The 115,343-nt window shown below is 67.1% G+C and carries 81 protein-coding genes and 2 pseudogenes (2 of these 83 only partly in view); 44 read left to right on the plus strand and 39 right to left on the minus strand.

Annotated elements, in window-relative coordinates:
* The 3 genes in view from C2U58_RS05545 to C2U58_RS05555 are tightly spaced (each overlapping or abutting the next) and all read left to right on the plus strand, a layout consistent with a single transcriptional unit that may run on beyond the window.
* A protein-coding gene (locus tag C2U58_RS05545) for a phosphopantetheine-binding protein (protein ID WP_102944894.1) crosses the window boundary here: on the plus strand, positions 1-211 show its 3' portion. The gene continues 59 nt to the left of window position 1, outside the view; 211 of the gene's 270 nt are visible here — the last part of the coding sequence; the start codon falls outside the window, past its left edge; it ends in the stop codon at positions 209-211.
* Positions 208-4,161, plus strand: coding sequence for a non-ribosomal peptide synthetase (locus C2U58_RS05550; RefSeq protein ID WP_102944895.1), 3,954 nt, complete (start codon positions 208-210; stop codon positions 4,159-4,161). Before C2U58_RS05545 ends, C2U58_RS05550 begins: the two co-directional genes overlap by 4 nt.
* The gene (locus C2U58_RS05555) at positions 4,158-4,919 is read left to right on the plus strand and encodes a 2,3-dihydro-2,3-dihydroxybenzoate dehydrogenase (RefSeq protein WP_102944896.1); all 762 of its coding nucleotides are present in this window, start codon (positions 4,158-4,160) and stop codon (positions 4,917-4,919) included. The genes C2U58_RS05550 and C2U58_RS05555 overlap by 4 nt, the downstream gene beginning before the upstream one ends.
* Here the strand turns inward: C2U58_RS05555 and C2U58_RS05560 are convergent.
* Genes C2U58_RS05560 through C2U58_RS05575 form a run of 4 tightly spaced genes read right to left on the minus strand, consistent with a single transcriptional unit; the run spans position 4,916 to position 8,960 of the window.
* Positions 4,916-5,509, minus strand: a complete 594-nt coding sequence (locus tag C2U58_RS05560) for a DUF2894 domain-containing protein (RefSeq protein WP_102944897.1) — start codon at positions 5,507-5,509, stop codon at positions 4,916-4,918. The genes C2U58_RS05555 and C2U58_RS05560 overlap by 4 nt on opposite strands.
* Positions 5,499-6,146, minus strand: a complete 648-nt coding sequence (locus C2U58_RS05565; RefSeq protein WP_102944898.1) for an OmpA family protein — start codon at positions 6,144-6,146, stop codon at positions 5,499-5,501. Before C2U58_RS05565 ends, C2U58_RS05560 begins: the two co-directional genes overlap by 11 nt.
* A complete protein-coding gene (locus C2U58_RS05570; RefSeq protein WP_102944899.1) occupies positions 6,143-8,272 on the minus strand; it encodes a DUF802 domain-containing protein in 2,130 nt (709 codons plus the stop codon). Before C2U58_RS05570 ends, C2U58_RS05565 begins: the two co-directional genes overlap by 4 nt.
* A gap of 10 nt (positions 8,273-8,282) precedes the next feature.
* Positions 8,283-8,960: a DUF3348 domain-containing protein gene (locus C2U58_RS05575; protein ID WP_172448078.1), complete on the minus strand. Its 678-nt coding sequence runs from the start codon at positions 8,958-8,960 to the stop codon at positions 8,283-8,285.
* A gap of 172 nt (positions 8,961-9,132) precedes the next feature.
* Here C2U58_RS05575 and C2U58_RS05580 point away from each other — a divergent pair, with 172 nt between their 5' ends.
* The 6 genes from C2U58_RS05580 (at position 9,133) to C2U58_RS05605 (ending at position 15,138) form a co-directional block, all read left to right on the plus strand.
* Complete coding sequence (locus C2U58_RS05580; protein ID WP_102944900.1) at positions 9,133-9,543, plus strand: host attachment family protein; 411 nt, start codon at positions 9,133-9,135, stop codon at positions 9,541-9,543.
* 2 nt (positions 9,544-9,545) lie between these two features.
* Positions 9,546-9,878 (plus strand): thioredoxin family protein, encoded by a 333-nt coding sequence (locus C2U58_RS05585; protein ID WP_102944901.1) that lies wholly within the window; start codon positions 9,546-9,548, stop codon positions 9,876-9,878.
* Between the two features lie 89 nt (positions 9,879-9,967).
* Positions 9,968-10,309 carry a type II toxin-antitoxin system prevent-host-death family antitoxin gene (locus C2U58_RS05590; RefSeq protein ID WP_102944902.1) on the plus strand — a complete coding sequence of 114 codons (342 nt, stop codon included), beginning with the start codon at positions 9,968-9,970 and terminating at the stop codon, positions 10,307-10,309.
* 3 nt (positions 10,310-10,312) lie between these two features.
* On the plus strand, positions 10,313-10,939 hold the full coding sequence (locus tag C2U58_RS05595) for a hypothetical protein (RefSeq protein ID WP_102944903.1): 627 nt from the start codon (positions 10,313-10,315) through the stop codon (positions 10,937-10,939).
* A 292-nt stretch (positions 10,940-11,231) separates the two neighbouring features.
* On the plus strand, positions 11,232-12,716 hold the full coding sequence (proP, locus tag C2U58_RS05600) for a glycine betaine/L-proline transporter ProP (RefSeq protein WP_102944904.1): 1,485 nt from the start codon (positions 11,232-11,234) through the stop codon (positions 12,714-12,716).
* A gap of 118 nt (positions 12,717-12,834) precedes the next feature.
* Entirely contained in the window at positions 12,835-15,138 is a 2,304-nt protein-coding gene (locus C2U58_RS05605) for a GH92 family glycosyl hydrolase (RefSeq protein WP_343125463.1), read from the plus strand.
* A gap of 6 nt (positions 15,139-15,144) precedes the next feature.
* Here C2U58_RS05605 and C2U58_RS05610 read toward each other — a convergent pair whose 3' ends face one another.
* Positions 15,145-15,873 (minus strand): SOS response-associated peptidase family protein, encoded by a 729-nt coding sequence (locus C2U58_RS05610; protein ID WP_102944906.1) that lies wholly within the window; start codon positions 15,871-15,873, stop codon positions 15,145-15,147.
* A 94-nt stretch (positions 15,874-15,967) separates the two neighbouring features.
* Between C2U58_RS05610 and C2U58_RS05615 the strand changes: the two genes are divergently transcribed.
* Entirely contained in the window at positions 15,968-16,765 is a 798-nt protein-coding gene (locus tag C2U58_RS05615; RefSeq protein WP_102944907.1) for a helix-turn-helix transcriptional regulator, read from the plus strand.
* 296 nt (positions 16,766-17,061) lie between these two features.
* Here C2U58_RS05615 and C2U58_RS05620 read toward each other — a convergent pair whose 3' ends face one another.
* On the minus strand, positions 17,062-17,964 hold the full coding sequence (locus C2U58_RS05620) for a sel1 repeat family protein (RefSeq protein ID WP_146033411.1): 903 nt from the start codon (positions 17,962-17,964) through the stop codon (positions 17,062-17,064).
* Positions 17,965-18,126: 162 nt separating this feature from the next.
* Positions 18,127-19,359 carry an MFS transporter gene (locus tag C2U58_RS05625; RefSeq protein WP_102944909.1) on the minus strand — a complete coding sequence of 411 codons (1,233 nt, stop codon included), beginning with the start codon at positions 19,357-19,359 and terminating at the stop codon, positions 18,127-18,129.
* Between the two features lie 235 nt (positions 19,360-19,594).
* Here C2U58_RS05625 and C2U58_RS05630 point away from each other — a divergent pair, with 235 nt between their 5' ends.
* Positions 19,595-20,017: a DUF2231 domain-containing protein gene (locus C2U58_RS05630; RefSeq protein WP_102944910.1), complete on the plus strand. Its 423-nt coding sequence runs from the start codon at positions 19,595-19,597 to the stop codon at positions 20,015-20,017.
* Positions 20,014-21,375 (plus strand): sorbosone dehydrogenase family protein, encoded by a 1,362-nt coding sequence (locus tag C2U58_RS05635; protein WP_102944911.1) that lies wholly within the window; start codon positions 20,014-20,016, stop codon positions 21,373-21,375. The genes C2U58_RS05630 and C2U58_RS05635 overlap by 4 nt, the downstream gene beginning before the upstream one ends.
* A gap of 65 nt (positions 21,376-21,440) precedes the next feature.
* Here the strand turns inward: C2U58_RS05635 and C2U58_RS05640 are convergent, their stop codons facing one another.
* On the minus strand, positions 21,441-22,112 hold the full coding sequence (locus tag C2U58_RS05640) for a hypothetical protein (RefSeq protein WP_146033412.1): 672 nt from the start codon (positions 22,110-22,112) through the stop codon (positions 21,441-21,443).
* Positions 22,113-22,265: 153 nt separating this feature from the next.
* Between C2U58_RS05640 and xth the strand changes: the two are divergent.
* From xth to glgX, 8 genes and pseudogenes are all read left to right on the plus strand, one after another.
* Positions 22,266-23,048 (plus strand): annotated as a pseudogene (gene xth, locus C2U58_RS05645) (exodeoxyribonuclease III); the annotation flags it as partial.
* A gap of 329 nt (positions 23,049-23,377) precedes the next feature.
* Positions 23,378-24,943, plus strand: a complete 1,566-nt coding sequence (gene glgA / locus C2U58_RS05650; protein WP_102944914.1) for a glycogen synthase GlgA — start codon at positions 23,378-23,380, stop codon at positions 24,941-24,943.
* Positions 24,940-27,177: a 1,4-alpha-glucan branching protein GlgB gene (glgB, locus tag C2U58_RS05655; protein ID WP_102944915.1), complete on the plus strand. Its 2,238-nt coding sequence runs from the start codon at positions 24,940-24,942 to the stop codon at positions 27,175-27,177. Before glgA ends, glgB begins: the two co-directional genes overlap by 4 nt.
* Positions 27,174-28,913: a malto-oligosyltrehalose trehalohydrolase gene (gene treZ / locus C2U58_RS05660; RefSeq protein WP_102944916.1), complete on the plus strand. Its 1,740-nt coding sequence runs from the start codon at positions 27,174-27,176 to the stop codon at positions 28,911-28,913. Before glgB ends, treZ begins: the two co-directional genes overlap by 4 nt.
* Positions 28,910-30,826 carry a 4-alpha-glucanotransferase gene (locus C2U58_RS05665; RefSeq protein ID WP_102944917.1) on the plus strand — a complete coding sequence of 639 codons (1,917 nt, stop codon included), beginning with the start codon at positions 28,910-28,912 and terminating at the stop codon, positions 30,824-30,826. Before treZ ends, C2U58_RS05665 begins: the two co-directional genes overlap by 4 nt.
* Positions 30,823-33,330, plus strand: a complete 2,508-nt coding sequence (gene treY / locus C2U58_RS05670) for a malto-oligosyltrehalose synthase (RefSeq protein WP_102944918.1) — start codon at positions 30,823-30,825, stop codon at positions 33,328-33,330. The genes C2U58_RS05665 and treY overlap by 4 nt, the downstream gene beginning before the upstream one ends.
* A gap of 10 nt (positions 33,331-33,340) precedes the next feature.
* Positions 33,341-33,505 (plus strand): DUF2934 domain-containing protein, encoded by a 165-nt coding sequence (locus tag C2U58_RS05675; protein ID WP_102944919.1) that lies wholly within the window; start codon positions 33,341-33,343, stop codon positions 33,503-33,505.
* Positions 33,502-35,622, plus strand: coding sequence for a glycogen debranching protein GlgX (glgX, locus tag C2U58_RS05680; protein WP_102944920.1), 2,121 nt, complete (start codon positions 33,502-33,504; stop codon positions 35,620-35,622). The genes C2U58_RS05675 and glgX overlap by 4 nt, the downstream gene beginning before the upstream one ends.
* 24 nt (positions 35,623-35,646) lie before the next feature.
* Here glgX and C2U58_RS05685 read toward each other — a convergent pair whose 3' ends face one another.
* Both C2U58_RS05685 and C2U58_RS05690 read right to left on the minus strand, forming a co-directional pair.
* Positions 35,647-36,870, minus strand: coding sequence for a patatin-like phospholipase family protein (locus C2U58_RS05685; RefSeq protein ID WP_216362386.1), 1,224 nt, complete (start codon positions 36,868-36,870; stop codon positions 35,647-35,649).
* 71 nt (positions 36,871-36,941) lie between these two features.
* Positions 36,942-37,874: a LysR family transcriptional regulator gene (locus C2U58_RS05690; RefSeq protein ID WP_102944921.1), complete on the minus strand. Its 933-nt coding sequence runs from the start codon at positions 37,872-37,874 to the stop codon at positions 36,942-36,944.
* Between the two features lie 127 nt (positions 37,875-38,001).
* On the opposite strand from C2U58_RS05690, the gene C2U58_RS05695 reads away from it, so the two are divergent.
* Entirely contained in the window at positions 38,002-39,135 is a 1,134-nt protein-coding gene (locus C2U58_RS05695; RefSeq protein WP_102944922.1) for an alkene reductase, read from the plus strand.
* On the opposite strand, the gene pip is transcribed toward C2U58_RS05695, so the two are convergent.
* Positions 39,120-40,073, minus strand: a complete 954-nt coding sequence (gene pip, locus C2U58_RS05700) for a prolyl aminopeptidase (RefSeq protein ID WP_102944923.1) — start codon at positions 40,071-40,073, stop codon at positions 39,120-39,122. The genes C2U58_RS05695 and pip overlap by 16 nt on opposite strands.
* A 69-nt stretch (positions 40,074-40,142) precedes the next feature.
* Positions 40,143-40,583 (minus strand): hypothetical protein, encoded by a 441-nt coding sequence (locus C2U58_RS05705; protein ID WP_146033413.1) that lies wholly within the window; start codon positions 40,581-40,583, stop codon positions 40,143-40,145.
* Between the two features lie 71 nt (positions 40,584-40,654).
* Here C2U58_RS05705 and C2U58_RS05710 point away from each other — a divergent pair, with 71 nt between their 5' ends.
* Positions 40,655-45,373 (plus strand): ATP-dependent helicase, encoded by a 4,719-nt coding sequence (locus C2U58_RS05710; protein ID WP_102944925.1) that lies wholly within the window; start codon positions 40,655-40,657, stop codon positions 45,371-45,373.
* 40 nt (positions 45,374-45,413) lie between these two features.
* Here the strand turns inward: C2U58_RS05710 and C2U58_RS05715 are convergent, their stop codons facing one another.
* From C2U58_RS05715 to C2U58_RS05775, 13 genes are all read right to left on the minus strand, one after another.
* Complete coding sequence (locus C2U58_RS05715) at positions 45,414-46,028, minus strand: nucleotidyltransferase family protein (RefSeq protein ID WP_253256646.1); 615 nt, start codon at positions 46,026-46,028, stop codon at positions 45,414-45,416.
* Between the two features lie 14 nt (positions 46,029-46,042).
* On the minus strand, positions 46,043-47,089 hold the full coding sequence (locus C2U58_RS05720) for an XdhC/CoxI family protein (protein ID WP_102944927.1): 1,047 nt from the start codon (positions 47,087-47,089) through the stop codon (positions 46,043-46,045).
* Positions 47,086-49,284, minus strand: a complete 2,199-nt coding sequence (gene paoC / locus C2U58_RS05725) for an aldehyde oxidoreductase molybdenum-binding subunit PaoC (RefSeq protein WP_102944928.1) — start codon at positions 49,282-49,284, stop codon at positions 47,086-47,088. The genes C2U58_RS05720 and paoC overlap by 4 nt, the downstream gene beginning before the upstream one ends.
* Before the next feature lie 3 nt (positions 49,285-49,287).
* Complete coding sequence (locus C2U58_RS05730) at positions 49,288-50,238, minus strand: xanthine dehydrogenase family protein subunit M (protein WP_102944929.1); 951 nt, start codon at positions 50,236-50,238, stop codon at positions 49,288-49,290.
* Entirely contained in the window at positions 50,235-50,879 is a 645-nt protein-coding gene (gene paoA / locus C2U58_RS05735) for an aldehyde dehydrogenase iron-sulfur subunit PaoA (protein WP_102944930.1), read from the minus strand. The genes C2U58_RS05730 and paoA overlap by 4 nt, the downstream gene beginning before the upstream one ends.
* 118 nt (positions 50,880-50,997) lie before the next feature.
* Positions 50,998-53,268 (minus strand): xanthine dehydrogenase family protein molybdopterin-binding subunit, encoded by a 2,271-nt coding sequence (locus tag C2U58_RS05740; protein WP_102944931.1) that lies wholly within the window; start codon positions 53,266-53,268, stop codon positions 50,998-51,000.
* Positions 53,265-54,314: a xanthine dehydrogenase family protein subunit M gene (locus C2U58_RS05745; RefSeq protein ID WP_172448089.1), complete on the minus strand. Its 1,050-nt coding sequence runs from the start codon at positions 54,312-54,314 to the stop codon at positions 53,265-53,267. The genes C2U58_RS05740 and C2U58_RS05745 overlap by 4 nt, the downstream gene beginning before the upstream one ends.
* A complete protein-coding gene (locus C2U58_RS05750) occupies positions 54,287-54,868 on the minus strand; it encodes a 2Fe-2S iron-sulfur cluster-binding protein (protein ID WP_102944933.1) in 582 nt (193 codons plus the stop codon). The genes C2U58_RS05745 and C2U58_RS05750 overlap by 28 nt, the downstream gene beginning before the upstream one ends.
* A 94-nt stretch (positions 54,869-54,962) precedes the next feature.
* Complete coding sequence (locus C2U58_RS05755) at positions 54,963-55,217, minus strand: hypothetical protein (protein WP_102944934.1); 255 nt, start codon at positions 55,215-55,217, stop codon at positions 54,963-54,965.
* Positions 55,214-56,548: a hypothetical protein gene (locus C2U58_RS05760; protein ID WP_102944935.1), complete on the minus strand. Its 1,335-nt coding sequence runs from the start codon at positions 56,546-56,548 to the stop codon at positions 55,214-55,216. The genes C2U58_RS05755 and C2U58_RS05760 overlap by 4 nt, the downstream gene beginning before the upstream one ends.
* 18 nt (positions 56,549-56,566) lie before the next feature.
* A complete protein-coding gene (locus tag C2U58_RS05765; protein WP_102944936.1) occupies positions 56,567-57,727 on the minus strand; it encodes an SPFH domain-containing protein in 1,161 nt (386 codons plus the stop codon).
* A 103-nt stretch (positions 57,728-57,830) separates the two neighbouring features.
* Positions 57,831-58,106, minus strand: a complete 276-nt coding sequence (locus C2U58_RS05770; RefSeq protein ID WP_102944937.1) for a hypothetical protein — start codon at positions 58,104-58,106, stop codon at positions 57,831-57,833.
* A 128-nt stretch (positions 58,107-58,234) separates the two neighbouring features.
* Positions 58,235-59,563 carry a diguanylate cyclase gene (locus C2U58_RS05775; protein WP_253256647.1) on the minus strand — a complete coding sequence of 443 codons (1,329 nt, stop codon included), beginning with the start codon at positions 59,561-59,563 and terminating at the stop codon, positions 58,235-58,237.
* Positions 59,564-59,751: 188 nt separating this feature from the next.
* Between C2U58_RS05775 and C2U58_RS05780 the strand changes: the two genes are divergently transcribed.
* A complete protein-coding gene (locus C2U58_RS05780; RefSeq protein ID WP_102944939.1) occupies positions 59,752-61,797 on the plus strand; it encodes a TonB-dependent receptor in 2,046 nt (681 codons plus the stop codon).
* A gap of 112 nt (positions 61,798-61,909) precedes the next feature.
* Here C2U58_RS05780 and C2U58_RS05785 read toward each other — a convergent pair whose 3' ends face one another.
* The 8 genes from C2U58_RS05785 to C2U58_RS05815 all read right to left on the minus strand — a co-directional run bounded on the left by C2U58_RS05785 (position 61,910) and on the right by C2U58_RS05815 (position 71,370).
* Positions 61,910-63,958 (minus strand): TonB-dependent receptor, encoded by a 2,049-nt coding sequence (locus C2U58_RS05785; RefSeq protein WP_102944940.1) that lies wholly within the window; start codon positions 63,956-63,958, stop codon positions 61,910-61,912.
* Positions 63,959-64,125: 167 nt separating this feature from the next.
* Entirely contained in the window at positions 64,126-65,649 is a 1,524-nt protein-coding gene (locus C2U58_RS05790) for an SDR family oxidoreductase (protein ID WP_253256674.1), read from the minus strand.
* A gap of 172 nt (positions 65,650-65,821) precedes the next feature.
* Complete coding sequence (locus C2U58_RS05795) at positions 65,822-67,207, minus strand: c-type cytochrome (protein WP_102944942.1); 1,386 nt, start codon at positions 67,205-67,207, stop codon at positions 65,822-65,824.
* A gap of 10 nt (positions 67,208-67,217) precedes the next feature.
* Positions 67,218-67,937, minus strand: a complete 720-nt coding sequence (locus C2U58_RS20205; RefSeq protein WP_253256648.1) for a GMC oxidoreductase — start codon at positions 67,935-67,937, stop codon at positions 67,218-67,220.
* Positions 67,938-67,952: 15 nt separating this feature from the next.
* On the minus strand, positions 67,953-68,993 hold the full coding sequence (locus C2U58_RS20210) for a GMC family oxidoreductase (RefSeq protein WP_253256649.1): 1,041 nt from the start codon (positions 68,991-68,993) through the stop codon (positions 67,953-67,955).
* 3 nt (positions 68,994-68,996) lie between these two features.
* Positions 68,997-69,725, minus strand: a complete 729-nt coding sequence (locus tag C2U58_RS05805) for a gluconate 2-dehydrogenase subunit 3 family protein (protein ID WP_102944943.1) — start codon at positions 69,723-69,725, stop codon at positions 68,997-68,999.
* 92 nt (positions 69,726-69,817) lie between these two features.
* Positions 69,818-70,990: a DUF3667 domain-containing protein gene (locus C2U58_RS05810; RefSeq protein ID WP_343125464.1), complete on the minus strand. Its 1,173-nt coding sequence runs from the start codon at positions 70,988-70,990 to the stop codon at positions 69,818-69,820.
* 50 nt (positions 70,991-71,040) lie between these two features.
* Positions 71,041-71,370, minus strand: coding sequence for a YegP family protein (locus C2U58_RS05815; protein WP_102944945.1), 330 nt, complete (start codon positions 71,368-71,370; stop codon positions 71,041-71,043).
* Positions 71,371-71,530: 160 nt separating this feature from the next.
* Between C2U58_RS05815 and C2U58_RS05820 the strand changes: the two genes are divergently transcribed.
* From C2U58_RS05820 to C2U58_RS05850, 7 genes are all read left to right on the plus strand, one after another.
* On the plus strand, positions 71,531-72,238 hold the full coding sequence (locus C2U58_RS05820; RefSeq protein ID WP_146033414.1) for a MarC family protein: 708 nt from the start codon (positions 71,531-71,533) through the stop codon (positions 72,236-72,238).
* A 70-nt stretch (positions 72,239-72,308) separates the two neighbouring features.
* A complete protein-coding gene (locus C2U58_RS05825; protein WP_146033415.1) occupies positions 72,309-73,073 on the plus strand; it encodes a hypothetical protein in 765 nt (254 codons plus the stop codon).
* A complete protein-coding gene (locus C2U58_RS05830; RefSeq protein ID WP_172448079.1) occupies positions 73,070-73,879 on the plus strand; it encodes a hypothetical protein in 810 nt (269 codons plus the stop codon). Before C2U58_RS05825 ends, C2U58_RS05830 begins: the two co-directional genes overlap by 4 nt.
* A 16-nt stretch (positions 73,880-73,895) precedes the next feature.
* Positions 73,896-74,318, plus strand: coding sequence for a DUF1622 domain-containing protein (locus tag C2U58_RS05835; protein WP_253256651.1), 423 nt, complete (start codon positions 73,896-73,898; stop codon positions 74,316-74,318).
* Positions 74,315-85,612: an OmpA family protein gene (locus C2U58_RS05840; protein WP_102944949.1), complete on the plus strand. Its 11,298-nt coding sequence runs from the start codon at positions 74,315-74,317 to the stop codon at positions 85,610-85,612. Before C2U58_RS05835 ends, C2U58_RS05840 begins: the two co-directional genes overlap by 4 nt.
* Positions 85,609-89,268 (plus strand): hypothetical protein, encoded by a 3,660-nt coding sequence (locus C2U58_RS05845; protein WP_102944950.1) that lies wholly within the window; start codon positions 85,609-85,611, stop codon positions 89,266-89,268. The genes C2U58_RS05840 and C2U58_RS05845 overlap by 4 nt, the downstream gene beginning before the upstream one ends.
* A complete protein-coding gene (locus C2U58_RS05850; protein WP_102944951.1) occupies positions 89,268-90,020 on the plus strand; it encodes a DUF11 domain-containing protein in 753 nt (250 codons plus the stop codon). Before C2U58_RS05845 ends, C2U58_RS05850 begins: the two co-directional genes overlap by 1 nt.
* 12 nt (positions 90,021-90,032) lie before the next feature.
* On the opposite strand, the gene C2U58_RS05855 is transcribed toward C2U58_RS05850, so the two are convergent.
* The 3 genes from C2U58_RS05855 to C2U58_RS05865 all read right to left on the minus strand — a co-directional run bounded on the left by C2U58_RS05855 (position 90,033) and on the right by C2U58_RS05865 (position 93,267).
* Positions 90,033-90,479, minus strand: coding sequence for a hypothetical protein (locus C2U58_RS05855; protein ID WP_146033416.1), 447 nt, complete (start codon positions 90,477-90,479; stop codon positions 90,033-90,035).
* Positions 90,480-90,490: 11 nt separating this feature from the next.
* Positions 90,491-90,874 carry a DUF202 domain-containing protein gene (locus C2U58_RS05860; protein WP_102944953.1) on the minus strand — a complete coding sequence of 128 codons (384 nt, stop codon included), beginning with the start codon at positions 90,872-90,874 and terminating at the stop codon, positions 90,491-90,493.
* Positions 90,875-90,939: 65 nt separating this feature from the next.
* Positions 90,940-93,267: an arylsulfatase gene (locus C2U58_RS05865; protein ID WP_102944954.1), complete on the minus strand. Its 2,328-nt coding sequence runs from the start codon at positions 93,265-93,267 to the stop codon at positions 90,940-90,942.
* Between the two features lie 213 nt (positions 93,268-93,480).
* Between C2U58_RS05865 and C2U58_RS05870 the strand changes: the two are divergent.
* Positions 93,481-93,759, plus strand: a pseudogene (locus C2U58_RS05870) (hypothetical protein); the annotation flags it as partial.
* A gap of 33 nt (positions 93,760-93,792) precedes the next feature.
* Here C2U58_RS05870 and C2U58_RS05875 read toward each other — a convergent pair.
* Together C2U58_RS05875 and C2U58_RS05880 are read right to left on the minus strand one after the other, a co-directional pair.
* The gene (locus tag C2U58_RS05875; protein ID WP_102944955.1) at positions 93,793-94,860 is read right to left on the minus strand and encodes a hypothetical protein; all 1,068 of its coding nucleotides are present in this window, start codon (positions 94,858-94,860) and stop codon (positions 93,793-93,795) included.
* An 11-nt stretch (positions 94,861-94,871) separates the two neighbouring features.
* Positions 94,872-96,266, minus strand: a complete 1,395-nt coding sequence (locus C2U58_RS05880) for an FAD-containing oxidoreductase (RefSeq protein WP_102944956.1) — start codon at positions 96,264-96,266, stop codon at positions 94,872-94,874.
* 118 nt (positions 96,267-96,384) lie between these two features.
* Between C2U58_RS05880 and C2U58_RS05885 the strand changes: the two genes are divergently transcribed.
* The 7 genes from C2U58_RS05885 to C2U58_RS05910 all read left to right on the plus strand — a co-directional run bounded on the left by C2U58_RS05885 (position 96,385) and on the right by C2U58_RS05910 (position 110,403).
* Positions 96,385-97,296 carry an alpha/beta hydrolase-fold protein gene (locus C2U58_RS05885; RefSeq protein ID WP_102944957.1) on the plus strand — a complete coding sequence of 304 codons (912 nt, stop codon included), beginning with the start codon at positions 96,385-96,387 and terminating at the stop codon, positions 97,294-97,296.
* Between the two features lie 199 nt (positions 97,297-97,495).
* Positions 97,496-98,809: a PAS domain-containing sensor histidine kinase gene (locus C2U58_RS05890; protein WP_253256652.1), complete on the plus strand. Its 1,314-nt coding sequence runs from the start codon at positions 97,496-97,498 to the stop codon at positions 98,807-98,809.
* A gap of 102 nt (positions 98,810-98,911) precedes the next feature.
* Positions 98,912-99,985, plus strand: coding sequence for a hypothetical protein (locus C2U58_RS05895; protein ID WP_102944959.1), 1,074 nt, complete (start codon positions 98,912-98,914; stop codon positions 99,983-99,985).
* A gap of 345 nt (positions 99,986-100,330) precedes the next feature.
* On the plus strand, positions 100,331-101,014 hold the full coding sequence (locus tag C2U58_RS05900) for a hypothetical protein (protein WP_102944960.1): 684 nt from the start codon (positions 100,331-100,333) through the stop codon (positions 101,012-101,014).
* Between the two features lie 101 nt (positions 101,015-101,115).
* A complete protein-coding gene (locus tag C2U58_RS05905; protein ID WP_102944961.1) occupies positions 101,116-101,406 on the plus strand; it encodes a hypothetical protein in 291 nt (96 codons plus the stop codon).
* 498 nt (positions 101,407-101,904) lie between these two features.
* Positions 101,905-102,207 carry a hypothetical protein gene (locus C2U58_RS20215; protein WP_253256653.1) on the plus strand — a complete coding sequence of 101 codons (303 nt, stop codon included), beginning with the start codon at positions 101,905-101,907 and terminating at the stop codon, positions 102,205-102,207.
* Between the two features lie 6 nt (positions 102,208-102,213).
* Positions 102,214-110,403: an autotransporter-associated beta strand repeat-containing protein gene (locus C2U58_RS05910; protein ID WP_253256654.1), complete on the plus strand. Its 8,190-nt coding sequence runs from the start codon at positions 102,214-102,216 to the stop codon at positions 110,401-110,403.
* 137 nt (positions 110,404-110,540) lie between these two features.
* Here the strand turns inward: C2U58_RS05910 and C2U58_RS05915 are convergent, their stop codons facing one another.
* The gene (locus C2U58_RS05915) at positions 110,541-111,071 is read right to left on the minus strand and encodes a hypothetical protein (RefSeq protein ID WP_102944962.1); all 531 of its coding nucleotides are present in this window, start codon (positions 111,069-111,071) and stop codon (positions 110,541-110,543) included.
* 115 nt (positions 111,072-111,186) lie between these two features.
* Here C2U58_RS05915 and C2U58_RS05920 point away from each other — a divergent pair, with 115 nt between their 5' ends.
* From C2U58_RS05920 to C2U58_RS20220, 6 genes are all read left to right on the plus strand, one after another.
* Entirely contained in the window at positions 111,187-111,477 is a 291-nt protein-coding gene (locus C2U58_RS05920) for a putative quinol monooxygenase (RefSeq protein WP_102944963.1), read from the plus strand.
* Positions 111,478-111,591: 114 nt separating this feature from the next.
* Positions 111,592-112,203, plus strand: a complete 612-nt coding sequence (locus C2U58_RS05925; protein ID WP_146033417.1) for a hypothetical protein — start codon at positions 111,592-111,594, stop codon at positions 112,201-112,203.
* 403 nt (positions 112,204-112,606) lie between these two features.
* Positions 112,607-112,921, plus strand: a complete 315-nt coding sequence (locus C2U58_RS05930; RefSeq protein WP_102944965.1) for a hypothetical protein — start codon at positions 112,607-112,609, stop codon at positions 112,919-112,921.
* 185 nt (positions 112,922-113,106) lie between these two features.
* On the plus strand, positions 113,107-113,802 hold the full coding sequence (locus tag C2U58_RS19800; RefSeq protein ID WP_146033418.1) for a hypothetical protein: 696 nt from the start codon (positions 113,107-113,109) through the stop codon (positions 113,800-113,802).
* Positions 113,777-114,505, plus strand: a complete 729-nt coding sequence (locus C2U58_RS05940; RefSeq protein ID WP_102944967.1) for a Fic family protein — start codon at positions 113,777-113,779, stop codon at positions 114,503-114,505. The genes C2U58_RS19800 and C2U58_RS05940 overlap by 26 nt, the downstream gene beginning before the upstream one ends.
* A 221-nt stretch (positions 114,506-114,726) precedes the next feature.
* Positions 114,727-115,343: the 5' portion of a hypothetical protein gene (locus C2U58_RS20220; RefSeq protein WP_253256655.1), read on the plus strand. Its footprint extends 562 nt past the window's final position; only the first 617 of its 1,179 coding nucleotides appear in the window; it begins with the start codon at positions 114,727-114,729; the stop codon falls past the right edge of the window.

Raw genomic sequence — 115,343 nt, forward strand, 5'->3', positions numbered from 1 at the left:
CGACCTGCTGGGCGAGCCGCCCGAAGCGGTGGGCGACGACGACCACCTGATGGACCTGGGGTTGGATTCGATGCGCGTGCTCGGGCTGGTGCTGGCCTGGGGCAATACCGGCATTGCGCTGGAATTCGGCCATCTGGCCGAGCACACCACACTGGCCGGCTGGTGGCAGGTGGTGCAGAAGTTGCAGGCGCGGGCCCGCGTCGACGCATGAGCGGGGGCGCGGCCAGCGGGATTCCAGCGGACGCCCTGTGCTGGCCGTTGAGCGAGGCGCAGCGCGGGTTGTGGTTCGCGCAGCGCGTGCTGGAAGAGCCGCCGGGCAGCACCCGGCGCTACGGGGCCGGAGCTGCAGCGTTCAATACTGCGCACGCGATCTGGTTCGACGGTGGGCTGGACCTGGCCCGCTTCACGGCGGCGGCGGACACGGCGGCGGCCGAGGCGGAAGCGCTGCGGCTGCGCATGGCCGCCGACGCGGAAGGCGTGCCGTGGCAATGGCTGGATCCCGCACACGTGCCGCTGTTGCAGGTGGTGGACGTGTCCACGGCAGCGGATCCGGAGCAGGCGGTGCGCGATGCGATGCAGGCCGAGCGCCTGCGACCGGTCGATCCCGCGCGTGACCGGCTGGCCCGGCAACGGCTGTACGTAGTGGGGCCGCAGCGCGTGGCCTGGTACGTGCGGGTGCACCACCTGGCGACGGACGGTTACGGCATGGCGTTGTTCAGTGCACGGGTCTGCGCGCTGTACAACGGCGGCGACAGTGAACCGCTGCAGCCGCTGCGGCCGGTCCTGGACGAAGACGCGCAGTACCAGGCCGACGACCGGCGCACGCGCGATGCCGCGCACTGGCACGCCTACCTGCAGGGGACGACGCCGGCCGAAGGGCTGGGCGGCGGCACGGCGGCCGCAGCAGCCGACGCGCACCGCTTCACCCGGCCGATGGACGCCGCGCTGCGCGAACGGCTGCTCAGCGCAGCGCAGGCGATCGGCCAGCCGTGGCCGGACCTGCTCACCACGCTGACCGCGGAGTACTGCCGGCGGTACAGCGCGACCGAGGAAGTGATGGTGGGGGTGCCGTTCATGGGCCGGCTGGGCAGTGCGTCGGCGCGGGTGCCAGCGATGGTGATGAACGTGCTGCCGCTGCGGGTCGGGGCACGCGACGACGACCGGATCGACGCCAGCGTGCGCGACACTGCGCGCTTGCTGGTGCGGGGACGTCGGCACGGGCGTTATCGCGGCGAGCAGCTGCGCCGCGACCTGGGCTGGGTCGGCTTGCAGCACCGGCTGCATGGGCCGCTGGTCAATGTGCAGCCGTTCTACCGGCCGCTGCCGTGGCAGGGGGTCACGGCGCAGCTGGAGGTGCTGTGCACCGGGCCGGTGGACGACATCAACCTCGGCTTCCGCGGCGATGCGGTCAGCGCGCTGGTGCTGGAGATCGAGGCCAACCCGGCGCGGCACGCGGCGGCGGCACTGCCGAAGCATGCCGAGCGCCTGCTGCATTTCGTGTCGGCCGCGCTGGAGATGCAGGCGCGTGGGGGAACGCTGGGCGAGGTCGCGCTGTGCACGCCTGCGGAGGAGCGCCGCTGGGTGCAGGAGGCCAACGCCACCGGGCACGCAGTGCCGGACGTCTCGCTGGTGGCGCTGTTGATGGCGCGGATGACGGCTACGCCGGACGCCACGGCACTGGTGTTCGAAGGCGAGTCGCTCAGCTACGCGGAACTGGAGCGGCGCAGCCGTGCCCTGGCATTGCAGCTGCAGGCGCTCGGCGTAGGCCGCGAGTCGCGCGTGGTGGTGGCGCTGCCGCGCTCGCTGTCGCTGCTGGTCGCGCTGGTGGCGGTGCTGCGCGCAGGGGGCGCGTACCTGCCGGTGGACCTGGACCACCCCGACGCGCGCCTGCGTCGGATCCTGGACTCGGCAGCGCCGCGATGCGTGCTGGTCGAACCCGGCGATGCCGCGCGCTTCGAGGGCTGCCGCCTGCTGACGCCGGGGCAGTGGCACACCGACAGCGAGGCTGCGCTACCCGATACGGTCCAGCCCGACGATGCCGCCTACGTGATCTACACCTCCGGGTCCACCGGCGAGCCCAAGGGGGTGCTGGTCGAGCATCGGGCGATCGTCAACCGGCTGGAATGGATGCGCTGCCACTACGCGGTGGATGCGCAGGCGCGCGTGCTGCAGAAGACCCCGGCCACCTTCGATGTGTCGGTCTGGGAATTCTTCCTGCCGCTGATCAGCGGGGCGACGCTGGTGATCGCGCCGCCGGCGATGCATCGCGACCCGCAGGCGCTGACCCGGCTGATCCGCGACGAACGCATTTCGATCCTGCATTTCGTGCCGTCGATGCTGGACGCATGGCTGGCCATGCCCGACCTGGATGCGCTGCCGCTGCAGCAGGTATTCACCAGTGGCGAAGCACTGGACCCTGGACTGCGCGACCGTTTCCACGCCCGCGTCGATGCACGGCTGCACAACCTGTACGGGCCCACCGAGGCCGCCGTGGACGTGAGTTTCTGGCCGGCCACCCGCGAGGACCGCTCCGACCCGGTGCCGATCGGTTACCCGGTCTGGAATACCCAGCTGTACGTGCTGGACGCGCGGCTGCGGCCGCTGCCGGCCGGCGTGGTGGGTGACCTGTACCTGGGCGGGGTGCAGCTGGCACGGGGGTACCTCGGCCGCGATGACCTGACCACCGAACGCTTCCTGGCCAACCCGCACCTGCCCGGACAGCGCCTGTATCGCAGTGGCGATCGTGCGCGCTGGCGCGAGGATGGCGCGCTGGAGTACCTGGGGCGCGGCGACCACCAGGTCAAGCTGCGCGGACTGCGCATTGAACTGGGCGAGATCGAAGCGGCCCTGCGCAGCGCACGGGGCGTGGCGCGCGCCGAAGTGCTGCTGCATGCGCCGGACGGCATGCCGGCACGACTGCTTGCGTACGTGTCCGGCGATGACGTGGATGCCGCCGTGGTGCAGGCTGCAGTGCGCGCGCAGCTGCCGGATTACATGGTGCCTTCGGCGATCATGCGCATTCCTGCGTGGCCGGTGACCTCGAACGGCAAGCTGGACCGAAGCGCATTGCCGTTGCCGGAGGCGGCCGAGGGCGGCGGACGCGCCGCCGGGTCGCCCACCGAACACGTGCTCGCCGCACTGTTCCAGCAGGCGCTGGGACTGCCTGCGCCGGTGCCGGCCGATGCCGATTTCTTCGCACTTGGCGGCGATTCGCTGAGCGCGGTGCACCTGTTGCTGGCGATCCAGCAGCAGTGGCAGCGCGATCCCGGGTTGGGCGCGATCTTCGCCGCACCGACGGTGGCCGGACTGGCCGCGCGCCTGGACGCGGCCGCGCAGGACACCGACCATGCGCTGGGACCGACGCTGGTGCTGGCACGCGGTGAGCCGGGCAGGGCGCCCTTGTTCGTGATCCATCCCGCCGGTGGCATTGCGTGGAACTACCGCACGCTGGCGCGGGCGCTGAGTCCCGGGCGCGACGTGCACGGGCTGCAGTCGCCCGCGATCGATGCCACCGCGCCCCTGCCGGACAGCATTGAAGCGCTGGCTGCCGACTACGCGTCGCGAATTATCGCGCTGCATCCGCAGGGCCCGGTGCACCTGCTCGGCTGGTCGGTCGGGGGCATCATCGCCCAGGCCATCGCCGTGCACCTGCAGGCGCACGGTCGCGAGGTCGGTGCGCTGGTGCTGCTGGACGCGTATCCCAGCGAGTGCTGGCGGGCCGAGCCCGAACCGGATGCGGTGGCCGCGTTGCGTGCCCTGTTGGCGATTGCCGGGCACGACCCGGAGCAGCACCCCGGGCTGGACAGCCGCGAACGCATCGTCGCCTTCCTGCGCCAGGGCGACAGTGCCTTGGGCAACCTGCCCGAACCGGTGCTCGATGGCGTGGTGCGCGCGGTGACCGGCACCAATCGCCTGATCCGCGAGCATCACCACCGCCATTACAACGGCACCCTGGTGCACGTGCGCGCCGGCAACGACCATGTGCAGCGACCGCACCTGCAGTCCGCACTGTGGCAGGCCCATGCCGCCCGCGTCGAAGCGCTGCCACTGCCGTTCCTGCATGCCGAACTCACCGGGCATGAGGCGGTGGCGCAGCTGGCGCCGTGGTTGTCGGCGCGACTGCAGCACTGGGACGTTCTCCAACAGGACCACACGACATGAAGCTGAGCGGATTCGACGGCACCCTGGCACTGGTTACCGGTGCGGGCGGCGGCATTGGCAACGCGCTGGTGCAGCAGCTGCTGGACAGCGGCTGCGTGGTGGTCGCGAGCGACCTGGCCGCGCCGGTGTTGCCTGCACATCCCCGCCTGCATGCACGGGTGCTGGATGTCGCTGACGCGGCGGCGGTGGATGCCCTGGTCACCGAGGTGGAGGCCACGCTTGGGCCGATCGGCTTCGGCATCAGCGTGGCGGGCGTGCTGCAGGTTGGCGAGGTGGTGGGGATCGACGACGCGCAGTGGCGCCGCGTGTTCGCGGTCAACGCCGATGGCGTGTTCCATCTAGGCCGTGCCCTGGCACGCGTGATGACGCCGCGCGGGCACGGCGCCATCGTCACGGTCAGCTCGAATGCGGCCGGCGTGCCGCGCCATGGCATGGCCGCGTATGCGGCGTCCAAGGCGGCCGCGACCATGTTCACCCGCTGCCTCGGACTGGAGCTGGCGCCGCATGGCATCCGCTGCAACATCGTGGCGCCGGGCTCGACCCTGACCCCGATGCAGACCGGCATGTGGGCCGACGACAACGGCGCGCAGCGCGTCATTGACGGCAGTCCGGAGACCTACAAGGCGGGCATTCCACTGCGCAAGCTGGCGACGCCAGGCGACATCGCGCAGGCGGTGATGTTCCTGCTCTCCGACCAGGCCGGCCACATCGCGATGAGCGACCTGTACGTGGACGGCGGCGCGACCCTGCGCGGTTAGCGCGCGGTGCGGGCGCGGCGTGGCTTGGCCGGTGCGCGGCCGGGCGCGCTGTCGCGGCTGGGCAGGGTGCCGCGCTGCTGCATCTGTTCCAGCCAGGCCAGGTTGTCGACGTAGGCCAGGAAGTGTTCCAGATAGGCGGGCGAGACGTCGCCCATCCAGCCAATGGCCCGGTGCACCAGCACACTGGAATTCAACGGGCCGCCGTCGCTGGGGGTCTGCGCCAGCGTCTGCCGGACCTGGCCGGCAGTGCGCAGCTGCGCCCACCGGGTGCGGAACTGCGCCAGCGCAGGCAGCGCCGGGTAGTCCGGGTTGTGGCTTGCGCGGGGTGTGCCGAGGGGCGCCAGCGTGTTCAGCGGTGAGGCGGTGTCGGCGGTCGCGGTGGCAGCGGGACGTGCCGCCAGCCGGCTGGCGTATGCGTCCAGCAACGTTTCAAGGCGCGCATCGAGCGTGCGGCGCAGCGCGCCCTGCGTGGCCTGGCTGCGCCGCTGCAGCGCTTCCAGGAACGCAAACTGCACCGGATCCACGCGATCCAGCTGCTGCGCCCGCCACTTGGCGAGGCGATCGGTGGCGGCGGAGCGGTTACCGTCCATCGCCTGCGGCGCTCGGCTTCAGGCGCGGCATTGGTGCCATTTCCACACGGCGGTTGCGCGCGCGGCCTTCCTCGTCGGCATTCGAACCCACCGGCTGCTCGGCGCCGAACGCGGCGGCGAACACCGAGCCGGCCGGTACGCCTTCGGCGATCAGGGTGCGGGTCACGGTCAATGCACGCTCGGCGGACAACTCCCAGTTGTCGGCGAACTGCCGGTTGCTGTCGCGCACCGGCTGGTCATCGGTAAAGCCGCTGACCATCAGAATTTCCTCGCGCGAAGCCAGGTAGCCGCTGAGCGGCGCGGCCAGGCTGCGCAGCAGTTCGCGGCCTTCCGGCTGCAGCTGGTCGGAGTTGAGCGCGAACAGTACGTTGCCGCGGATGCCGATGCGGCCATCCACCAGGGTCACCCGGCCGGCCGCGAGCGGCGCGGCCAGTGCCTGCTCCAGGGTCTGGCGGCGCTTGGCTTCGGCCTCGCGCTGCGCCACTTCCTGGTCCAACCGGTGCGAGAGCTCCAGCTGCAGTGCGACCACGCCGACCAGGATCAGCACGAACGCACCCAGCAGCACCGACATCAGGTCGCCGAAGGCGGCCCAGATCGGTGCGCCGGTTTCGTTCTCCAGCTCGATCTCGTCGCTCATGCGGTGGCGGCCCCGGCGCTGCGGCGACGGCCGGCCAGCTGCTGCAGTTCTTCAATGATCTGCTGCTGCGACAGCACGCTCAGGTCGATCACTTCGCGCGCCTGGGTCACGTAGTAGGCGAGCTGCTCATCGCTGCGGGTCATCGACGCGTCCAACGCGCCGGCGACCTGCTGCAGCTGTTCGCCCAGCCCGGTGCTGGCGCTGCCGAAGCTCTGCATGGCGGCGCCGAACGCATCGGCCAGGCTGGCCACTTCCACCGCGCTGCCGCTGACCTGCGCGGCCACGTCTTCCAGCTTGCCGGTCTCGGCGGCGATATGCGTGGTGAACTGCGTGCCCACACGCTCCAGCAGCTCGGCCGAGGTGCTGACCAGCGCGTCGACGGCGGTGCGCTGTTCGGTGGAGGCATGGTTGACCGCATCCAGCAGGGTTTCCAGCGTGCCCAGCAGGCGGGTCCGTTCTTCCAGCATGGCGGTGTCGCGGACCATGCTGTCGGAGAGTTTCTGGCGCAGCTCGGCGACCACCTCGGCGGCGGCCTTCGGCGCTTCGGAGGCCAGCGTGACCAGTCGCGAGATTTCGCTGATGGTCTCGGCGGCATGCGCCTGGGCCTGGGTGCCGATCTCATGCGCGGTGCGCGAGAGCGTCTCGCACACGGCCTGCTGGCTGGCCGCGACCTGCGCGCCGTTCTCGGCCCACTGCTGGCCGAGCTGCGAGGACAGCTGCGCGAACGCATCGCGCCAGGTATCCAGGCGCTGCGTGTCGCGCGCTTCCAGGCGTTCCTGCAGGCCGCTGTGCGACGCCTGCAGGCTGTCCGCCAGTGTTTCCACCAGCGCGGTGGCGCGCTCGGTGTGGGTATCGCTGAAGCGGCCCAGCGCAACGTCGAGCTGCGCAATCAGGGTGGCATGGGTCTGCTGCTGCACGGCCTGCGCGTCGTTCCACTGCGTGGCGGTGGCATCCAGACGTGCGGCCACGGCGTCGGCGCTGGCATCCAGGCGGGCAGCCAGCGTTTCCAACAGCTGTACGGCGCGCTGGTCGTGCGCCTCGTTGAGTGTGGCCAGGGTCGCGCGCAGGTTGGTCGACAGGGTGTCGTGGGCCTGGCGCTGCGCGTCGAGCGCGGCGTTCCAGGTCGCGTCGGTGGCGGCGCGGCTGGTCTCGAAGCCCGTGGCCAGGCCATCGAGCTGCGCACGCACGGCGTCGCCGACGGTGCCCTGCAGGGCGGTGGTCTGCTGTGCAATCCCTGCCATGGTCTCCGCCATGATCGGCTGCAGCGCGTCGCCGACCGCGCGCGCACTCTGCGCGACGCTGGCCTCCAGCGCCTGCTGCACGGATGCGGCCAGGCGCTCATGGGCGGCCTCTGCGCGGGTGTGGAAGCTGTCCTGGCTGCTAGCCAGGCGCTCGCCAGCGGCGCCACTCTGCTGTTCGATCGCCGCGCTCATCGCTTCCAGGCGATCCACCAGTGCCGGCATCAGTCCGGCCTGGGCCTGCAGCAGGCGGAACGCTTCGGCGCGCTGCCAGGCCTGCGAATGCACGTGCAGGGTGGTGGCGATGCGGGTGTCCAGCTGCTGCACCACCTGCAGGCGTTCGCGCCGGCACAGCGCCGCGAGCAGGCCGAGCATGGCCGAGGTCGCCACACCGGCGATCGAGGTGCCGAATGCCACGGCCAGGCCTTCCACCGGCGCGCCGAGCGAGCCCCGGATGGCCTGGAGGTCGGTCGCACTGCCCAGCGCGAGGCCGGTGCCGCGCAGGGTCGCCATCATGCCGAGCAGGGTGCCGAGCATGCCCAGCAGCACCAGCAGGCCGACCAGGTACGGGGTCAGCACCGGCGCGGGCAGCGCGACGCGCTCGCCTTCCACGCGCAGCCGCACCGCATTGCGCAGGGCATCGGGCACCTTGGTCAGCCAGTCGCCCAGGCTGGACGGCGCCTCGGCGGCGTCGGCCACGGCCTGCGCCAGTCCGGCAGTGCCCTGCCGGTACCGGTGAAGTTCCAGCGCACCGGCGCAGTAGCAGGCCGCGATCACCAGGGCGACGGCGACGCCGACCAGGTTGCTGCCGACGTACCCGGCGCCTATCCAGCCCACCGCCAGCAGGCCGGCGAGGAAAACAACAACGTAAAGAGGAGTTCTGAACATGACAGCCCGGTTAGTGGGGGCGAAGCGCTGCAAGCAGGCCTTCGATGGGGTGGAAACGAACGTCCAGTTCGGCCATCAGCACGGCCTGCATGTCGTTCCTGAATATCTGCAGCCAGCCGGCGTCGGGATCGGCCCCGTCGCCACCGGCGTCGTCGCGCAGGCGCTCGAAATGGGCGCCCAGCAGGGTCGGCACGCTCGCCAGCAGCTGCTGCTCGCGCGGGCTCAGGGCCTGTTCCATCGCGGCGTCCACCTCGGCCAGGCGCGGCAGCTCGCCGGGTTCCTGGCTGAGCCGGTCGCGCAACTGGCCGCGCAGGCGCCCGGTCGCGGTCAGCATGGCGCGCTGCACGGTGAGGCAGCGCTGGCGGAACGCGATCGGGTCGATCCTGACCGGTGCGCCGGCGTCCGGGGTGGACTGGATGGACTGGACCAGGCTGGCACGCACCTTCGCGCATTCCTCGGCCAGCGCTTCCACCCCGGTCGGCTCGCTGCCCGCCGGGGCCGGCAGGCGCCCGTCCAGCGCGCGCGACAGCGCGACCGCACGGGTCCAGTCGATCCACTGGCTGAGCCGGTCGGACAGGTCCGGCCCGGTGCGCGGGGCGTTGCGGTCGGCCAGCGCCGCCAGCAACCGGATGAAGGGCGGGCCGGGGACAGGCGTGCGGTGCTGCTTTTTCGCCATGGTACCGGTCAAAAACCGCGAATTTTACACTGGAATGACGGCCGGGCTCGCTGAATGCCCGGGCGGCCCGGCGCGGCGGCGCTTCCACACGCCGTGAACACGCGCGTATGCGCCGCGCTTACATGCGGTTGCCTACGGTGGGGGCGGGCCAACCCATCGCCCGCAATCTTTCCAGGAGTCCACCATGCAGATCCCCGAAAAAACCCTTGTAGTGGTCGCCGACGGCGGCTCGGCCCGTGTATTCACCAACGTGGGTGACGGCCGCACGCTGCAACTGAAGCAGGACGAGGAACTGCAGATCCGCGACATCAGCCCGGAAGGCGTGTCCGGCCAGGGGCCGTCCGGTTCGGTGCCCAAGGACATGAGCATTTCCCAGCTCAACGAAGCCACCTTCGCCAAGCAGCTGGCCCAGCAGCTGAACGACCACGCGCTGAAGAACCGCTACAGCCACCTGATCCTGGTGGCCGACCCGAAGACGCTGGGGCATATCCGCCCGCAGCTGCACAAGGAAGTGGAGTCGCGCATGCTCAAGGAGATCGCCAAGGACCTCACCAATTCCACGCTGGACGACATCCAGCGCGCCCTGGTGGCCTGAGCATGGCCTTCGCGACCCGCTATGCAGATCAGTTGGAGCCAACCCGTGCCGAGGTCGAGGCCGGCACGGGCTGGCAGCTGCTGGAGTTCGGCACCGACTGGTGCGGGCACTGCCAGGCCGCGCAGCCGGCGGTGCGCGGGTTCGTGGACGGCCACCCCGACCTGGCGCACCGCAAGGTTGAGGACGGCAAGGGGCGCCCGCTCGGGCGCGCCTTCACGGTGAAGCTGTGGCCGACCCTGGTGCTGCTCAAGGACGGCCAGGAGCAGGCGAGGGTGGTGCGGCCGACCGCACCAGCAGACCTGCAGCCGCTGGAGCAGGCCCTCGACGCCGGGTAGGTCCGGCCGCTAGCCGGGCACGGATATACCAAAATTCCCAATTTGTCCAAAAAGGGTATACTGGCCCCGTCCGCCGTTGGAGTTCCGCCATGAGCCTGCCTTTGGATGTGCCCGGTCTTGAAAAGGCCACCGCGTCGTCGGTGAAGACCCGCGGCTGGCCGAGCCTGATGCGCACCGTGCGCGAGAAGCAGGCGCTGGTGATCACCAACCACAACCACCCCGAAGCGGTGATCGTGGACATCAAGGCCTACCAGGAGCTGCTGGCCCGCGCGGCCGGCAGCCAGGATGACGGCCGCCAAGGCGAACTCGAGCGCCTGCGCGCCGAGTTCGACACCGCCCTGTCCAGCCTGCAGCGCGAGGGCGGCCTGGGCAAGGTGCTCGGCCAGCCGATCCGCCGTGGCAAGGCGACGCTCCTTGGCCCCTCGCTCTGACCGGTGGCGAAGATCCTGGTGTTGGCCGGCGTCAACGGCGCCGGTAAAAGTTCGCTGTTGGGCACGTGGCTGCGCGAAGCCGGCCTGACCTGGTTCAACCCCGATGCGTTCACCCGGCGGCTGGTGGAGCAGGGCTGGCCCCTGGATGAAGCCAATGCCGCGGCATGGAGTGAGGGCACCCGACGGCTGCGCCAGGCGATGGCCGACGGCACCGATTTCGCATTCGAGACAACGCTGGGGGGCAACACCATTCCGCGCCTGCTGCGCGAGGCGTGCGACAGCCACGAGGTGGCGATCTGGTTCTGCGGCTTGCAGAGCGTTGCACTGCACGTGCAGCGCGTGGCTGATCGGGTCAGCCAGGGCGGTCATGACATTCCGCAGGACAAGATCCGTGCGCGTTACGATTCCGCGCGCGAAAACCTGATCGCGTTGTTGCCGTACCTTGCCGAGCTGCACGTGTACGACAACAGCGCGCCGGTGGATGCGCAGGGCAGGGCAACGCCGCTGCCGCTGCTGCAGCTGGATCGCGACGGACTGCATCATCCGGTGACGGTGATCGATCTGCTGAAGACGCCGGATTGGGCGAAACCCATCGTGATGCGTGCGATGGAACTGCACGCGAACGGTTGATCGCAGTGCATGGAAAACGCTTGAAAACAGGTGTTTTCTGCAGCATGTGAAGACATGGCCAGGGCCCGGCGGGTCAAATGTGGTAACATGCATCGCTTGATCATTGTCCCGGGCCGTTGCCCGTCTCTCGGTCATCCTTCCTGCAGCGCCGTTGTGTTTTCGCGGCCGTCCGGGAGCGTCTGTTGCCACCCCTCTTCGCGCATCGTGCCGCGTTCTTCCAGAGGCGGTCTTTTCCTGTGCCTTGCGCGGGGACGCCAGGCGTCGGGATGACCCTGCTTGCAGGAGAAAGCAGATGCAGGAAGTGCATGCCGCACATGCGCATTTCGGTTGGTTCAAGCGCCGCCGCCAGATGAAGGTCGACGAAGTCACTGTCGTTGACCGCCCCATGTTGAAGAAAGCCGTCGGCGCTGCCGCGCTCGGCAATGCGGTGGAATGGTTCGACTTCGGTGTGTACGGCTATCTCGCCGTTACCCTGGGCCATGTGTTCTTCCCGACCAGCAGCCCAACCGCGCAGCTGATCGCCACCTTCGCCACCTTCACCGTGGCCTTCCTGGTCCGTCCGCTCGGCGGGCTGGTGTTCGGTCCCCTCGGCGACCGCTATGGTCGACAGAAAGTGCTGGCCTTCACCATGATCCTGATGGCGCTGGGCACCTTCAGCATCGGCCTGATTCCCTCCTACGACAGCATCGGCATGTGGGCGCCCGCGCTGCTGCTGATCGCGCGGCTGGTACAGGGCTTCTCCACCGGTGGCGAGTACGGTGGCGCAGCGACCTTCATCGCCGAATACTCCACCGACCGCAACCGCGGCCTGATGGGCAGCTGGCTGGAGTTCGGCACGCTCGGCGGCTACATCGCCGGTGCGGCCACCGTGACCGTGCTGCACATGGCGCTGAGCAGCAGCCAGATGCTGGACTGGGGCTGGCGCCTGCCGTTCCTGATCGCCGGGCCGTTGGGCCTGCTCGGGCTGTACATGCGCATGAAGCTGGAAGAAACCCCGGCCTTCCGCGCGTATGCCGAAGAAGCCGACAAGCGCGACCTGGAACGTCCGGGCCTGGGCGCGCTGCTGCGCGTGCACTGGCCGCAGCTGCTCAAGTGCGTGGGCCTGGTGCTCGTCTTCAATGTCACCGACTACATGCTGCTCACCTACATGCCCAGCTACCTGAGCGTAACCATGGGCTACGCCGAGAGCAAGGGCCTGCTGCTGATCATCATCGTGATGCTGGTGATGATGCCGCTCAACGTTGTCGGCGGGTTGTTCAGTGACCGGCTGGGTCGTCGCCCGATGATCATCGGTGCCTGCATCGCCCTGTTCGCGCTGGCCGTCCCGTGCCTGCTGCTGGTCGGCAGCGGCAACGACTGGCTGATCTTCCTGGGTCTTATGCTGCTGGGCCTGGCGCTGGTGTGCTTCACCAGTTCGATGCCGTCCACCTTGCCGGCGTTGTTCTATACGCCCGTGCGTTACAGCGCGCTGTCGATCGCCTTCAACGTGTCGGTCTCTCTGTTCGGGGGCACCACGCCGCTGATCACCGCCTGGCTGGTCGAGCGCACCGGCGATCCGCTGGTGCCTGCTTACTACCTGATGGGCGCGGCCGTGATCGGCCTGATCACCATGCTGTTCGTCAAGGAAACCGCCAACCTGCCATTGCGCGGCTCCCCGCCGGCGGTCGCCAGCGAAGCCGAAGCGCATGCCCTGCTGAAGAGCGACGAAACGGTGACCGTAGACCCGCACCAGCCGACGCTCCCCGAGGCGGCATTGCCGGATGCGCGACCCGCGTAAACTGGACCCCGCGCCGCAACATGCGGCGCGGGGGCATCCAATGCTAGGATCGATCCACCTTGTATCGATCTAAATCCAAATGACCAGAGCGGCGGCAACGGGGTGGGTAGCATTGGCCATGGGCGCCATGCTGGCAGCAGGAGGCGCCACTGCGGCGCCACAGACCGCAGGCGAACGCGCCTACACCGCGGTCGATCCGTTCATCGGCACCGGTGGCGAAGGGCATACCTACCCGGGCGCCACGGTGCCGTTCGGCATGGTCCAGCTCAGCCCCGACACCCGCATCCAGCCGCGTGAGAAGGCCTACGACTGGGCCGCCGGTTATCGTTACGACGACAGCAGCATCGTCGGCTTCTCGCATACCCACTTCTCCGGCAGCGGCCATTCCGACCTCGGCGACGTGCTGGTGATGCCGTTCACCGGCGACCCCGGCCTGGAGCGCGGCGATCCGGAGAAGCCCCGCAGCGGCTACGCCTCGCGTTTCGACCACAAGGACGAAAAGGCCGAGCCCGGCTACTACGCGGTGACCCTGCAGGACTACAAGGTCCGCGCCGAACTCACCGCCAGCGCCCGCACCGGCGTGCACCGCTATACCTACCCGAAGGGCGAGTCGGCCAAGCTGCTGCTCGACCTGCGCACCAGCCTGTACGACTACCCGGGCAAGATCTCATGGTCGCGGCTGCGCGTGCGCGACGACGGCACCATCACCGGCTTCCGCGAAACCCGCGGCTGGGCGCCGGGCCGCCAGCTGTATTTCGCGATGCGCTTCTCGCGCCCGCTGACCGGACACGCGCTGCACAACACCGAGAAGGACATTCCCTACAAGGGCTTCCCGCCGCCGGGCCAGAACGATCCGACCCAGCGCGCACAGATTGAAGGTCGCCAGCTGGTAGGCACGTTCGACTTCGGCAAGCTCGATGCACCGCTGGTGGTGAGCGTGGCGATTTCGCCGGTCAGCGAAGCCGGCGCCATCGCCAACCTTGAAGCCGAAGCCAAGGACCAGGACTTCGACCGCATCCGCGCCGACGCCCGCACCCAGTGGCAGCAGGCGCTGTCGGTGCTGGACATCGAGGCACCGCAGCACGATCGCCGCAGTGCCTACACCGCGCTGTACCACAGCCTGCTGGGGCCGACGCTGTTCATGGACGTGGACGGCCAGTACCGCGGTTCGGACAACGCCGTGCACCGCGCCGAGGGCTATACCAACTACTCTACGTTTTCGCTGTGGGACACCTACCGTGCACTGCACCCGCTGCTGACCCTGGTGCAGCCGGAACAGCGCACCAGCGACATGGTCAATTCGCTGCTTGCCCACCAGCACAACAGCCCCTACGGCATGCTGCCGGTGTGGGCGTTCCACGGCCAGGAAACCTGGTGCATGATCGGTTACCACGCGGTGCCGGTGATCGCCGACGCGTACGTCAAGGGCATCCGTGGCTTCGACGCCGACAAGGCGCTCAAGGCGATGGTCGCCACCGCCAACTACGGCCCCTACGACGGCATCGCGCAGTACCGCGAACTGGGCTGGGTGCCGATCGACGAAGAAGGCGAGGCCGCCAGCAAGACGCTGGAATACGCCTTCGACGACTGGACCATCGCGCGCATGGCTACGGCCATGGGCAAGAACGACGTCGCCACCGAGTTCGACAAGCGCGCCACCAACTGGCGGCATGCCTTCGATGGGGAAACCGGCTTCATGCGCGCCCGCAAGCGCGACGGCAGCTTCCGCACCCCGTTCGATCCCAGCGCCAGCGGCTATGGCACCGACTACACCGAAGGCAACGCCTGGCAGTATTCGTGGTATGTCCCGCAGGACGTGGCCGGCCTGGCCGCTGCACACGGCGGCGCCGACAAGCTGCTGGCGCGGCTGGACGCGGTGTTCGACGCCAAGGTCGACCCGTCGATCTTCGAGCACATGGAAGACATCACCGGCCTGATCGGCTGGTACGCGCACGGCAATGAGCCCAGCCACCACGTGGCCTACCTGTACGCGCATGCCGGGCAGCCATGGCGCACCCAGGCCCGCCTCAAGCAGATCATGGACACCCAGTACGCGGACCGTCCCGATGGCCTGGCCGGCAATGACGACCTGGGCCAGATGTCGGCGTGGTACGTGTTCACCGCGCTCGGGTTCTATCCGGTCGCCCCGGGCAGCGCCGAGTACATCATCGGCCGCCCGTTCCTTCCCAAGGCGGTGTTGAACCTGCCCAACGGCAAGACCTTCCGCATCACCACCGACGGCATGGGCAAGGGCCACGAGTACGTCGGTTCGGTCACGCTCAACGGCAAGCCGCTCAACCGCACGTTCCTGCGCCACGCCGAGATCATGGCCGGTGGCGAACTGCACTTCACCCTGCAGGCCGACGCCAACACCGCGTGGCCGGGGCAGGGCGCCGAGCAGCCGTACTCGATGTCGCACTGACGTCCTTCAGCTGTCTTCGTCCCACCCATCGCCGTCCCCGTCTTCCGGGGGCGGCGATGGCGTTTCCAGGTCCGGGTCGACCGGTTCCAGCAGGGTGTAGTCGTCGCGCTTGAGGTCGCGGAAGGCGCGCCCTACCGGGTAGGCCTCCAGTGCGGGCGAGGGCACGTGCAGGCCGGCGGGCGTGGTGATCGCGCCGGACAGCCAGTCCATCGCCTGCGCTGCGGAAAGGAACACCGGCCCGTCCGGGGTCAGCGGTTTGGGAATGGCCCGGTTGGGCGCGGTCAGCACGGTAAAGCTGTCCAACTGTAGGCCGTCGCCGTCCTCCCAGTGTTCCCACAGGCCGGCCGCGAGCAGGGCAAGCCCGTCGTGTCGTTGCACGAACAGCGGCCACGGCGGGCGGCGGCTGCGGTCGAGTTTGTAGTAGCCGGACAGCGGCACCACGCACGGGCGTTCGGCCCACGCCTTGGCAAAGATCCGGCTGGCGGGCGCGCGGTCGAGACGGGCGGTAACGGTGGTGTAGGTCGTGCTCGGTGTCTTCGACCAGCGCGGGACCAGGCCCCAGATCATCTCCGCCACATGCAGCACCCCGTCGCTATCGCGTGCGAGGACCGACGCGGGCGAGCCCTTGCCGATGTTGTAGCGGTCCGGCGCGGTCGCCAGCGCTTCAGCCAGCTCGCGCGGCAGGCCTTCGGGGACGGACTCGGGTTCGGCGATGGCCTGTGCGAAGCGACGCATAAGCCCAGACTAGGCGGCGGAGCGTGAGCGCGTGGTTGAGCCGGACCGGGGTCGGCGCTAGAGTCGGGGCGTGGTTGTTTCGCGATACCTGCCCATGCCGCGTCGAAAAAAAGACATTCCGCCTGCAGACAGCGCAGGCCAGCGCCTGCCGTTGGGACCCGAGTCGGCGGTGCTGTGCCGGGCGCGCGACTACGTGGCCGGCACGGTGATTGCCTTGCACCACCATCCGGACCGCCACCAGCTGGTCTACGCCGCCTCCGGTGTCCTGGTGGTGCAGGCCGGTAGCGGGCGTTGGGTGGTGCCGAGCACGCGTGCGATCTGGATGCCGGCGGGCATCGGCCACAAGGTCAGCTGCATCGGGGCAGTGCGCATGCGCAGCCTCTACGTCCAGCCGCAGGCCATGCCGGATGCGCCGACAACGGCGGCCACTGTATCGATCACGCCACTGCTTGCTGAGCTGGTCGCAGCGGCGGCAAACGTGCAGCAGCCTTACGCGACGAACTCTCGCGACGGCCACCTGATGCAGCTGATCCTGGACGAACTGCAAACGCTGCCGGTGCTGCCGCTGCACGCGCCCGAACCGGCCGACCCGCGCCTGCAACAGATCGCCCATCAATGGGAAAGCACGCCCGACGATGCGTCAACGTTGCAGGACTGGTCCCACCGTCTTGGCGTGGACGCCAAGACCATCCAGCGTCTGTGTGCACGCGAACTGGACATGACCTTCGGCCAATGGCGCCAGCAGATCCGCCTGGTCCGTGCGCTGGAGCGGCTCGCGCATGGCGAAAAGGTGATCGACGTAGCCCTGTCGCAGGGCTACGCCAGTCCAAGTGCGTTTACCGCGATGTTCAAGAAGCGCTTCGGGCAATTGCCGAGTCAGTTCTTCCAGTGACGCGGCTGTGCCGATTTCCTTCGAAAGTCTGGCGGTACGTAGCGCAGTGCGTTGCGTTGCAGACCATATAGGATGTCCCCGTGGCGAACATCCAAAAGGGAACGTCATCGACAGGTGCCCGCATGCTCTCAAGGAATTGCTGCGTCAAGGGATCTATGTAGGGCGCTTGGACGAGGCAACCATTGTCACAATGGATCGGCCCCCGCTCCCAGGCATACAGAATCGAGCACGTCGTCGCTAGAACCAGCGCAATCACTATGGTCGCAAACACGCGGGTCTTCCAGCTCCCACTGCGTTTACCGGCAACATTCATCATGAATCATCTTTCCTTTCGTGTGTGAGTGTTGAAGCTCCTGCGGGGTCAGCCGTTTCCTGATTTCCTCCATTCTTGTCGATGACACAAACCGCGGTTCCACCCTGGCCGCAACCTGGTAATAGGCGTACGCGGCTACGAGGTCTTGATCGGCAAGCACGCCGATCCGGTACGCATCGCCCAGGTGGATGAGTGCATCGATACTTCCGTCGGATGACGCAGCCTTCAGGTACTTCATCGCCGTGGCTTTGTACTGTTTGATGGCATCGGGGTCTCGAAGCATGTCCGCCGGGCTTCCGAGGGTTGCCTCAGGGTCTGACACGTAGAGAAGTTGCGCGCCGACATGACCCTGTTCGGCGGCAAGGGAGAGCCATTCGGATGCGGAGTCGTAGTGCTCTGCCGACAGGCTCCTGCAGTTCTCGTAAGTAGCTTGGCGAACGGCGGAAGCGCCTTCCTTGTCGAAGCGCTTCATCATTCCAGCACACTCGCGGAGTTTGAGATGGATCGCGTAGGACGCCTTCGCCTCGCCTCCAAGCGCAGCCGATGAGAGGTCTCGCACTACGCTTGCCGCATCCCCGTCGGGAACACCTCCCATGTCGATGAAGGTATATGCGCGGCCCGTCAAGGAACGGGTAGTGATGCCATTTCGCAGATTGCGATTTTTTGCCCTGGCTGCGCGATCCATGCCTTCGGCGGCCGAAGCCGGATTCGACTGCACCGCTGCAGCCTTCCTGACCTGGCCTGCGCTTGGCGCGGGGATTGAGTCGTCAGCGCATCCAGCAAGAAGCGCGATGCAGAGTGCGAGCGCTGTCGAGGTCAGTTGGCCAAGCTTCATACGCTCGCACTGATCGGCGAGCAGCGGCATCGCCGCGCAGAGGGCATCCATGCAGAGCTCCAGAAATCCATGCAACCGCATCGGCGATGCGGTGTGGACTAGAGTCTATGGATCCGGACATGGGGTCCAATTGATCTTCGCGATGCATCCTGGAGCAGCGCAATACGCGATCAATGATGTTGTAGGACCTAGCGTCAGGCTTGGGAGCCGCGCCTACTTCATCGAGGTCTTCGGCAGGAATGCGGTCGCCAATCCAAGCAGCGGCAGGAACGAAGTCAGGTGGTAGACCCACACGATGCCGTGGATGTCGGCGAGCTTGCCGAGACCGGCGGCGCCGATGCCGCCGATACCGAACATCAGGCCGAACATCAGGCCCGAGACCATGCCGACGCGGCCAGGAACGGCTTCCTGCGCGTACACCACCAGCGCGGCGAATGCGGAGGACATCACCAGGCCGACGGCGACGGCGAGAATGGCCGTGCCCATCAGGTTGGCGTAGGGCAGGGCGAGCGCGAACGGGGCCACGCCCAGGAACGAAATCCATATCACCGCCTTGCGGCCGATCTTGTCGCCCACGGGGCCGCCCATGAAGGTGCCCAGCGCGATGGAGGCCAGGAAGATGAAGAGATACATCTGGCTCTGCTGCACACTCAGGTGGAAGCGTTCGATCAGGTAGAAGGTGAAGTAGTTGGTGATCGAGGCGATGTAGACGAACTTGGCGAACATCAGCACCGCCACCACCGCGATCGCCTGCACGACCTTGCCGCGGCTCAGGCCGATGCCATGCGAACGCGCCAAGCTGTTCATCTTGGCCTGGCCGTGACGCACGGTCCAACCGGTAAGGCGGAACAGCACGAAGATGGCGACGGCGGCGATCAGCAGGAACCAGCCGATGGCACGCTGCCCATGCGGGATCACCACTGCAGCGGCAAGCAGCGGGCCGATGGCCGAGCCGGTGTTGCCGCCGACCTGGAACGTGGACTGGGCGGTACCGAAGCGGCCGCCCGACGCCATCCGTGCGACGCGCGAGGCCTCCGGGTGGAACGTCGCCGAGCCCACGCCGACCACGGCGGCGGCGAGCAGCAACATTTCGTAACTGTTGGCCATGGCCATCATGCCGATGCCGACGAAGGTCGCGACCATGCCCGAGGGCAGCAGGTAGGGCATGGGTCGCTTATCGGTGTACATGCCCACCCACGGCTGCAGCAGCGAGGCGGTGAACTGGTAGACCAGCGCGATGGTGCCGATCTGGCCGAAGCTCAGCTGGAACTGGCTCTTGAACATCGGGTACACGGCGGGCAACACCGCCTGGATCATGTCGTTGAGCAGGTGTGCGAACGCAGCGGCACCGACGATGCGGATCGCAAAGCCCTGCTGCGCAGGTTCGGTGACGGCGGGCACTACCGGGGCAACAGGGGAGGCGGACGGCGGAGTTTCTGGGCGCATGGGGGCAATCAACAGCAGCAGCGATCCCGGTCGGCAGCACCGACCCGGACCCGTGGGGAAGGGTAGCGGCAAAGCGTAAGCCCGGCGCTGGCGGCCGTCTCGCGCGATACGGACGGCCATCGTCGCATTCAGGACATTGCGAGGCTGTGCCGGATCTGGCGTCCTGCATCCATAAGGCCGTCACGCTGCGGCTGGCACGATGGCAGGCGTTTCGCCCCACTACAGGAGACAAACCGTGGCCTCAACTGCCGTCGTGACCCGCCACTGGGTCATCCATCCGTTCCATGCCGCCGTGCTAGGCGGCGTGCTGCCGCTGTTCCTCGGCGCGCTGCTCGCGGACTACGCGTACTGGAACACCTATGAGATCCAGTGGAGCAACTTTGCGTCCTGGCTGCTGGTGGGGGCCATGGTGATGACGACCCTGGCGCTGTTGTTTGGCCTGCTCGGGCGTCTGCGCGGCAGCCGCAATGGCTTCTACGTGATCGTGCTGGCGGCGACCTGGATCGTCGGCTTCCTCAATTCGCTGCACCATGCGCGCGATGCGTGGGCGATCATGCCCGGCGCGCTGGTGTGGTCGGTGATCGTCACCGTGCTCGCACTGATTGCCACCTGGCTGGGCTTTGCCAGCGTCCGTGTGCGCGTGGGAGGTGCCCTGTGAACCGCGCGTCCACGAAGATCCTCGCCGTCTCCGCACTCGCGGTGGCGCTGGCCGCCTGCAGCGGCAAGGCGCCGGAGCTGCAGCAGCTCGGTGGCAATCCGGAACTGCCCAAGCCGCACCGCGCGGTAATGCCGGACATGACCATCGCCAAGCCGACCCCGTGGGGCGACAGCGTGCCTACGGTGCCGGCCGGCTTCAAGGTGTCGGCAATCGCCACCGACCTGGCGATACCGCGTCAGACCCTGGTGCTGCCCAACGGCGACATCCTGGTGGCTGAAGGGCGCGGCGGCAGTGCGCCGAACCTGAAGCCGAAGGATGTGATTGCCGGCAAGATCAAGGCCAAGGGAAACACCCAGGTGAAGAGCGGCAACCGCCTGACGCTGCTGCGAGATGCCGACGGCGACGGTGTGTATGAGCTGAAGACGGTGTTTGCCGACAAGCTCAACGCGCCGTATGGCCTGGCGTTGGTAGGCAATGCGCTGTACGTGGCCAACCAGGACGCGCTGGTGCGCTTCGATTACGCCGAAGGCCAGACCAAGGCCAGTGGCGCGCCCGTGAAGGTCACCGACCTGCCGTCGGCGATCAACCACCACTGGACCAAGTCGCTCGCGGCCAGCGAAGACGGTACCAAGCTCTATGTGGGTATCGGTTCGAACAGCAACATCACCGAGCGCGGCATGGCGGTCGAGCTCGACCGCGCCCAGGTCTGGGAGATCGACGCGCAGACCGGCGCGCACCGGCCGTTCGCCACCGGTATCCGTAATCCCACCGCGCTGGCGGTGCAGCCGGGCACCGGCACGTTGTTCGCGGTGGTGAACGAGCGCGATGAGATCGGCCCGAACCTGGTGCCGGATTACCTGACCTCGGTCCGCGAAGGCGGCTTCTATGGCTGGCCTTACAGCTACTGGGGCAAGAATGTGGACACCCGCGTGATGCCGCAGAACCCGGAAAAGGTCGCCTCGGCGATTGCGCCGGACTACGCACTGGGGTCGCACGTGGCCGCGCTGGGCGTTGCGTTCTCCAACCCCGCGGTGGGTGGAAACTTCACCGACGGCGTGTTCGTGGGCCAGCATGGCAGCTGGAACCGCAATCCGCCGGTGGGCTACAAGGTGGTGTTCGTGCCGTTCCGTGACGGCAAGCCGTCCGGGGAAGCGATCGATTTCGCTACCGGGTTCCGCACGGATGAAGGCAAGACCCGCGGCCGCCCGGTGGGTGTCACGGTGGATCCGCGTGGCGCGGTGATCGTGGCCGATGACCTGGCCAATACGATCTGGCGGATTACGCCGGCGGCGGGGGCTGTGGCGCCGGCACCGGCTGCTGCGCCTGCACCGGTTACGCCTGCGCCTCCGGCGCAGTAAGCGGTGGGATGACGCGCCTGCGGCACGAGTCGCAGGCGCGTTGGGTAAGCCACGCAGGGCGTGGCTCAGCGAATCCACCGAACGGCTTTCAACGCCGCCGCCAACTTTTCCTTGGCCTCATCATTGCTGAAAGGCGGCACCTTCGGCGGGTCATACACTTCCGGTCGCGTCCCGGCCACCACCAGGTCAATTGCATAACAGCGCCCGTCCTGCACGGCCCGGTAGCTCTCCGCCGACACGTAGTGGCTCATCGCCGCATCGCCGGCGCTGAAGTGGGTAAACGGTACGCCGTCGATCTGCACGGTGTCGGCCTTCCCGGTTGCTTCGGCTGGCAGGTCCAGGCATTGCTTCACCGCGCTGGCATCGTCACTGCGCCCCAGCCGCAGTTCGGCGGCGGTGACCTCGTTGGAGCCCTCCAGCACCAATGCCGCCAGCGGCATGCCTTTGCTGTCGGGCTCCGCGAACAGCTTCCAGCTGTCCAGCGCCAGGTAGCTGCGGGTGAAGTCGCGGCGCACCTGCATGCCCGGAACCGCATCCAGCGCAATGCCTGGCGCGTCTTCCGCGAACACGGGCGCCACGGTTGCAGCCTTCTGCTCCGTGACCGCGACCGCCTTGGCGGCACCCGAATCGGCGCCGCTCGGCGGCGCGACAGGCGCAGGATCCGGGCTGCGACCGCACCCGACCAGGGGACTGGCCAGCAGCGCGACCATCAACGAGGTGCGCAGGGAGGTGTGCATGCGGAGCTCCATGGAAGGCGGACGCAGCCAGCATGCGCCTGGCTGCGTTGCAGGGGGTGAACACCGATGTCGGCGGGACGACCGCGTGAGCTGGACGTTGACGCGCACGTGCGACGGGCGGCGGATACTGATGCCACGCAGAAGGAGCACGCCATGGGCCGCCGCAAGCGACTGAAGATCGCCACGTTCAATGTCAACGGCATCAAGTCCCGCCTGCCGCATCTGCTGGCCTGGCTGGAACGGGAAAAGCCTCATGTCGTGGCACTCCAGGAGCTCAAGGCCGCGCAGGACAGCTTTCCCGAGAAGGAGATCCGTGACGCCGGCTATGGCTGCATCTGGCACGGCCAGCGCTCATGGAACGGCGTTGCGCTGCTTGCCCGTGGGCAGGACCCCATCGAAAGCCGGCGCGGCCTGCCGGGCGACCGCAGCGACGACCAGAGCCGCTACCTGGAGGCGGCTGCGCACGGCGTGCTCGTGGGTGGCCTGTACCTGCCCAACGGCAACCCGCAGCCGGGACCGAAGTTCGACTACAAGCTCAAGTGGATGCAGCGGCTGCACAAGCACGCTTCCGGGCTGGTCGGGTTGCCGCACCCGGTCGCCCTGATCGGCGACTTCAACGTGGTACCGACAGACGCCGACATCTACGATCCGAAATCCTGGCGGCGCGATGCCCTGCTGCAGCCGGAGGCGCGCGAGGCGTATTTCAACCTGCTGGCGCAGGGCTGGACCGACAGCCTGCGCCAGGTGCATGGCCAGGCGCAGATCTTCACTTTCTGGGACTACTTTCGGCAGCACTACGAGCGCGACCGCGGACTCCGGATCGATCATCTGCTCGTGAACCCGGTGCTTTCAGTCGGCCTGAAGGACGCCGGCGTGGACCGTTGGGTGCGCGGACTGGAAAAGGCGAGCGACCACGCGCCCACCTGGATCGAGGTGCTCGCGCCGCAGTCGTGAGACTGCGATGACACTTCTGCTCACTGTGTGAAGCCTTCAGGTTCCGTCGCGAATCAGGCGCTGCGCGAAGTCCCATATGCCGCGAGGTGATGTGCAGATGGGATATTCGAATCACCGCATGCACGCACAGCTGCGCTTTCCGGCGCAATCTGGGCTTGTAATCCGGTCAAGTCACGAAGCTGTCGCAACGGGTTCACACGTTGTTTATTCGGCACGCAGGTAGATTCCAATCAGGGCCCACGCCCCGACAGCTTGCGGCGCAATGCCGATGAGCGGTTCCCCCACCGCGTTACACCTCTGAGATTGCCCCCATGTCGCCTCCGCGTCTGTCCGCTGTTCCTGCGATTCCGCTCGTGCCCGCTGCCGACAACGGTGAACGTGGCATCCGTGTACGGCGTGCGCCGAAGCTGCGCGCGGTCGAGGGCGGCGCCCCGACCGTCACGGCCCGCATCGAGCGTGCACGGCGGGTACTGTTCGTCACCTCCGAAATGGCCGACTACATCAAGGCCGGCGGCCTCGGCGACGTAGCTGCCTCGCTGCCGCGTGCGCTGCGCGGTCGCTCGGACGTGCGTGTGTTGATTCCCGGCTACGACGATGTGATCGCCCGTGCACCCGACCTGCGCCTGGTCGGACGGGTGCCGGCGCGTGCCGGCATTCCCGCCTGCGACATCGGCGAGGCGACCCTGGCCGATGGCCTGCCAGTGCTGGTGCTGGTCTGCCCGGAGCTGTACCAGCGCGGCGGCAGCCCGTACGTGGACGGCGCCGGCCAGGACTGGAGCGACAACGCGGTACGTTTCGCCGCCCTGTCGCGCGCCGCCGCGGTGATCGCCTGCGGCAGCGCCGGGCTGGGCTGGCAGCCGGAGCTGCTGCACCTGAACGACTGGCCGTGCGCACTGGCGGCCGCGTATCTGCGTTGGTACGGCTCGGACGTACCGGCGCTGCTGACCATCCACAACCTGGCATACCAGGGCCTGTTCCCGATTGAACTGGCCGAGGCGCTTGGCGTTTCCCCGGAACAGGCGGAGAGCATCCTGTTCCACGGCAGGCTGTCGTTCCTGCAGGCGGGCATCGTGCATGCCGACCAGGTGAACACGGTCAGCGTCAGCTATGCGCGGCAGATCACGGGCCCGGAGCAGGGCTGCGGCTTGGACGTGCTGCTGTCCGGACACGCCGCGAGCGGTCGCCTGAGTGGCATCGTCAACGGCATCGACAATAGTTGGGACCCGCGTACCGACCTGCACCTGACCGAGCACTTCGACCTGCACCGTTGGGAAGGCCGCGTGGCCAACAAACGCCGCGTGCAGCGCGCGCTCGGCCTGCCGCATGGCGATGGCCCGCTGTTCGCGGTGGTGTCGCGGCTGGTGCACCAGAAGGGGTTGGACCTGAGCTGCGCGGTGGCGCACCAGATCGCCGCTGCAGGTGGACAGCTGGCGATCATCGGCGATGGCGACCCGCGCATTGCGGCCGAGGTGGCGACCCTGTCGCGCCGGTTCCCGTCGTCGGTGGGCGTGTTTGCCGGGTTCGACGAAGCGCTGGCCCGCAAGATGTTCGCCGGCGCCGACTTCCTGCTGATGCCGTCGCGCTTCGAGCCGTGCGGGCTGAGCCAGATGTATGCACAGCGGTTCGGCTGCCTGCCGATCGCGCATGCCACCGGTGGCCTGATCGACACGATCGAGGACGGCGTCACCGGGTTGCTGTTCGATTCCGCAGACGCCGACTCGCTGCGCCGCTGCGTGCAGCGGGCGTTCCGGACCTATCGCCTGCCGGGCCTGCTGTCTGCGATGCGTCGCGCCGCGATGTTGCGGCCAAGCAGCTGGGAGCAGGCCGGGTCGCATTACCTGAATCTGTACGACCGCGCGATGGAGCAGCGCGCATGAGCGAGGACGCACTGAACCTTCGGGATGCGGTCACCCCTGACGATGCCGGCATGCCGGAAGTATCGCCGCAGCCGCTGGAAACGGCGCTGCTGCCCCTGTTGGCGGGCAAACCCTGCGATGCGTTTGCCGTGCTGGGGCCGCACCGGGACGTTAGTGGCTGGCGGCATACGGTGTACCTGCCCGGCGCGCGCCAGGTAGAGGCCCAGCTGGCAGAAGGCGCCTGGCGTGCCATGCAGCAGGGGGCCGCCGAAGGCCTGTTCCAGCTCCGGACCGGACAGCGCGGCACCGGGCTGCTGCGCATTCAATGGCCTGATGGCACCCAGGAAGTCGAAGACGCCTACGCGTTCGGTACCCAGCTGGATGACGGCGAACTGCAGCGGTTGCGGGACGGCAATCCGGACGCGGTTCGCCGTTCGCTGGGTGCGGTCACGGCAACCTGCGAAGGCGTGCCCGGTGTGCGCTTTGCGGTGTGGGCGCCCAACGCCAGCCGGGTGGCCGTGGTGGGCGACTTCAACAGCTGGGATCAACGCCGTCATCCGATGCGCCTTCGCCATGATGCAGGGGTGTGGGAATTGTTCCTGCCGCGTGCGAAGGCCGGTGCCCGGTACAAGTTCGCACTGACCACGGCCGACGGACAGTCCGTGGTGCTCAAGGCCGACCCGTTGGCACGCGCGTGCGAGCTGCCCCCGGACACCGCGTCGCGGGTGTCGGCACCGTGCGCGCATGTCTGGAAGGACGCAGCGTGGATGGCACACCGTGCGCTGGCGCCCGGGCAGGCCATATCGGTGTACGAGGTGCATGCCGGTTCCTGGCGACATGACGCCACCGGCACCCCGCTGGACTGGAATGCCTTGGGCGACCAGCTGATTCCCTACGTCACCGGCCTGGGCTTTACCCATATCGAGCTGCTGCCCGTGAGCGAGCATCCATTCGGCGGGTCGTGGGGCTACCAGCCGCTGGGCCTGTATGCGCCGACCGCGCGCTATGGACGCCCGCAGGATTTCGCCGCGTTCGTGGACCGCTGCCATGCTGCCGGGCTCGGGGTCATCATCGACTGGGTGGGCGCCCATTTCCCGACCGATGCCCATGGCATGAACCGGTTCGACGGCACCGCCCTGTACGAACACGATGACCCCCGGCTCGGCCTGCACCCGGACTGGAATACGCTGATCTACAACTACGGCCGCGCCGAAGTGGCCGCGTTCCTCATCGGCAGCGCGCTGGAGTGGATCGACCGTTTCCATGTGGACGGCCTGCGCGTGGACGCTGTCGCGTCGATGCTGTACCGCGACTACAGCCGCGCGGAGGGTGAGTGGTTGCCGAACGTCAACGGCGGGCGCGAGAACCTGGAAGCCGTGGCGTTCCTGCGCCAGCTGAACGACGCCATTCGAGCGCGCTTCCCGGACGTGCTGGTCATGGCCGAAGAATCGACGGCGTGGCCGGGTGTGACCGCACCCACTGCAGCCCAGGGGCTCGGCTTCACCCACAAGTGGAACATGGGGTGGATGCACGACACGCTGGCCTACCTGCACCGTGACCCGATCCATCGCGCCCACCACCACGGCGAAATGACCTTCAGCGCCATCTACGCCTTCAGCGAGCGCTTCATCCTGCCGCTGTCGCACGACGAGGTGGTGCACGGCAAGGGTTCGCTGCTGGCGAAGATGCCGGGCGACCGCAGCCAGCAGTTCGCCAACCTGCGCGCCTGCTACGGTTTCATGTGGGCGCACCCGGGCAGCAAACTGCTGTTCATGGGCGGCGAATTCGCACAGCCGGCGGAGTGGAACCACGACGCCGCGCTGGACTGGGCGGCCGCTGCCGACCCGGCGCATGCCGGCATGGCGCGACTGGTGGGCGACCTCAACCGCCTGCTGCAGCAGGAACCCAGCCTGCGCCTGGCCAACGACAGTGAAGCCGGCTTCGAGTGGAGCGTGAGCGACGACCACCGCAACAGCGTGCTGGCGTTCGTCCGGCATGCACCCGACGGCCAGGGCCGCTCCACCCTGGTGGTGTGCAACTTCACCCCGGTGGCGCGGGATGGCTACCTGCTCGGGGTGCCGTCCGCCGGCGAGTGGTCGGAGATTCTCAATACCGACAGCGCGCACTACGGCGGCGGCAACGTGGGCAACGCGGGCTGCGTGAGCACCATCGAGCGGCCCATGCACGGCCATGCGCAGAGCCTGCCGCTGACCCTGCCGCCGCTCTCGGTGATTTACCTGCAGGCGGCCGAATGAGCGTAGCCGTTCCGCGATGGGGCGCCCACGAAGGCGGGCAGGGGCAATGGGAATTCGCAACATGGGCACCGGTCGCGCAGTCCCTGGAACTGCTGCTGGACGGTGAAGCGCTGGCGATGCAGCCGGCGGGTGGCGGCTGGTTCCGGCTGTCCGCACCTGCCTCGGCGGGCATGCACTATCGTTTCCGGATCGACGGCGAACGGACGCTGGCCGACCCGGCGTCGCGCTCGCAACCGGAGGGCGTGTTCGGGCCGAGCGCGCTGCTGCGCGACGACTTCCCCTGGCAGCGCACCGAATGGCGCGGTCGGCCGTGGCGCGAGGCGGTGATCTACGAAGTGCACGTCGGCGCGGCTGGTGGCTCCTACGCGGCGGTGCGCGAACAGCTGCCGCAGCTGGCCGCGCTGGGCATCACCGCCATTGAGCTGATGCCGGTGGCGACCTTTCCCGGTACCCGCAACTGGGGCTATGACGGGGTACTGCAGTACGCTCCCGCAGTGGCCTACGGCACGCCGGATGACCTGAAGGCGCTGGTCGATGCGGCCCATGGTCATGGACTGATGGTGCTGCTGGACGTGGTGTACAACCATTTCGGTCCCGATGGCAACGTGCTGCCTGCACTGGCGCCGGCGTTCTTCCGTGAGGAAGTGCGCACGCCCTGGGGCGCGGCGGTGGATTTCCGTCGCCCGGAGGTGCAGCAGTACTTCATCGACAATGCGCTGATGTGGCTGCAGGAATACCGCTTCGACGGTTTGCGCCTGGATGCGGTGCACGCCATCGACCCGCCTGCATTCCTGGACATCCTGCGTGAGCGCGTGCACAGCGCGCTCCCGGATCGGGAGATCGCGCTGGTGCTCGAGAACGAGCGCAACCAAGCCTCGCTGCTGGCTAGTGGCTACACCGCGCAATGGAATGATGACTTCCACAACGCGCTGCACGCGCTGCTGACCGGTGAGAGCGAAGGCTACTACCGTGACTTCGCCGATGACCCTTCGGAACGGTTGCGCCGCGTCCTGGCCGAGGGGTTTGCCTGGCAGGGTGAGGTGAATGGCAGCGGCCAGACGCGCGGCGAGCCCAGCGCTGATGTGTCGCCGCGCCAGTTCGTGCTGTTTGCACAGAACCATGACCAGATCGGCAACCGCGCGCAGGGCGAGCGCCTGATCCAGCTGGTGGGGCCGCGCAAGGCGGCGCTGGCGATGGCGCTGACCGCGTTGACCCCGATGATTCCGCTGTTTTTCCTGGGCGAGCCATGGGGCGCGCACTCGCCGTTCCTGTACTTCACGGACCACCGCGCGCCGCTGGACGAACAGGTGCGGGAAGGTCGCCGCAGTGAGTTCGCTCATTTCAGCAGTTTCCGGGACGAGCAGCGACGTTCGCTCATTCCGGATCCCAATGCGCTGGAAACGTACGCGCTTTCGCGTAGCGTGTGGCCATCGCCGGATGACAACGACGCAGCGACCTGGCTCGAGGGATTCAAGAGCCTGCTGGCCGTTCGCAGGGCGCACCTGGTGGCGGAAGGGGAGGTGCATGCACTGGGTGCCGACATCATTGCACCGGGCGCACTCCGTGCCGGCTGGCAGGTGCCGGGCGCGCAATGGTGGATCGGGTTCAACAGCAGTGATGCGCCGGTTGCCCTCGAGCTGCCGCAGGGCAGGGAAGTCTTTCGACTCGGTGCGCCGTGCCGCGATGGGCAGCTGGAGCCCGACGGCCTGTATGCCGTCGTCGTGGAGGCCGCATGAACAGTGCCCCCTCGCTGGCTGACGTAGCCGCTGCCGCTGGTGTGATGGTCGATTGGACCGATGTTGCGGGGATGCCGCAGCGGGTGGACGACCACGCCCTGGCGGCCATCCTTGAGCGTCTGGCGTTGCCGGCGGCGACCTCGCTGCAACGGCGCGATGCACTGCACGCCCTGGCGGTGCGACACCAGGCTGGCGTGCTGCGGACCGCCATCGTGCGCGAAAGCGTTGCGGTCGGACCGGTCGACTCGGCCTGCGTGTGGGTGCATGAAGACGGCAGCAGCGAGTCCACGCGGACCGACGCGGGCGGCCGCGTGGATGCGCCTGCACGTCCGGGCTACTGGACCGTGGCCTGCGCCGGCGTGGTGCAGCGGGTGGCGGTGGCGCCGGTGCGTTGCTTCGGCGTCACCGATGCCCTTGGCGCGGATGCACGCGCATGGGGGCTGGTGCTGCAGCCCTACGCTGCGCGCGGGGAACACGACGCCGGTATCGGCGACACCGCCGCCTGTGCAGATTGGGCCGTGCGCGTGGCCGCGGCAGGCGCTGACGCAATGGCGCTGGGCCCGGTGCATGCGGCCAACGCGGTGGGTCAAGACTACAGCCCGTACTCGCCCGGTGACCGCCGCTACCTGGAGGCGCTGTACGCCGCGCCGGTGCAGGCGCTGGGAGAAGTTGCGCTGCGGGCGCTGGATGAACACCCGGTGCTGCGTGCGGAGCTGGACCTGCTGCGCAACGCGGAGCTGATCGACTGGCCTGCCGTGGCCTCTGCCAAGTGGTCGTGGCTGTCCGAAGTGCAGCGCGCCGTCGCGGGTGATGTCGCGACCGCGCAAGCACTGCAGCGTTTCGAACACGAAGGCGGCGCGGCATTGGCCGCGCACGTGGACTTCATGCATGCACGCCTCGCACTGCCCCGGTCACTGTATGTATTCGGTCAGTGGCTGGTGACCCGCGGCTGGCAGCAGGCGCAGTCCCAGGCGCTTGGAAGCGGCATGCGGCTCGGGCTGATCGCCGACCTGGCAGTGGGATTCGACCCCGCCGGCGCAGAGGCCGCCGCAGGCGCCGACGCCTGCCTGCGCGGTCTGGTTCTGGGTGCGCCGCCGGATGCGTTCTGTGCCGGCGGGCAGGTGTGGGGCGTCAGCAGCTATTCCCCCTCCGGGCTGCAGGCGCAGGGCTATGCGCCGTTCATCGCGCTGCTGCGCGCGGTGATGCGCGACCGCGGTGGGATCCGGGTCGACCATATCCTGGGCTGGCAGCGCCTGTGGGTCGTGCCGGAGGGCGCCGATGCCGGGCAGGGCGCCTACCTGCGCTACCCGCTGCAGGATCTGTTGAACATCGCGGCGATCGAGTCGTGGCGGCATCGTTGCATCGTGATCGGCGAAGACCTCGGCGTGGTGCCACCCGGCATCCGCCAGACCCTGGCCACGCGAGGCGTGATGGGGATGGATGTGCTGGCGTTCACCCGCGACGAGACCGGCCACTTCCTGCCTGCGGCGGACTGGCGCGCGGATGCGGTGGCGATGACCGGCACCCACGACCTGCCGACGCTGGTCGGGTGGCGGCGAGGCCTGGACCTGGCCTGGCGCCACCGGCTCGGCGAGCTTGACCAGCCAGGCCTGGGGCAGCAGCTGTCTGCGAGGGCGGCCGACGTGGCCCTGCTGGACACGGCGCTCGGCGTGGAACGCGCGGAGCCGCAGGATGGGCGCGGCGCGGCACTGGCGTTCGTGGCATCCGGTCCCAGTGTGCTGGCCTTGCTCCCGGTGGAGGACGCACTGGGCCTTGCCGAGCAGGTCAATCTGCCGGGCACGGTGGGGACGCATCCCAACTGGCGTCAAAGGTTGCCGCGTGACGGTCATGAGGCGGTGCTGGCCGATTCGACGGCGCGCTTCGCCGCTGCACGTTCGAGGGTGCCCGCATGACGCCCGTTCGCGCCACCGTGCGGCTGCAGCTGCATGCCGGGTTCACCCTCGCCGATGCAGCGCGCCAAGTCGACTACTACGCCGCGCTGGGCATCAGCCATCTGTATCTCTCGCCGATCTGGCGTGCGGTATCGGGCTCCACGCACGGGTACGATGTAGTCGACCCGACGGAAGTCAATCCGGAGCTGGGGGGAGAGGCGGCACTGCGTGCACTGTCGGCCACTGCACGCGCGCACGGCATGGGTTTGGTGCTGGACATCGTACCGAACCACATGGCCGCGCACGCCGACAACCGCTGGTGGTGGGACGTGCTGCTGCACGGTCAACGCAGCGGCTGCGCGCACTGGTTCGATATCCAGTGGAACGCGCCGCTGGCGGAGGGCAGGGTGCAGCTGCCCGTTCTCGACCGGCCGTTGCAGGATGCGATGTCCGACGGCGTGCCGCAGGTCGACCGCGACGGTAACGGCGATGCGCCGACGCTGCTGCATCATGACAGCCGCCTGCCGCTGGCTGGCGCAGGTGCGCCTGATCTGGCGAGCGCCGATATCCCTGAACTCCTTGACGCCCAGGCCTACCGCCCGATCTGGTGGCGCCTGGGCGATGACCGCATCAACTACCGGCGCTTCTTCACCATCTCCTCGCTCGCCGGGCTGCAGGTGCAGCACGACGATGTGTTCGAGACCGTGCATCGACTGCCGCTGGCGCTGCTGGCCGAAGGCGTGGCCGATGGCCTGCGCGTGGATCACGTGGACGGGCTGGCCGATCCGCAGGCGTACCTGCAGCGCCTGCGTGGCGCGATGGATGCAGCCTGCGCGGGTCGCGAACATCCGCCTCTGCTGTGGGTGGAGAAAATCCTGGCGCCCGACGAAGAACTGCCCCCGGAGTGGATGTGCGACGGCACAACCGGCTACGATTTCATGGACCAGGTGTCGGCCTGGCTGCACCAGCCGACCGGCGAAGCGGCGCTGGCCGCACACTGGCAGGCACGCAGTGGTCGCCCCGCCAGCTTCGCCATCGAAGAGCGGCTGGCACGGCAGGAGGTGCTGGAGCGCGGCCTGCGCAGCGAGTTCGATGCCGTGCTGCGCCACCTGCTGGGCATGGAGCGCGACACCGTCGCCGCCGATGCCCGCTGGGGGCGCGCTGCGATGGCGCGTGCCTTGACCGCGCTGCTGGTGCGCTTCCCGGTCTATCGCAGTTACGCCAGCGGCCACGGCAGCAGCGAGGGCGACCGCCGGTGGTGGTCGGAGGTGCTGGACGCGGTGGTACGTGAAGAACGACCGGATACCGCACTGGCCGCACAGTGGATCGCGGCGCGCTTCTGGGCGGAGGTCGCAGATCCTGCCCGCGACGCGCTGCGCGTGCGGTTCCAGCAGTTGAGCGCGCCCCTCAACGCCAAGGCGGTCGAAGACCGCGCGTTCTACCGTTATGGCGTGCTGCTTTCTCGCAACGAAGTGGGCAGCCGCCCCGACCAGTTCGCGCTGTCCACCCGCGCCTTTCACACCCGTGCGCTGATGCGGGCGCACCGGAACCCGCAGGCGATGCTGGCCACCGCCACCCATGACCACAAGCGCGGGGAAGACAGTCGCGCGCGGCTGGCGGTGCTGTCCGAGCACCCGCAGTGGTGGACGCGGCAGACCCGGACCCTCGAGCGGACCGCGAAGCGGATCGGACTGCGCCTGCCGCCCGCGCCGGTCGCCCAGATGCTGTGGCAGACCCTGGTCGGCGCGTGGCCGGTACAGGGCCTGGCAGAGCCGGTCGCCTTCTCCGCGCGCATCCTGCAGTGGCAGGCCAAGGCGATGCGCGAGGGCGACCTGTGGTCCTCGTGGACCGATCCGGACGCCGGCTTCGAAGCGCGGCTGGAAGCGTTCACCCATGACCTGCTCTCGCATCGCGCCGCGGCCCCCGTGCGTCGCGTGCTTGAACAGTCCGTGCTGCACATCGCGGCCGCCGGTGCGCGCAACGGGCTCGCACAGCTTGCGCTGCGCCTGACCCTGCCGGGCGTGCCCGACCTGTACCAGGGCACCGAGGGATGGGATCTCTCGCTGGTTGACCCGGACAACCGTCGTCCGGTCGACTACGCCCAGCGGCGCGGATGGCTCGCCGACCCGCGCAGCTGGCCGCAGCTGCTTGCGCAGTGGCAGGACGGCGCGGTGAAGGCGCGCCTGTTGCGCCTGTTGCTTGAGGCGCGTCGCGAGCAGCCAGCACTGTTCCGTGACGGCGACTACCAGCCGCTGCATGCGGATCGGGAGGTGCCGATGCTCGCCTTCGTTCGCAGCGGTGCGGGCGCACGCCTGCTGGTGACCGTGGCCCACCACACCGGCGCCGAGCCGGCCCGCGTGGGTGCGGCCCTGGGCGACGCGCACTGGCGCGGCGCAGCGTTGTCCGTGCCTCCCGGACGCTACCGCAATCTCCTCACCGGCGCAGAATTCACAAGCGACGGTGCCCCCACGCGACTGCGGCAGCTGTTCCACGGCAGCCCGGTAGCGATCTACTCGACCTGGTAAGAGCACGACGATGGACGACGAACAGAAGGCAGCGCGAACCCGGGAACTTGCCCGCCAGATATGGGAAGCCGAAGGCCGCCCGGACGGACATTCGGCCCGCCATTGGCACATGGCCGAGCGGTTGGTAGCGGCTGAGGTGGAAGCGGCGCAGTACGACCAGGAGTCGAGCCGATGAGCCGTGCCAGTGGCGCCGCGCACTCGCGGGTCAAGGCCGGTCGACCGTATCCGCTGGGGGCTACCTGGGACGGGCTGGGGGTCAACTTCTCGCTCTACAGCCGGCATGCCACGCGGGTAGAGCTGTGCCTGTTCAACGAACGTGGCCGCGAGATCGAGCGGATCACCTTGCCGGAATACACCGACGAGATCTGGCACGGTTACCTGCCGGACGCGCGTCCCGGCCAGCGCTACGGCTACCGCGTGCATGGCCCCTACGCGCCGGACGCCGGTCACCGTTTCAACCCCAACAAGCTGGTGCTGGATCCGTACGCGAAGCAACTGGTGGGTCAGATCAAGTGGGCCCCGCACCTGTTCGGCTACACCATTGGCCACAAGGACAAGGACCTCAGCTTCGACCGTCGCGACAGTGCGGGCTACATGTCGCGCTGCGTGGTGGTGGACCCCGCCTTCACCTGGGGCGCGGATCGTAGCCCGGCGGTACCCTGGGACCGCACGGTGATCTATGAAGCGCACCTGCGCGGTCTGTCCATGCAGCACCCGGCCGTGCCGGAGGCTTCGCGCGGCACGTTCTCGGCGCTGCGCTCGGAGGCGGTCACCGATCACCTCAAGCACCTGGGGGTCACCGCGCTGGAACTGCTGCCGGTGCACGCGCACGTCGACGATCAGTATCTGGTGGACAAGGGGCTGAAGAACTATTGGGGTTACAACACCCTGGGCTTCTTCGCGCCGGATCCGGTGTTCATGTCGACCAGCACCATCGCCGAGTTCAAGCAGATGGTGGCAAGCCTGCACAACGCAGGCCTGGAGCTGATCCTGGACGTGGTCTACAACCACACCGCCGAGGGCAACGAGCTCGGCCCGACCCTGTCGTTCAAGGGCATCGACAACGCCAGCTATTATCGCCTGGCAGAAGACCGGCGTTACTACATCAACGACACCGGCACCGGCAATACGTTCGACCTGACCAATGCCGGTGCGCTGCGGATGGTGATGGACTCGCTGCGCTATTGGGTGCAGGACATGCACGTCGACGGCTTCCGTTTCGACCTGGCTACGATCCTCGGCCGTGAGCGCGCGGGTTTCGATGCGTCCGGCAGCTTCCTCGATGCGGTGCGGCAGGACCCGGTGCTGAGCCAGGTGAAGCTGATCGCGGAGCCGTGGGACATCGGCCCTGGCGGCTACCAGCTGGGCAACTTCGCGCCGGGCTGGGCCGAGTGGAACGACCGCTTCCGTGACAACCTGCGTGCGTTCTGGAAGGGCGACGAGGGCCAGTTGTCCGAGTTCGCCACGCGGCTGATGGGCTCTGCCGACCTGTTCGACCACAACGGGCGGCGACCTGCAGCGTCGGTCAATTTCGTGACCGCGCATGACGGGTTCACCCTGCACGACCTGGTCAGCTACAACGACAAGCACAACATCGAGAACGGCGAAGACGGGCGCGACGGCAGCGACCACAACATCTCCTGGAACCACGGCGCGGAAGGCCCCACCGACGATCCCGGGATCCTGGCGCTGCGCCGTCGTCAGATGCGGAACCTGCTGGCCAGCCTGCTGCTGGCGCAGGGCACGCCGATGCTGCTGGCCGGCGATGAGTTCGGCCGCACCCAGAACGGCAACAACAATGCGTATTGCCAGGACAACCCGATCAACTGGATCGACTGGGAACGGGCGGCGAGCGAGGACGGGCAGCAGCAGTCGCAGTTCGTTCGCCGCCTGCTGGCCCTGCGCCGACGCTATCCGCAGCTGCGGCGGAGTCGGTTCCTGGATGCGCGCGACGGCCAAGGGGCCGATGCCGCACATTGGCTGCGCCCGGACGGGCAGCCGATGCAGGAGGCGGACTGGCATGAACCGCAGCATCGCGCGTTGATGCTGCAGCTGCCGGCGCTGCCGCACGACGGCGAATCAACCGTGGTCGAGTCCACCCAGCTGTTGTTGCTGGTCAATGCGGCAGCTGAAGGCCAGGCATTCGCGCCGCCAAGCGCCGACAACACCCCGTGGCGCCTGCTGATCACCTCAGTGGACGACACGCCGGTGCAGCCCGACGAGCATGGACAGTGGCATCTGCCGGACCGCGCGATCGCGCTGTTGGCCAGCCGCGTAGGCAGCGGCCAGTAACGGTGAGGTACAGGCGCCTGGCGATCAGGGATCGTCGCCAGGCGTCATTCCGGGTGGGCGGGACAGCCACACCGGTCCCGCGCGGGCGCGTTGGTAGCCCAGGTCATACAGCACCTTCATCTGCACCGGATTGAAGCTGGTCGCCTCGGGCAAATCCAATGTCGAGTCGATGGTGACCCAGGCAAAACGCGCCCGGTCGCGGCGGGCGTAGGCGTACTCGCGGAACAGGTCGCCGATCATGCCCGCGCGCCCGGCCACTTCGATGGTGCGGAACGCGATGCCGCGCAGCGAGCGTTCGGCCGGGTCGGACGCTGCGGCGAGCTGGCCGTTGTGGATCATGTAGGTGTCGTAGGTGGCGGGTGCCCGCGATACGCGGTTGTAGATCTGCTGGGGATCAATGATGCCGGCATGCAGGAAGATGTTGGCGGCGACGAAGCCGTCCACGTGCATCTCGTCGTAGCGTTTGCCGTGGGCCTCCACTTCGATCAGCACCGGTGGGAATGCAATCGGAATCGAGGCGGAGGCCAGCATTACCCGGCGGAACAGCGCGAGCGCCTCGGGAGACTCGCGGGTGGCGATCAACCCCATGTTCCAGACCACGAAGTGGCGCGAATCGAGGTCTGCGGTGCCCATGTACAGCCGTCGCCCTGCACGGTGCTCGGCGGCGATCTTCCGCAGCAGAGGTGCGTCGATGGCACGGGCGATGAGCGCCTCCAGCGGTGCCGTATTCGCAAGCGACTCGCGGCGCAGCAGTGCCATCAACGGATTGCCGGCACTGAAAACATCCGCGTCGGATGTGGTGGTGTAGAAGCGCCGCAACGCCGCGTCGTAGTCCGGGCCGAGGAAAGCATAAGGCGCCATCAACGCCCCGGTCGAAACCCCGGTGACGATCTTGAACGTCGGCCGGGTGCCCGTTGCGGTCCAGCCATTGAGGAACCCGGCCCCGAATGCCCCATTCGCGCCCCCACCTGACAGCGCAAGGTGCGGATAGTGGATGCGTCCATCGCCACCCACCGGAAAGTCGTCCGGCCGCTCATCGCGGATCGAGCGTTCAAAATCCAGTTCCATGTCGCGATTCGGCCGCCCCGCCCAGCCCCGCACATCGGGCATCCCCGGCACGGCCGCCCAGGCAACCTGATCGGCGGGCACGGGGTTGCGGGGCAGGGTGGCGCACCCGGCCAGCAGCAGGCAGCCCAGCAGGAGGGCCAGGCAGGCAGCAACGCGGGAGCGGGCAGTGGGTGCGTCCACGCAGGGAGCGTGGCACCCCGACGGTCGGCCGGTCCACAGTAAAACCCGCAGGGCGTTTGGTGTGGATCGCATCACGTGTCGGCTGCTTCATCCCAGTACGCAGGTGACCCAAACCCGTCCAACAGGAATGCCGTCACTTCGCGCACCTTGCGTGAGCGCAGCTTGTTCTCGGGGGACAACAGCTGGATGTAGGAGCTCTCGACGCTTGCAGAGCCTTCCCACGCGCCGAGCAATGGCACCAGCTGCGTACGCTCAAAGCTGCCTTGTCGATACAGCCAGCTGGGAAACAGCACCACACCGCGACCCTCCATCGCGGCGTCCAGCAACACCTCTGCGTTGTTGCTGCACAGTGGGCCGCTGACGTTGATGCCCTCGAACGGGGCGTCAGCGTCCTGCCGGAAGTACCAGCGCTGGGTGCCGAACTGGCCCTTGTAGAGCAGGCAGGGGTGATCCAGCAGGTCGGCGGGTGTTTCCGGTACGCCATGCGCGGCGAGGTAGGCCGGGCTGGCGGCCACGATCTGCCGTTGCGCGGCCACTGTGCGCCCGATCAACCCGGAGTCGACCTGCGCTCCGATCCGTACCGTGATGTCCACGCCTTCCTGCACCGGGTCGATGAAGACATCGGTGAGCTGCAGTTCGACATCCAAGCCGGGGTGCTCGGCCTGCAGCGCGCCGATCAGGCGGGCCACGTGCAGGCGGCCGAACGCTTCAGGGGCGTTGATCCGCAGCCGTCCGCTCAGTGCTCCCTCGTTGTGGCCCAGATCGTCCACCGCCGCATCCAGCAGGTCGATGGCTTCGCGGGCCTGCTGATGAAAACGTTCGCCTTCTTCGGTCAGCCGCACCGCGCGGGTGCTGCGGTAGAACAGCTGGTGGCCCAGGTCCTTTTCCAGTCCGGCGATGAAGCGCGACACCGATGACGCCGGTACCCGGAAGTGGCGGGCGGTAGCCAGGAAACTGCGGTTGCTGGCCACCATCAGGAAGTAGCGCAGGGCCTTGAGCTGCATCGGCTGGGCTCCATGATTGCGATTTGCGCAATTGTGATTTGACGATTGGCCGGATTGTAGCTCCATCAGCATCTACCTAGCATGGACGCCTGCCCGCGCCGTCGGGCCCCTCCCCAGGAACCCTGCCATGACTGCTTCCCTGTTTACCCCGTTCGACCTCGCCGGCACGCCACTGCGCAACCGGGTGGTGATGGCGCCGCTGACCCGTGCCCGCGCGCCCAATGACATCGCCGACGAGCGCATCGCGCTGTACTACGCCCAGCGCGCCACGGCCGGCCTGATCGTCAGCGAGGGCACGCCGATCTCGCAGGAAGGGCAGGGATACCTGTTCAATCCGGGCATCTTCCGCCCCGAGCAGATCGAGGGCTGGCGCCTGACCACCAACTCCGTGCATGCGGTGGGTGGGAAGATCGTGGCCCAGCTGTGGCACGTGGGCCGCGTTTCGCACCCGACCATCCAGGCCGACGGCCGCCAGCCGGTCAGCGCCAGTTCGAAGCAGCCCATGGGCGCGCAGGCCTTTGGTTACGACGAAAGCGGCACACCTGCGCTGGTTGCGCCGCCCGCGCCGCGCCAGCTCGCAACGGATGAGATCGCACGGATCGTCGGCGAATTCGCACAGGCCGCGGCCAATGCCATCGAGGCAGGCTTCGACGGCGTGGAGATCCACGGCGCCAATGGCTACCTGTTCGAGCAGTTCATGAACCCGCTGGTCAACGACCGCACCGACCAGTACGCCGCCGACACCATGGAAAACCGCCTTCGCTTCACCCTGGAGGTGATCGACGCGGTGGTGGCCCGCATTGGTGCGGCGCGCACCGGCATTCGCCTCTCGCCGTACGGTCAGCTGTTCGACATGCCGCTGCACGACGGGATCGACAGTACCTACAGCGCACTGACCGAGGCGATCGGCCAGCGCGGGCTGGCCTACGTGCACCTGATGGACCAGTCCGGTTACCAGATGGGCGAGAAGGTGATGGCTGGGGGCGCTGAAACCGGCTTCCAGGCGCTGCTGCGCACCATCCGCGGCAACCTGCCGAACACCGCATTGATCCTGGCCGGTGGCCTGGACCGCGCGCGTGCCGAGCAGCTGATCGATGCGGGCCTGATCGACCTGGCGGCGTTCGGTGCGCCCTTCATCAGCAATCCCGATCTGGTTGCCCGCCTGCAGAACGGCTGGCCGCTCGCGACTGCCGACCGGACCACCTTCTATGGCGGTGGCGCGGAAGGCTACATCGATTACCCGAGTTACGCCGCAGCCTGATCGGCGAATGCATCGGTGGCGCGCACCAGCGCGTCCACCGTAGCCGGTTCGGTGGCGCCGTGGCCGGACAGCACCATCTCCAGGCGAGCTTCCGGCCACGCCTGTGACAGGTCCCAGGCGCTGCGCGGCGGGCAGATGATGTCGTAGCGACCCTGCACGATCACCCCCGGCAGGTGGCGGATGCGGTCGATGTCGCGCAGCAGCTGGCCGTGCTCGAGAAACGCGTTGTGACGGAAGTAGTGGGCTTCGATGCGGGCCTTGGCCAGGGTGTCGAGCGGGTCTGCGTCGGAGACGGCGTCCACGTCATGCACCAGCGTGGCGGCGAAGTCTTCCCAGCCCAGCCAGGCTTGCGCCGCCGCGATTCGGGTTGCTTGATCGTCGCTGTCGAGCCGCTTCCAGTAGGCTTCGATCATGTCGCCGTGTTCGTCTTCCGGCAGATAGGCGGCATAGCGCGCCCAACGTTCGGGGAAGATCCAGCGGGCGCCGCCGTCGGCCTCGGCAAACCATCTATTTTCTTCTGCGCGGCCGAGGTAGACGCCCCGCACGATCAGGCCGGTGGCGCGGTCGGGGTGGCCCTGCGCGTAGGCGAGGGCGAGGGTGGAGCCCCATGAGCCGCCGAAGATGAGCCAGCGGTCGATGCCGAGTTTGGCGCGGACGGTTTCGATATCGGCAACCAGGTGCGCGGTGGTGTTGTCGCGCAGTTCGCCGAACGGCGTGGAACGGCCGCTGCCGCGCTGGTCGATCAGGACGATGCGATAACGCGTCGGGTCGAAGAAGCGGCGGTGGGTGGGGGAAATGCCTGCGCCGGGTCCACCGTGCAGGAACACGACGGGGATGCCGTCGGGTGTACCGCATTCCTCTACGTGCAGGGTGTGCAGGGTGTCTACGGCGAGGCTGTGTTCGCGGTAGGGGGCGATGGGCGGGTAGAGCGTGCGCATGCGGGGACCTGGGGCGGGGTGCCGTTCAAGGGTAACCCAGGGTGTACGTAGGACACGCGCGGCGTGTCGCTACTCTATGGCGACGCGCACATCCCTGGCGGTGTCGCGCAGGAGCTCTACGGTGAAGTCAGGGGCGCCGCGTTGGGCTTCTATGACGACTACGTCGCCGTTTTCGACCATGACCTTGTAGCGGTCGCCCAGCCGCGCACTGATGGCGGCGCGGGCAGCGTTTGCAATCAGCGTCTCGGAGTCCCCTTCGCTGATCGGCACGTCGATGTGCATCGGCGACTCTTCCTGCAACCAGATGCGGAAGCTGACGGTGCCGTTCGATTCGGCGGCGTCATGGATCGCCAGGCGCCAGCTGTTGGCGGCCTTCGGGCGCGGCATGTCGGTGGCACGCGGGGTGAGCATGGGCGCGAACTGCGCCATCGCCGTTGAGCTGCCCGCGAACAGGACACACAGACCGAGGGAGAGGGCGACTTTCAGGGCGGGATGCGGATGGCGGTTCATGGCGGTGGCCGGTCAGTAAACAGCGGGTTGTGATCAGTATTTCTACGCCCCAGCGGGTAATCTGGACGTCAATGAGACAGTCGCCTCCCCATCACGCGCTCGTTCCGTTTGAACCCGCCACCCGCGACTGGTTCGCCTCGGCCTTCCCAGCGCCCACGCCCGTGCAAACGGCGGCATGGGCGGCCATCGGCCAGCGCCAGCACACCCTGGTGATAGCGCCCACCGGCTCGGGCAAGACGTTGGCAGCGTTCCTGCACGCGATAGACCAGCTGTACCGCCAGCGCCTGCACGACACCGGACCACGGCGCACACGCGTTCTTTACATTTCCCCGATCAAGGCGCTGGGGGCCGACGTCCAGCGCAACCTGCAGGTGCCCTTGCTGGGCGTGGATGCCGAGCGCGAGCGCCGCGGCGATCCGCCGGTCACCCTGACCGTGGCAGTCCGCACGGGCGACACGCCCAGCGCCGAACGCGCGCGGATGGTGCGGCGCCCGCCGGACATCCTGATCACCACCCCGGAATCGCTGTTCCTGATGCTGACCTCGCAGGCACGCGAGACGCTTCGGGAGGTCGACACGGTGATCGTCGACGAGATCCACGCGGTGGCCGGCAGCAAGCGCGGCACCCACCTGGCGCTCAGCCTGGAGCGGCTGGATGCGCTGCTTCAGGTGCCTGCGCAGCGCATCGGGCTGTCTGCCACGGTACGACCGGTCGAGCGGGTTGCGGCGTTCCTGGGCGGTGACCGGCCGGTGACCGTGGTCGACCCGGACAGCCCGCGCAAGCTGGACGTGCGCATCGTGGTGCCAGTGGAGGACATGGCCGACCTGCCGGCGCAGGCAGGACCCGCCGGGGAGCGCGACGGGCACGCGCGCGCCGGGTCGATCTGGCCGCATGTGGAGGCCAGCATCCTGGACCAGGTGCTGCAGCGTCGCTCGACCATCGTGTTCGCCAATTCGCGTGGGGTGGCCGAAAAGCTGACCGCGCGCCTCAACGAGTTGTACGCCGAACGCACTGCGCGTGCCGCCGGGCTCCCCGTGCCCACGGCGGTGCCGGAGCAGTACGGTTCGTTCACCGGCAGCACCGTGTCGCGCGTGCTCGACAGTCCGGAGGTGATCGCACGTTCGCACCACGGCTCGGTGTCGAAGGAACAGCGGCGCGAGATCGAACAGTCGCTCAAGGACGGTAGCCTGCGCTGCGTCGTGGCCACCTCCAGTCTGGAGCTCGGCATCGACATGGGCCTGGTCGATCTGGTGATCCAGGTTGCGGCGCCGCCGTCGGTCGCCAGCGCCCTGCAGCGCATCGGCCGCGCCAGCCACCAGGTAGGTGGCACGTCCACCGGGTTGGTGTATCCGCGCACCCGGCGCGACCTGATCGACGCGACTGTGGCGATCCAGCGGATGCTGGCCGGGCAGATCGAAGCGGTCGACCCACCGCGCAACCCGCTGGACGTGCTGGCCCAGCAGACCGTGGCCGCGGCCTCGATGGACACGCTGGACGTGGAACAGTGGTACGCCACGGTGCGCCGCGCCGCGCCGTACGTGGCCCTGCCGCGCAGTGCGTTCGACGCGACCCTGGACATGCTGGCCGGGCGCTATCCCTCCGACGACTTCGCCGGCTTTCGCCCGCGCCTGGTCTGGAACCGGCAGAGCGGCGAACTGAGTGCGCGGCCCGGCGCGAAGCTGCTGGCCGTAACCAGTGCCGGCACCATTCCCGACCGCGGCATGTACAGCGTGATGCTGCCGGAAGGCGAGGAGCGCGCCGGTTCGCGTCGGGTGGGCGAGCTCGATGAGGAAATGGTGCACGAGTCACGGGTCAATGATGTGATCACCCTGGGTGCAACGTCGTGGCGGATCGAGCAGATCACCCACGACCAGGTGGTGGTGACCCCGGCGCCCGGGCGTTCGGCGCGGCTGCCGTTCTGGCGCGGCGAGGGCGTGGGTCGCCCGGCCGAGCTGGGCGAGGCGGTGGGTGCCTTCCTGGCGGCGATGGACACGGATGCAACCACGGGCGAGATCGCGCCTGCGCATCTGCAGGACCTGCGCCGCTGCGGGCTGCAGCCCAACGCCATCGCCAACATCGTCGGCCTGCTGGACGAGCAGCGCGAGGCCACCGGCGTGCTGCCCACCGACCGCCGGCTGGTGGTGGAGCGCTGCCGCGACGAGTCCGGCGACTGGCGGGTGATGCTGCATTCGCCGTATGGGCGCCGCGTGCACGACCCGTGGGCGCTGGCCCTGGCCGGGCGTATCCAGGATCGCTGGGGCATCGATCCGGCGGTAGTGGCCAGCGACGACGGCATCATCCTGCGCATTCCCGATTCCACCGGGCGCCTGCCGGGCGCGGAGCTGTTCCTGTTCGATCCGGAACGCTTGCGTCGCGAGGTGAACCAGTCGGTCGGCAGCTCAGCGCTGTTCGCGGCCCGCTTCCGTGAGTGCGCCGCGCGCGCCCTGTTGCTGCCCCGGACCAAGCCCGGTCGCCGTTCCCCGCTGTGGCAGCAACGCCTGCGCTCGGCCGAACTGCTGGGCATCGCGCAGCGTTACCCGGACTTCCCGATCCTGATCGAGACCGCGCGCGAGTGCCTGCAGGACGTCTATGACCTGGATGCGCTCGACGCGTTGATGCAGCGCCTGGCCGAGGGCAGTGTGGAGATCGCCGAGGTCACCACCGAGGTGCCGTCGCCATTCGCCGCCAACCTGCTGTTCGGCTATGTGGCTGAGTTCATGTACGGCACCGACGTGCCGCTGGCCGAGCGTCGCGCCTCGGTGTTGTCGCTGGACACCGGTTTGCTTGGCGACCTGCTCGGGCAGGTGGATCTGGGCGAACTGCTGGATGCTGGCGTGGTGGAGCAGGTGGGGCAGGAGCTTCAGCGCCTGGCACCGCAGCGACAGGCTACGGGCAAGGAGGGCGTGGCCGACCTGCTGCGCGAGCTGGGGCCCATGAGCGAGGATGCAGTAGCGCAGCGGCTGACCGATGGCGCAGAGGCGCGCGCCCATCTGCTGGCACTGCAACGCGAACAACGCGCCTTCAAGGTACTGCTTGCCACTCGCCCGTGCTGGGCGGCGGTGGAAGATGCCGCACGCCTGCGCGACGCGCTGGGCGTGGTGCTGCCCGAAGGGCTGCCTGCTGCATTCCTGCAGGAAAGCGCAGATCCTGTTGGCGACCTTCTGGGCCGCTACGCGCGCACCCATGCACCTTTCACGACGGCCGACGCTGCGCAGCACTGGGGCCTGGGCGTGGCAGTAGCGGATGCAGGACTGGATGCCTTGTCGGCACAGGGCAAGGTGTTGGGGGGGCATTTCGGTGCAGCGCAGCGTGCCGGGCTGGACGCGGTGGCCGAACCCCTGTCGTTGGCGCGCCGGGAATGGGTAGGCGAGGGCGTGTTCCAACGCCTGCGACTGCGTTCGCTGCAGGCGGCGCGCGAGGCCACGCGACCGGCCACGCGCGAGGCTTACGTGGCGTTGTTGCTGCAGCGCCAGGAGCTGATTGCCGACGCCGCGGTGGCCACGCGCACCCGTGCGGTGCCTGCGCACGGCCCGTTGCAGGGCGCCGACGGCGTGCTGCGCGTGGTGGAGCTGCTGGCCGGTGTACCGCTGCCGGCGTCTGCCTGGGAGAACCAGATCCTGCCGGCGCGCGTGACCGACTACGCGCCCTCGATGCTGGACGGACTGCTCGCCGGCGGCACCGTGGTGTGGGCAGGACACGGCAAGCTTGGCGAGGACGATGGGCTGGTCTCGTTGCATCCGCAGGAGCTTGCGGCGGAATCGCTGCCACCCGTGGAGTCCTTCGAACCCTCCTCCTTGCAGGCCTCGATCCTGCAGGTGCTGGCCGATGGCGGCGCCTACTTTGCACGGCAGCTGCTGGCAGCGGTGGCGGCGCGCGGGGTGGAGGTGGGCAGCGATCCGGATGCACTGCACGACGCACTGTGGGAACTGGTCTGGGCGGGCCGGGTCACGACCGATATCTGGACGCCGCTACGCCATCTTTCCGGCGCCCGCCCGGTGCGGCCGCGCGTGGTCAGCTCGGCCCGGCAGGGGCGGTACGCGCGGGGCAGGGCGATGATGCATCCGCCGGGCAGCGACGATGCGCAGGGCGGACTGCGCGATGCGGCCTCCGGCGCCACCCTGGCCGGGCGCTGGTCGCTGGTGCAGCGTCCCGGCACGAGCGACACCGTGCGCGCCATAGCGCTGGCCGAAGGGCTGCTGGATCGGCACGGCATCGTGACGCGTGGCGCCGCAATCGCCGAGGGTGTTGCCGGTGGCTTCCCCGCGTTGGTGCAGGTGTATCGCGGCATGGAGGATGCGGGCCGCGTGCTGCGTGGACGGTTCGTCGAGGGCATGGGCGGGGCGCAGTTCGCCGAGCGAGGGTTGGTGGATGCGTTGCGCGAGGTGGCCGATGCGCAGGTGCCGGAGGGTCCGGGTGCGACCATCGGACTGTCCGCGGTGGACCCTGCCAACCCGTTCGGCCCGGTGCTGCCGTGGCCTGCGCACCGCGCGGTACTGCGACCCGTGCGCCGAGCTGGCGCGATCGTGGTGATCGGTGGCGGCCGGTTGCGCATGTACCTGGCGCAGGGTGGCCGGCAGCTGTTGACCTGGTTCGATGCCGATGCGGCCGACGCCGATGCCGTGTTGACGGCGGCCGCTCAGGCGCTTGCGATTGCGCTGCGCCGAGGACGGCGGGTGTCGTTCACGCTGGAGCTGATCGATGACCAGCCGGTGCGTCGCGATGCGGTGACCGAGGCATTGCGGGCGGTGGGGTTTGCCAGTGCGCCGAAGGGGTTGGGGTGGGATCCGTGACGGGCGACGTCGGTGTGCGTGGGCCGGGCAGAGCCCGGCGCTACGCGTCGATGAGGCCCAGGGATTGGGCGGCGCGCAGGTTGTCGGGGGTGTCGATGTCGAGTGCGAGTGCCGGCGCGTCAAGCAGGTAGACGCTCGCGGGATCCAGCGCGCGCAGACGCGCGCGGAACCCGCTGTCGCCGCTGCCGCCAGCCAGATCGCCAAACCAGTGCCCGGGCACCACCGCAGGCACACCCACCGTCCCCGCATCCGCATCGGTCCCAACCGAAAGCCGCGTCCCCGCACACCCCGACAACGCGTTGCACGCCCCCCGCAACAACGCATGCAGATGCGCCGCCTCCAGCGCAGGCTGATCGCACGTCACCACCAGCACCCGCGCAAACCCCGCCACCAGCGGCGCAGCCACCTCAAGACTGCTGCGCATGCCCCGCTGCGGCTCCGGGTTGATGACCATCGTGAGGGCTTGGTCGCCCAACGCTTCGGCAATGGCGTTCGCATCCGGTGGCAGCACCACCACCAGCGAGGCAGGATTGGTGCTGCGGGCCAGCCGCACCACGCGATGCAAGAGCGTTTCTCCATCGATGCGAAGCAGCTGCTTGGGCTGCCCCAGTCGCGCACTGGCACCGGCGGCCAGCACCACCACGGCATGGTCCAAGGTCCCGCCGCCCGTCATGACAGGCCTGTCGCCGCATGGCGCCACGCCTGCAACTGCGCGGCAATGCTCAATGCGATCGCCTCGGGACCCCGACCACCCAGTGCAAGTCCCACCGGCGAGCGCAGCCGGGGGGAGAGGGACGCACAGGCCTGCGGGGGCAGCACCTTGAACAGATCGTCGCGACGGCGGCGTGGCCCCAGCAGCCCGATGAAGGGGATGGGCAGGTCGGCCAGTTGCTCCAGCGCCTCGCGGTCCAGCTCGAAATTGTGATGCATCACCAACACCGCATCGGGCAACGGCGCATGCCACAGAACTGCCGTGGCGCCGACCTCATGCCCCGGTAGCGCCGGCCGTTGGCCGGCGAACGCAGACGCACCCAACGAGCAACCGCCCGACAAACGCTCGCGCCAACGCTCACGTGGTTCAACCGCCTGTACCCGCCACCCCAATCCGCGCAGCAGCGGCAGCAAGGGGGTGGCCTCTGGCCCTGCACCCAGCATCACTACGCTCGGTGCGGCACGCCACTGAATCTGCCACTGCGCACGGGCGCCGCCCCACTCGAGGGGGAGGCTGTGCAGCGAACCCGCAACTTCGCTGTCCTCGCACCGCCAGCCAAGCCGGCCTTCAGCCTCCAGCTGCAACGTCAGCGTTCCGCTACCGCGCAGCCAGCACGCCAATACGCCGCCGACGCCCTCCAGGGCGGCAAGGGGAATCAACACGATCCGCTGCAGTCCCCGGCACCCCACCGCGTTGGCCGAGAACAACGCATCATCGTCGCGGGTGTCGATCTCCATCCAGTCCAGCGCACCCTGGTCGACGGCCTGCATCGCGCGGCGCTCGATCTCCGGTTCCAGGCAGCCTCCACTCAGCCAACCCACGTGGCCTTCGTCAGTGAACAGCACCACGGTTCCCGCCCGGGTGTAGGTGGAGCCTTCCGTTTCCAGCACCACCGCCAAGGCCGCGCGCCGACCGGCACGCAGCGCGTCCAGCGTGGCCTGCAGGACCCGGCCGGGATTGCCGTCGTCCGCGTCCAGCGGCGCAGTGACCAGGCCGGCGCTCATCCGAGCTCTGGCAGCCCGCGCAGCAGCTTGTCCAGCGTGATCGGGTACTCGCGCACGCGGGTGCCGGTGGCGTTGTAGATGGAGTTGGCCACCGCTGCGCTGACCCCGCACAGGCCGAGCTCGCCCACGCCCTTGGCCTTCATCGGCGAAGACACCGGATCGGTTTCGTCCAGGAACACCACCTCCTGGTGCGGAATATCCGCCTGTACCGGCACTTCATAGCCGGCCAGGTCGTGGTTGACGAAGAAGCCCAACCGCGTGTCCACCGCCAGCTCTTCGGACAACGCCGCGCCCACGCCCATGGTCATCGCGCCGATCACCTGGCTGCGCGCGGTCTTGGGATTGAGGATGCGACCGGCCGCGCAGACGGCGAGCATGCGGCGGATGCGGCTTTCGCCGGTGGCCACGTCCACGCCCACTTCCACGAAGTGCGCGGCGAAGGTGGACTGCTGGAACTTCTCTTCCAGCTCGGCAAACTCGATGCTGTCTTCGGTAACCAGTTCGCCGTCGGCGGCGGCCTTGCCCAGTGCCACGGTCTTGCCGCCGTCGCTGACCTTGCCGTCGGCGAAGGTCGCCGTGGCAGGGTCAAGGCCGAGCTTGGCGGCAACGGCGTCGCGCAGCTTGGTGCAGGCCGCGAACACGCCTGCGGTCGAACTGTTCGCACCCCATTGCCCCCCGGAACCCGCCGAGGCCGGGAAGCTGGAATCGCCCAGCTTCACCGTGACCTTCTCGATCGGCACACCCAGCATTTCGGCGGCGGTCTGCCCGATGATGGTGTAGCTGCCGGTGCCGATGTCGGTCATGTCGGTTTCCACCGTGACCTGGCCAGTGGCATCCAGTCGCACGCGCGCACCGGATTTCATCACCAGGTTGTTGCGGAAGCCTGCGGCCACGCCCATGCCGACCAGCCAACGGCCATCGCGCTGCTGGCCCGGTTGGGCATTGCGCTTGTCCCAGCCAAAACGCTGTGCACCATCACGCAGGCACTGCACCAGCTGGCGCTGCGAGAACGGGCGCTCCGGGTTGGCCGGGTCGACCTGGGTGTCGTTGCGGATGCGGAACTCGATCGGGTCGAGCTTGAGCTTCTCCGCCATTTCATCCATCGCGATTTCCAGCGCCATCAGTCCCGGTGTCTCACCGGGAGCGCGCATCGCATTGCCTTCCGGCAGGTCCAGGTTCGCCAGGCGCAGGCCTGCCAGGCGGTTGGCACCGGCATACAGCAGTTTGGTCTGCTGCACGGCTTCTTCGGGCGAGCCGCCGGGGAGGTTGCCCGACCACGATTCGTGACCGATGGCGGTGAGGGTGCCTTCGGCGGTGGCGCCCAAGCGGATGCGCTGCAGCGTGGCCGGGCGATGCGTCGTGTTGTTGGCGATCTGCGGGCGCGAGAGCGCCACCTTGACCGGTCGTTTCGCCGCACGTGCGCCCAGTGCCGCCAGCAGCACGTCCGAACGCACGAACAGCTTGCCGCCGAAGCCGCCACCGATGTACGGCGAGATCAGCCGCACGTTGTCCTTGGGCATGCCCAGCGTCTTGGCCAGGTCGCCCTTGCCCCAGTCGATCATCTGGTTGGAGGTCCACACGGTCAGCGTGTCGCCCTCCCACGCGGCGAGCGTGGCGTGTGGTTCCATCATGGCATGCGACTGGTCGGGCGTATGGTAGGTCGCATCCAGCGTGACCGGTGCATTGCCATAGGCTCGTTCGAAGTCGCCCACGCGTGCGTCCGGATCGGTCTTCTGGAAGTTGGTGCCGGCCTTCTTCGCCGCAGCGAGGTCGTAAGCGCCTTTCTCCGTTGCGTAGCGCACCTTGACCAGCCCGGCGGCTGCGCGCGCCTGCTCAAACGTTTCGGCCACCACCAGCGCCAGGGCCTGGTGATAGTGGGAAATCTCCGGACCGCCCAGCAGCGCGGCGGCGTTGCGTTCCGACTTCTGCAGCGGACCGGCGTTATCGGCGGTGACGATGGCCAGCACGCCCGGCGAGCGGCGCGCCGCGTCCAGCTCCATGCCGCTGACCCGACCCTTGGCGATGCCGGCAGTCACCACGTAGCCGTAGGCAGGGTTGGCGATGGCATCGTGCCGTTCATACGCATACGGCGCGTGCCCGGTGGTCTTCAGCGGGCCGTCGATGCGGTTCAACGGCTTGCCGACCACCTTGAGCTGGTCGATGGGATTCTTGCCGGCGGGTGTGTCGAATTTCATGGCTTACCCCTTCGCTTCCAGCAGCACGGCGGCGAGCGTGCGTTCGGCCAGCTGCACCTTGAAGGCGTTCTGTGACGAGGGCGTCGCGCCTTCCAGCAGCTTGGCCATCACTGCGCTTGCGCCCCGTGGAAGCAGCGCATCCGCCTCCGGCGTGCGCCACGGTTTGTAGGCCACGCCACCAAGCGCCACGCGGCCAGTGCCGTCGCGCTGGACCACCGCAGCCACCGATACCAGCGCAAACGCATACGACGCGCGGTCGCGCACCTTGCGGTAGATATGGGTGCCGCCGAGCGGGGCAGGCAGCACGGCCGCCGCGATCAGCTCGCCCTTCTCGAGCACGGTTTCCAGCTGCGGGGTAGTGCCCGGCGGGCGATACAGGTCGTTCAACGGAATGCGCCGGCTGGAACCATCCGGGCGGATGGTTTCCACCACCGCATCCAGCGCCATCATCGCCACCGCCATGTCGCTCGGGTGGGTGGCAATGCAGGCGGGGCTGGTACCGACCACGGCCAACTGCCGGCTGATGCCGCCAATCGCCCCGCAACCGCTGCCGGGCAGGCGCTTGTTGCAGGGCTGCGCGGTGTCGTAGAAGTAGGGGCAGCGGGTGCGCTGCAGGAGGTTGCCGGCAGTGGTCGCCTTGTTGCGCAGCTGGCCGGAAGCACCCGCCACCAATGCGCGGGTCAGCAGCGCATAGTCGCTGCGGATGCGCGTGTCGGCGGCCAGGTCGGTGTTGCGCACCAGCGCGCCCACGCGCAGGCCGCCGTCTTCGGTGGCTTCGATCGTATCCAGCTGCAGCCCGTTGACGTCGATCAGGTGGGCCGGGGTTTCGATCTCCAGCTTCATCAGGTCGAGCAGGTTGGTGCCGCCGGCGATGAAGCGTGCGCCCTGGGTGCGCGCGGCCGCAGCAGCGGCTTCCGCAGGCGAGGTGGCGCGTTCGTAGCTGAAGGCTCTCATGCGCGGTTGCCTCCGACGTCTTCAATGGCTTCGACGATGTTGGAGTAGGCACCGCAGCGGCAGAGGTTGCCGCTCATGCGCTCCCGGATCTCGTCGGTGGACAGCGCGGTGCGCGCCTCCAGATCGCCGGTCACGTGGCTGGGAATGTTGTCGCGCACTTCCTGGAGCACCGCAACGGCCGAACAGATCTGGCCAGGCGTGCAGTAGCCGCACTGGTAGCCGTCGTGCTTCACGAACGCGGCCTGCATGGCGTGCAGGTTGTCCGGGCTGCCCAGCCCTTCGATGGTGGTGATCTTCGCGCCCTGGTGCATCACCGCCAGGGTCAGGCAGGCATTGATCCGGCGCCCGTCGACCAGCACCGTGCAGGCACCGCACTGGCCGTGGTCGCAGCCCTTCTTGGTGCCGGCCAGGTGCAGGTGCTCGCGCAGGGCGTCGAGCAGGGTCACGCGCGTGTCCAGTTGCAGGGTACGGGGACGGCCGTTCACCTCGAAAGCGACCTCGGCGGTGACCGGGGCGCGCGCACCCGGGGTATTCCCCTGCGCCTCGGCTACCGCGGCCGGCAGCACCATGGTGGTGGCCGAGCCGGCGCCGAGTTTCAGTACGTCGCGGCGCGACAGGGAAAGGTGCGGAGGGGTGCTCATCGATTGGCTCCTCGTTGGCTGCTGCAGCCTGGCTCACGGGGGTGGACACGGCCACGCCCCAAGCGCACCGATGCCCCCATCATCGGGGAGCCCGGGTAGGCATACGGTGAAACGCCGCTCAGCGCATGACCTTGTCCGGGGTGATCGGCGTGCTGCGGATGCGCTTTCCCGTGGCGTGGTAGATGGCGTTGCTGACCGCTGCCGACACACCGACCAGACCGATCTCGCCCACACCCTTCGCGCCCAGGCTGCTCACTACCCGGTCGTCCTCATCGGCGAACAGCACCTCGATGTCGTGGATGTCCGCATTCACGGAAACGTGATACTGGGCCAGGTCATGGTTCATGAACCGGCCGAAGCGATGGTCCGCCTCGGTGTGTTCATGCAGTGCCTCGCCGATGCCCCAGATCACGCCGCCGACGATCTGGCTGCGCGCGGTGGTCGGATTCAGGATGCGCCCGGCGGCGACCGCGCTGACCACGCGCATCACCCGAACCGTGCCCAGCTCTTCGTCGACCCGCACTTCCACGAAGACCGCGCTGTGGGTAGCACGCACGAATTTACGCTGCTCCAGGATGTCCGGCAGCAGCAGGTACTTCGCCTCGATGCCATCCAGCTGGCCGTCGGCAAGCAGGGCCGTCAGCGGCACCGCACTCCCAGGATCGTCGCGCAGGGCCATGCTGCCGCGCGCGAACACCAGATCGTGCACCCGGGCGCGGGCGAAGGCCACGCGGCCCTGCTTGCGGGCGAGTGCCAGAAGCTGTTTCTGCAGCTTTTCGCAGGCGCCCTGGACCGCAGAGCCTACCGTGGTGACATGCGAGGAGCCGCCTTCGATGGGCGCCACCGGCAGGGTCGAGTCGCCCATCTGGAAGCTCACCTGCTCCAGCGGCAGGCCCAGTGCCTCCGCCGCAATCATGCTCATCACCGTGTAGGTACCGGTGCCGATATCGCTGGCGGCGCTGCTCACCACCAGCCGACCGTCGGCGTGCAACCGGGCATGGGCGCGCGCGAACATCTGCATAGCATCCCATTGCCCGGTGGCCATGCCCCAGCCGACCCATTCGTGGCCTTCGCGTCGAGCGCGCGGCAGCGGTGCGCGTTCGCTCCAGCCGAAGCGCTCGGCACCCAACCGGTAGCAGTCTCGCAGTGCCTTGGTGGAGAACGGCTTTCCGTCAGCGGGGTTGACCTCGGCGTAGTTCTTCAACCGGAGCGCCAGCGGGTCCATGTCGATGTCCGCCGCCAGCTCGTCCATCGCCACTTCCAGCGCATGCATGCCGTGGGCAGCGCCCGGGGCCCGCATGTCGATGGGGGTGTACTGGTCCAGGTCCACCAGCTTGTAGCCCAGGTGCACGTTGTCGCAGGCGTACAGCTGCCCGCTCCAGTTGACCACTACTTCCACGTAATCTTCGAACCGTGACGTCTCGGCCACCGCGTCGTGCGAAATGGAGCGCAGCGTGCCGTCCGCGTCGGCCGCCAGCTTCACCCGCTGCACGGTTTCAGGGCGGTGTCCAAAGGTGAACATCTGCTGCCGGGTCAGCACCACGCGTACCGAGCGCTCCAGCGCCAGGCTGCCCATCACCGCCAGCGGCAACTGGTACTGCGGGCGCAGCCCGGAACCGAATGCGCCGCCGACATAGGGGTTGCGCACGGTGACCTTCTTCTTTGGCAGGCCAAACACCTGCGACACGTACCAGCGGCTGTTCTGCGAGCCCTGGGTCTTGTCGTAGATGGTGAGGTGGCCGTCGGCGTCGCGGATCACCGTGCTGGCGAACAGCTCCATCGGGTTGTGGTGTTCCACGCCGTGGTAGAAGTCGGCCACCACCTGGTGGGGTGCGTTGGCGAAGGCTGCGGTCGGGTCGCCCTTGTCCTTCGGTGGTGCGGAAAAGCCGGCCTTCATCTTGCGCGGCTCGCGCGCCCGGCCCATGGCGGCGAGCAGGTTGGTATCGTGTTCTTCCACCTCGTAATGCGTTTCGACGCGCCCGGCCGCTTCCCGCGCGGCCTCGAACGTCTCGGCCAGCACCAGCGCAACCGGCTGGCCGCTGTAGCGCACTACGTCGTCGTACAACGCACGGAAGGGTTTGCCGGCGGGGGCGGTCATGTCCTTGTAGAACAGGCCGTTGCCACGCATGTGCGGGCGGTTGAGATGGGTGATGATCTTCAGCACCCCGGGCACGGCCTCGGCTTCCTGGAGACTGAAGCCGAGGATGCGACCCTTGGCGATGGTGCTGTTGACGGCGACGCCGTAGACAAGGTCCGTCGCGGGCCATTCGGCCGCATAGCGTGCCTGCCCGGTGACCTTGGCGCGGCCGTCGATGCGCGGGGTACCGGTGCCAGTGGGTACATGGCCAGTGCCGGGTATGGCGACGGGAGGCTGCAGTGGCAGGTTCATGCGGCATCTTCCTGATTGATCACTGTGCCCTTCGCTGCGGTTTCGAGCGCGCGCACGATGGCGCGGTGCGCCAGTGGAATCTTGAATGCGTTCTGACCCTGCGAGACCGCGCCTTTCAACAGGCGATCAGCCGCGAGCGCGAAGGTGGCCGGGGACGGCTTCGCGCCGGCCAACAGCGATTCCGCTTCCAGGCTCCGCCACGGTTTGTGTGCGACCCCGCCCAACGCCAGCCGCGCGCTACGGATGCTGCCGTCTTCGTCAAGATCCAGTGCTGCCGCCACGGACACCAGCGCAAAGGCATAGGACAGGCGCTCGCGGATCTTCAGGTAGGCGCGGTGCGCGGCGTACTGCGTGGCAGGCGGCAGTTCGATGCGCAGGATCAGTTCGTCGGCTTCCAGCGTGCTGTCGATGTGCGGGATGTCGCCCGGCAGCCGGTGGAAATCGAGGAACGGAATGCTGCGCTCACCGCGCACGCTGGCCACGTGCACGGTGGCGTCGAGCGCCGCCAGGGCCACGCACATGTCGGAAGGGTGGGTGGCGATGCAGTGCTCACTGGCGCCCAGGATGGCGTGGTGGCGGGTGAGGCCGCCAATGGCCGAGCAGCCGCTGCCCGGCTCGCGCTTGTTGCACGGCGTGGCACGGTCGTAGAAATAGGTGCAACGGGTCCGCTGCAGCAGGTTGCCACCGTTGCTGGCCATGTTGCGGATCTGCGGCGAGGCAGCCGCCAGCATCGCCGCGGACAGCAGCGGGTAGTCGCGTTCGACCAGCGGGTGCCAGGCGGTGTCTGCGTTGCGCGCGGTTGCGCCCAGGCGCAGGCCGCCATCGTCGCGCTGTTCGATGGCGTCGAGCGGCAACCGGTTGATATCGACCAGTGCGGCCGGCGTCGTCACCTGCAGCTTCATCAGGTCGAGAAGGTTGGTGCCGCCGGCGATGAACCTGGCGTTGCGGGCAGATTCGCCGGCAGCCAGGACCTGCAGGGCCTGCGGGATGGATTCGGGGCGATGGTAGGCGGCCGGGATCATGCCGGCACCGTCCCGGGGACCCAGTGCTGCGGTGTTGCAGCGTCCTGTGTTGGTTCGATCCCGGCGACCGACATCACCGCTTCGGTGATCTGCGGGTAGGCTCCGCAGCGGCAGATGTTGCCACTCATCAGTTCGCGCACCTGGTCGCGAGTGCACGCCTTGCCTTCGTTGATCAGGCCCTGTGCCGAGCAGATCTGACCGGGGGTGCAGTAGCCGCACTGAAGCGCATCGCAGGCGATGAAGGCCTCCTGCAGCGGGTGCAGTGCATCGCCGTCGGCAAACCCTTCGATGGTCTGGATTTCGGTGCCGTCCTGCATCACCGCCAAGGTCAGACAGCTGTTGATCCGTCGGCCATCCACCAGCACCGTGCAGGCGCCGCACTGGCCGTGGTCGCAGCCTTTCTTGGTGCCGATCAGATGAAGCCGTTCACGCAGCAGGTCAAGCAGGCTGACCGTGGACTCCACCTGGAGCGTGTGCTGCTCGCCATTCACGATGAGGCTGAGCGGGTACAGCACGCGCGGACCGGGGGCTGGGCGCTCGGGAGGGGCAGCAAGGGGTGATGCGACTGGCTCGCTCATGGCAGTTCCGGCTGGGGCGATTTCCCCTACGGTGTGCCATGGGTTGTCTAGTCAGGGTGCACGGGTGATGCACGGGGTGCGAAGGCGGGCACGTTCATCCGCCCCCGCCGCGCACCACCCGCTTGCGATACTCGCGCACGTTGTCCCCGCGGATCCGCGTCCCCTGCGTGCCGTTGTTGGTATCCACCATCCGGTCCGAACCGGTCACCGGCTTGGCTTCCACCGTGGTCTCGCGCTCGAACGCGTGCGACTTGTCGATATTGCGGTAATAACGGTACAAGCCCCAATACAATGCCGTTGCGCTGGCAGGGCCAGCCAACAGCAACCAGAGTCCACTATCGTCGCTCATGAGCCTGCTACCAGGATCCAAAGGGTGATGGCTTCAACGATCGTACCGGTGGTAAGCGCGGCCAGCAGCAGCTTCCACTGCTGCACCGGCACGCTGCCCATGGTTTCACCGGTACGCCCGTTGACCGCGATGTAATGCAGCATGCCGCCGTTGCGGCCAGGCTGGTGGTACGAGTACAGCCACACCGGCAGGTACATGGAGACCCAGCGCGAACCGTGCACATCGACCTGCTCGGTTTCCCAGCGCACGCCGCGGTCATAGCGGCGTACCGAGCCTTCCACCTGCGAGCGGGCGATGGATAGCAGCTGGTCTTCCAGCCGTGGTTTCATCTTCTCCACGTCCAGGTTGCGCTTTTCCGAGCTGAAGCCCAGCAGGTATGAGGCGTTCCACTTCAGCGCGTTCTTGGTGTCGAACGGCAGGATCGTGTTGATGATGTTGTTGGTGTTGGCCTTGATGTCCAGGTTGCCACGCTCGGCCGAGGATTCCATGGGCAGGTCGTCCACGGTGAAGTCCACCGACCGCTCCACCTGGTACACGTCCGCGTCGTAGTAGGTCTTCTTCTTGTCGCCCTCGCCCCGCGTGTACTGGCGGGTCTGGATCTCGCCCTTGCCGGTCACGCTGGCGCTGACGTTGCTGTCCACGATCATGTACGGCATGTACACGCCGACCACGTTTTCCGGCGTGAACTGGTCCTTGAACGCTTTCAGCGCGAACAGGCGGCGCTTGTCCACGAACTGGCGGATGCGCGCAACCGCATCGTCCTTGGTGATCCGGAACGGCAGCACCGCGTCGGGCACGGCGCCGTTGGACACCTGCTCGTTGACCCCGAACACGTGGCGGCACCAGTGGCAGCGTGCGGTCATGGTGGTTTCGGTATTGATGGTCACTTCCGCACCGCAGCCGGTGCACTTGAAGCTCATCAGGCTGGCCGTGCCGGCTTCGATGTCGCGTGCGCCCGAAGCGATGATCGTGCCACGCAGCTGGTCCAAGCCTTCGCCCAGACCATATTCCTGTTCAACCGAGGCGCCGTGCCATTCGTGACGGCAGAACTGGCAGATCAGCACGTCGGTGCCGAGCTTGAGCCGCACGTCGGTCGAGCCGCACTTCGGGCAGCGGTTCAGGCCGTCCTTGAGCTCTTCGGCACGGGTGTCGAGGGCGACCGGGTCCGGCGCCTCGATCTCGGCGCGGATCGGGTCGGGCAGGGTGGCCGGGTCCAGCGGAAAGGTGCCCGGCAGCGGCGGTACGTCACGCGGCGAGCCGGGGCCGGTAACGGCCTCCGGCAACGGCGGTGGAGCCCCGGGCAACGGGGGCGGGGTTCTGGGGTCGGACATGGTTCGGTTCTGTCCGCCTTAGAGACCCAGCGCCTTGGCCTTGAGTGCGTCGTAATCGGCTTGGGTGATCAGACCGAGGTCGAGCATTTCCTTGGCCTTGGTCAGCTTGGCCACCGGGTCGTCGGCGGCCGGCGCGGCGGGTGCGGCTGGCGCCACCGGCTGCTGCAGCGAGCCAATGCCACCCATCATGCCCGAGGCCATGCCCACGCCCATGATGCCGGCCGCGCCGCCGTTCTCACCGGCGGACTGGATGCCCTGCGCAACGCTGGCCTGCAGGTTGGAGTTACCACGCCCGCCGGACAGCGCGTCGGCGCGCTGCACGGTCTTGAGCAGCTCGCGGGTGTTGGCGTCGTACTCGATGGAAACAATGGCGGTCTTGACGATGGCCAGGCCGCGGTCGGACTTCCACTGGTAACCCTGTTCCACCGCGGCGGAGAGGCTCTGCGCGAAGCCGAGCGAATCCTGCTGCAGCTTGGTGATGCGATTGCCCTTGCCGGGATCGTTCGTATACAGACTGAACGCCGGGGCCAGCGAGCCCACCACTTCGTTGAAGAGCTGGGTAGCCGCGGCGTTGTCCATGTCGGTGAAGTCGAACACCTTGCCCGGCTGCAGGTAACTGGCGGGCACGAAGTTCTTCACGAACAGGATCGGGTCGACGATCTTGAGCGTGTACGAGCCGCGCGTGACCGCGCCCACCTGGGTGTTGAGGAAGCCGTCGTCCCAGTAGATTTCGGACTGGGTGCCGAAGCGGTTGTCTGGCAGTTCCTTCAGAGAGACGAAGAACGCCTGCTGCTGGCCGCCCGGCTGGCCGCCGAACTTGAAGCGCTCCCAGCTCTGCTTGATCAGCGGGGTGACGATACCGTCGCCGGCGAAGATCGACTGCGAATTCAGGTCATCCGAGCGCCATTCATACCCACCCGGCTCGGCCACGAAGCCGGTGATCGCGCCGTCCTGGAACAGCAGCAGGCCGTAGCCTTCCGGCACCACGATCTTCGAGCCATTGGTGATGATGTTGGACGAGCCGCTGGTGTTGGACCCGCGCCCGGCGTTGGTGCCCTGCGGGACCGCCGCGAACAGCGCCGCAGTAGCCGGCAGCCCAGCCGGGACGGTGTAGAAGTCCTTCCACTGGTCGGCCAGCACGCCGCCCACTGCACCCTTGACTGCTTGAATGAGACCCATGACCCGCTCCCTGCGATCCAAGGACGGGCGGGGTGCCCGTCACGATGGATGGACTATAGCAGCGAGGGGTGGCGCGGGGATGGGCGTTTCCGGCAGGGGGTCCTTACGGTAGGTCGCACTTCATCTTGCCGTCTACGTAGTACGGCTTGGGTACATTGGGGTTGTCGCTGGTCTTTTCGAACACCACTTCGAAGGAGTCCGCGTCGGGCACTCCCTTGCGGTCGGTGCAGGCGTCCTGGAGTTTCTTCTTGACCGCAGCCAGGCCCGCGTCGCGATTCGCACCTTCGGCGCTGTTGGTCAGGTTGGCGACTTCGGCGAAGGCCAGGGAGCTGGTGCCCAGCAGGCATGCGGTGAGAAGGGCAGCGTAACGCTTCTTCATTGCGACTCCTTTGCAGTGTTCGGTAGCGCCTGTCCGTGGTATCCAGAAAGGCGATTGAAACGCCGGGCGTCATGCCCGTAGCGCGTTGTCAGGATAGGGAACGGAGGTTAAGGCGCTGTCGTGCGCCATCATGCGTCCCGCTCGGGGCGCTCACGCCGCCGACGCTCGTAGAGCTTCATGTCGGCGCGATTGATGGTGTCGGCCACCGTCTCCGAAGGGCGATTGATGGCGCAGCCGCCGGAGAAGCGGATCGGGGAGAGGTAGGCGCGGTCTTGGTACTCGGCCTCCAGTGCCTGCAGGCGTTCCAAGGTGGCGCCCGGTACGAACACCAGGAATTCGTCGCCGCCAAGTCGGACCACCACTTCGCCTTCCTGCAGCGGTTCGGACAGGAACGACACGAAGTCGACCAGCACCGCATCGCCATGCGCGTGGCCCTGGGTGTCGTTGATTTCCTTGAAGTGGTCCAGGTCGAACACCAGGCAGCCCCAGGCTTCGGGCTGGTTCTCGGCAAGTTCGGCGAGGTAGCGGCGATTGAAGGAGCGGGTGAGCGGGTCGCGGATGGCCATGTCCAGCAGTTGGCGCTCCTGCAGGTGCTGTGTGGTGATGTCTTGGGCGTGGCCAAGCACGTACTGCGGACTGGCCTCGGTGTCGAGGATGTTGTGGTACGCCCAGTAGCGGCGTGAGCCATCTTCCGCCAGCAGTTCCATCACGCCTGAGTCGCTCTGGTTCTCGGCGATGCGCTGCAGGTAGTCCTGCAGCAGGTGCTGCCGTTCTTCGGGAATGATCTCCGCGAGCGAATGCCCCACCAGCTCCGCTTCCGGGCGGTCCAGCGAGGCGGAGGCGGCCGGGTTGACCGAGGTGATGATGCCGTCCAGCGTATGCGTGCAGATCAGGCCCAGGCTGTGCTGGAACAGCCGGCGGTAGCGCGCCTCGCTTTGTGACAGTGCCTCGCTGGCCTGCCGTTGCTCGGCCATCCGGTTCAGCAGGCTGGCGCGCTGCTCCATGGCGAAGGCGGCGACCTGTGCCAGCCATGCGAGGGCTTCACGCTGGCCGCCGCTGGCCTGGCCCGGCGCGGTGTCGAGCAGGCACAGGGTGCCGATCCGGTTGCCGCCCTGTACCCGGATCGGTGCGCCCAGGTAATGACGCACGAAGGGCGGCCCCTGCACGATGGGGTTGTCGGCAAACCGGGGATCCTCGCTGGCGTCCTGCACCTCCAGCACCATGTCGGACTGGATCGCCCAGGTGCAGAAGGAGATGTCGCGGGCGGTTTCCGACGCGGCATCGATGCCCACCAGCGACTTGAACCACTGGCGGTTGCCGTCGATCAGCGAAATCATCGCGATCGGCATCCCGGTCATGGCGTGGGCTGCACGGGTCAGGGCGTCGAAGAATGGCTCCGGGTCGGAATCCAGAATCCGCAGGTACTCCACTGCAGCTTGACGCTCGCGTTCGGTCACTCCACGCCTCCACAGCCTGTTACGGCGCAGCCCTCCGCTGCGACCGTCCCATCCTAGGTTTCTCCCGGGCAGGGTCCGGTGAAACTGGCGGGGAGAGAAGGGGGGTCGTGGTTCCATTGTGTGGCATGAGGGACCCAGCGTGATGTTATAGTGTTACATCCACTGCCTATTCATAACGACAGTCCTTGATGAAGATCCATGCCTTGGTGGCCGCCACTGCCGCCATCCTGTTCGCGCCCGAAACCCGCGCCCAGTCGTCCGACTCCGCGCTCACGCTGGGCAAGGTCGACGTACACCAGCACACCGAAGGCCAGCTCACTGCCCACCAGGTGCTGACCTCGGTCGACGTGCTGGGCGCCGACCAGATCGAGGACAAGAATGTCTCGCAGAGCTGGGAACTGCTGGGCCAGATGCCCGGGATCCAGCTGACCGAATTCCGCCAGGGCGCCGAGTCGGGCAAGGTCAGCTTCCGCGCTTTCAATGGCGAGGGTTACCTCAATGCGATCAAGACCCTGATCGACGGCGTGCCCAGCAACGTCAACAGCGGCAACCAGCGTTTCATCGACATGCTGTTCCCGCTGGAGATCAGCTACATCGAAGTGGTGCGCGGGACCAACGATCCGCGCTATGGCCTGCACAACATCGGCGGCAACGTGAACTTCGGTACCCGCCAGGGCGGCAACTACACCGACGGCCGGCTCAGCTACGGCAGCTACAACACCCGCGACGCACAGCTGGCGGTCGGCCGTGAGGGCAACGGCGTCGCGCAGAACTATTTCTTCGGCACCCAGGCCTCCGACGGCTACCGCGACCACGACACCTCACGAAAGTACGCGCTGGGCGGCAAGTGGTTTCATGGCAGCCTGGACGATGGCGTGCGGGTCGGGCTGACCGCCCGCACCTACCATCAGGAAGCAGACGAGCCGGGTTTCATGACGGCCGAAGAACTGCGTACGGACCGCCGTGGCTCGCAGCTGCGCAACGCCAATGATGTCGACGAGCGCGACATGCGCCAGATCGGCGTGCACCTGGACCTGAAGCTGGCGGACAACCTGTTCCTGGGCAGCAAGCTCTATTACAACCGGTACGAAGACGACCGCAAGGTCACCTTCAGCGACCTGCCGACCGGCAACGCGCCGCGCCAGCGACGGGTATGGGATGAAAAGCAGACCGGCATGCTGACCACGTTGACCTGGCAGCCCGCCGAAACCCTTACGCTGGAAGGAGGGCTCAACTACGAGCATCAGGACAACGGCTATATCCGCGAGCGTTTCAGCTACGCAGAGCCCACCGACTTCTCGGCGCCGCCAGCGCGGGTGCAGAACAACGACCGCCACACGTTCGACAACTGGGGCGCATACGCGCAGGCGATCTACCAGCCCATCGAAGCGCTGAAGATCGTGCCGGCGTACCGGGTGGACCGGTTTGATGGCAATACGCGGTTGCAGGGTGGCGTGACCGGGCCGTTGCAGCGCTACGGCACCATCGGGCAGCCAAAGCTCAGTGTGGTGTATGCCTTCACCGATACGGCCAATGTGTACGCCAACTGGGGTCGCACCTTCCAGGTGCTGACTGGCTCGACGCCGCCGGCGTACCTGACCCCCGGGCAGGGGCCGATGGGCGCTTCCACCAACACCGGCATGGAGCTGGGCATGAAATTCAGCCCGTTCGCGGGCAGCCAGGCGCGTGTTGCGGTGTGGCAGCAGGACGCGGCCAATGAGGTGTCCAACATGCCGGCTACCGGCACTACCGTGACCCTGGGCAAGACCCGGCGCCGTGGCGTTGACGCGCAGATCAGTGCCAGCTTGGGCGAGCGCTGGACGGTGTGGGCGTCGCATGCATACCAGGAAGCGAAGATCGAGCGGGATAACCGCGATGCGAGTCTGTCGCTGGAAGGGCGGGAGGTGGCGGCCACGCCGCGTTACATCAGCAATATCGGAGTCGATTTCCAGGCGACCGAGGCGCTGCAGTTGGGGCTGCAGGGCAGGGCGCAGGGGGATTACTACCTGGAGGAGCGCAATGTGGCTGGGAAGTACGGTGGCTTTGCGGTGCTGGATCTGAGTGCGCGCTATGACATCAGCCCGCGCTGGAGCGTGGATGTGCAGGTGAAGAATGTGATGGATCGCGAGTATGCGTATGCGTGGTATGACAGTTTCTTCTGGGAGCAGCCGCAGCCGATGTTTTCGCCGGCGGCGGGGCGGGGCGTGTATTTCGGGTTGAACATGAAGTTGTGATGCGCGCGGGCGTAGAGCCGGGCTCTGCCCGGCTCCAGGGATACCCGAACATCGCGAGGAGCCGGGCAGAGCCCGGCTCTACGGGTACCCCGGGTTCCCATCAACGCGAGCGTTAGAACCGCGCGGTTGCACCGACAAAGAACGTACGCGAGCCGGTGTCGTAGCTGTTGCCGTCGTCGATGGTGGAAACATCGCCTGCATTCAGCACGCCTGCACGCAACGTCAGGTGCTCGTTGACATCAAACCCGGTCACCAGGTCCCAGGTGGTGTACGCCTTGGCGAAGGTCGGGCTGGTGCTGGAGACCAGCTGCTCGCCCACGTGCTGCGCGCTCAGGTTCAACGACCACGCGTCGGTGACCTGCCAATCCAGCGAGGTATTGGCAGTCAGCTTCGGCACCACCAGCAGGTTTGCGCCGGTGGTGCGGTTCTTCGATTCCAGCATGCGGGTGGCATTGGTGGTCCAGCTCAAACGCTCATGCAGCGGAATCGTGACGCTGGCTTCCACGCCACGCGTGCGCGCCTTCTGGATGTTCTGCGCCACCGTCCACCAGAAGCCGTTGACGAAGCTGGAGTCGAACCCGGCGATGTCACGCAGCGGCACCTGTTCGATCTTGTCGTCGAAGTCGGTCAGGAAGTAGGTGGCCGAGGCCGACCAGCCGCTACGGTCGAAACCAACGCCCAGCTCGTAGTTGGTGCTGGTTTCCGGTTCCAGGTTCGGGTTGCCGGCCATGTAGCAGCCGGTGGTGCCGTCGGCGCTGACGGAACGGTTGGTCCAGCCTTCCACGGTCAGGCTGCGGCAGCCGTTGCCGCCGGACTGGGTGGCCGCACCGGCGCTGCCCTGCTTGAGGTTGGGGGCGCGGAAGCCCTGCGACACGCCACCCCGCACCGTCCAGGCGTCGGACGGGTGCCACACCCCGTAGATGCGCGGACTCAGGTTGTCGTCGTAGTTCTCGGTGTTGTCCCAGCGCAGGCCCAGGGTCAGGGTGAAGCGCTCATGGAGGGTGATGTGGTCTTCGGCGAACAACGCCCAGGAGTCGGCCTCATTGGTCGGGCTGATCCGACCGGTGCCGCTCCAGGTCACCGGTACGGTGCCGATGGTGTCAGTGTTCTGCAGCTCTTCGCGCTTCCACTGGCCGCCCACGTTCAAGCTGTGCTCGAAGCCCCAGTGGAAACCGGTGGCGAAGGCCGTGTCGAACACGGTTTCCTTGGAGTGGTTGCCCACCGCGCTGCCCTTGTCCTCGTAATCGTTCTGGGTCAGCGTGGTCTTGGAGGTGCTGGTGTCGCCGTAACGGCCGTCGTGGGTCACCACGTAACCGGTGTGCACCAGCTTGGACAGGCCCCATGCGTTTACATTGCCGGCGCCACTGTTGCGCTGCACGCCGTGCGAGGCTTCAAAGCCGAGGGTGTGGTCGCCGTTGATCGCCCAGTTGAGCAGGGCGTTGGCGTTCTCCGCCTTGTTGCCCGGGGTCTGGCTGCGGCCACGGTCGGATTCGCGGTCGGTGACGTTGGCGCCCACGCGCAGCCCCAGGTTTTCAGTCAGCGGGCCACTGAACAATCCGCCCATCTGGGTGGTGTTGCCGCGCGTCTTCGCATCGGGCTTGCTGTAGTTGTAGGTAACCGAGCCACCCCATTCGGTGCCGATCTTGCGGGTGATGATGTTGATCACCCCGCCCATGGCGTCGGAGCCGTACAGCGACGACATCGGGCCGCGCACCACTTCGATGCGCTCGATCATGTCCGGCGACAGCCAGTTGAGGTCCTGCGGGCCCAGGTCGTCGCGGTAGTTCACGCCGGCCGAATTGCCCTGGCGGCGACCATCAATGAGGATCAGGGTGTACTGCTCGGGCAGGCCGCGCAGGCGGATCTTCGATTGCGCGCCGGAGAGCGCATAGCCACCGGTCACGCCGGGTACGGTGCTGAGCAGCTGGCCGATGCTGCTGACCGGCTTGCGCTCGATTTCCTGGCGGGTGATGACGCTGATGCTGGCGGGCGCGTCGCGGATCCACTGCTGGGCGCCGGTGGCGGTGACCACGACGGTGTCGAGGTCCCTGGTGTCGGCAGCGGCTTCGCCGTTGGCGTGGGCCTGCGAGGACAGGGCAAGGGCGATGGCGGCAGTGAGTGCGGCCAGGGAATGGGCAAGCGTGGGGGATGAAACGTGCATCGAGAGCAAACTCCTGGGTTAAAGGGTCCGCTGGCGATGGCTGGGACGTCCGTGTACGGTGTTTATGAAAACGTTAACAATCGTATCACGAACCATTCGCATTTGACACATTGCGACAGGTTGCCACGGGCCGTGTGGCCGGGCATGGCCCGACCACACGCGCGGCATTACCAGTCGGTAGGCACGTAATCCTTCAGGAACTGTCCCCACGCGTGCTCGCCGGTATTGAAGCCATGGATGATCGGATCGACGATGCGCGCCGCGCCGTCCACGATATCCAGCGGCGGGTGGAAGCGCTCTTCCTCCACCTTGCGCTTGGCGATTTCCGCCACGTCTTCGTCGGTCACCCAGCCGGTGTCCACGCTATTCATGTGGATGCCGTCGCCGTGGTAATCGGCGGCGGAGGTGCGCGTCATCATGTTCAGCGCGGCCTTGGCCATGTTGGTGTGCGGGTGCCGGGTGGTCTTGAAGTTGCGGTAGAACTGCCCCTCCATCGCCGACACGTTGACGATGTGCTTGTCGTGCTCGGGCGAGCGCAGCATCAGTGGCTTCAGGCGCGCATTGATGATGAAGGGTGCAACGGCGTTGACCAGCTGGGTTTCCAGCAGCTCCACCGACGACACTTCGTCCAGCTGCAGGCGCCACGAATTGCGACCGCGCAGGTCGACCTGCTGCAGGTCCTTGTCCAGCTGCCCTTCCGGGAACAGATGCTGCTGGCCCAGCAGTTCGTCGGCCAGCAACGGTACCTGCGAAAGCTCGGCGGCGCGGGTCAGGCCATCGGCGCCCAGCAGGGCGGCGTCCTTTACTGCGAGTGCGGACGCTTCCGCGCCCAGCGCCAGCATTTCCGAGCTGCGCAGGCCTTCGTACTGGCCGACCAGCTTGCGGATGGTTTCCGGCAGGTCCTGGGTCGCTACGGTTTCACCGGCCATCATGTGCGCGTAGAACTGCGGCGGGCGGCGCACGGTCTGGCAGGCGTTGTTGATGATGAAGTCCAGGCGCGTGCGGGTGGCCAGCAGCTCCGTGCAGAACGCTTCCACGCTGGGCGTGTGGCGCAGGTCGAGGCCGTATACCTGCAGGCGGTGGCCCCATTCGGCGAAGTCCGGCTCTTCCGCATAGCGGGCGGCCGAATCGCGCGGGAAACGGGTGGTGACGATCAGCTCGGCACCGGCACGCAGCAGCTTCAGGCCGGCCTGGTAGCCGATCTTGACCCGGCCGCCGGTCAGCAGCGCAACACGGCCGCGCAGGTCGGCGGTTTCGGTGCGCTTGATGAAGTTCACGTCGCCACAGCTGACGCACATCTGGTCGTAGAAGTGGTGCAGCTGGGTGTACTTCTGCTTGCACACATAGCAGTGGCGCGCTTCGGACGCGTGAACTTCTTCCGGTGCATCCGCCGCGTTCTCACCGTTGTGCGGGTCGTGCAGGCCGGCGGCGTGCGGCGGGAAGTAGTTCGGGGTGGTGAACACCGGCTTGCGGCGCAGGGTGCGGATGCCGGTGTTGTCCAGCTTGGCTTCCTCCTTGCGGATGCTCTCTTCGCGCAGGCGCACCTTGGCCTGCTGCTTGAGCTTGGCGCGGCGTTCCTTCGGTTCCGGGTGGTACACCTGGGCCACCACCTGGTGGAAGCGCTGGCGCTCGTCTACCGGCAACACATCCAGCAGGGTGCGGTCGACGTCGATGGCGGCGAGAAGCTCCATCGCAGCACGGATGCGGTCATCAAGGGGCGACTCGTCCTGGGGCAGGGCGTCGGCGGGGGAAGAAGCGATAGCGTTCACGTTGGATCCGGGAGAGAGCGGCAGGCGGGCGTACAGCGGGCCGCTATTCTCCCTGATCCGGGGCATTCATGCAGGCGGGGCCTGAACCACCCCGTCAGCCGGCGTCTTCGCCGTCCCGGGCCGTGGTCGGGTCGTGCGCATCCTTGGCCGCCCGGGCCTCGTCCTGCAGGTGCCTGCGCACCTTGGCCGCCTGGTCCGGGGTGACCGCCCCTGCCTGGTTGCCGAAGTCCTGGCGGATGAAGGTCGCCAGCTGGGCGATCTCCTTGTCCGACAAGCGTTCGGCGAAGCCGGGCATGCCCAGGTTGGACGGGCGCTGGATGGTGGAGGGCAACGAGCTGCCGGCCAGAAGGAGGCGGATCACCGAGGTCGGGTCGTCGGCCAGCACGGTCGGGTTGCCGGCGATGGACGGGAACACATTCGTGTAGCCCTTGGCATCGGTACGGTGGCAGGCCGCGCAGTTGTCCACGAACAGTTCCGCGCCGCGGCTGTCGTTGACGCCGGCCTGCAGCTTGCGCGCGGTGGCGTCGCTCGCGGTGTATCGGGACGGGTCATGGCCGCTGGCGGGCAGCTGCTTCAGGTACACGGCAATCGCCTGCAGGTCTTCGTCGGTGAGCTTCTGGGTGCTGTGGGTGACCACGTCGGCCATCGGCGTTCCCACCACGGCGCTGTGCGCGTTGCGGGCGGTGCGCAGGGTGTCGACGATGTCCTGGGTGGACCAGCGCCCCAGCCCGTCGGCGTCGTTGCCGCGCAGGTTCACCGCGTTCCAGCCGTCGATCACCTGGCCGCCGGAGAGATAGGCGGCGCCGCTTTCATCCAGTGCCTTCTCCTGCAGCGTGAAGCCGCGTGGCGTGTGGCAACTGCCGCAGTGGCCCAGGCCCTGGACCAGATAGGCGCCACGCGCGAGCTGGGGGTCGCTGTAGCGGTTGGGATCGAACGCCACCGCATCGGCGTCGGGTGCGAAGGTCTTGCGCCATATCGCCAGCGGCCAGCGCATCGACAGCGGCCAGGTGATGTCTGTTGCACGGTTGGCTTCATGCACCGGCGCGATATCCCCGTGCAGGAAGTAAGCGTGCAGGGCGCGCACGTCGTCGTCGCTGACCCGGGCATAGGAGGGATAGGGCATGGCCGGATACAGCGTGCGACCATCAGCCGCGATACCGTGGCGGAGCGCGCGGTCGAAGTCGTCCAGCGAGTACGCGCCGATGCCGGTTTCCTTGTCCGGGGTGATGTTGGTGCTGTAGATGTTGCCCAGCGGCGAGGCCACCGGCAGGCCGCCGGCGAACGGCTTGCCGCCCGGCCGGGTGTGGCAGGCGGTGCAGTCGCCGGCATCGGCCAGATACCGCCCGCGCTCGATCAGGGCCGCATCGGCAGCCGGCCCTTCGGCCAGGACGCGGGTCTTGGTTGGAATGAAGGCATAGGCCAACGCGGCGAGCGGTACCACCAGGCCGATCACCACGATCCAGAGCAGGAGCTTCTTCATGTGCGCCTCCTCAGGCTTGGACCATCGGGCCCGGGTCGGGCAGGTACTTTTCGCGGATGGCGGTGGCCGCCCAGTACGCCAGCCCGCCAACCAGCCCGGTGGGGTTGTAGCCGTTGTTCTGCGGGAAGGCGTTGGCGCCGATCACGAATACATTCGGAACATCCCAGCTCTGCAGGTAGCGGTTGAGCGCGGACGTCTTCGGGTCCGCCCCCATGATCGCGCCACCACAGGTATGCGTGCTCTGGTACTTGGTGATGTTGTAGTGCTCGCCGTTCTTCTTCGCATCGCCGCTCATCGACAGCGGGTTGAGCGTACGGCTCATCTGCATGGCTTGGTCGACGAAGAACTGCGAGGCCTTGATCTCGTTCGGGTGCCAGTCGAAGGTCATGCGCAGCAGCGGCCGCCCGAAGGAATCCTTGTAGTTCGGATCCAGGCTCAGGTAGTGCTGGCGGTAGGACATGCAGGCGCCCTGGACTTCGTAATAGAAGTTGTGGCGGAAGTTGTCCGCCGCCGCCTTCTTCCAGGCGGCGCCCCAGTTCGGTGTGCCGGAGGGCACATTGATGCCCCGCACCGGGCCAGCGCCAGGCTGGCGCGCCCAGACCAGACCACCGCCGACGAAGCCAGCCTTGGCGTTGTCCAGCTGGTTGCCGTTGAGGTCGTCCATGGTGGTGCCGGCGCCGCCGATGCCGATGAAGCCGTTGGCCTGCACGTCCTTGTCGAAGAACAGCACTACGCGGTTGAGGTTCTAGTACGAATAATTGCGGCCGATGGTGCCGGTGTTGGTGACCGGGTCGTAGGCCTCGCCGATGCCGGAGACCAGCATCAGGTGCACGTTGTAGAGCTGGAACGCGCACAGGAGGACCATGTCGGCCGGCTGTTCCACCTCGCGGCCCTGCGCGTCCAGGTAGGTCACGCCGGTAGCCTTGGTCTTGCTGCTGTCCAGGTTGACCCGCAGCACCTGCGAATGCGTGCGCAGTTCGAACTTCGGGCGCTGGCGCAGGACCGGCAGGATGCAGGCATTCGGGCTGGCCTTGGAGTAGTTCAGGCAGCCGTAGTCGCTGCAGAAGCCGCAGGCGTTGCACGGGCCGAGCTGGCAGCCGTAGGGATTCACATAGGGACCGGACGCATTCGAGGCCGGAATAGGGTAGGGGTGCCAGCCCATTTCCTTGGCGGCCTTGTAGAACAGCTCGCCGCCCAGGTAGTTCGGGTTGGGCCCCAACGGATACTCGCGCGAGCGCGACCCTTCAAACGGATTGCCGCCCGGCTGCACGGCGCCCTGGATGACACCGGCTTTGCCGGAGGTGCCGCAGACACGCTCGAACATGTCCAGGTGCGGTTCAAGTTCGGCATAGGTGACCGGGAAATCCTGGATGGTCATGTCGTCGGGGATGAAGGCCTTGCCATAACGCTGTTCCACGTTGGAACGCAGCACCAGGTCTTCCGGCAGCGGACGGAAATGCGCGCCGCTCCAGTGGCTTCCCGCGCCGCCCACGCCAGTGCCGGGCTTGAACGAGCCCATCTGCCGGTACGGCACGGCGGTGTCAGCGATGGAATGCCTTACCGTCACGGTTTCCTGGTTGAGGCTCTGCAGGTAACGGCGGTGCACCGAGCCTTCGAGCTCGTCGACCACCTTCGGGTAGGCGAAATCGGGCTGGGTATCGCGGTCGCCGCCGCGCTCCAGCGCCACCACGTGCAGGCCGGCGTCAGTGAGTTCCTTGGCCAGGATCGCCCCGGTCCAGCCCATGCCGACGATGACAGCATCTACTTTCGGTTTCGTGATCGCCATCGTTCAGCCCCTCCGCCCAGCCAGGTCGACCGGCGGCAGGGGATAGGCCTTTTCACGCACGCCGATCCAGTCGATGTAGTCCGCGCGCATGCCGGGATAGCCGATCATCTTCCACGCGGCCATGCCCTTGTTGGCACCGTACTTGGGGTCGGCGAAGTAGCCGTTCTTGACTTCACCCAACAGGTTGGAGAAGAACAGCTTGCTGGAAATGGCGTCCAGCTCGAGCTTGCCGCCCTCGGCCGCCTTGAGCAGGGTTTCCTGCTGCGCATGGTCCAGCTGGGCGAAGGTCTTGCCGTCGAATGCGCTGCGACAGTGGGCATCGAAGGCATCGATGCCGACCTTGATGATGTCGCGCAGGGCCAGCTTGCCCTGGTAGCCGAACTCGCTGGGGGCTTCCAGGAAGGGGCCCTGCATATACCAGATGGCGCCGGCGGCGTAGGGCGTCTGCATGTGGCGGTCGAGGAACTCCGGCACACCGGACTCCACCGCACCTGGGCCGGTCTCGTCCGACGGGATCAAGCGGTCGCAGGCCGCCGTGATGAACGCCCATTCGGCCGCGTTGAAGAATTCCGGGGTGTAGTCCTTGGCTGGCGCGGCGTCAGCCGGGCCGGTCTCTGTCGGGGTGCCGGGAGCGCAACCGGGGAGGGCGGCGGCAACAGGTAGCAGGGTAAGACCCTGGAAAAAGCGGCGACGGGTCAACGTCGGCCGACTCTGGTCTGCCTCGTCTTTCATGGGGTGGCTACCTGTGGGGGTGGCTGGATGAAAGAAACGAGTCTAACGGCCGCTACGCGATGAAAATGTGCATCACTTGGCCTTGCACCGACCTACACGCGAGCCAGGCTTGCGATGGCGAGGATCGCCGTCGCGGCCGTCACCAGGGTGAAATACAACCACCCCAGCGCCATGAACTTGATCGATGTCACCAGCCAGGACTGGCCATACACACGACGCTGCATGATCAGCAGATAGAGCGGCATCCAGACCAGGAGCAAGGTCACCGCAATGCCGATCAGGCTGCCAACGACTGGAACGTCGGGCACCTGGCCGGCGAGCAGGGTCAACAGCAGGATGCCCAGCAGGGCCACGCACAGGAAGGCGTGGCTGTACAGCGCCACCACCAGATGCTCCAGGTACAGACGGCCGCTCCGGAAGTAGAAGATCTTCAGCAACAGTGCGAACAGTGGCACCAGCACGAACAACGCCGACGGTACCGATGCGAAGAAGGCATTCACCAGCAGCTGCGGCCGCTCATTGATGCGCGGCAGGTTGAGGCGGATGATCTCGGCCTGGCCGGTGAGCCAGCGGTTGGCGAACCCCGGAAGAAAGTCGATATCAACGGGGGTGTACGCCTTGGGCGCAGCCGGGGCAGTGCCCGGTGACGCGGCGGGCGTCGCGGGAGGCGTCGTGGCAGCCGTAGAGCCGGGCAACCCGGCCAGTTCCTTGTTGCGCTGGGCGGCCTGCTTGTCGATCTTGGCAATGGCCCGGTCCATGGTGAAGCGCATCGGCTCGGGCAGGGTCCTGCGTGCGGTTTCGAGCGGTTTGATGTGCGCCAGGCGCGCCTTTTCCACCTCTTCGATGGTGCGTGCGTCCTTGAACGCAGTGGCCACCTCCGGTGGGGCAGGCGTCTGGTCGATGAAGGTGCCGGCGTCGACGTGGACCACCAGCCGTGCCACGAAGAAGGTCAGCACCGCCACGACCACGAACAGCCGGATCGGCGGGATGTAGCGGGTGCGGTGGCCGGCCAGGTAGTCCATTGCAAGACGCCCGGGCCGCAACAGCTGCTGGAGGGTACGGAAAATTCGTCCATCCAGGTGCCAGAATGATTCGAAAACCTCTTCGATCGCGTGCCCGAAACTGCGCACCGGGCTGTGCGCCGATTGACCGCAGTGGTGGCAGAAATCCCCTTGCAGGGCGGTGGCGCAGTTCTCGCAGGCATCAAGGTGGGACGCAGTCGAATGCATCGGTGCCGGGGCCCGGGCAGGGAAGGCGCTTAACATAGCCGGGCGTCCATTGCGGTGCCAGTGCCTGCCCGGGCCCGTCGGCGAGATCAGCTCTGGTCGTCGATCGGCGCCCCGGGACCGTTGGTCATCACCGACTGGATGCCGATCTCGCGGGCGCCTGGGGAGGTGTAGGTCTCGCTGGTGCCGATGGGTTCGCCATTGGCGGCGACCAGGTTGAACATCGGCTGCCCGTTCGCGGCCGCCTTGCGCTGGTAGCGGTCGTCATAGGGGGCATTCGCACGCACCGCGGCGATGCCGGAAAGTGCATTCTGCCGGGTGGTGTACCGTTCGCTCTGCAGGATGACTTCGTTGTTGCCTGCCTTCAGTACGAAATGGAATTGCGAGCCGGCGTGGGTGAGGACATAGCGGGCGGCCACGGAATCTCCTTGCGTCGTGCCGTAGATGGCGTGTGGAATGTCCGGCTGGCAGGCGGGGTCTGTCTATCCTGTAACCGACCAGGTGAGGGACGTTGACTGCTGAACGGGCAGTGCATTCTTCACTGGTCTTGAACAAGTAGAAGTACTGACGCGCGCGGATGTGCGTATCCGCGATGCTGGCGACGAACCTTCATTTCACCAGGGGTCGTGCCCGATGTCCCTTGTCATGGCTGCTGCCGCGGTTGCCGCGCCCCCGCCCACGTACGTCCTTGCATTGGCGGACATCTTCCTGCTGTTCTTCATCATGATCGGTCCGATCAAGGCCCTGGGCGCCTACGCCACGGCCGCCCACGGGATGGAACCCAGGCAATGGACCGCCACGGCCTGGAAAGTGTTCGGCGTTGCCCTGGTCACCACGCTGGTGGCCGGCGGCGTGGGGGGGATCATGCTGAACAAGTGGCACATTGCCCCCGCCGTCCTGCAGCTGGCCGGCGGGCTGGTGTTCCTGCTGGTAGCGCTGCAGATGGTGTTGGCCCAGTACGCCACGCCGGCTCCGCCCGGCGGCACCGCAGCACCGCCACCCCCCGCGGGCAGACTCGCGTTCCCGGTCACGATTCCTGCCTACGGCATTGCGGCGCTCATCGTACTGGTCGCACTGAGTGGGTCTGCCGATCGCTATCTCTGGATCATGGGGCTGGCGATCCTGGTGCTGGTCCTGGACCTGGTCACGATGCTCTTCATCCGCTCGATCATGAAAACGGTGGGGCAGCTGCCGCTGCAGATCCTTTCCGCAGTGCTGGGAATGTTGCAGGTGGCGCTGGCGCTGCAGCTCATTACCGGCGCCATCCGCACCATCATCCATACCTAGGTCGGCGCACATGGCACTACAGGGCAGTTTTCCCTACCTTCCGCTTTGGCTGATCACGCTCCTTCTTTTCGTGTCGCTGTTGCTTGCGCGCGAGCTGGGTGCCTGGTTGCGCACGCGTCGGCGGCGCACCGCCGGGAACGTCGATGGGAGCTCCGGCGACGGCGATGGGGTCGCGTTCTCGACGACCACCGTGCTCGGCCTGCTTGCGCTGCTGATTGGCTTCACCTTTTCCCTCGCGCTGGGCCGCTACGACGAACGTCGCACCCTGGTGCTCAAGGAGGCCAATGCACTGGGTACGACCTGGCTGCGAGCGGACCTGCTGGATCCGCGGGATGCCAACCGCGTTCGCGACATCCTGCGTCGGTACATCGACGCGCGGGTGGACTTCGCCAACGCAAAGAGCGCCCGCACCGAGGTGGACCAGTTTGCGCGCACCGTGTCGATCCAGAACGAGTTGTGGGCAGCCGTGGTGGCTGCGGTGCAGCCGTTCCGGGACACGCCGCGCGCTTCCCTGCTGATCTCCACGACCAACGAGTCCATCGACCTGTCCGCCGAGCGCTTCGCAGCGCGCCAGGACCACATTCCGCACCGCATCCTGCGCATGCTGTTCGTGTTTTCCCTGCTGTCGGCGGGGCTGCTGGGCTTTGAGCGCGCGCAGAAGCGCAGCACCACGACCTTGCTGCTGCTGCTTTTTTCGCTGGCGGTAGGGCTTGTGCTGGACCTGGACCTGCCCAGTACCGGCGCGGTGAACGTGCCGCAGGACCCGATGCTGGACCTGCAGCGCTCGGTCAATCTGCCGGTGGTTCCGGCCGGGCCAGGGGAGAGTGGGTCATGAACACGCGCGTGTGTGCAGGCGTCCTTCGCTGCGCGCTCCCTGCGCTGGTCATTGCCGCCGCCCAGGCAGGCCAAGCCCGCGCGGCCGATGCCGACGAACTGGCGAAAAAGCTCTCCAACCCGGTAGCCGCACTGATCAGCGTGCCCCTCCAGTTCAACCATGACGACGGCTATGCCAACGGTGGCCGCCGCACCACCCTGAACATCCAGCCGGTGGCACCGTTCTCGCTGTCCACCGACTGGAATGTGATATCGCGGACCATCCTGCCGGTGGCCTATCAGAAGGACGTGATCCTGGGTACCGACCAGGCCGGGATCGGCGACATCACCCAGAGTTTCTTCTTCTCGCCCAAAGAGACCGGTTCGTCGGGGGTGGTCTGGGGCATCGGTCCGGCGATCCTGGTCCCCACCGGCACCGACGACCTCGGCGCGGACACCTGGGGCGCCGGCCCGACTGTTGTGTTGCTGAAGCAGGACGCGGGCTGGACCTATGGCGCGCTGATGAACCACATCGCCGATGTGGCCGGCACCGGCTCGCGCCGCCAGGACATCAGCTCCACCTTCCTGCAGCCGTTCCTGTCGCGGGCGTACAGCGGCGGGCGCACCCTCGCGTTCAACATCGAATCCACCTACGACTGGAAAGCGAGCCAATGGACGGTGCCGCTCAATATCAGCTATTCGAAGGTTACCCGGCTGGGGAGCCAGATGATCAGCTACCAGGCCGGCGTGCGTGCGTATCTCGACGCTCCCGATGGCGGACCGGATTGGGGTGTCCGCTTCGTGGTCACGCTGCTCTATCCGAAGTAATACAAGGAGCATCGTCGTGAGCTTTGCAGGCACCGCTGCGTCCCACCTTGACACCCCGCCGCTGGAAGCGTGGCTGGTCGCGCTTACCGAGCCAGTGGTTACCGTGATCGCGCTGCTTGCGCTGATCCTCATCACGCTCGCCACCATCATCGCATTCGTCAAAATGATCCTGATGATGGCGCGTGGCGGCAACAACACGCTGCGACGCGCGATCTGGCTGGAATACGGGCGCTGGCTGGTGGCCGGCCTGACCCTGCAGCTGGCTGGAGACATCATCGAATCCGCGATCTACACCACGTGGGATTCGATCGGTCAGCTGGCCGCCATCGCCGTGGTTCGCACCTTCCTCAACTATTTCCTTGAACGCGACATCCAGGAGATCCGCGAGCGCCAGCACCATGAGACGCCGGATCATGAGCCGGACGCAAGGCACGAGTGAACCGCGTCTTCGCCCTCGCTCTGGTTGGACTGCTCGCCGTCGGCGGGCAGGCAGCTGCACAGGTCACGGTGCAGAACACTGCGCAGATCCAACCGCCGGCTGGCACGGTGGACGGCAATACCGGCAACAACCAGGCCAGCGTGCAGGTGGCGGTGTATGCGGTCACGATCAGCAAGACCGGTAGCCCGGCCAGCGGCACGCCGGTAGCTGCCGGCGACACCATTGGCTTCGACCTGAACGTGGTGGTGACCGGTGCGACCACCACCGCAGCGACCGTGTTCACCGATACGCTGAGCGCCGGTTTGACCCTGGTGCCGGGCTCGTTGCCTGCGGCCTGCAGCGGCAACGGCCAGGTCATCACCTGCACCCTCCCGGCCAACACACCGGTCGGCACGGCGACGGCGTGGTCCTACCAGGCCCTGGTAGCGCCCAACGCCACCGGCACGGTGAGCAATTCGGTCACCGGCGGGCAGGGTTGCACCAGTGGCGGCAGCTGCGTCGTCACCCATGCGGTCTCGCCGGCCATCACCCTGGGTAAGTCCTGGGTCAACGGCCCCGCCGGCGATGCGGTGAGCCTGGCGATCAGCGGCGATGCGGGCGTGATCGTGCTGGGCGGCGGCAGTTCCACCAATGGCGGCACCACCACGCCGGCCACGGCGGGCGGCGCGGCCGGTGCGGCGGTGACGCTGACCGAAACCTTCAGTACCGGCGCGGCGGCGAACTACCTGATCACGGCGGCCTGCACGCGCAATGACACCAGCTTGGCGGTCCCGGTAACCGGCAGCGGCCCCTCGGTGGACCTGACCATGCCGGACGGCACAGGGATCGCATGCGCGTTCACCAATACCCGTCGGCAGGCGACCCTGACCCTGGTCAAACAGTGGGTCGATGCCCGGCCGGGCGAGACCGCCACGGTCTCCAGCGCCGGCTTCACCAACAATGCAAGCTCCGGCGCCAGCACCTCCACCGGGAACAACACCACCACCGGCGCGCCCGCGACGGTGTATGCAGGCGAAGTGGGCACGCTGTCGGAAACGCTCAGCGACTCGGCCAACTACATCAGCACCCTGGCCTGCACCGGCAACACCCAGCCACTGAGCGGCGGCACGCTGACCATCGACCCGGCCGACACCGCCATCGTCTGCACCTACACCAACACCCGGCGCAGTGCCACGCTGACCCTGGCCAAGGCCTGGGTCGACGGCCTGCCCGGTGACACCGCCACCGTTTCCAGCACCGGCTTCCAGAACGCGGCCACCAGTGGCCTGTCCACCTCGTCCGGCAACAACGTCACCACCGGCACTGAGGTCACCGTGTATGCGGGCGAAACCGGCAACATCGTCGAAACGCTGAGCAACCCGGGCAATTACGATGCCACCCTGGCCTGCACCGGCAACACGCAGGCCCTCAATGGCACCGGCCTCACCATCGACCCGGCCGACACCGCCATTGTCTGTACCCAGACCAACACGCGCCGCGCGGTCAGCCTGACCCTGCGCAAGAGCTGGGTGGACGCGGCCGTGGGCGAGGCCGTCACCGTCGAAGCCGCCGGGAGCACCACCAGCCCGATCACGCTGGCCTCTGCCGCCGACAGCGCCAACGAAACCGACACCGGCGCGGCGGCACAGGTCTTTGCCGGCGAAGCAATCACCCTCAGTGAAACCTTCGCCATTCCGGGCAATGCCGCCAACTACACCAGCGCGCTGGCCTGTACGGGCAGCTCGGGGCTGAGCGGCAACGTGCTGACCGTGGGGCAGGGCGATACCGCCATCGTCTGCACCTATACCAACACCCGCCCACAGACCACGCTGCAGTTGGTGAAGCAGTGGGCGCCGGACAGCCGAAACGGCGACGTGGCGCAGCTGGCCGCCAGCAGCGGCCTGCAGAACAACACCAGTGCCTTCAGCGCCACCGCATCGATCCCGGGCAACAGCACGACGGTGGTGGTGTACGTCGGCGAGCAGGCGATCCTGCCAGCCGAGACGATGAGCGGTGGCGCGTTGCCCAACTACGCGGTGGGCCTGGCCTGTACCGGCGGCAGCCTGAGTGGTGCGGACGGCAAGGCCAGCAACACACTGTCGGTACTGCCGGCGGATGCCGGCAACCCGCTGGTATGCACCTACACCAACACCCGAAACACCACCACCCTGATCCTGCAGAAGACCTGGTTGAACGGGCTGGCCAACGATACCGTGACGGTAGGCGGCACTGGCCTGGTGCCGCTGCCTTCCACCGCGTCGGGCGCGGCCAGCCAGACCGACACCGGCGCGCCGCAGACGGTGCACGCCGGCGATGTGATCGAGCTGACCGAATCGTTCGGCTCGGTCACCTCCAACCTGTACACCTCCACCCTGTCCTGCACCAACACGGCCGGCCTGGTGGTGACCTCGCCAACCACCGGCACGCTCACGGTGGGCGCCACCGACGACCAGCCGATCACCTGCACCTTCGTCAATGACCGGCGCAGCGCCGAACTGATCGTGCGCAAGGTGTGGCAGGGCGGCCCGCCCGCGACCGTGTCGATCCCCGCCAGCACCGGTTTCGCCAACAACACGCCCGCGTTCACCTCGACCTCGCCGGGTCCGGACCAGGTCGGCCCGGTCACCGTGTATGCGCTGGAGAACGGCAACCTGGGGCCGGAGTCGTTCACCAGCGGCAACGCGGGCGACTACAGCAGCAGCCTGACCTGCGATGGCACCGACACCAACCCGTCCAATGGCCTGCTCATTCCGATTGCCGACGCGGACAAGACCATTACCTGCACCTACTCCAATATTTTCGTGCCGCGCTCGTCGATCACCGTGGACAAGACCACCCCGGTCAACAGCGTCACCACCGCCGGCCAGGTGGTGCCGTACCAGATCACGGTCACCAACGACGGCAACGTGCCGCTGACCAATGTCACCGTGGTCGACCCGCTGATTGCCGGCAACATCACCTGCACGCCGGGCATTCCGGTGGCCAGCCTGGCGCCGGGCGCGGGCATCAGCTGCACCGGCAGCCATACCGTGACCCAGGCCGACATCGACCGCCAGGGAAGCAGCGACGGCATCGATGATGGGTTGATCACCAATTCGGTCAGCGTTGCGGGCAATGACCCCGACGGCACCCCCGTGGTCGACAACGACACCGCCGAAACCACGTTGCCCACGCCCAGTTACATCGCCGGGTTCACCAAGAGCGGTACCCTGGCCGATACCAACGGCAGCGGTGCGGCCAGCGCTGGCGAAGTGATCACCTACAATTTCAGCGTTACCAACGGCGGCAACACCACCATCCAGTCGGTCACCATCTCCGACCCGATGCTGCCCGGCCTGAACTGCCCGGTAATCGGGCCGCTGGCCCCGGGTGAGACGGTGACTTTCGGCAGCTCGCCGCCTTCACAGGTCGCGTGCACCGGCAATACCTACACGGTGACCCAGGCCGACATTGACGATCGCGGCGGCGGCGACGGTGACATCGACAACACCGCTACAGGGACCGCCGTGGCGCCCGGTGGCGGAAGCGCGACCGGCGATGCCACCGCGAACGTGCCGGTGGATCCCGCAGCGCCGCGGCTGGTGATCGACAAGACCGCAAGCCCGGGCCAGGTCAGCACTGCAGGGGAGGTGATCACCTACACGTTCGTGGTCAACAACCCGGGCAACGTGACCATCAACGACATCAGCGTGACCGACCCGAAGCCCGGCCTGAGCGCGATCACCTGCGTGCCGCCGGCCCCGTTCACGCTGGCACCTGGCGCGAGTGCGACCTGCAGCGCGACCTACACCGTCACCCAGGACGATATCGACAACCTCAACGCCATCACGAACACCGCTACCGCCACCGGCACCGACAACGGCATCAACGTGGTCGACGACGATGACGCCACGGTCATCATCAATCGCGGTACGGTGGCGGCCCAGCTGATCAAGATCGCCGACCGCAGTTCGGTCAATGCGGTGGGCGACCTGATCACGTATACGTTCCGGGTCAACAACCCCTCCACGGTGACGCTGGACAACCTGCAGATCACCAACGACAGCCTGCTCGGCAGCGCCCTGCAGTGCACGCCGATCCCGACGCTGGCGCCCAGTGCCACGGTCGACTTCAGCTGCACCGGCAACGTGTATACGGTGCTGCAGTCCGACATCGACAATCAGGGCAACCCGGCGTTCGACAGCGGACGCATCCGCAATGAAGTCACCGGCACCGCGCAGTACCAGATCGGCACCGATCCGGTGGTGACCGTCACCGACACCGCCATCGCCGAGGTTGCGCTGCCGCAGCGCACGCCGGCGGTGTTCCTGGACAAGGGCTCGGACGTGGGCTCGGTCAGTGGGCCGGGGCAGGCGATCTCCTACACCTTCAGCATCACCAACACCGGCAACGTCACCCTGACCGACCTGGCCATCACTGATCCGCTGCTTCCCGCGCTGGCGTGCCCGCCGATTCCCAGCCTGGCGCCGGGTGCCACCATCGTGGTGCAGGGCTGCCCGGGCATCAGCTACGTGGTGACCCAGGCCGACATCGACAGCGGCAGCAATGACGCCTCGCCCGGCAATGGCCAGATCAACAACGTGGCCGTGGTGACCGCCAACACCCCGGTGCAGAACCAGGTGGTGCGCGACGACGGCGAGCAGGAAGTGAACCTGCCGGTGCGCGGGCCGCAGATGACCATAGTGAAGAGCGCAGACGTCACCAGCGTGTCGGCGCCGGGAACCATCAACTATCGCTTTACGGTCGCCAACACCGGCAACGTGACCTTGACCGGGGTCACCGTGAGCGACCCGGCGCTGGGGCTGAGCTGCCCGTCGGTAGACCTGATTCCCAATGCGAGCGTCGTGTTCGGTGGGGCCAGCCCCGACGTGGTCTGCACCGGGACCACGCGCACCGTGACCCAGGCCGATATCGATGCAGGCGGTTCGCTGGACAATGTGGCGGTGGCCAGCGGCACCTCTGAAGTGAGCGGCGTGCTCAACCGTACCGGCGTGCTCAACATTCCGGTGGTCCGCTCGCCCGGGCTGGGACTGACCAAGAGCGCCAACGTGGCGAGTGTTACCACCCCCGGCGATGTCATCGTCTACACCCTCACCGCGACCAATTCGGGCAACACCACGCTGGAAAACGTGGTGATCAGCGATCCCATGCTGCCCGCATTGAGCTGCACGCCCGCCAGCCCCGTGGCGACGCTCGCACCGGCGGCAACCGTGACCTGCACGGGCAGCTACACCTCAACCCAGATCGATTTCGACAGCAACGGCGGTGGCGACCAGGCCATCGACAACACTGCCACCGCCACCTGGACCGGCGGCAGCACCAGCGCCAGCGCGGCGGTGGCCCTGCCGCTGCCCAACCAGTCGCTGACCCTGCTCAAGACGGCCGGCACGCCCACCATCGCCGCCGGTCGCGATCCTGCCGTGACCGACGCCGGCGACACCATCCCGTATACCTTCGTGGTGACCAATACCGGCAACCAGACGCTGTCGGCGGTGGCCGTCACCGATTCCAACATCGACGCCGCCGCCACCTGCGACCGGACCGTGATCACCGCCAGCGGCCCGACCTCCGTGGCGACCTGCACCGGCGTGCACACCATCACCCAGTCGGAGATGGACAACGGCACGGTGAGCAACACGGCCACCGCCGCAGGCACGCCGCCGTCCAGTTCACGGGTCACCTCGGCCCCGTCGCAGGTCGACGTACCGCTGGCGGCGCAGCCGGTGATCGTGCTCGACAAGACCGCCGGCACGCCCACTGTCTCGGCCGGCGCATCGTCCACGATCACCGATGCGGGCGACACCATCAGCTATGCCTTCGTGGTGACCAACAATGGCAACGTCACCCTCAACAACATCACGGTGGCCGACCCGCTTCCCGGCACCTCGCCGATCGTGTGCCCACCGGGCCCGGTGGCGCCTGGCGGCAGCATTACCTGTTCCAGCACCGTGTACACGATCACCCAGGCCAACATGGATGCCGGCCAGGTAGTCAATACGGCCACCGCGCAGGGCGTTCCGCCCACCGGACCGGCGGTGACCGGCGAGGACAGCACCACGACGCCGCTGGCGCCCGGGCCCGCCTTTACGCTGGTCAAGACCGCCACTCCGCAGACCTATGCCACGGTGGGGCAGAACATCGGCTATGCCTATCTGGTAACCAACACCGGCAACGTCACGGTCAGTGCGTTGGCGCTGACCGATGACCGCATCGCCAGCGTGAGCTGCCCGGCCACCACACTGGCGCCGCAGGCCAGCACCACCTGCACGGGCAACTACCTGATCACCCAGGCCGACCTCGACGCCGGCAGCGTGACCAATACCGCCACGGCCACGGCCACGCCGGCGCAGGGCACGCTGGCGCCGGTGACCACGCAGGAAACCATCACCGCCGTGCAGACCCGTTCGCTGGCGCTGGTCAAGAGCACCAGCACGCCGAGCTACAACGCGGTAGGGGCCACGCTGAGCTACAGCTACCTGGTCACCAACAATGGCAACATCACCCTGACCGATCCGGTGACGGTGAGCGACAACCGCATCAGTAGCGTGGGCTGCCCGGCATTGCCCGCCGGTGGCCTGGCCCCCAACGCCAGCATCACCTGCACCGCGACCTACACCACCACCCAGGCCGACCTGGATGCGGGCAGCGTGGTCAATGTGGCCACCGCCACTTCGGGTGCCACGGTATCGCCGAGCTCAACGGTGACCGTCAACGCCGTGCAGACCCCGGCGCTGGCGCTGGACAAGAGCACCACCACGACCACCTACGACAGCGTCGGCGATGTGCTGGCCTACAGCTACCTGGTGACCAACACCGGCAACGTCACGCTCACCGCACCGGTGATCATCAGCGATGACCGCATCGTCGCCCCGGCCACGGTGAATTGCCCGGCACTGCCGCCGGGTGGGTTGGTGCCCGGCGGAACGCTGACCTGCACGGCCAGCTACAGCGTGACCCAGGCCGACCTGGACGCGGGCAGCGTGACCAATGTGGCTACCGCCAGCTCTGGCAGCACCACCTCCGCGCAGGATTCGGTGACCGTCAACGGCACCCAGAACCCGGCGTTGAGCATGGCCAAGGTGGTGTCCAACGCACCCACCCCGGTGGTGCTGGGCAGCGTGTTGGAATACACCGTCACCGGCACCAACAGCGGCAACACCACGCTGACCAACGTGGTGATCAGCGACGACAAGATCACCCCGGCCAGCACCACCTGCGCCTCGGTGGCACCGGGTGGCACCTGCGTGCTGGTCGGCACCTACACCGTCGTCCAGGCCGATGTGGATGCCGGGCAGGTGCTCAACATCGGCAGCGGCATCAGCGACACCACGCCGCGCACACCGTCGCCGCCCACCATCACCCCGGTGCAGCAGCTGCGCGGGCTGGGCCTGGACAAGACCAGCACCGCCACCACCTATGACAGCGTGGGCGACGTGTTGCCCTACAGCTACCTGGTGACCAACACCGGCACGGTGACCGTGACCGCGCCGATCACGGTGAACGATGACCGCATCGTTGCGCCGGCCACGGTCAGCTGCCCGGCACTGCCGCCGGGCGGCCTTGCGCCGAATGCCTCGATCACCTGCACCGCCAGCTACACGGTCACCCAGGCCGACCTCAATAGCGGCAGCGTCATCAATACCGCCACTGCCACCGACGGCACCACTACCTCTGCGCCGGATTCGGTGACGATCGACGCCACCCAGTTGCCCGCCATCACGCTGGACAAGACGGCCAGCGTGGCCGACAGCAACAGCGACGGCATCACCGGCGACGCCGGCGACCAGATCACCTATGCGTTCGCGGTACAGAACACCGGCAACGTGAGGCTGGCCCCGGTTCGCGTGAGCGATCCACTGTTGCCCACCTTGGTCTGCGACGTACTGGTGCTGGAGCCGGGCGCCACCACCACCTGCCAGGCCACCGGTAATGCGTACGCCATTACCTTCGCCGACGAGACCGCCACGTCGGTGGTCAACACCGCCACCGCAACCGGCAAGCCGCCCGGCACGCTGCCGGATGCCACCGCTACCGACACGGTGACCACGCCGACCCAGCTGACCCCGGCCGCCACCACGGTCACCAAAACGTCGCAGCCGGCCAGCGGTACCCAGGTCGCCCCGAACGAAGTCATTGAGTACAGCGTGGCGGTCACCGTGGCCAATGCGGCGCTGCACGAAGTGGTGACCGTGACCGATCTGCTGGGCCCAGGCCTGACCTTCGTGGCTGTCACCCAGGCCGGTGACTTCACCTGCAACGCGGCCAACCCGCTGGTCTGCAGCCTGCCGGTGGGAACCGCGCCGGGAGTGCATACCCTGGTCTACACCGCACGCGTGGATGCCGACGCCACCGGTACCGTGCGCAATGCGGTAGTGCCGAGCAAACCGGCCGGCGTGGATCCGGCGCCGGTGTGCAGCAGCTGCACCACCGAACACCCGATCGTGCCCTCGCAGGCCACCGTGACCAAGAGCGCCGACCCGGTCAGCGGCAGCTTCGTCGACCGCGGGCAGGGCATCGTGTTCACCGTGACTACGGTGATTGCCGGCTCGGCCACCACCCAGCCGCTGCTGCTGCAGGATGCGCTGGGTGCGGGTTTGAACTTCGACACGGTGGTAAGCGCTGGCGCCTACACCTGCACCGGTGCATTGCAGTGCACGCTGCCGGCCGGGACCTTGCCGGGCAGCTACCCGCTGGTCTACCGCGCCACCGTGGACGCCGGCGCCAGTGGCGTGGTCACCAACACCGTGGCGGCCAGCAACCCGCCGGGTGGCGATCCCGATCCGATCTGCACCTCCTGCAGCACCGACCACACCGTGGTCCAGCCGGCGCTGGAAACCGCCAAGACGCTGGCGTCCAACAGCGATCCCGATGGCAATGGTCAGGTCAGCACCGGCGACCTGCTCACCTATACCGTGCGCGCCACCAACACCGGCAACGTGCCGTTGTCGAACGTGACCATCGACGATGCGTTGATCACGCCAAACCGGCAGGTCTGCGCCAGCGTGGCCCCGGGCGCCAGCTGCGAACTTACCGGCACCTATACGGTGACCCAGGCCGACACCGATTCGGGTACCGTGGACAACACCGCCCACATCACCGCCGAGCCGGCACCGGGTGGCAGCCCGCTGCCGCCTGCGGTGTGCCCGGCTGGCTCGACCGATGCACGCTGCACGCCGGTACTGAACCTGCCGATCGACCGTCGTCCCGCGCTGGCCACCACCAAGACCGCGACGCTGAGCGTGGATGCCGGCACGCCCGGAAAGGGCAACATCGACGATGTGATCACCTACGCGGTGACGGCCACCAACGTGGGCAATGTCACGCTCAACAACCTGACCATCAACGACACCCTGCAAGGCAGCTCGCCGGTGCTGCTGGACTGCACGCCGACCCTGCTGGCGCCGGGTCAGATGGCCACCTGCGCCTCCTACACCCACACCATCACCGAGGCCGAAGCCGGCGTGGACGGTGGTCAGCTCACCAACACCGTACTGGCACAAGGGCAGCCCAACGGTGCCGGGCTGTCCACCGCCACGGCGACGGCAGCCGCAGTGATCGCGGTGGAGAACAAGCCGGCCACGCTGCGCCTGACCAAGGTGGCCGGGACGCGCGAAGTGAAGCGCGGCGATCTGGTGCGTTACAGCTTGACCGTACAGAACGTGGGCGACATCGACCTGGTCGACGGCTACCTGCTCGACACGCCGCCAGCCGGCTTTACCTACGTGGAAGGCTCGCTGCAGGGCGATGATGACGATCATTTCGTGACCGCCACCGGGCAGTCGCCGCTGCGCATCAACGATCTGGACATCGCGGCCGGGAACACCGCGCGGCTGTCCTACCTGATGCGGGTCGGCGCGGGGGTGCGCCCGGGCACCCAGGTCAACCACGCGCAGGCCTTCGCGCCGACCAACGAGATGGCGTCGAATGTGGCCACGGCCGAAGTGGTGCTGGGCAACGACCCGCTGATCGACGACAGCCTGGTGATGGGCAGCGTGTTCGACGACCGTGACGGCGATGGCTGGCAGGACAGCGCTGCGCTGGACAAGGTGCACGTGCAGGGCGGCTTCGCGCCGGGCGCGTACATCGCGGGCTCCACCACGGTCGACCGTGGCCAGGGCCCGCAGCTGCAGGCCGACGCCAGTGCGCCACTGCTGCATGGCCTGGCGCTGGGCAGCATCAGCGCCCGGCAGTCGCCGGCCGACCCGGCCGCCAATCACCAGGTGATCGTGAGCCAGCGCCTGCGGGCGCCCGAATTCACCGACGACTTCGTGCTCACCAGTGCGCAGGGCGTGCGCGTGCGGCTGGACGCGCAGGGTCATGCCCGCGTCGAACGCAGCGGTGACGCAGCGAAGGGCCTTTCCGCCGCCGAACCGACCGTGGAACGCCGCGTCACGGAAGCCCAGGGTGGCTACGTGGTCGATTACGTGATTGCCAACCAGGGCATCGACGAAGCCGGCATTCCCGGCGTCCGCATCGGCTCGGTCGAAGGCCTGATGGTGGAAACCGACCAGTACGGGCGCTACCACCTGGCCGGCATCGAAGGCGGCGGGCGCGCGCGCGGGCGCAACTTCGTACTCAAAGTCGATGCCGCCACGCTGCCGGAAGGCGCAACCTTCACCACCGCCAACCCGCTGCTGCGCCGGATCACCCCGGGGCTGCCGGTGCGCTTCGACTTCGGCATCACCCTCCCTGTGGCCGTGCTCGAAGCGCGTGAGCCGGTGGAGCTGGCGCTGGGCGAGGTGTTCTTCGCGCCAGACAGCAGCGCCATTCCCGAGCGCTATGCCCCGGTGATCGCCACCATGGCCAACCAGGTCCGGCAGCACGGTGCGGGCGAGGTGCTGGTGGCCGCCAATGGCGCCACCGCGACGCTGGCCTATGAACGCGCCGAAGCGGTACGACAGGCGCTGCTGGCCTCGCTGGGTGACGCGGCCACGCAGGTCAGCGTGCTCACGCGCGGCGACGTGGACGATCCTGCGTCGCTGCTGGTGGGCGTGGACCCGGGCGGCGCGCTGCTGGGCACCGCGCTGTTCGACACCGACAAGGCCGACCTGCGCCCGGACACGCTGGCCCTGCTGGACCGCGTCGCACGCACCCTTGAACAACGCGGTGGCGGCCGGGTGGTGATCGCAGGCCATGCTGACGTACGTGGCCCGGCCGGTTACAACATGCAGCTCGGCCTGCGCCGCGCCGAAGCGGTCACCGCAGCGCTGCGCGACCGGCTCCCGGATGCACTGCGCGACAAGGTGACGGTGGACCTCAGTGGCGATCCGTCCACGCCGCTGGATGCGCCGGCGGGCACGAAGGAGGGCCGATGAAACGCCATCTGCTCTATTGCGCCCTGGTCAGCCTTCTGGCCAGCGCGGCACCGCAGGCCTGGGGCGAAACGCCGCCGGAAGTGAAGTGCGGCACCGAAGCCTGCGACGAAGACGGCAAGGTGCTGCTGCGCGTGCGCACGCGCGGCGCCACCCAACCGGTGACCGAGGGGCTGGATGCCACCTCCGGAGAGAAGGCCCTGCAGCCGGACCGCCGCGTCACCGTCTCTGCACCGCCGCCGGGCAAGGCGGTGGCGACCGGCCGCTTCAGCATCCTGCTGCCGGGTGGCGGGGCGATCTGGGCCACCGAGGACCCGAACCTCGGGCGGCCGGAACTGTCGGTGTCGGCACCGTCGCTGGTGGCGTTCCAGGACGGCCACATCACCAAACCGGTGCCGTTCTACGTGCGCGGCAACTACAGCGACTTCATCGAACGGATGGAGCTGCTGGTGTACCGCTCCACCGACGTCGATCTGATCAGCCCGATCGCCACGGTGGAGCTGCCGGTGTCGGCCGTGAGCCAGGCCGACTGGGCCGGCGAGCTGCCAGCGCAGGATCAGTTCCGGGTCGGGGACACGCTGGTGTACATCGTGCGCGCGCATGGCGCCAACGGGATCTACGACGAAACCCTGCCGCATACCCTGCAGCTGGTGCACCCGGTGGAAGCGGACAACCAGCTGACACGCCTGCGCAACGCCTCGGAAACCCGCCTGGGCCAGGCGCTCAGTGCCGAGGAAGGCCTGCGCCAGAGCCTGATCGACAGCGCGTTCGCCGAAAATGGACTGCGCCTGCAGAACATTCCCATCTACGGGTCGCGCATCCGCATCCGCGGCAGCAACATCGCCGAGCAGGCCAGCCTGACCATCAACGGCGATTCCTACCCGGTCGACCAGCAACGCCGCTTCGTGGCCGAATACCTGGTGCCGGTGGGCCCGCACCGTTTCGACATCGAGGTGAGCGGCGCAGGGCAGGGTGCAGCACCCCAGCGCCACGTTCTCGACGTGGACGTGAGCGGCAAGTACTTCTATGGCATCGGCCTGGCGGATGTGACCATCGCCCAGAATGATGTGAGCGCTGCCACCGCGCCGCTGGCCGTGGACGAGCGCTACGCCGACGACGTGATCAGCGACGGCCGGCTGGCGTTCTACGCCAAGGGCAAGGTCAAGGGCAAATACCTGGTCACCGCCCAGGCCGACACCACCGAGCAGGACATCAAGCACCTGTTCGACGGGTTCACCGAGGCTTGGCCGCAGGATATCTTCCGCCGCCTCGACCCGGACCTGTACTACCCGACCTACGGCGACGACTCGGCGACCTGGCGCGACGTGGACAGCATGGGTCGCTTCTACCTGCGCGTGGACTGGGACAAGAACCAGGCGCTGTGGGGCAACTACGCTACCGGCCTGACCGGCACCGAGTACGCGCAGTACGTGCGCTCGCTGTACGGCGGCGCGCTCAGCTGGCGCTCGCCGGCGATCACGCCGTGGGGTGGTCCACGCAGTGAAGTGCGCGCCTTCGGCGCGCAGGAGCAGACCGCGCCCGGCCACAACGAATTCATCGGCACCGGCGGCAGCCTGTACTACCTGCGCAACACCGACATCCTGCCGGGCTCGGACCAGGCGGTGCTGGAAGTGCGCGACCCCACCACCGGCCGGGTGGAGGTGCGCACGCCACTGGTGCGCGGCACCGACTACGAGATCGACGAACTGCAGGGCCGCCTGCTGCTGACCCGGCCGCTGGCGCAGATCACCCGCGAGAACGTGCGCACGCTGACCCGCGACGCACCGCTGGACGGCTACGAACAACGCCTGCTTGTCGACTACGAATGGCTGCCCAGCGGCTTCGACGACGGTCAGCTCACCGCCGGCTTCCGCGGCCGCCAATGGCTGGGCGACCACGTGGGCGTGGGCGCCACGTATGTGGACGAGAACCGCGACGGCGAGGACTACACCCTGGCAGCCGGCGATCTAACCCTGCAGGCCGGCAAGGGCACCTACCTGAAAGCCGAGTACTCGCACACCGAATCGTTCGCGGTGCCGTCGTTCTTCTCCGACAACGGCGGCTTCAGCTTCAGTCAGCGCAACCCCACCGACATTCGCCGCGAAGGCGACGCGGTAGCCGTAGAGGCGCGCGCCAACCTGAAGGAGCTGGGCTGGACCACGCTGGACTGGAGCGCCGGCAGCTGGTGGCGGCAGACCGACGCCGGTTTCTCCATTGCCCGTCACGACACCGGCCTGCCGGTCACCGAATACGGTGCTGAAGTGCTGGGCCGGATCAACCGCGAGCTGCAGCTGTATGCGCGCTACAGCAAGGCGCGCAGCGGCGAAGAACAGCTGACCCAGGCGCAGGCCACGGTGGAATGGCGGCCGGACGACTGGAACACGCTGGAGGCGGAGCTGCGCCGGGTAGAGGAGGGCAGCCGCACCGATCCGGCGGCCGGGCTGCTGGGGGCAGTGAGGTACACCCACCGCTTCGGCACCGCGCTGGATGTGTACGGGCAGGCGCAGGTCACCCTGGATGACGACGGCGGCCGCTACGAAGACAACAACGCCGTGGGCGTAGGCGCCAACTACCTGATCGCCGACCGCGCCAGCATCGGTGCCGAGGCCAGCACCGGCGACCGCGGCGACGCCGCCACCGTCGACGCCGAGTACCGCGTGGGCACGGACTACTCGCTGTATGGCGCCTACACCTGGTCCACCGACACCACCGCCTACGACTCGCCGTTCGACAACGATCGTCTCAATGGCTGGACCCTGGGCCAGCGCTGGCGCATCTCCAACCAGGCGAACCTGTTCAACGAAAGCCAGTTCCTGAAGGAAGACACCCAGTCCGGCCTGGCGCACACGGTGGGCATGGACTTCTACCCGGCCACCGGCTGGAACCTGGGCTTCACCCTGCAGAGCGGCGAGCTGGAGACCGTGGATGGCGGCGTGGTCGACCGCCGTGCGATCAGCGTCAGTGGTGGCCGTACCTCGTCGGACACCGACTGGCGGAGCAAGGTCGAATGGCGCCGCGACACCGGTGCCGAGCAGCGCGAACAATGGGTCACCACCAACCGGCTCACCCACAAGATCAACGAGAGCTGGCGCATCGCCGGGCGCTTCAACTATTCCAAGACCACCGACCAGCTCAATGCGCTGGCCGGCGCGCGGTTCTGGGAGGGCAACATCGGCTTTGCCTACCGCCCGTGGAACAGCCAGCGCTGGGCGCTGTTCGGGCGCTACACCCAGCTCTACGACCTGGCCAGCCCGGGCCAGGTGGACAATACCGACCAGGACCAGAAGACCCAGATCCTGTCCTTCGAAGGCGTGTACAAGCAGGACACCCACTGGGAATACGGGGTCAAGCTGGCGCGGCGCGAAGGCGAGGTGCGGCTGGGCCGGGGCAGCGGGCCGTGGTTCGACTCGGCCACCACCTTCGGCGCGCTGCAGGTGCGTTACGAATTGCTGCAGAAATGGCACGCGCTGGGCGAATACCGCTGGCTGGACGTCAAGGACGGTGGCACCCAGTCGGGCTACCTTATCGGACTGGACCGCGACATCGGCACCAACTTCCGGCTCGGCGTGGGCTACAACTTCACCGAGTTCAGCGACGACCTGACCAACTTCGACTACGACCACAAGGGCTGGTTCCTCAACATGGTGGGAACCTACTGATGGACACCCTGCACCAGGAGACCACGACCGTGACCCGCCTTCGCGCCCCCCGCGCCGTCCGTTCTGGGTTGCTGCTGTTCCTGCTCGGCCTTGCCGGGCATGCCGCTGCGCAGTCCACGGTGCAGATCGCAGCGCAGAGCACTCCCGGCACCAGCACGTTCACCTATTCCATGACCAATCTGGTCCCCGACAACGACAGCATCACAACCTCTGCGGCGGGTGCGGTGACGGTCTCCCCGACAACCGGCACGGTGACAGACGAAACATCCGCGGTCGTGATCACCCAGGGAGCCAACCCCCAGTACACGCTGACCTCGGCTTCGTGCGAGAACAGCGCCGGCACCACTGGCATCGGCACGCGGATAGGCAACTCGCTCACCATCGCCGCAACAAATTTCACGCCCGCCACCGCGCTGGTATGCACGTTCATCAATGCGCAGGTCGACGCCGACCTGACCATCACAAAGAGCGCCAGCCCCACTACCGTACCCAGCGGCGGCACCGTGACCTACACGCTGGTTGCCAGCAATGTGGGTGCCGCAGATGTGACCAATGCGGTGCTGAGTGATACCCCGGGTACAGGATTGAGCTGCACTGCCGACGCGTCCTGCTCGGCGGTCGGTGGCGCCAGCTGCCCGGGGGACCTGTCAGCGGCAGCGCTGTTCGGGCCCGGTACCACCATATCCAGCCTGCCGGCGGGCAGTAGTGTCACCCTTACCGCCGCCTGCACCGTAACGGCTACCGGGCAGTGAAGCCCGCGCCCCTCACTCCCGACGCAGTTTGATATCCACGTCGCGCGCCGTATTGCCCAGCAACTCGAGCCCGAAGTCACCCGTGCCGTGCCGGGCTTTGACCAGCACGTCTTCGCCGTCGTCGGTCTCCACGTGGAAGCCTTTGCCCAGCCGCACCTTCAGCGCATCACGGGTGGACGCGGCAATATGGTTCTCCGACTGGCCGTCCACCACCGGCACGTCGACCTGCACGGGCGCACCGTCGCGCGGCCAGATCCGGAAGCTGATGGTGCCGTCGGACTTGGCCCGTTCGTCAAACTCGATCCGCCATTTGTTGGACGCGCGTGGGCGCTCGGTTGCGGCTATGGGCGCAGCTACCCCACCTGGCGGAGGCGTCTTGGCCCGCACCAGCGGTGCAGCGACCAGGATGGCGGTGGCCAACAGCAGCGACAGTGCAACCCGATAGGGGTGTAGTTTCACGGTCAGACTCCTCAACTGGTGAACAGCCAGAGTGCGGTGAGCCCGCCGAGCAGCAGCAGGCCGATGGTGAATCCGGTGGTGGCACGATGTCGCGAGTCGATCTTTCCGCGCTCGATGTCACGGGTGACCAGGCGGTAGCGGATCAGTGACCAGATCAGCAGCGCCAGCCCCAGCACCACCATGCCGAAACCCGCGTTGCTGGCATCGTGCAGCAGCAGGCGCCCACCTTCGGGCGCCTCGTCGTTCTGGATCAGGTAGGTGCTGAACCGGTTGATGGTGATGCCGAACCCGATCAGCGAAACCGTCGTGCGCAGGTAAGCCAGGTGGGTACGCTCATTGGCAAGATGGGTGCGACCCCGGGCCAGGTCGTTGGACAGGTTGGGCGAATCGCTCATGCGTGCTCCGTCGTGGGGGCGGCGCGCAGCAGCACTGCGCGCCGCCAGGTGAACGGCGGGTCGGCTCAGTCGACCGCAAACGCCGCCGCCGCCAGCTTTTCCAGGTCCAGGTACTGCTTCTTCTCGACCGTGACGCCCACGCCAAGGATCTCGCCGCCCTTGAACGTGCCAGGCGTGGTGTATTCCTCGCTGACCGCGTCACCGCTGTCGCGCCCGATGCACAGCCCGTCACCGGACAGGGTGAACTTGCCGAGCTGGGTCTTCAGGTCGCTCTCGGCTTCCACTGCATCGTTGACGTACAGCCTGGCCTTGCCCAGCGACTCGCCATGCTCGCCGGCGCCGGTGCGCTCGAACTCCATGCCCAGCGTGTACTTGCCGGGCTTGAGCTCGGACGTGGACACCAGCTTCTGTTCGGGCTTGATGCCGAGGAAGTTGTAGACGTAGTACAGCTTGCGGTTCTTGATGAACAGGCTGTGCCCACCAAAGCGCGAGCCATGCGCGAAAATTACACCCGCACAGCTGGCATCCTGTATTTCGACGTCCGCCAGTATCTTGTAGGAGCGTCCGCGCACGTTGACCGCCACCCCTTCGGGGACAGGCGAAGTGCCAGGGTAATAGATGTAGCGTTCCCTCGGCGCCTCGGTGCTGGGCCGTTCGAGGCCCAGCAACTCAGCCGCCGTGCGGTCATCCAGCGGCAGTACATTGTTGGCCTCGGCTTCCTCGAACCACGCATCGACCAGTGCCTTCAACTTGTCGGGGTGCTGCTTGGCCAGATCCTTCGATTCAGAACGATCCTCATCGACGTTGTAGAGCTCCCAGGCGTCCTTGTCGAAATGCCCTTTGCTGGTAAGCGGTGCGTGGGTGGCCGCGGCCTTCCAGCCATTCTCCCAGATGCCCCGGGTGCCCAGCATTGCGTAGTACTGGCGCTTCTTTTCTGTGGGTCCATCCTTGGAGAACGAGTACTTCATGGACACGCCGGAAAGCGGGTGCTGCTTGACGCCACGATAGCTGTCGGGCATCTGGATGCCGATTGACTCCAGGATCGTCGGTACGAGATCAACCGCATGGTGGTATTGATTGCGCACCTCACCCTTGGCCTTGATGCCCTTGGGCCAGTGGATGACCATCGGGCAGCACGTGCCGCCGGCATACTCGGAGTAGCGTTTGAACATCTTGTAAGGCGCAGAGAATGCTGCTGCCCAGCCAGTCGGGTAGTGATTGTAGGTTTCCGGGCCGCCCAGCACGTCCAGGTACTTGAGGTTCTCCTCAAGCGAATCGGGGTAGTTGTTGAAGAACTTGTTCTCGTTCACCGACCCGGTCGGGCTGCCTTCACCCGAGGCGCCGTTGTCCGAGCAGTAGAACACGATCGTGTTGTCGAGCTGGCCGCTCTTTTCCAGGTAGTCAATGATCCTGCCTACCTGCACGTCGGTGTATTCGGAGAATCCGGCATACACTTCGGCCATGCGCGCGAACAGGCGCTTTTCATCGGCGCTGAGCGTGTCCCAAGGCTTCACGTAGTCGCCGGGGTTGGCCTGATCGTCGGGCATCGGGTTGAAGTCCGGAACGGCCGTGCCCTCCGGCAAAAGTCCCTTCTTTATCATGCGCGGCACGACCCATTTACGATAGGCGTCGTAGCCCTCGTCGAACTTGCCCTTGTACTTGTCGATGTACTCCCTCGGTGCGTGATGGGGTGCATGGTTGGCCCCGGGACAGAACCACATGAACCAGGGCTTGGAGGGATTTGAAGCCTTCTGATCCCGGATCATCTGCAAGGCTTGGTCAGCCAGGTCCTTGGACAGGTGGTAGCCTTCTTCGGGTCCATAAGGCTGGTCTATGAAGGCGTTGTCCTGGGTAAGATCCGGGTACCACTGATTGGTTTCACCGCCAATGAAACCATAGAAGCGGTCGAAGCCTTTCTGCAGAGGCCATTCGGACTTGGGGCCACCGGAGCTGATGTCCTGCTCCGGCACGTTGTGTTCCTTGCCCAGCCAGTAGGTGCTGTAGCCATTGTCCTGCAGCATCTGACCGATCGTCATGCAATCCTCCGGAACACGGCCCGACCACCCCGGGAACCCATTTGCCCCTTCGGTAATGCATGACATTCCATTCAGGTGATGATTGCGCCCGGTCAGGAAGCACGACCGCGTCGGTGAACACAGTGCGGTGGTGTGCCACTGCGTATAGGTCAAACCGTTCTCGGCCAGCTTCTGCAGGGTGGGCATGTTGATCGCGCCGCCGTACGGCTCCCATGCTGCCTGGCCGGTATCGTCGTACAGGATGATCAGCACATTGGGGGCACCGTCCGGCGCCTTGGGTGGCAGGAACGGCTCCCAATCGGCCTTCGAATCCCGGATGTCGAGTTTGATCACGCCTTTGAACGTCTTGCGGGTCATGGCAGTGTGTCCTCAGCAGAGTGGGGCAGCGACGGATCGTCAACTGACCCGCCCAGTGCACCACACCGCTCCCGTCGCAGCCTCCGTAGTGGTACTGGGCTGCGCTGCGTAGTTCTGCTTAGTGTCTGTGTCGAAGGCGTGTTCAGGCGGACTGCACATCCAGTCCACACCGCGCTGCCTACAGTGGCTGCACCCTAGGCAACGGCGTCCCGCGTGAATCTGCAGCCCTCGCTCCATCACCCCCTTCCGCGGCGTCCGTTGCCCGACACCTGCCAGTTCGAACTGCTCGACGTGCACGCCCTGCAGGATCCGTGCAGCGGGCGCATCGTCCATCTCTACTCGATGGTGGCGCGCTGCCAGTCCTGCGAAACCGTGTTCAAGGCCGAGGAAGGCCAGGGGTTCGTCAGCACCTCGGTCGCCCGCGTGCTGCGCTGCCCTGCTGGTTGTGGCGAACAGTCGCTCAGGGGCGCGGCGCTTCGGCAGTGGACACCGCCGGCGTTGCCCGCACCGCAGCACTCTGCATCTTCACTGCCGCACCTGGTGCGGCGTGAACTGGCAATGGCCGCTCCCCACCGGGGGCAGCTGGGCCAGCTGTGACGCCGCACCCGCCTTGCGCGCCAGCGCCGGGTAAACGGGCTCGAAGCGGGGCGTCACCGACGGGTCATCCAGGTTGTACTGCAGCACCAGCGGCCTGCGCAGCGCACCGGTCATTGCGAGTTCGCGCGCCAACGTCGTCTCTGCCGCCGGATCTGCCGATATCCGGCGCACGCCGGCATTGAACGCCTTGTCGTCGCCGAAACCGGAATACACGGTCCGCTGGTTTGAAACCGGAGCCCCTCCACTGCGTTTCACCAGCTGTTGATACACCAGGGTGTGGAGGCTGATCGTGCCGGCCAGTTCGTCCGGTTTCAGCTCCAGTCTTCGGGACAGTGTTGCGGCGGCCACCGGATTCGTTTCGATGGCTGCGGTGATGGCGTCATAGGTCTCGCCCTGGGGCATCGCCGCCGCAGCAGGTGAGATCAGGCCTCCCTCTGGCAGGCCTTTCGCATCCGGGAAGAAATACTCGAACGCGACCAGCGAGGTCAGCATCTCGGCGGCCAGCACCTCGCCCGGCAGGTTGGCGCCACACATCGACACGCCGCCGCTGTAGTGCTGCGGCAGTCGTTCCAGCGTGCCGATGGCTACGGCGCCACCCATCGAGAAGCCGATGATCCAGCTGTGCCGGGTGTTGGGATGCTGGGCGACGAAGTGCGCGCGCAGGCGCTCCAGGTCCGCGATCGCATCGGTGACCGCCCAGCCCTGGCTGCTGTAACCGCTCTGGGCCACCGCGTAGCCGGCCTGGGCGAGCGCTTCGGTCCAGGCGTTCCCTGGCCAAGGGTCTGGTCGCGGGGTGCCAATGGGCTCAAAGCCGTGCGCATATACGACCAGTTCGCCATTCCAGTGGGCCGGCATGTCGACGCGCCAGGGCGCGCCCTGCAGGGTGCCGGTTTCGGTGCGGATGGGCGACTCGGCGGGCGGCCTGCTCCACGCCGGGGGAAGCAGCAGGACCGTGCACAGCCCCAGGTACAGCGACAGCCAGCGTGCGTTGCGCATCCAGTTCGTCCTCAGTCAGCCGCTGGCGCAAGATCGACCAGCAGGGTGGGAATCAGCTCGGAAACCGTCGGGTGGATCGGCACAGCCCAGCGCAGTTCATCCAGCGGACGGTCGGCGCTCATCATGTCGAGAATGCCGTGGATCGCCTCGTCTCCGCCAGTGCCCAGGATCGCCGCACCGAGGATGCGCCGGGTCTCGGCGTCGGCAACCACCTTCATGAAGCCCTTGGTTTCACCTTTCTCCACCGCGCGCCCTACGGCGGTCATGGCGCGCTTGGCGAACAGCAGCGGTCGGCCGGTCTTTGCCGCTTCGGCGTCTGACATACCCGCGCGGCCCAGCGGCGGATCGATGTACAGCGCATAGCCCGGGACGCGCTGGCTGACCCGGCGGTCCTCGCCGTCGAGCAGGTTGGCGGCCACGATCTCGAAGTCGTTGTATGCCGTATGCGTGAATGCGCCACGGCCATTGCAGTCGCCGAGTGCCCAGATGCCCGGCACGGAGGTCTGCAGGTGGTCATCCACAGTGATGTAGCCGCGCTGGTCTTTCGTGATGCCGGCCGACTCCAAACCCAGATCATCAGTGTTTGGACGCCGCCCTATGGCGATCAGCACATGGCTGCCAGTCACGCTGATTGAACCGGCAGCGATTTCCACACCGTCCGTGTGCGGTTTGAAGGTGATTTCGTTCGCGCCGGTGTGCACGTCGATGCTTTCGTCCTCCAGGATCTTCCGCACCGCTGCCGACACGTCGGGATCCTCGCGTGAGATCAGACGGTCGGACCGTTCGATGACGGTCACCTGTGCGCCGAATCGCCGATACATCTGCGCGAACTCCAGCCCGATGTAGCTGCCGCCCACCACGACCAGATGCCGGGGCAGGGTAGCGAGCTCGACCATGCTGCTGTTGGTGAGGTAAGGCACTTCCGCAAGACCTGGCATGTCCGGCACCGAAGCACGTCCGCCCACGTTGATGAAGATGCGCGGCGCGGTCAACCGTTCGCCGTTGACCACCACGGTATCGGCGCCCTCGAAACGCGCATGGCCGCGGATCAAGGTAACGTTCGGCATGCTGCCCAGCCAGTCCTCATTGCTGCTGCGCGAATCCAGGATCACCTTGCGTGCGCGGGCCGCCACCACGCCCATGTCCACGCTGACCGGGCCAGTTGTGAAGCCATAGTCCGCGCCGCGCCGGGCGGTGTGCGCGGCGTAGGCGCTGGCGACCAGCGTCTTGGTCGGCTTGCAGCCAGTGTTGACGCAGGTGCCGCCGACGAAGTGGCGCTCGATTATCGCCACCCGCATGCCGGCCGCATGCAGCCGGCCCGCCAGCGCGGGACCTGCCTGCCCGGTGCCGATGATGATCGCGTCGAACGCGCGGGGAGAGGCGATGGATGCAGCAGTGTCGGTCATGGCGGAGATCCTTTCACGTGTCTTGTATGATCCCGGAGGCGGCCACTGGAGGCTGCGTTGGAATCACCATGGAGATGATGCGTTGAACTATCTGGTAGCAGGTGTTGTGGTTCTGTCTATGCTCGCCGGGTGTGCCAAGCCACCCGTGCCCGCGGCACCGACTGCCGGCGACTCGGCGCCGCCAGGCACATCAGCGCCTGAAAGGGCCTCTGCGTTGGGCGGACAGCGCGGCCAAGGCCTGCCCTATGAAGTTGTAGGCAGCGAAGTCCACGACGTGAAGGATCCGGTCTCCGGCCGCACCTACCAGGTGTTCATTGCGCTGCCACCTTCGTACGCCGACGCGCCCGACCGCAAGTACCCGGTCCTGTACGTCACCGACGCGGACTACGCGTTCCCGCTGGCACGCCAGATCGGTCGGCGCTTGAATGTTGAAGGGCCGAAACTGGATGAGTTCATCCTGGTGGGTTTGTCCTACGCAGTGGGCGATGAAGGCATGCCGAGCCGCCGCCGCGATTACACGCCCACCCCGAAGGGCCCCAGCAGCGCTCCGCCCGACGCCGTGCATGGCGGCGCCGAGCCATACATCGCCTACCTGCGCAACCAGGTGCTGCCGTATGTGGCTGGCCACTACCGCACCGACGAAACCCGCCGTCTGCTGCTAGGCCATTCCTACGGCGCGCTGCTCGGCACCCAGATCCTGTTCACCGACCCGGGCCTGTTCGCCGGCTACATCGTCGGCAGCCCCTCGTACTGGTACGACCACAACGTGATCGACCGTTTCGAAAAGGACTACGCCGCCGGCCACGACGACCTGCCGGCGTCGGTCTACATGTACGTGGGCGAGTACGAAACCCCGGCCTTCGGCAACGACGCCGACATGGTCGCCGACGCGCGGCGGATGGAGGCAGCGCTGCGTGCCCATCGCTACCCGTCGCTGCGCCTGAAGCTGGACGTGCTCAACGACGAAGACCACCTGAGCGTGGCCCCGCGCGGCCTGACGCACGGCCTGAAATACCTGCTGCAGCGGTAGCGACACGCCATGCGTGTCCACGTATACCCTCATCGCGCGATCAGACATCGCGAGGACACGCGCGGCGTGTCGCTACGCGTCCAGGTCCGCGATCGCAGGGGTCGATGCGGCAAGGGAATGAATGATTCATGTTCCGCAGTACTCACGCGGCAATCACGCGGTGATAATCTTCCTACAACCGTTTACACCCGATGGATTGATGGATCGATACCGCCAGATCGTGGAGTTGTCTGAGGACTGCGTCAAAGAGTTGGACCTTGCCGGAACCGTTGTCGCCATCAATGACAACGGACTGAAGCTGTTCCGGGCCCAACAGCCGTCGGACATGCTCGGCAGGAAATGGAAGGCGCTCTGGCCGCTGGCCACCCAATCGCTGGTCGAACACGCTCTCTCCGCTGCGCTGCGCGGAGAGAAGGCAGGCTTCGAGGCTTCCGCGCTGGACGGGCAGGGCATGCTGCGCGACTGGCGGGTGCGCGTTGGCCCGCTGCGTGACGATGGCCGGATCATCGGCGTGCTCGCGGTCAGTTCCGATGTCACCGCGCGCAATGCAGCACTCGCCGCTGCCGATGTACTTGGCGCTGCGTTCGATGCAAAAGCCGATGAAGCCGGGGCGCTGCTCGCCAACGCGGCAACGCGCGAGGCCACCCTCATCAATACCCTGCGCGAAAGCCAGTCGCGGCTGTTGGCGACCAACCTGGCCTATCAGGAACTGGAGGTGCGTCACTTCCAGGTGAGCCAGGGCCGGGACTTCGCCGTGGCCGCCCAGCGTGCGGCGGAACTCATTGCCGAACATGCCCAGAAGGGCGAAGCAGTGGGGCAGCTGCTGGCCGGCGTGGTACATGACCTCAACAACTTCCTGCACTCGGCCACGACCGCGATCGATCTGGTCATGGCCAGTGGCGAGCTGGGGCCGAAGAACACCGGGCTGCTGACCGTTGCCGAAGCCGCGCTGGAGCAGGGCGCCGAAATGTCGCAACGGCTTATTGGTTTCGCGCGCCAGCATCCGTACCGTCCCGAGGCCGTCGAGCTGGCGGCGATGGTGACGAAAATGGAGCCACTCCTGCATCAGGCGGTTGGGCAGGGCATCGAGCTTGTCGTGGATCCGGGCGACTCCACCTGTTGTGCGATGGTCGACCGCAACACCCTGGAGCGGGCGCTGCTGAACCTGGTGGTCAACGCGCGCGACGCCTGCACGTCGGGCGACACCATCCGGGTGACCACGGGCCATAGGGTCGTCCCGGGCGACGACAGCTGTACCGCACGGGTCCCCGGTTCCTACCTCACCCTATGCGTGTCGGATACGGGCTGCGGCATGAGCGAGGAGGTGATGGCGCGCGTGTTCGAGGTGTATTTCACCACCAAGCCGCCCGGTGAGGGGTCAGGTCTCGGATTGCCGCAGGTCCACAGCGCAGTGCGGCAGGCGGGGGGCTTCGTCACCATTACGTCCGCGCCGGGCGAAGGCGCCAAGTTCGAACTTGCGTTGCCGCGCGTGATGGGCGAAAGCGCGAAGTAATCACATCGCGCAGATTCCCGGGTCTCGCCGCGTTCACGACGCATCGCGCAGCCTCCGGTTTACAGCTGCAGTCGCAGTTCAAGACCGGAGAAGCACGACCCGATGAACACCCGAATGGAATACCCCGAACGTGGCGCGGTGGCGCCCGATGTCGCGATCATCAATGAAACCGTGGTACCCAGCGCGCCTGAAAGCGCGGTGTCGTGGGGTGCCATTTTCGCGGGCGCTGCCGCGGCGGCGGCTCTCTCGCTGATTCTTCTTATTCTCGGTGTTGGCCTGGGCCTGTCCTCGGTGTCGCCGTGGTCGTTCGAGGGCGTCACCAAGGAAACCTTTGGCTGGGGCAGCATCGCGTGGCTGACCTTCACCGCGCTGGCCGCGTCCGGCCTGGGCGGCTACCTGGCCGGTCGCCTGCGCACCAAGTGGACCCGCCTGCATGGCGATGAAACCTACTTCCGCGACACCGCGCATGGCTTCGTTTCCTGGGCCGTCGCCACGCTGCTGACCGCCGGCCTGCTGACCTCGGCCATCGGCGGCGTGCTCGGCGCCGGTGCGAAGGTCGCCGGTGCCACTGCTGGTGCTGCCGCGTCCACCGCCGGCGTAGCAGCGGCGGGCGCAGGTTCCGCAGCCGCGATGGATTCGCGGGAAGGCGACCTGGGCTACTGGGTGGACTCGCTGTTCCGCCGTGCCCCGGGTCCGGACGCCGGCCCTGGCGCTGCGCCGATGGGTCCGGTCGATCCGGCCGCGCCGCCCGTGCCGCCGGCCGCTGTGGCCGGTCCGACCGTCGCCGGTGCCCCCGCGCCGCGCATGGCGCCGCCGCCGCGTCCGTTGCCGGGCGCTGGTCCGGGCGACCGCCGTGAAGTGCGTGCCGAAGTGAACCGCATCATCGTCACCAGCCTGCAGTCGCAGGGCCTGAGTCCGGCCGACCAGCAATACCTCGGCCAGCTGATCGCCCGTGAAACCGGCATGAGCCAGGCCGAAGCCGAAGCACGCGTGGCCGACATCCAGACCCGAATGCGCGCCGCGCTGGAAGAGGCGAAGAACACCGCCAAGCAGGCGGCCGACGAGGCTCGCAAGGCTACCGCCTATGCCGCGCTGTGGCTGTTCATCACCCTGCTGATCGGCGCCTTCGTCGCCAGCCTCACTGCCACCTGGGGCGGCCGTCGCCGCGACCTGTAACGAGAACGAGTAGAGGAGAACCAAAATGAAGATGTTGCTGCTGTGGGCACTGGGCGTGCCGATTCCGCTGCTGATCCTGTGGGCGATCTTTACCTGATTGGCCCGCCATTGAATGCGACAGGCCATCCTTTGGGTGGCCTGTTGCGTTTCTGGCGCCGGAGGGATCTCGTGGGACACGCATGGCGTGTCGCTACGCAGCACACTCGCAACGCGTGTCCCCATGAACCCCTCCGCGTAGAGACACGCCATGCGTGTCCCACGTACACCATGCTGCAAGGCAGCGGGCCCTGCGCCCCCATCACCGGTATCGTCACGTTCCATATCACCCACCGGAATGGAAGCAGCATGCAGTTGATCGGCAGCACGGCCCTCGCACTCCTCGGCACCCTGGCCCTCAACGCGTATGCAACCGACGCCCCGGGGCCCAAGCGACCCAGCGTTGAACAGCTTCAAAAGCTCATCGTCGACAAATCCCCGCAGACGCACGTCGAAAAGCCTGACAACGACCGCATCACCGCGCGCCGCATCGACATCGTCGACGAGAAGGGCACCATCCGGATGACCCTGTCCGGGCAGACCCCGGCGCCGATCATCGACGGCATCCAGTACAAGCGCGCCTTCAACGTCGCCGGCATGGTCCTCTATGACGACAAGGGCAGCGAGCGCGGCGGCTTCGGCACCGCCGACGTCAACGGCGGCATGGCCGTGCTGGCACTGGACCACCCGGCAATGGACGCGATCGGCTGGCGTGTATCGCCCGACGGCGAAGTCCGGTTCTCGATCAACCAGGCACCGCCCCTGATCCGCGAACCCAGGCTCGACAACCGCCTCATTCCCGGGGTGGCTACGCCCACCCGCATTGAAATGCTGGTAGGCGCCGACGGCACCCCGGCCATCGCCTTGAATGACAAGTCCGACCGTCCACGCTTGCGCCTGACCGTCACCCAGGAAGGTTACGGCACCATCGAATTCCTCGACGCCCAAGGCAAGGTCATCCACACCCTGGCCCCCGAAGCCGACCTGCGTTGACCCTTGGCGTAGTGCCGGCCGCCGGCCGGCTCCACCCACGCTTGACCGAAACGCGCCGGCACCGAAAGATAGCGCCACAACGCCCATCTCAAGGATCGACCATGGCCGGCATCATCGGAGACCTTCTCGAAGGCATCGTCGACTTCGTAACCGACGTGTGGCTGCTGCGCCGCCAGCGCAGCACACGAGGCCGTCCGGAAAACGCCTGGCGGGATGACGCCGCGGACATGCTCGTGCTCGATGCATGGGCAATAGGCCTCGGCATCGCCGCATTCGCGGTTGCCGCGCTCATGTTCTTCCTGCTCAAGCTGCCGCTATGGCTCTGCATGGCACCCATCGTCGCCGTAGGCATCTACGTTGGGTATCGCTGGTTTGCCTTGGCGCGCGCCTGAAACGCCAGACGGCACGGTCTGCATGGAATGCACGTAGGAAGATATGCATTCAATGCGGGTGCAAGGTGATGTAATCAGGCGCGTATCGCACGCAGCTGTGAAAGCTATCGTGATTTCATTTCACTGATTGCGTTTAGAAACCGAAACGTCGGTAATCGGATAAAGGGTGACGCACTACTCGCTTTTCATGGCGACGTCCAACGTGCCGTTCACCGCTTCGCACCCAGGATAAATCGCACGAGACACGCACATCCGCAGCAGCGGACGCATGCGGCGAGCGCAACGGACGACGTTTCCAACACTGCTCATACCTCGCGACGGCGGCACGGCCCGCTGATTCCCTATTGAAGTCCCCCAGGCACGACTGTGCCTGTCGTTCATTGGAGAAATGCGATGCAACAGGTACGAGTGAAGCGCGGCGTCCAGGTGGTTCCTTCCCGTTCTCCGCGGCTTCGGCGCCATCCACTGGGCGTCAGCGTACTGACTGTGCTGCTCGCAATGTCAGCGGTCACCGCAATACCAACCGCCAAGGCCGCGTGTACGACAAACGGGTCGATCGTCACCTGCACGGGTGCCGCCAATCCGCTGGCTCCGTCCTATGCATCCTCGGCGAGCAATCTCACCGTCAACGTGCAAAGCGGTGCCAGCATCGGCGTTCTGCTCGGCATCGGCGGCACCGCGCTGCAGCTCACCGGCGACAACGTAACGCTCAACAATGCCGGCAACATCGATCCTTCGTTGCTGGGCCTGATCTCGCTGCTGAGCAGCGGCACCGTGGTGGGCAACAGCACCGCCACCTAGGTGACCGTGAACAACCTGGCCGCCGGCCGCATGTACGGCACTGGCGCGCTCGCCAATGTAAGCCTGCTTGATTTCACCGGCCTGGCGCTGCGCGCCACGACCGCCAGCAACGGTACGGTCAACATCAACAACGCCGGCATCATGGGCGGCCAGCCGCTGATCGGGGTCAACCTGCTGGGGTCGGACATTCCGGTGGTGGCGGTCAGCGGCGGCGGCCGCGTGAACATGGTCAACAGCGGCAACATCGACGGGCGGATCGCTTTCCAGTCCTCGGCAGCAGGCAACACCTTCGTCAACAGCGGCAACATCAACGGCAGCGTGTCGCTGGGTGCCAACAGCACCAACACCTTTACCGCCGTCACCGGCTCCACCTTCACCGGCAGCGGTGGCGCGCTGGAGCTGCTGGGGCCGGGCGGGCTGCTGTATTTCGCGCCCACCGGCGTGGTCGACGGCGGCCGCGGCGGCAACAACACACTGGCCCTGCAGAATCCCGGCAACGCGGGTGCCAGCGGCACAGGCGTGCTGGAAAGTGACCGCTACATCAACTTCAACACCCTGCGGGTGGGCAGCGGCAGCTGGACCCTGACCGGCACCCGGACATTCGCTGTCGGGCAGCTCAATGGCGGCGCGCTGCTCACCGGCAACGCGGGTCTGTTCGTCGGGCAGATCGTCGGCAACGGCGGTGCGCTTGAAGCCACCACGTCCGGCCTGAGCTTCGCGCCCAGCGACGGGATCCGGCTCGACGCGGGCGGACTTGCCGTGCAGGGCGCAAACAGCCTGACCTTCGCGGGCCCTGTGGGCGGCACCGGCGCGTTGACCAAGAACGGCACCGGAGTGCTCACCCTGGCCGGCGCCAATACCTACGCCGGTGGCACCACGCTCAACGCCGGCACGATTGCACTGGGCAACAGCACCGCGCTCAGCACCGGTGCGGTAACGGTCAACGGCGGCAGCCTGTCCAATGCGGGCGCCCTGACCTTTGCCAATGCGTTCACCCTCAATGCTGGTTTGACCCTGCCGGGCACGGGTGCACTCACATTGACCGGACCGCTCAGCGGCGCCGGTGGGCTGGTCAAGACCGGCGCAGCGGATCTCACCCTGACCGGCGCCAACGCCTACACCGGCGGCACTACGATCAGTGCAGGACGGCTGGTACTGGGGAACAACGCGGCAATGGGCAGCGGTGCGTTGAACGCAAGCGGAGGCCAGCTCGACAGCACCGCTGCGCTGAGCCTCGGCAACGCGATCAACCTTACCGGTCCGCTCGGCGTCGGTGCCAGCGGCAATTCGCTGGCCCTGGCAGGCACCATCGCCGGGACCGGCAGCCTCACCAAGCTCGGCACCGGCACGCTGGCCCTCACCGGCAACAACACCTACAGCGGCGGCACCACGGTCAACGGGGGCGCCGTGCAGGTGGGGGGCAATACGGCATTGGGCAGCGGCGCACTGACCGTGGCCGGCGCCTCGGTGCTGGACGCTACGCAGGCGGTCTCGCTGGGCAATGCAGTACAGCTCAATGCCGCGCTGAATCTTCCGGGCAGCCAGAACCTCGTGCTGGGTGGCCCGATCAACGGCACTGGCGCGCTGGTCAAGACCGGTGCGGCCGCCCTCACGTTGGGCGGCAACAATGGATACAGCGGCGGCACCACGCTGGGTGCAGGCAGCCTGCTGCTCGGCAGCAACAGTGCACTGGGAAGTGGCGCACTGCTGGTCAGCGGTGCGGCGGCGCTGGACGCCACCCAGGCCGTTGCCGTCGGCAACGCCGTGCAACTCAATGCCTCGCTCAACGTACTCGGCAACCAGGATCTTGCGCTGGGCGGCGTGATCGATGGTGCCGGCGGGCTGGTCAAGGACGGCGCGGCCACGCTCGCGCTCAACGCCGCCAACACCTATGCAGGCGGCACTGCGCTCAACGCGGGCACCCTGCAGCTTGGCAACAACGGCGCGCTCGGTACCGGCGCTCTGAACGTACAGGGCGCCTCGCGGCTGGCGACTGGGACCGCACTGAGCGTCGGCAACGCGATCGCGTTGGGCGCTGCGCTGACCATCGACAACGCCGACAGCCTGGCGCTGGGCGGGGTGATCAGCGGAGCGGGCGACCTGGTCAAGACCGGCGCAGGCGAACTGCAGTTGCAGGCCGACAACACCTTCAACGGCAATCTCGACATCCAGGTGGGCCAGGTTGTGGCTACCACGCCCGGTGGGCTGGGACAGCCGCAGAGCGTCATCATCGCGGGCGGGGCAGGGCTTACCCTCGCCGGTGGTGGCAGCCTGGCCGCCGTGAGCGGCGGCGGTACGCTCGGCATCGGGGCCGGCGCCAACCTGCAGGTCGGCGGCAACGACGCCAGCAGCGTGTTTGGCGGCCAGCTCACCGGCGCAGGCAACCTGGAGAAGATCGGCAGCGGCGTGTTCCAGTTGGCCGGCACCGGCAGTCTGGGCGGCAGCACCACGGTGACCGCTGGGGTGTTCGACGTCGCCGGGAGCCTGGCAACCACGGCGCTCAACGTGGCCAATGGGGCCACGCTGCGCGGTGCCGGCAGCATCACCGCGCCGGTCACGATCGCCGACGGCGGTCGCCTCGGCCTGACCAGCGGCAGTACGCTCAGCACAGGCGATCTATCGCTTTCCGGCGGCTCGATCATCGACGCCGGACTCGGCGTGCCCGGTGACGGCCTGCTTACAGTGAACGGCAATCTCACCCTCGACGGCACGCTCAATATCAGCGACGTCGGCGGCTTCGGCAGTGGCGTGTACCGGCTCATCGACTACACCGGCGCCCTGACCAACAACGGGCTGCTCTACGGCACCCTGCCGGCGGGCGTCACGCTGCCGCAGCTCGCACTGCAGACCGCAATTGGGCAGCAGATCAATCTGGTGGTCTCTGCGCCCGGTGAGGTCGTGCAGTTCTGGGACGGTACGCAGACAGTGGCCAATGGCCTGGTCGAAGGCGGCACCGGCACCTGGGGCAGCGACACCAACTGGACCGGCGCTGATGGGCTGGTCAATGCCGGCTGGGCCAACGACTTTGCCGTATTCGGCGGTGTTTCGGCGGGCGTGGTCACGGTGGAAGGCACGCAGGCTACCCGCGGCCTCCAGTTCGCCATCGACGGCTACCAAGTGGTAGCGGGCGCGAACGGCCAGCTGCAGCTCGACGGTGCACCCACCCCCGTGCGCGTAGGCGCGGCTGCGACCGCAGTGCTCGACGTGCCGCTGGTCGGCAGCGGTGCGCTGCAGAAGCTGGAATCCGGCACGCTGGTACTCAACGGCGCCAACACATATGCCGGTGGCACCCAACTCAATGGCGGCACCCTGATCCTGGGCAATGGCCAGGCCATCGGCGCCGGCCAGCTGTCAGCCGTCGACGGCACCACGCTCGATGCCAGCACCGCGCTGGCGCTGGGCAACACCGTGGATCTGGCCGGCGCGCTGTCGATTGCCGGCAGCAATGACCTCATTCTTTCCGGCGCCGTCGGCGGCGCTGGCAGCCTGGTCAAGAACGGCGCGGCCACGCTGACCCTGGGTTCGCCGAACAGCTATGCCGGCGGCACCCAGCTCAACGACGGCACCGTGCGCGTTGACGCCTCCGATGCGCTGGGTTCCGGCGCGCTGATCGTGGCCAACGGCACGCTCGACAGCGGGAACGCCGTGGCGCTGGGCAACGCCGTGACCTTGAACGGCGGGCTGACCGTCGCCGGAAGCAACGACCTCACCTTGTCCGGCCCGATCGACGGCGGCGGTGGGCTGGTCAAGAACGGCGCCGCCACGCTGGCGCTCACCGGCGCCAACAGCTACGGAGGCGGCACCACCCTCAACGCCGGTACCTTGGCGGTCGGCAGCGACACTGCTTTGGGAGGTGGCACGCTCAGCGTTTCAGGTGCTTCCACGCTGGCCGACGTGGGCGCCGTCAATCTCACCAACGCGATCGACCTTGGCGCTGCCCTCGCGGTAAGCACCGCAGACGACCTTCTGCTCAGCGGCATCCTCAGTGGCGACGCGGGCCTGGGCAAGCTGGGCAGCGGCACGCTGACCCTGTCCGGCGCGAACACCCTCGGCGGCGCCTTCGACGTGCAGGCCGGCCGCCTGCAGTTGGCCGACGCCGCCGCGCTGGGCAATGTGGCGCAGGCCAACGTGGCCAGCGATGCCACGCTGGGACTCAACGGTGGCGCGCTGGATGTCATCAGCGGCAGCGGTGCGGTGGACCTTGGTGCAGGCAGCACCCTGCAGCTCGGTCGCAACGATTCCGGTGGCAGCTTCGATGGCGCGCTGGGCGGCGCCGGCAGTCTCGAAAAGATCGGTACTGGCACGCTGGCGCTCGGCGGCAACAGCGCCATCGGCGGCGCCACCCAGGTCAGTGGCGGCACGCTGCAGGTGGATGGCACGCTGGCGTCGGCGGGCGTCACGGTCGGCAGCGGGGCCACGTTGTCCGGCGCCGGCAGCGTCGCTGCACCGGTCACCGTCGGCGCGGGCGGTCGCCTGGGCCTGCGCAGCGGCCAGACCCTCACCACCGGCAGCCTCGCGGTAGACGCGGGCTCGAACCTCGACGCGGCGCTCGGCGTACCCAGCGATACCCGCGTGCTCGCCGTGAACGGCGACCTCGCACTCGACGGAACGCTCAACGTCACGGATCTGGGTGGCTTCGGCGATGGCGTGTACCGCCTGATCGACTACACCGGCGCGCTGACCAACAACGGCCTGTCGCTGGGCTCGCTCCCGGTCGCCGTGCTGCCGGGCCAGTTGCTGGTGCAGACCGCCGTGGGCCAGCAGGTCAACCTGGTGGTGTCGGCGAGCGGCAGCACTGTGCAGTTCTGGGATGGCACCGAAGTGGATGGCGACGGTGTCATCCAGGGCGGCGCCGGTACTTGGGACGACGGCACGCATTGGACCGACCAGGCCGGCGCGGACAATGCGGCCTGGAACCAGGGCTTCGCGGTGTTCGGTGGCGAAGCCGGTGGCGTTGTTGACGTGGTCGGCACCCAGGCCATCACCGGCCTGCAGTTCACCCGTGACGACTACAACCTGGTCGCAGGGGCAGACGGCCAACTCCAGCTCAATGCGCTCCCCACGGCCGTGCGCGTCGATCCCGGCGTGACCGCCACGCTGAGCCTGCCGCTGGTGGGCAGTGGCAGCCTCGACAAGCGTGACTCGGGCACCCTCATCCTCGACGGCATCAACAGCTACAGCGGCGGCACCGTGCTGTCCGGTGGCACGCTGGTGCTCGGCAACGATCAGGCGATTGGCAGCGGCGTCCTGTCTGCAGCCGATGGCACCACGCTCGACACGGGCGAGGCCATGACGCTGGCCAACGCTGTTGCCCTGAACGGCGCACTCACCGTGGCCGGGAGCAACGACCTCACCCTGTCCGGTGTGGTCAGCGGCAACGGTGGGCTGGTCAAGCAGGGCGACACCACGCTCAGCCTGGACGGCGCCAACACCTACAGCGGCGGCACCGCACTGCAGGCCGGCACGCTGCTGCTGGGCAACGCGCAGGCGCTGGGCACCGGTACGCTCAGTGCCGCCGACGGCACCGCGCTGGATACCACTGCTGCCGCGCAGCTCGCCAACAACATCGCGCTCGACGGCACGCTCAACCTGGTCGGCAGCAATGACCTGACCCTGGCCGGCAACATCGCAGGCAGCGGTGGGCTGGTCAAGGACGGCGATACCACGCTGACCTTGACCGGAACGAACAGCTACGGCGGCGGCACCACGGTCAACGCCGGCACCCTGGTAGGCACCAGCGCCAGCCTGCAAGGTGGCATCGCAAATGAGAGCGCGGTGGTCTTCGACCAGGCCGGCGACGGCACCTTCAACGGCAGCATCAGTGGCAGCGGCACCCTGACCAAACAGGGCGGTGGCGCATTGCGGCTGGCGGGCGCCAACAGCTACAGCGGCGGCACCACCGTAGAGGCTGGCACGCTGATCGGCGACACCGACAGCCTGCAGGGCGACATCACCGACAACGCCACACTGGTGTTCGACCAGGGCAGCGACGGGACCTATGCCGGCGTCATCAGTGGCAATGGCTCGCTGGTCAAGCAGGGCGGCGGCACGCTGGCCCTCACCGGCGCCAACAGCTACAGCGGTGGCACCACCATCAACGCCGGTACGCTGCTCGGCGATACCACCAGCCTGCAGGGCGACATCGTCGACAACGCCAACCTGGTGTTCGAGCAGGGCGACGGTGACACCTTCGCCGGCAGCATCAGCGGCAGCGGCACGCTGACCAAGCAGGGCTTCGGCGTGCTGCGCCTGGCCGGCATCAACAGCTACAGCGGTGGCACCACCATCAGCGCCGGTACGCTGGTCGGCGACACCACCAGCCTGCAGGGCAACATCGTCGACAACGCCAGCCTGGTCTTCGACCAGGGCGACGACGGCACCTTCAGCGGCGCGATCTCCGGCACCGGTGCGCTCACGAAGGAGGGCGAAGGCGCGCTCACCCTGGCCGGCAGCAACAGCTACAGCGGCGGCACCACGGTGGACGCCGGCACGCTGATCGGCAACACCAGCAGTCTGCAGGGCGACATCGCCAACAACGCAGCGCTCGTGTTCGACCAGGCCGCCAACGGCACCTATGCCGGTACGCTCTCGGGCGACGGCAGCCTGGACAAGACCGGCGCCGGCACGCTGCTGCTCAGCGGCAACAGTGCCGGCTTCACCGGCACCACTACGGTCAGCGCGGGCGCGCTGGGCGTGGGCACCCCCGCCACGCCCGGCGCGACGTTGGGCGGTCCGGTGGTGGTGGACAATGGCGGCACGCTGTTCGGCAACGGCAGCATCGGCTCGCTTGACCTGTCCGGCACGCTGCTCAGTGGCGGCGACGAAGGCTCGCTTACCGTGGTCGGCGATGCCGCAGTGCACGGCGGCTCCACCTGGCAGATCACGCCCACCAGCGGTGGCACCGTGGTTCCGGTCAGCATCGGCGGCACGCTGCAGATCGACCCGGGCGCTACGCTGCAGCTGGACCACAGCGACCGGTTGCCGGTCGGCTCGCCGATCAGCATTGCCAATGCGGGCGGCGGCGTTACCGGCAACTTCAGCCAGGTCACCGACGACTTCGCGTTCCTCGACCCCTCGGTCAGCGCCGGCGGCGGTGGTTTGTCGCTGACCCTGGAGCGCGACGGCACCACCATCCCGTCGCAGGGCGAAACCCCAAACCAGGTCTCGGTAGGTGGCGCCATCGAAACCCTGCCGGTGACCAGCCCGGTCTTCAATGCGGTGATCCTGCTGCCGGATTCGCCGGCGGCGGTGACCCAGGCGCTGAGTGCGCTGTCGGGTGAGAGCCATGCCAACACGGCGGTGTCGCTGCTGGACAACCGCTTCCTCTCCGACGGCGTCGGCCAGCGCCTGCGTGGGCAGGCCTTCACCAGCGAAGTGGGCGCCAACACCGCATGGTTCAGTGCCCGTGCGCTGCCGCGCCGGATCGACGCGAGCGGCGGCATGCCGGGCCTGCGCACCCGCGATGAAGGCGTCATGGCCGGTATCGACCGCCGCTTCGGCGAGAACGTGGTTGCGGGTATCTCGGTGGGTCGCCAGGACATGGAAAGCTGGTCGCGCGAGTATGACGACACGGCTGACATCGACGCCAATCACGTCGGGCTGTATGCACAGGCCGATTGGGGCCGCTTCAGCCTGACCGGTGGTGTGGATTACGCGGACTTCGACATCGAGAGCCGCCGCCAGGTCACCATCGGCAGCACGATCGATGAGCGACTCAACGCCGACTACGACGCCCAGGCCATCAGCGGGTACGTGGAAGCGGCCTGGACCTTCGAAGCCGGTTCGGCCCGCTACACCCCGTACCTCAACGTCACCCACACCCGTCTCAAGACCGACGGCTTCACCGAACAGGGCGGCGTTGCTGCGCTTTCCGCGGACAGTCAGCGCGACGACTACACCAGCGCCACGCTGGGCGTGCGTGCGGCCTGGGACCTGGGCCACCGTGCCCGGCTTGAGGCTGGCCTGGGCTGGCAGCACGCCTTCGGCGACACGGACCTCAGCCGCACCATGCGCATGGCGGCCGGAAGCGGCTTCGAGGTGCGCAGCGTCGCACTGGCCGAGAATGCCGCAGTGGGCGAGTTCGGCATAAGCCTGCAGACCTCGCAGGCCAGCCGCCTCTCGATGATGCTGCAGGGCGCCAGTGGTGACGGCGAAACCGCGTACGGCGCGCAGTTGACCTGGGGGTGGAGTTTCTAAGCCAGCGCGTCCCGGTGGAAAACAAAGGCCCCGCAATGCGGGGCCTTTGCGTTTGCTTTTGCCTTTGACTTTGCCGGTAGTGCCGGCCGTTGGCCGGCTCCTGGCGATGCCGGCGACCCGTCACTTTTTCTGCCCCTTCAACGCCCCGCCGGCCGCCGCCCCGCAAACAGACAAGCCCCCAAAGACATGAAAAACACCGCCCCCAACATCACAACCGCCACGCCTTCCTCCGCCTTCATCCCATCCTTGACCACGAGGTGCATATCCCAGGCCATGAACGCGCCCGCCGCAACAGCCAGCAACGCAAGCACACGCGGAAACCAGATCGAGACCCGCCCGATCGGGTTAAACCAGATCCTGCTGGAAAGCAGGAACAGCGCGATGCACAGCAGTGGAAACGCAACCAGTGCGTAGGTCGAGAACACAAGGCATATCAAGGACATCAGCATCAACGCCGGCACCAGCAGGGCCAAGGGCGCGAAACGCCGCAGTCCCGAGGCGCTGGCGCTCGCCCGGCGGGCCAGGATGAAGGCGGCAAAGAACATGACACCGGCCAGGAACGGCGCGGCGAGGAACAGCGAGAAAAAGCCCCTGAAGTCGGAGGCGGCAGCCGGTGCGGCGAAGGTGGCCAGCGCCAGGCCAAGTACCAACCTGTTGATTCGATCCATGAAGGTGACGCATCCAGTTCAGGAAGACGAAGTGTGAAGATACCAGAGCAGGACGTGCGCACCCATCCGGACTTCGAGCACAATGGACCCCAATCCAACTGCGCAGGCGGCTCCCATGTACGGACTGATTGGCAAAATGCTCACGGAACCCGGCCAGCGCGATGTGGTAATCGACATCCTGCTGCGGGGAACAGAGGCGATGCCGGGTTGCCGCAGCTACATAGTCGCGCGCGATCCGTCGAACGAGAATGCGATCTGGATCACAGAGGCATGGGACAGCGCAGAGCAGCACCGCGCTTCCCTGGCGCTGCCTTCGGTACAGCGGGCGATCGCCGAGGCGCGGCCGCACATCACGGGATTTGGCGAGCGTTTCGAGACCGAGCCGGTCGGGGGTCATGGGATATAGGGTGGTGCGGTAAGTTTTCTGATCACCGCCCAGTAGTTGTACGGGGGCGCCGGGGTAGGGCAGCTGATGCAATGACGGTTCATCGGCCATCCGGCCGTCGTCCTGGAGTCCTCCATGCGCGTCGCTATGTTGTCTTCATCCGTCATCCTCATTACTGCTGCCTTGGCCGCTGGCGCAGCCCACGCAGCGCCTCCGGCGGCGGCCCCGACCGCCCGTACCATGCCCGCCCCGGTCAATGCCGCATCTGCCGGGGTCACCCTGCAGGGCCAGATCACGGCGCTGAACACCCAGACCCGTGCTGTGACGGTGACCGGCACCGACGGCGGCGCCTTGGAGTTCGTGGCTGGGCCCGAGGTACGCAACTTCAACCAGCTCAAGGTGGGCGACAAGGTCACCCTGGACTACAACGCCGCGATCGCGCTGGCGCTTGAGCCTGCTGGCAGCGCGCCGGTTGGCGTGACCAAGTCCCAGGCCAAGACCGTGCCGGTCCGGGGCCAAAAGCCGGGCGGCGCGCGCTCCAACACCATCGAAATCGTGACAGAGGTGACAGCGGTGAATCCAACCAGGAATACCATCGCGCTCAGGGGCCCGAGCGGCAACACGCAGCTCATCGCGGTGGAACGGCCCGACCTGCGCGCCAAGCTGCCCAGCGTGAAGCGCGGCGATCTGGTTAAAATCTCCTACACCGAGGCGGTGGCGCTGGCCATTCGGCGTGATAGCCCCTGACGCAACCGCGCAATCAGCGCTAATCGCGTCATGCAGTTCCACGGGCCCGGCCACTACTTGAGGTCGGGCCCGCTCCATTTCTGTGACCGCTTTCCATCGGAAATGCGCCTCACCGCACGCAATTCTAAAGATATGACGCGAATGGCCACGCGCATTGATGGTGTCAATTGGAGTTTGAAGTTCAGTAGAGAGAATCTTCTTTCGTTATGCTGATGCCCGCGACATGGTGGCACCTCGGAGCGTAAGAACTCCTGACGTGATGCAACACGATGAACTCCTATGTTGGGAGGGTGGCGAAATACAACACCCTCGGGGAAATACGTCGCGCCGGTCACGTCACGGTTCTTAACCTCCCGACTCCCTCGCCATTCCGGCGAGGGATGCTTCCCAATGGAGGTTCACCATGTCCAATCATTCGCCCAGCACGTCAACCACCGTTACCGCCCAGCAGAAGCTCTGGTGGCGCAAGCCCAAGAGCGTGATGACCAACGCGCTGCATCACGACAGCCTTGAAACGTTCCCCGGTTGCCCGCCGATTCCCTGCGTGAAACTTCGCGGCCTTTGGATTGACGCCTTGGGCATCAAGCCGGGCACCCGCCTTTATGTGGAAACGAAGCCCGGGGTTATTGTGCTTGCGACCCAGGCGACGGATGTCGAGTTGCCCACGATGGTGGTTCGAAAGGGTGCTCGTGGCCAGATGGTGCTCGTCGGCCAGTAATGCACAGCATGACCACTGGAGGGGTAGCGCCGGCCTCTGGCCGGCGATCTACCCCCGCAGCGGTATCGCTGCGGGGGGGTAATCGAGGCAATCGGCAGCTTGTGCACACCTAACGCTTTGATTTGTAGGATTTTATAAGGTTTCCAAGGTGCTATAATAGGGTCTCGCCACAGCCACGCCGGGCCATGAAGCTCAAGCAGCGTATTCGCTTATCAATCCAACGCCGCGCCGGAAGCGTGGTGCTGCGCTCCGAGTTGGCGCCGCTTGGCAGTCCTTCGCAGGTCTCAGTCGCGCTGAAGGAACTCCAGAGCGAGGGCGAACTGATCCGCATGGGCCTTGGCGTCTATGCAAAGGCGGTCCGTGATGCTGAGAGTGGCGAAGTTCGGCCAAGCGCTGACATGGAGACACTCGTTCGCGAAACGGCACAAAAGCTCAGGCTGGCTGAAGGTGAGTCGGTTATCGCACCGTTGACGCAAGGAGAAAGCGCCGGCTCCATGGTGCTGGACACCGGGCATCGACGCGTATCGCGCAAGCTCTCACTGGGTGATCAGTCATTGACGTATGTCAATGACCGGACGCGGGCAGATAACGGGTCCAGCTCGGCGAAGGAGGGTGGCATGAGGATTCCCACTACTGGCGTGGCTGATTACATACGTCGTTTGGCGAAGCGATACGGCGTCAGCTACACCGAAACCCCGGGGGACCGGTGGGCTGAGACAGTAACCCGCTTGGCTGGCGATGAAGTTCAATCAGGCCCTATCCAGGATCTTCTGGTGGCACTCAAGCGCGCAGGGCGACTTTCCAGCTTCGACATGGCGGCGTTGCTGGTGAACTACCTTCGGGAGCAGAAGCAACGTGTTCGATCCGTTCAAGGACTTTGAGCAAAGAGGCTACCTTCGAAACCACTTCGCCGAGAAGGATCCGGACGTCGTGCGAAAGCTCGAACACGAACTCTTTCGATCGAACCTCGAGGATGCGATCAACTATCTGATTGGACGGAGGGTGTTGGGCTATGCGGACTTTCTGCAGGTTCATCGTGCCCTCTTCGCTGGACTCTATCCTTGGGCAGGCCAGGATCGCGCAGTTCTGGCGCCTGACATCGCGGTAAGCAAAGCCGGGACGTGGTTCAGCCACCCGCTCGATGCGCAGCGTGCAGTTGAAGCCGCCTTTGACATTGCCAAAGATCCGACACTGTTGCGAGCGCGCCACGGGGAGGTCATGGGTCTATTCGCCTTCGGGCATCCGTTCCTCGACGGCAATGGCCGCACGATGCTGATCGTGCATAGCGAGCTATGCCATCGTGCAGGCTTCAGCATCGAATGGAGCCGTACGCGGAAAACTGACTACCTGACAGTGCTGACTGCGGAGATCGCATCTCCAGGCCGGGGATTACTGGACAGCTACCTCAATGCGTTCGTCGGCGCCCAGCAGCCACGCCACTCCTGGGGCGGCTCAATACACTCTCTTTCCGGACTTGATGGAAGGGGCGCGCAAGATGCAGTAGAAGGCATCTATAGCGAAGCGAATGTATCCGAGAAGTACCGTGAGCTGCAGCGGCAGCGCTGCTATCAAGCGACGCAGTAACTCACCCCTCGATTCGATAAGCCCCGCTTTAGTTTGCTTTCCTGTTTTGCCGGAGGTGGCGCAGAGGTGTGTAACGTGAGCGTCCAGTCGGTGTTCGCGAGTCGTGACGACTTCGAGAAGCTTGCCTTCACCTCTATCGCCGCAAACGTAGAACGGTACGCAAAACGTCCACAGTAGAAGTACGCAAGGCCGCCTGCGTCGCTTTCCGGATACTCGGGCGCATGCAGACGTCAACGACGAATACGCGTCACACGCCACGCGTCGATGGATTGCATCGCTGCGTGCGGCTCGCCTGCGGAAGCGCACTGCTTTCGATTGTTGTGCCCGCCTGGGCTGCCTGTGACATCACGGCACCTGCTTCGCTGCAGACGGTGACATGCACAGGCGCTGCACCCAATCCGTTCACCACCGCAGTCACAAGCACAGCTGGAGCTAGAGGTGTCACGGTGCATGTAAGCGCCGGCGCCCAGCTTGCGGTATCCGCAGGCAATGCGATCTTCCTTCAAGGCGGAAGCGGCCACACGATAGTCAACGATGGCAGCATCAGCTCCGCCGCAGGCACGGCGCTTTTCCTCAACGGCGCAACGCGCGTCGAAAATCGCGGAACCATCAGTGGTGCGGCCGGAGGCATCGTGTCCGGCGCTGGCAACGACCAGCTGGAGATGCTGGGCGGATCCATTGCCGGCGGGGTCGTGCAGGGCGCAGGCGATGATGCGATCGTCATCAATGGTGGAAGCATCAGCAGCATCGATCAGGGGGCAGGCCAGGACAGCCTGGAGATCAGCGGCGGCACTGTGAGCGGGATCGTGCAGCAGGGCGGCGGTGTCGACACGTTCCT

Origin of the sequence: Stenotrophomonas sp. VV52 (genome assembly GCF_002893095.1) — a bacterium.
Taxonomy (GTDB): Bacteria; Pseudomonadota; Gammaproteobacteria; order Xanthomonadales; family Xanthomonadaceae; genus Stenotrophomonas; species Stenotrophomonas aracearum.

Excerpts from the sequence above, each read along its gene's own strand:
- C2U58_RS05550 (WP_102944895.1), top strand. The coding sequence starts at position 208 with ATGAGCGGGGGCGCGGCCAGCGGGATTCCAGCGGACGCCCTGTGCTGG.
- C2U58_RS05555 (WP_102944896.1), top strand. The coding sequence starts at position 4,158 with ATGAAGCTGAGCGGATTCGACGGCACCCTGGCACTGGTTACCGGTGCG.
- C2U58_RS05560 (WP_102944897.1), bottom strand. The coding sequence starts at position 5,509 with ATGGACGGTAACCGCTCCGCCGCCACCGATCGCCTCGCCAAGTGGCGG.
- C2U58_RS05565 (WP_102944898.1), bottom strand. The coding sequence starts at position 6,146 with ATGAGCGACGAGATCGAGCTGGAGAACGAAACCGGCGCACCGATCTGG.
- C2U58_RS05570 (WP_102944899.1), bottom strand. The coding sequence starts at position 8,272 with ATGTTCAGAACTCCTCTTTACGTTGTTGTTTTCCTCGCCGGCCTGCTG.
- C2U58_RS05580 (WP_102944900.1), top strand. The coding sequence starts at position 9,133 with ATGCAGATCCCCGAAAAAACCCTTGTAGTGGTCGCCGACGGCGGCTCG.
- C2U58_RS05585 (WP_102944901.1), top strand. The coding sequence starts at position 9,546 with ATGGCCTTCGCGACCCGCTATGCAGATCAGTTGGAGCCAACCCGTGCC.
- C2U58_RS05590 (WP_102944902.1), top strand. The coding sequence starts at position 9,968 with ATGAGCCTGCCTTTGGATGTGCCCGGTCTTGAAAAGGCCACCGCGTCG.
- proP (WP_102944904.1), top strand. The coding sequence starts at position 11,232 with ATGCAGGAAGTGCATGCCGCACATGCGCATTTCGGTTGGTTCAAGCGC.
- C2U58_RS05605 (WP_343125463.1), top strand. The coding sequence starts at position 12,835 with ATGGGCGCCATGCTGGCAGCAGGAGGCGCCACTGCGGCGCCACAGACC.
- C2U58_RS05610 (WP_102944906.1), bottom strand. The coding sequence starts at position 15,873 with ATGCGTCGCTTCGCACAGGCCATCGCCGAACCCGAGTCCGTCCCCGAA.
- C2U58_RS05615 (WP_102944907.1), top strand. The coding sequence starts at position 15,968 with ATGCCGCGTCGAAAAAAAGACATTCCGCCTGCAGACAGCGCAGGCCAG.
- C2U58_RS05620 (WP_146033411.1), bottom strand. The coding sequence starts at position 17,964 with ATGGATGCCCTCTGCGCGGCGATGCCGCTGCTCGCCGATCAGTGCGAG.
- C2U58_RS05625 (WP_102944909.1), bottom strand. The coding sequence starts at position 19,359 with ATGCGCCCAGAAACTCCGCCGTCCGCCTCCCCTGTTGCCCCGGTAGTG.
- C2U58_RS05640 (WP_146033412.1), bottom strand. The coding sequence starts at position 22,112 with ATGCACACCTCCCTGCGCACCTCGTTGATGGTCGCGCTGCTGGCCAGT.
- glgA (WP_102944914.1), top strand. The coding sequence starts at position 23,378 with ATGTCGCCTCCGCGTCTGTCCGCTGTTCCTGCGATTCCGCTCGTGCCC.
- glgB (WP_102944915.1), top strand. The coding sequence starts at position 24,940 with ATGAGCGAGGACGCACTGAACCTTCGGGATGCGGTCACCCCTGACGAT.
- treZ (WP_102944916.1), top strand. The coding sequence starts at position 27,174 with ATGAGCGTAGCCGTTCCGCGATGGGGCGCCCACGAAGGCGGGCAGGGG.
- C2U58_RS05665 (WP_102944917.1), top strand. The coding sequence starts at position 28,910 with ATGAACAGTGCCCCCTCGCTGGCTGACGTAGCCGCTGCCGCTGGTGTG.
- treY (WP_102944918.1), top strand. The coding sequence starts at position 30,823 with ATGACGCCCGTTCGCGCCACCGTGCGGCTGCAGCTGCATGCCGGGTTC.
- C2U58_RS05675 (WP_102944919.1), top strand. The coding sequence starts at position 33,341 with ATGGACGACGAACAGAAGGCAGCGCGAACCCGGGAACTTGCCCGCCAG.
- glgX (WP_102944920.1), top strand. The coding sequence starts at position 33,502 with ATGAGCCGTGCCAGTGGCGCCGCGCACTCGCGGGTCAAGGCCGGTCGA.
- C2U58_RS05690 (WP_102944921.1), bottom strand. The coding sequence starts at position 37,874 with ATGCAGCTCAAGGCCCTGCGCTACTTCCTGATGGTGGCCAGCAACCGC.
- C2U58_RS05695 (WP_102944922.1), top strand. The coding sequence starts at position 38,002 with ATGACTGCTTCCCTGTTTACCCCGTTCGACCTCGCCGGCACGCCACTG.
- pip (WP_102944923.1), bottom strand. The coding sequence starts at position 40,073 with ATGCGCACGCTCTACCCGCCCATCGCCCCCTACCGCGAACACAGCCTC.
- C2U58_RS05705 (WP_146033413.1), bottom strand. The coding sequence starts at position 40,583 with ATGAACCGCCATCCGCATCCCGCCCTGAAAGTCGCCCTCTCCCTCGGT.
- C2U58_RS05710 (WP_102944925.1), top strand. The coding sequence starts at position 40,655 with ATGAGACAGTCGCCTCCCCATCACGCGCTCGTTCCGTTTGAACCCGCC.
- C2U58_RS05720 (WP_102944927.1), bottom strand. The coding sequence starts at position 47,089 with ATGAGCGCCGGCCTGGTCACTGCGCCGCTGGACGCGGACGACGGCAAT.
- paoC (WP_102944928.1), bottom strand. The coding sequence starts at position 49,284 with ATGAAATTCGACACACCCGCCGGCAAGAATCCCATCGACCAGCTCAAG.
- C2U58_RS05730 (WP_102944929.1), bottom strand. The coding sequence starts at position 50,238 with ATGAGAGCCTTCAGCTACGAACGCGCCACCTCGCCTGCGGAAGCCGCT.
- paoA (WP_102944930.1), bottom strand. The coding sequence starts at position 50,879 with ATGAGCACCCCTCCGCACCTTTCCCTGTCGCGCCGCGACGTACTGAAA.
- C2U58_RS05740 (WP_102944931.1), bottom strand. The coding sequence starts at position 53,268 with ATGAACCTGCCACTGCAGCCTCCCGTCGCCATACCCGGCACTGGCCAT.
- C2U58_RS05750 (WP_102944933.1), bottom strand. The coding sequence starts at position 54,868 with ATGAGCGAGCCAGTCGCATCACCCCTTGCTGCCCCTCCCGAGCGCCCA.
- C2U58_RS05755 (WP_102944934.1), bottom strand. The coding sequence starts at position 55,217 with ATGAGCGACGATAGTGGACTCTGGTTGCTGTTGGCTGGCCCTGCCAGC.
- C2U58_RS05760 (WP_102944935.1), bottom strand. The coding sequence starts at position 56,548 with ATGTCCGACCCCAGAACCCCGCCCCCGTTGCCCGGGGCTCCACCGCCG.
- C2U58_RS05765 (WP_102944936.1), bottom strand. The coding sequence starts at position 57,727 with ATGGGTCTCATTCAAGCAGTCAAGGGTGCAGTGGGCGGCGTGCTGGCC.
- C2U58_RS05770 (WP_102944937.1), bottom strand. The coding sequence starts at position 58,106 with ATGAAGAAGCGTTACGCTGCCCTTCTCACCGCATGCCTGCTGGGCACC.
- C2U58_RS05780 (WP_102944939.1), top strand. The coding sequence starts at position 59,752 with ATGAAGATCCATGCCTTGGTGGCCGCCACTGCCGCCATCCTGTTCGCG.
- C2U58_RS05785 (WP_102944940.1), bottom strand. The coding sequence starts at position 63,958 with ATGCACGTTTCATCCCCCACGCTTGCCCATTCCCTGGCCGCACTCACT.
- C2U58_RS05790 (WP_253256674.1), bottom strand. The coding sequence starts at position 65,649 with ATGGAGCTTCTCGCCGCCATCGACGTCGACCGCACCCTGCTGGATGTG.
- C2U58_RS05795 (WP_102944942.1), bottom strand. The coding sequence starts at position 67,207 with ATGAAGAAGCTCCTGCTCTGGATCGTGGTGATCGGCCTGGTGGTACCG.
- C2U58_RS20210 (WP_253256649.1), bottom strand. The coding sequence starts at position 68,993 with ATGGCGATCACGAAACCGAAAGTAGATGCTGTCATCGTCGGCATGGGC.
- C2U58_RS05805 (WP_102944943.1), bottom strand. The coding sequence starts at position 69,725 with ATGAAAGACGAGGCAGACCAGAGTCGGCCGACGTTGACCCGTCGCCGC.
- C2U58_RS05810 (WP_343125464.1), bottom strand. The coding sequence starts at position 70,990 with ATGTTAAGCGCCTTCCCTGCCCGGGCCCCGGCACCGATGCATTCGACT.
- C2U58_RS05830 (WP_172448079.1), top strand. The coding sequence starts at position 73,070 with ATGAACACGCGCGTGTGTGCAGGCGTCCTTCGCTGCGCGCTCCCTGCG.
- C2U58_RS05845 (WP_102944950.1), top strand. The coding sequence starts at position 85,609 with ATGAAACGCCATCTGCTCTATTGCGCCCTGGTCAGCCTTCTGGCCAGC.
- C2U58_RS05850 (WP_102944951.1), top strand. The coding sequence starts at position 89,268 with ATGGACACCCTGCACCAGGAGACCACGACCGTGACCCGCCTTCGCGCC.
- C2U58_RS05860 (WP_102944953.1), bottom strand. The coding sequence starts at position 90,874 with ATGAGCGATTCGCCCAACCTGTCCAACGACCTGGCCCGGGGTCGCACC.
- C2U58_RS05865 (WP_102944954.1), bottom strand. The coding sequence starts at position 93,267 with ATGACCCGCAAGACGTTCAAAGGCGTGATCAAACTCGACATCCGGGAT.
- C2U58_RS05875 (WP_102944955.1), bottom strand. The coding sequence starts at position 94,860 with ATGCGCAACGCACGCTGGCTGTCGCTGTACCTGGGGCTGTGCACGGTC.
- C2U58_RS05880 (WP_102944956.1), bottom strand. The coding sequence starts at position 96,266 with ATGACCGACACTGCTGCATCCATCGCCTCTCCCCGCGCGTTCGACGCG.
- C2U58_RS05885 (WP_102944957.1), top strand. The coding sequence starts at position 96,385 with ATGCTCGCCGGGTGTGCCAAGCCACCCGTGCCCGCGGCACCGACTGCC.
- C2U58_RS05890 (WP_253256652.1), top strand. The coding sequence starts at position 97,496 with ATGGATCGATACCGCCAGATCGTGGAGTTGTCTGAGGACTGCGTCAAA.
- C2U58_RS05895 (WP_102944959.1), top strand. The coding sequence starts at position 98,912 with ATGAACACCCGAATGGAATACCCCGAACGTGGCGCGGTGGCGCCCGAT.
- C2U58_RS05900 (WP_102944960.1), top strand. The coding sequence starts at position 100,331 with ATGCAGTTGATCGGCAGCACGGCCCTCGCACTCCTCGGCACCCTGGCC.
- C2U58_RS05905 (WP_102944961.1), top strand. The coding sequence starts at position 101,116 with ATGGCCGGCATCATCGGAGACCTTCTCGAAGGCATCGTCGACTTCGTA.
- C2U58_RS20215 (WP_253256653.1), top strand. The coding sequence starts at position 101,905 with ATGTCAGCGGTCACCGCAATACCAACCGCCAAGGCCGCGTGTACGACA.
- C2U58_RS05915 (WP_102944962.1), bottom strand. The coding sequence starts at position 111,071 with ATGGATCGAATCAACAGGTTGGTACTTGGCCTGGCGCTGGCCACCTTC.
- C2U58_RS05920 (WP_102944963.1), top strand. The coding sequence starts at position 111,187 with ATGTACGGACTGATTGGCAAAATGCTCACGGAACCCGGCCAGCGCGAT.
- C2U58_RS05925 (WP_146033417.1), top strand. The coding sequence starts at position 111,592 with ATGCGCGTCGCTATGTTGTCTTCATCCGTCATCCTCATTACTGCTGCC.
- C2U58_RS05930 (WP_102944965.1), top strand. The coding sequence starts at position 112,607 with ATGTCCAATCATTCGCCCAGCACGTCAACCACCGTTACCGCCCAGCAG.
- C2U58_RS19800 (WP_146033418.1), top strand. The coding sequence starts at position 113,107 with ATGAAGCTCAAGCAGCGTATTCGCTTATCAATCCAACGCCGCGCCGGA.